We start from the raw sequence: 114,615 nt of genomic DNA, 5'->3' as shown, positions 1-114,615 counted from the left end.
ACGTAACCGCGTTTGGCTATGCCATCGGGCAAGTGCCGCAGCAGCCTGCCAGCTACGAGAGTGAACACAGCTTGGTACACGCCGCCGAGCGCGCCGCCAAGGTTTTTCAGGCTGCCCACATCCGCCAAGGCTTGATTGTGAGCGGCGACCAGTTTATCAACGACACGTTCAGCATTGAAACCATTTGCCGCGAATTTGCCAGCCCGCAAGCGGTGGAAATGGAAGCCGCCGCCATCGCGCAAACGTGTTACCAGCTTGGCAAGCCATTTGTGATTATCCGCGCCATTTCCGATAGCGCAGACAGCGAAGCGAGCATCAGCTTTGACGAATTTCTCGCCACCGCCGCGCTGCATTCGGCGCAAATGGTGGAGGAGTTGGTGAAGCAGCTGTAAGCCGCCCGCCGATGCCAAGCAAAAGGCAGCCTGAAAACGCCGTTTCACGTTTTCAGGCTGCCTTTGTCTCGTCCGGTCTACGCTGTTTTCAGGCTGCCTCACGCATCAGGAAACCGCGCCATATAAATCCCCACACACAAACACACCACCCCCACGCTCGCCCCCACATACCACCGCTCAGGAAACCGAATCAACAGCCCCAAGCAAGACAGCGACATCATCCCCCAAGCCATATATTTGCCCCGCCGCGGAATCGCCCGCTTCTCCTGCCAATCGCGCATCATCTTGCCAAACCTCGGATGGCGATACAGCCAAGCCTTAAAACGCGGCGACGCCTTCGCCCAGCAAGTAAACGTAATCAGCAAAAACGGCACGGTCGGCATCACAGGCAACACCGCCCCAATCGCCGCCAACACCAAAGCCACCGCCCCCGCCAGCCACAGCAAACCGTTGCCCAGCGTCGTTTTCAGCCTGCTTTTGGGCAACAGCAGCACCAAGCCCGCCGACAGCATCAGCAGCAACACCGACAGAAGCGAAAAAAAACGCCAGCCATGCAAAAAACGGCTCTCGGGCGGCAACACCAACGGCAGCAGCAGCGATAAACAGCCGCCCAGCCCCGCCGCAATCAGCAACACGCCCAAATAACCGCGCAGCCAAAGCTCCCGCACACGGCTCTTGGGCATCAGCCCCAGCAGCAGCAACGGCGCCAGAGCCAGCCCCGCCGTCGCCCACCAATCAAAATTGTCATTCATATAGGCAGCCTGAAAATAAAAAGAAGCGGATTATACCAACCCGCAAAATTGGTAAAATATGCCCGTTTAATGCAACAAGGACACCGTGATGAAACAACCCCCCGCCACCATGCGCCTAGACAAATGGCTTTGGGCCGCCCGCTTTTTCAAAACACGCGGCTTGGCGCAAAAGCAAATTGAGCTCAACCGCGTCAGCGTAAACGGCGCAAAAGCCAAAACCAGCAAATACATCACAGTCGGCGACGTGATTGATTTAACGCTGAACTCGCTGCCCTACAAACTCACCGTGCTCGCGCTCAACGAACAACGCCGCCCCGCGCCCGAAGCGCGACTGCTCTACCAAGAAGACGAAGCCACCGCGCAAAACCGCGAAGCGCAAAAACTGCTAGACCAAGCCAGCCGCATCACCGCCGCCTACCCCGACGGCCGCCCCACCAAACGCGATCGCCGCCAGCTAGACAAAATGAAGCGGGATAGCTGGTAACGCCGCCACCGCCCGCCAAGCAAGTTAAGGCAGCCTGAAACGCAGTAAACGGTTTCAGGCTGCCTATTGTTCACAAAGCTAAACAGGGCAGGGCGCAGCAACAGGCGTAGGGTGTGCAGCTTTGCTGCGCACGCGGGTTGCTTAAATGGAACGACAACGGCTCATCGCCAAGATATTGAACCAAACCAGCCATGCCAACATTCTGCCAAACCATTTTCAGGCTGCCTCGTTCCCCGCACCCCAAAGCCAGCCAGAAACCAACCTACCCCTCTTCCTCCCCCTCTCCACCTCTCGGTGGCATCGGCGCAAACCAGCCCACCAGCAGCAGCAACAGCCCCACCACGATAAACGACACAATCCGCGCCACGCCGCCGCTGTTGCCCAGTTCCACCAAAAACAGCTTCGCCACCACCACGCCCATCAGCCCCGCGCCCGTGAACCACAACGCGCGCGCCGCCTTTTGATTGCCGCGCACCATCAAGCCAATCGCCAGCAACGCCCACACAATCGACAAGCTCGCCTGCAAGCCGAACGAAGCGAGCAAATCGCGCAGCCGCCAAGCCACGCCATCGTATTCGTGCCACACGCGCATCACCAGCGCGCTCACGGCAAACAACGCCAACGCCGAAGGCAGCACCGCCTGCATTTTCCGCTCATCGGGCGCGTATTCTGCCAGCCACAAGCCATGCCAACGCCACGTTTGCCACACAATCGCCGCCGTTGCCAATTCCAGCGGGTTCAGCAGCGGCAGATAAGGCAGCCCGCTGGCGCGCGGCGCAACCCAGTTCGCCACCAGCAGCCAAGCCAGCGCAAACACCGCCGCCGCCATGCTGCCCCACCGCCAATACACCGCGCGCGGCTGCAAACGCGGATGATTGCGCCACGCGGTAAACGCCGTCCACAGCAGCATCGGCACCGCTAGCCAAGCCAGCTGCGCCCACACGCCATCCGCGTATCGCCCGCCCAGCTTGCCCAGCCAAGCCGTCCACGCCGCGCCGAACACCGCCAGCGCAATGCCGTGCCACGCCGCGCTGCGCCGCAGCTTTTCAGGCTGCCAAGTCATCGCCCGCAGCGACAGCGCCGTCATCATCGCCAAAGTGAGGGTGGCAAACACAGGCGTGCCCGCATCCCAATCCGACAACACATAAAACAGCGACCACGCATACAGCCAGCCCGCCACCGCGCAGGTTTGCAAACCCTGCTTCCATCTGCCCCCGCGCGATGCCGCCAACAACGGCGGCCACACCGCCCACCAAACCGCCCAAAAATCAGACGGCGACCAAGCGCGCGGCAACACGTCCGACACGCCCGCCATCGCCAGCAGCGCGGCAAACGGTAGCAACGCCCAGCCTGCCGCTGCGTTCAGAGTAACCGCGTTTTCAGGCTGCCAACGGCTGCGGTGCAGCAAAAATGCCGCCGCCAACACACACGCCGCCGCGGTCAGTTTCAGGCTGCCGTGATTGCTTGTTGCCGCCAACAGCATGGCAAGCCAGCCCGTGCCCGCCGCAAACGCCGACAACACCTTGTTCTGATGGCGAAACTGCGCTGCCGCCAACGCCAGCGCATAAGCCGCCATCGCATACGCCGTGCCCGTTTCGGCAAACAGCATCATCGGCAACGCCACCGCGTTTGCCAACGCCAACGTCTGCACGGCAGCCTGAAAACCGTTTTCCCACGCCGCCAGCTTTTCAGGCTGCCTCAACCACGTCCACACCATCGCCGCGCCGCCCGCCATCAGCCACAGCGTGCCAGCAACAGAACCGCCCATCAGCGTTTCACTGCCGCGCGGGAACAACTGCCAGTCGCCCAACTGCGCCACCGCCGCCAACACAAACACCGCCAACGCCGCCAAGCGCGTGTGCGGCTGGCGCAGCTTCATGCCAAACGCATACACCAACGCCGCCTCCAACGCCCAAGCGCTCGCCGTCCACGCGCCATCCAGCCCCAGCGGAACAGCCAGCGTAACAAACAACAGCGACAACGCCGCAAACGCCTGTTTCATCACGGCAAAATCGTCGTCCTGCCGCGCAAACCACAACGCAAAGACGGCATACACCGCCGCAAAGCCCAACGCCGAAGCCGCTGCCGCTTGTTGCCAATGTTCCACCATCCGATACTGCATGGAAAACGCCGTAACCGCCGTGCCAAACAGCAGCGTGCTGTCCAAGCCGCGAATATGGCTGGCATAGGCGGCAAACGTCGCCATGATGCGTTCCAGCGGCGCATCGTTCGGAATGCTTTTCAGGCTGCCTGACAACGGCTCGTGCGATAGCGTTTGCCGCGCAAAAAAGCACGCCACCGTCGTGTACAGCAGCCAGTGATACAGCAAAAACGGCTCGGTTGTCGCAAAATGCGCCGCCGTGTAATCGCGCAGCCCCCAAGAGAGCGCGATGGCAAACGTGCCCGCAAAGCCCGTGATGTTCAGCCCGCGCCACGCCTTGTGCCACGCAATCCACGCCACCGCCGTGTTGAGCAACGCCAAATAAGTAAACAAAACCAAATAGTTGCCCGAGCCGTCCGAAATCAAAACCGGTGCCGCCAAGCCGCCCGCCAGCGCAAATTGTGCCATGATTTGGGCATCGCGCCGTACTGCCAAAGCCGCCATCGCTGCCACCGCGCCCAGCATCACGGCAAACACCAGCGGTGCAGGCGCAATGCGGTGCAGCTTCAACGCCGCCAGCGCGGTCAAATACATCACGCCAAAGCCAAACCCTTGCAGCACCAAGCCGTATTCGCGGTTCTTGGTGTGCAATTTTTCGCCCGCCAACGCCGCTGCAATCCCCGCGCCGAACACCGCCAAATATTTGAACCACAGCGGCAAATGGCTGCCCACATAGCGCAGCAAAAACGCCAAGCCGAAAAACAGCACCACCACGCCGATTTTCAACAGCGGATTGCCGCGCACAAACCATGCGATAAGCGGGTTGGGGGCGGCTTCGGCTTCGTTGTTTTGCCAAGCGGTTTCGGGCTGCCGATGGGCGGCGGAAGCGGGTTGCGCCGTAGATTGAGAAAGGGACGGGGTGACGGCGGGGCGGTTATCCAACGTGTCTAAATTGAATTCGTCGTTTTGATTTTCAGGCTGCCCAAGGGCGGCGGGCGCGTGAACGGTTTGCTGAATAGTTTGCTGAACGGTTGGTTGAACGGCAACCGGCGCAATCTGCGTTTCAGGCTGCCTTGCGGTTTGCCGCGGCACGGCTAAATGGTTTTCAGGCTGCTCATTTTCAGGCTGCCTAAGGGGTTCGCGCGTGATGGCGTTTTCAGGCTGCCGCAACAAAGCCTGAATGGTTTGGTTTTGCTGATTGATGCGCTGGTGCAAAATGTCCAGCTCGTTTTGCAAATCGCGCAGCTTGTTGTCTTGCTGCTTGCGCGCTTGCTCGTGTTGGTTGTCGCGCATCCGATTTTGCAGCCACACCGCGCATAAAATCAAAAAGGCGGTTACGCCCGAATGAAAATCGGTCGCTTGGCCCACAACCAGCGCGGGCAACACCGTGAACAACAAGAAATTCATAGCAAACCGCCTGTTCTTTTTGTTGATGCGAATGAAGCGCAATTATAGCCGCAAGCGCAGGGGTTCGGCAGCCTGCGTAGCGCAGCGGAGTTGCGAAGCTAAAACCAGAAATGCCGTGTGTGAATTTAGCTAAGATTCCCGCCTGCGCGGGAATGGCGGCGGGTGGAGATATCGGGCGTTTTACAAAGATTTCAGGCTGCCTCAAATGGCGTGGCGACGGCTCGTCGCCAAAATGCCGAATAAATCAAGCCAAGCCAATCATCCCGCAATATGTTTTTCAGGCTGCCTTGCGCAAACGAAATCCCGCCAACAAGCCCCGCTTAAATTGTTAAAATCGCATCCGTCCCCCAGCCGCCCCAAACCCCAAAAGGCAGCCTGAAATCCCCAAAATCCACTCCCCAAAGGAACGCCCATGCAAACCCTTACCCTTATCCAACCCGACGACCTCCACGTCCACTTCCGCGACGGCGCCGCTTTGCAGTCCGTCGTGCCGCACACCGCCCGCCAAATGGCACGTGCACTCGTGATGCCCAACCTAAAACCGCCCGTTACCACCGTAGAACAAGCGCTTGCCTACCGCGCCCGAATTCAGGCTGCCGTGCCGCAGGGCAATCCGTTTGAACCGCTGATGTCGCTCTATCTCACCGACCACGCCACGCCCGAGCTGGTGCGCCAAGCCAAAGCCGCAGGCATCGTCGCCTTCAAGCTCTACCCCGCAGGTGCAACCACCAATTCCGACAGCGGCGTAACCGACCTATTCAAACTGCTGCCCGTGTTGCACGAAATGGCGGCGCAAAACATCCTGCTGCTGGCGCACGGCGAAGTAACCGACCCCGCCATTGATATTTTTGACCGCGAAGCCGCCTTTATTGAGCGCGTGATGCAGCCCATTATGGCGCAAGTGCCCAGCCTGAAAATCGTGTTTGAACACATTACCACCGCCGAAGCCGCCCAGCTCGTGTGCCAAGCGGGCGACAACATCGCCGCCACCATCACCCCGCAGCATCTGATGTACAACCGCAACCACCTGCTGGTGGGCGGCGTGCGCCCCCATTTTTACTGCCTGCCGATTATCAAGCGCGAAAGCCACCGCCAAGCGCTGATTGCCGCCGTAACGGGCGCGGCATCGCACAAATTCTTCTTGGGCACCGATTCCGCCCCCCATGCCCAAACCGCCAAGGAAAACGCCTGCGGCTGCGCGGGGATGTTCAGCGCGGCGCACGCCATCGAGCTTTACGCGCAAATTTTTGAAGACGCAGGCGCGTTGCACAAGCTGGAAGCCTTTGCCGCCCGAAACGGCGCGCGCTTTTACGGGCTGCCTGAAAACACCCGCACCATCACGCTGGAAAAACGCGAACAGCGCGTGCCCGACAGCTTTGCCTTCGGCGACGCGCGCGTGGTGCCGATGTGCGCGGGCGAAACCCTGCGCTGGACGCTGGCGGCATAGCTCCAAGGCAGCCTGAAAACGGATAAGCGCGTTTCAGGCTGCCGTTTGAAGCATCTTTCCAAGCCATGCAAAACCGAGTACATTCATCTTTTCCTTAACCCCTCTTAACGAAAGCGCCATCATGGAACACTTCCCCAAATCCCACCGCTTAGAAAACGTCCGCTACGAAATCCGCGGCCCCGTGTTGCAAGAAGCCATGAAAATGGAAGAAGCAGGGCACCAAATCATCAAGCTCAACATCGGCAACCCCGCGCCCTTCGGCTTCGAAGCCCCCGACGAAATCGTGATGGACATCATCCGCAACCTGCCCACCTCGCAAGGCTATTGCGACAGCAAAGGGCTGTATTCCGCCCGCAAAGCCATCGTGCAATATTACCAATCGCACGGCATCCGCAATTTAGACGTAAACGACGTGTATATCGGCAACGGCGTGTCCGAGCTTATTTTGATGACCATGCAGGCCTTGCTCAACGACGGCGACGAAATCCTGATTCCCGCGCCCGACTATCCGCTGTGGACAGCCGCCGCCACGCTATCGGGCGGCAACGTGCGCCATTATCTGTGCGACGAATCATCCGACTGGTTTCCCGACATCGCCGACATCAAAGCCAAAATCACCGAAAAAACCAAAGCCATCGTCATCATCAACCCCAACAACCCCACCGGCGCGGTATACAGCCAAGCCGTGCTGGAAGAAATTGCCGAAATCGCCCGCCAACATAACCTGATGATTTTCGCCGACGAAATCTACGAAAAAATCGTGTACGACGGCGCAATCCACCACCACATGGCAGCCGTTGCCACTGATGTGTTTTGCGTAACCTTCAACGGCTTGTCCAAAGCCTACCGCGTGGCGGGCTTCCGCCAAGGCTGGATGATACTCACGGGCAACAAAAAAGCCGCCGCGGGCTTTATCGACGGGCTGAACACCCTTTCTTCCATGCGGCTCTGCGCCAATACCCCCATGCAGCACGGCATCCAAGCCGCATTGGGCGGCTACCAAAGCATCGACGAGCTTATCGTTCCCGGCGGGCGGCTCTACGACCAAAGCATCATCGCCGCCGAAATGCTCAACGACATCGACGGCGTAAGCTGCGTGCGCCCCAAAGGCTCGCTCTACGTTTTCCCCAAGCTGGACATTCAAAAATTCAACATCCGCGACGACGTGCAATTTGCCCGCGATTTTCTCGCGCAGGAAAAAGTGCTCATCGTGCAAGGCACGGGCTTCAACTGGATACGCCCCGACCACTTCCGCGTGGTTACCTTGCCGCACCAAAGCCAAATCGAAGAAGCGATTGAACGCCTTGCCCGCTTCCTGCACGGCTATCGGCAATAAGCGTTTTCAGGCTGCCTAGGCGCGGGCGGTGCGCTTGCCAAGCCAAAGTGATTGCGTGGGCGCGGTAAAAAGCAGTATGATAGCGGCGCAGCGCTTGCTGTATAAATCCATTTTTAGGGAGACTAACCATGAAAAAACTCGTACTCATCGCCATCACATCCATGCTTGCCCTTTCCGCTTGCAACACCATTTCAGGCGCAGGCAAAGATGTGAGCGCAGCAGGCAACGCCGTAAGCAATGCCGCTCAGGATGTGAAAGACAAAATGTAAGACATTCGGCAGTTCGCAAAAACAAAACCGCCCAAGTTTATCGCTTGGGCGGTTTTGCATTGCATTGTATTGCATGGCTGCGGCATGATTATTTTCAGGCTGCCTTGTTATCCACGCCAAAGGCAGCCTGCGTAGCGAAGCGGAGTTGCGAAGCTAAAACGGGTTTTCGCCATTTCAGGCTGCCTTCAACCCCCGCTTCAATCCATTCAGCTGCTGCAACACCTTGCGGCTGTGCAGTTCGTCAGGTAGCCTGAAATCCAACAGCAGGCGCGTTGCCGCCCGCGCGCTCGCCCAATCCACCGCCGCGCGTTCATCGCCCGCGCCCAACGCCAGCAACACATCGCCGCGCACCAGCACCGCATCGCCCCAGCCGTCCGCGTCGCCATCGCCCACCGCTTGCACCGCCGTTTCAGGCTGCACCGCATACCAGCCCTCCGCCGCCACGCGCCGCCCATCCGCATCGCGCGCCCAATCAGGCGCAAAGCCCAGCAGCGTGAGCAAGCGCCATTCAAAACAACGCAACGCGCTGGCAAAATGCGGCGCGGTGCAAATTGCCCGCAACACATCGTGCAGCGCCGTAAACAATTCAGGCTGCCCATCCTCGCGCGCGGTCAGTTTCAACACCAATTCGTTCACATACAGCGCGCTCATCAGCCGTTGCCCGACCGGCTGCGCCCAACCGCCGCGCCATTCCGCCCGATGCACCGTTTTCAATTCCTCCTTGCCGAACCACGAAGCTGAAATCGGCACAAACGGCAGCAGCACCCCGCGCAGTTCCGAACCGCGCGTCCGCGCACTGCGCGCCAGCAGCGACACGCGCCCGAAATCGCGGCTGAACGCTTCCACGCGCAAGCTGTTTTCGCGCCACGGCAACGCCGTCAGCAAAAAAATCGGTTGATGATTCACACGGCCAGACATACCCAAACCTGTTGCAACAAAAGCGCGGATTATAGTTGAGGCAGCCTGAAAACGGAAAACGATGTAGGCAGGTGCATAGAGCGGCATGGCAAGCGGTAACGAAACAGGCAGCCTGAAAACGCCAAGCAGTTTTTCAGGCTGCCTATCCGCTCCCGCCATTCAACAAACATCCCACGCATAAGCCTTCTGAAAATTCCTTAACATTTTTAATGATACAATCGCCCCCTTTTCATCCCCACCAACCCCAGCAAAGGCAGCCTGAAAACAAATGGCATCACTAGAAACATGGATTGGCTTGCGCTACCTACGCGCCAAAAAACGCAGCGGCTTCATGTCGTTTATCTCCGCAATCTCCATCGTGGGCATCGCGCTTGGCGTGATTGCCCTGATTACCGTCTTATCCGTGGTCAACGGCTTTCAAAAAGAAATTCGCGGGCAACTGCTCAACATCGCCCCGCACGCCATGGTAAGCTACTTGCCCAGCGAAACCGAATCCGCCAACGCTCCCACATGGAAACAACTGCAAACCCAGCTTGCCAACAAAACCGAAGTCATCGCCACCGCTCCCGTGCTGTCAGGGCAAGCTCTGCTGGCAAATGCAGGCGAAGTGCGCGGCGTGCAACTAGACGGCATCTTGCCTGAGCAAGAGCGCAAAGTGGTGGATTACGCCAACAACCTAGAAGCAGGCAGCCTGAACGACCTCAAACCCGACGAATTCAACATTATTCTAGGCTCAGCCCTTGCCAAAACATTAGAAGTAAACATTGGCAACAAAGTAACCGTCATCACGCCCGAAGGCAACGTAACCCCCGCAGGCGTAGCTCCACGGCTCAAACAGTTCAACGTAGTTGGCATTGTGAAAACAGGCGTAGAAGATGCCGACAACGTTAAAGCCTTGATTCACCTAGAAGATGCCAAAAAACTCTATCGCCAAGATGAAAGCAGCGTGCTGCTACGCCTGCGCCTTGCTGACCCGCAAAACGCCCCCGCCGTGATGCAACGGCTTATCCCCGAAAGCCAACGCAACACCATCTGGGTGCAAGATTGGACCGACAACAACCGCAGCTATTTTTCCGCCGTAGAAATGGAAAAACGGATGCTTTCCCTGCTGCTCACCTGCATCATTATTGTTGCCGCGTTTAATCTCGTCTCCTCGCTGGTGATGGCGGTAACCGAAAAACAATCCGACATCGCCATCTTGCGCACGCTTGGCTTATCCCCACGCGGCGTGATGAAAATCTTTGTGGTGCAAGGCATGGTGGCAGGCATACTCGGCACGCTATTCGGGCTGGTTTTCGGCTTGCTGCTGGCGTGGAAAATCGGCAGCATCATCAAATGGATAGAAATGCAAACAGGCACGCACCTTATCTCCGCCAAAGTCTATTTTATTGACTACCTGCCCAGCGACATCCAAGCACCCGATGTCATCACCGTTGTTATCATCTCGTTGCTCCTATCCTTTATCGCCACGCTCTACCCCAGCTGGCGCGCCGCCCGAACCCAACCTGCAGAAGCCCTACGCTATGAATAAGCCCATTATAGAAGCCCAACACATCGCCAAAACCTACCACGACGGCGCGCTCAACGTTGAAGTGCTGCGCGACCTCAATTTCAGCATCAACGAAAACGAAAGCGTGAGCATTATCGGCGCATCAGGCAGCGGCAAATCCACCCTGCTGCACATTCTAGGCGGATTAGACAAACCCGATTCAGGCAGCCTGAAAATCATCGGGCAAGACCTCAAAACACTCAGCCAAGCCAAACTCGGCGCATTGCGCAACCAAAATCTAGGCTTTGTGTACCAATTCCACCACCTGCTCGCCGAGTTCACCGCCCTAGAAAACGTGATGATGCCACTGCTTATCGGGAAAACACCCCGCAAGGAAGCAGAAGCCCGCGCCACAGCCATGCTGGAAAAAGTTGGTCTTGCTCAGCGCATCCAGCACCGCCCAGCCGAGCTATCAGGCGGTGAACGACAACGCGCCGCCATCGCCCGCGCCCTTGTTAATCATCCCAAATGCCTGCTCGCCGACGAGCCCACAGGCAATCTAGACCGCAAAAATGCACGGCTCGTGCTAGACCTGATGCTGGAACTGCAAGCCGAGCTGGGCACAGCACTCATCGTCGTTACCCACGACGACGAACTCGCTCAACGCTTCAACCGCGTGCTCACCGTGCAAGATGGGGGCGTTTTCCCCTTTCAGGCAGCCTGAAAATAATTTATCAATAAAAAACAAAACTCTGATTGCCACGCCCCGTTCAATACTTGTCAAACTTAAAAATAGCCGTATAATGCGCGTCTTTCCGTGCCGGTGTAGCTCAGTTGGTAGAGCACCTGACTTGTAATCAGGGGGTCGCGAGTTCGATTCCTGCCGCCGGCACCACAATTCACTCCTTTAACGCCGGTGTAGCTCAGTTGGTAGAGCACCTGACTTGTAATCAGGGGGTCGCGAGTTCGATTCCTGCCGCCGGCACCAAATAAAAAAGCAGCTAAATTTAGCTGCTTTTTTTCATTTGTCGCACAAATAAAACGCTTTTCCCTAAAAAACTTTACATTTGCTAAGATAAAGCAACACTTAAAGCGAGATTTGGTATAATTGCCCGAGAAATTTTACAGTTTAATGCGCAAGGCAGCCCAAGATTTTCAGGCTGTCTAATTAAGCATAAAGAATAAACAGGAAGCAGTATGAGTATTGGTTTATTGCGTATTTTGGTACAGCAAAAACTTGTTCCGCAAGAGAATATTGAAAAATATCAAGCAGCCGTAAAAGCAGAAAAACCCGTTATGCCCTTGCTTTTTGGCGACAAAATCATCACGCCAGAGGCGTTGGCAGAATTGTGCGCCCGCTTGTTTAATTACCCTGTTTTGGATTTGAATTACTATCCGCGCAGCCGCGTAATTAAAGACGTGATGACATCGGAACAAATGAAAGAATTTCGTTGCATCCCATTGTTGAAGCGCGGACGTTCTTTGTATGTGGGCGTTTCCGACCCCACGCAAATCCAAAATGTGCAAAAACTGGCGTTTGCATCAGGCTTGCAAGTTGAGCTGGTGGTGGTGCGCGATGACCAATTAACCAATGTGTTGGACTGGTTTGGTCAAAGCAACAACGAATTGTTAAAAGAAATGGACGTTGCTGCCACGCAACTGGAAAACGGTCAAGCTCCCGCCATGATTGTGGATGGCGTGGAAGAAGAAGATGGGCCTGTTGCGCGGTTTATTCAAAAAATTCTGGCCGATGCGGTTCAATCAGGCGCATCCGATATTCACTTTGAATTTTACGAATTTATGGCGCGTGTTCGCTTTCGTGCCGACGGGCAGTTGCGCGAGGTGGTGCAACCACCGCTTTCTGTGCGCAACCAGCTGGCATCGCGTATCAAAGTGATGGCAAAAATGGATATTTCCGAAAAGCGTGTTCCACAAGACGGTCGTATCCAATTGCAATTTTCCAAAAACGCCAAAGCCATTGACTTTCGTGTGAACACCATGCCCTGCTTGTTTGGTGAAAAAGTGGTGATGCGTATTTTGAACTCAGACGCGGCTAGCTTGAATATTGACCAATTGGGCTTTGAAGACTTCCAAAAAGAACTGATTATGGAAGCCATCAATCGCCCATACGGCATGGTGTTGGTAACAGGACCAACAGGTTCGGGTAAGACGGTATCGCTTTATACTTGCTTAAATATTCTCAATACCGAAGATATCAATATTTCCACCGCAGAAGACCCCGCCGAGATTAACTTACCAGGGATTAACCAAGTAAACGTAAATGATAAGCAAGGCTTAACGTTTGAAGCGGCACTAAAAGCATTCCTGCGGCAAGACCCGGATGTTATCATGATTGGTGAGATTCGTGATTTGGGTACGGCGGATATTGCGATTAAAGCGGCACAAACGGGGCACATGGTGTTCTCAACCTTGCATACCAATAATGCACCCGCAACACTATCTCGTATGCTCAATATGGGAGTTGCGCCTTTTAATATTGCCAGTGCGGTAAACTTGATTATGGCGCAACGCTTGGCGCGTCGTTTGTGCGTGGCGTGTAAACAACCGATGGAGCGTCCGCCCAAAGAAGCATTATTGGATGTGGGGTTTACGGAAGAAGATTTGGCAAAAGAATGGACTATGTATCGCCCTGTTGGTTGCGATGCTTGCAAAGGCAAGGGTTATAAAGGGCGTGCTGGTTTATATGAAGTGATGCCGATGACCGAAAAAATGAAAGAAGTCATTATGAAGGGCGGTACGGAAGTAGATATTGCCAACATTGCCTACGAAGAAGGATTGGTGGATTTGCGTCGTTCTGGATTGTTGAAAGTTATGCAAGGCATTACTTCGTTAGAGGAAGTAATCGCAACAACAAATGAATAATTGTCTAAATTGAAGGAATTATTATGGCATCTCTAGCAAAACCTGCTAAAAAAGCAGCTCCTAAGAAATTAGTAGCAAAAAAGCCTGCTGCAAATGTTAAGAAAGTAGAAAAAGGCAATCGCTATCAGTTTGAAGGAAAAAGTCTACAAAGTGATTCGATTGTGCGCGGTGAGGTGGTGGCGAAAACAGAAGATGAAGCACGTCAGAAATTAGCCCGCCGCCAAATCAAAATCATCCAACTGACAAAAATGAAAAAACAACGCCAGAAGAAGATTACTTCTGCGGATATTGCAGTGTTTACACGTCAGTTATCTACTATGATGAAAGCGGGTTTGCCGCTGATGCAAGCATTTGATATTGTGGCGAAAGGTCATTCTAATGCAGCAATGACCAATTTGCTGCTGGATGTAAAAAATAGCGTTGAGCAAGGTAATTCCTTGGCGAGTTCTTTTTCACAACATCCTAAATATTTTGATAAATTTTATTGCAACTTGGTTGCTGCTGGCGAAGCGGGTGGTGTATTGGAAGGTTTGCTAGATAAATTAGCAACCTATATGGAAAAAACGCAAGCCATTAAGAAAAAAGTAAAAAGTGCGCTCACTTATCCGATTGCTGTGATTGTGGTGGCGATTGTTTTAATCTTGGTCATGATGATGTTTGTATTGCCATCCTTTAAGAAAATTTATGAGGGACTTGGTGCAGAATTACCAGGTTTGACGCAATGGATGATGAATTTGTCTGATTTTTTTGTAACTCAAGGATGGATAATTATTCCAATATTGATTGGTGCGATAGTTGGCTTAGTTCAATTTCATAAACGTTCTCCTGCATTCCAAAAACGAGTAGATGGATGGTTATTAAAAATGCCGATTTTTGGTGAAATTGTACGCAAAGCAACAGTTGCACGTTGGGCGCGTACAACAGCAACTCTGTTTACTGCGGGTGTGCCGTTGGTTGAAGTGTTGGATTCTGTTGCGGGCGCATCAGGCAATATTATCTACGAAGAAGCTACTTATGAAATCCGCGGTAAAGTAAATCAAGGTATTTCGCTCACATCTGGTATGCAAGCATCGGGCGTTTTTCCTAACATGGTGGTGCAGATGGCATCCATTGGTGAAGAATCAGGTGCGCTGGACGATATGTTAAATAAAGTGGCTGAATTCTATGAAGATGAGGTGGATGCGGCAGTAGCGACACTTTCATCCTTAATGGAACCCATCATCATGGTTGTTTTAGGCGGTATCGTAGGTGTAATTTTGATTGCGATGTATCTGCCATTATTCAGCATTGGTGATGCAATCGGTTAAGGAATAAACATTGGATATTATTATTGTCTTTGCTGTTATCTTTGGTCTAGCAGTTGGCAGTTTTCTCAATGTGGTCATTTATCGCTTGCCCGTGTGGCTGAATAATACGTGGACACGGGCAGCGAGAGAACATTTGGAACTGGAAGCTATTGAGCAGCCGACTTTCAACTTAATTACGCCGCCATCGCGTTGCGGAAATTGCGGGGCTGGCGTTAAGCCTTGGCAAAATATTCCTGTGATTAGTTGGTTGATTTTGCGTGGTAAATGCTATTCTTGTCATACACCGATTAGTATCCGCTATCCCTTGGTGGAATTGTTAACGGGCGTGTTGTTTGGGCTGATGGCATGGCAATATGGTTATTCGCTGGAAACCATCGGCGCGTGTGTGTTTACGGCATATGTGATTGCGATGACGTTTATTGATGCGGATACGCAATTATTGCCTGACGAGCTGACCTTGCCATTGATATGGTTCGGGTTGCTGTTTAACTTGAAAACAGGTTTTGTGCCATTGGAACAAGCAGTTATCGGTGCAATGGTGGGTTATATGAGCCTGTGGACATTGTATTGGGCATTTAAGCTGCTCACAGGCAAAGAGGGCATGGGCTATGGCGACTTCAAATTGCTGGCGGCAATCGGAGCGTGGCTGGGTGTTGCTGTTATACCGATTACCTTACTTGTTGCTTCGTTTGTGGGCATTGCGGCGTTTTTGGTAAAACGCATTGCGCGAAATACGCCGATGGCATTTGGTCCATGCTTAGCGATTGCAGGTTGGTTTGTGTTTTTATTTCACGGCTCGGTGGGCGAATTTATCCGCTGGTGGCTGATGAAATCAGGCTTTTAAGATGACTGTTTGGATTGGACTAACAGGTGGAATCGGTAGTGGCAAAAGTCAAGTCGCTGCCGATTTTTCTGCTTTGGGCGTGCCGCGAATTGATGCAGATGCGATTTCGCGGCAGCTTACGCAAACGACGGGCAGCATGGCATTGCAGCAGATTCGCCACCAGTTTGGTGATGATGTGCTCACGGTTTCAGGCTGCCTCAATCGTGCGTATATGCGTGAGCGTGTGTTTGTGGACGGGCAGGCAAAGGCGCAGTTAGAGGCGATTTTGCATCCGCTGATTTTTGCGGAAATTGAGCGGCAGCAACAGGATTTTCAGGCTGCCTATGGTGTGGTGGAAATTCCGACTTTGGTGGAACATCCTATTTTTCAATCGCTTGTGGAACGGATTTTAGTGGTTACTTGCCCTGAAAACATTCGTGTGCAGCGTGTGATGACGCGCAATGGTTTGACAGAAGCCACTGTTCGCGCCATTATGGCTACCCAAGCGAGCGATGAGGCGCGTTTGCGTGTTGCGGATGATGTGATTGCCAATACAGGCAGTCTGCAAGATTTGCAGCAGGCGGTCGAGATGCAGCATCGCGCGTATTTAGCGTTGTTTCAGGCTGCCTGAAACGATGTTTTGCCAGTGAAAAATAAGGAAAATCATATAGATGTTGAATTTTGACCACCCATTGACCGAGCGCGTTCGCAGCTTGATTCGTATTGAGCATTTGTTCAACCGCTTCAACCATGCCACCTCTGGCGATGATAAATGGTCGCACCATATTGCGTTAAGCACGCTGTTTGAGATTATGGAAAGCTCGTCGCGTGCGGAATTGAAGTTGGATATTTTGCAGGAATTGGAACGCCAGCGGCAAAGTGAGAAATATCAAAATGATGTGCCGATGTTGGAGCGTTTAAACCAAACGGCGCAGAATTTGCAGGAAGTGCAGCAAAAATTTGGGCAGCATATTCGCGAAAATGAATGGCTGATGGCGGTGAAACAGCGCATGTTGGTGGCGGGGGGGACCACGCCTGTTGAGCTGCCGAGTTATTATTTTTGGCAAAAGGTGGATGCGAGAAAACGCAGGCAGGATTTGCAGCGTTGGAGCCAATTTATGATGCCGACGTATCATGCCGTGCATTTGCTGCTGGAAATTTTGCGCAGCAATCAAATTGTTGTGCAATGCCATGCTGAGGCGGGGCATTATGAACACAGCAAAATGGAGCAAAACATTCATTTGCTGACAATTGAAATTCCGCAAAGTTTGGGGGCGTTGCCCGAGGTGTCGGCGAATAAGTATTTCACGCATATTCGTTTTGTGCGGGCGAGCCAAGAAGGGATGCGGGGCGAGGTTATCCCGCATGATATTGATTTTAAAATGATTGTGTGCAGTTTTGATGGCGATTCTGCCATACGGCAGGCAGCCTGAAAACGGCGCTGTGAACCGAGAACACCATGACACGACTTGAATACATCGCATCTGAATTGATTGCGCGTAAACAAAAAATCACTTGTGCCGAATCGTGCACAGGCGGGCTGCTGGCGGCGGAATTGACCAGCATTGCAGGCAGCTCGGCGTTTTTTGAGCGCGCGTATATCACATATTCCAACCAAGCCAAGGAGCAGCTGGTGAATGTGAACAGCGATACGCTGCGGCATTATGGTGCGGTGAGCGAGGAGGTGGTGCGCGAGATGGCGTTGGGCGCGTTGATTGCGGCGAAAAGCGATTATGCGTTGAGCATTTCGGGCATTGCGGGCCCCGATGGCGGCACGGCGGATAAGCCTGTGGGCACGGTGTGGTTTGGCTTTGCTACCAAGCAGCGCATTTGGGCGAAGCAGTATCATTTTAAGGGCGACCGCAAAATGGTGCGCGAACAGGCGGTGCAGTATGCGCTAGCGATTTTGGAACATTATTTAAAAACAACGAAATAGTTTTTCAGGCTGCCTAATGTGTAAAGGCAGCCTGAAAACATTTTTTTAAGGAATAAGCCATGTCTCAATTTTTTGCTATTCATCCCGAAAACCCGCAAGAACGGTTGATTAAACAGGCGGTGGAGATTGTGCGCAAGGGTGGGGTGATTGTGTATCCCACCGATTCGTGTTACGCGATTGGCTGCGCTCTGGGCGATAAGACGGCGATGGAGCGGATTTTGGCGATTCGCAAGATTGATTTGAAGCATCATTTAACGCTGATGTGCGCGGATTTGAGCGATTTGGGCACTTATGCTAAGGTGGATAACAGCCAGTTTCGCCAGCTGAAAGCGGCAACCCCTGGCAGCTACACCTTTATTTTGCAGGCAACTAAGGAAGTGCCGAATCGCACTTTGCATCCAAAGCGCAAAACGATTGGGCTGCGTGTGCCTGATAATGCGATTGCGCTGGCGTTGTTGAAAGAATTGGGCGAGCCGATGTTGAGCAGCACGCTGATGCTGCCTGAGGATGATGAGCCGCTGACCGACCCATATGAAATCCGCGACCGCTTGGAACATGCGGTGGATTTGGTGATTGATGGTGGCTGGTGTGGCACGGAGCCGACCACAGTGATTGATATGACGGATGGGGTGGAATTGGTGCGGCAGGGCAAGGGAGATGCGGGGGTATTTGGGTTGTGATGGGCGAAACTGAACGATAGGAGGCAGCCTGAAAATGGGTTTAACCGTTTTCAGGCTGCCTTTTATAGACGGACTACTGCGCAGGTGCAAATTTTATTTGCACGCCATTTTTGCCACGCAAAATCAGCGTTTGCCCATTGATTTCATAGCGCGACACGCGCTTCATGGCGGCGGTAAACGCGTCTTCTAGCTGATTGTTTTCGCACAGCATGATGGTGGAAGTCATCTCGCCCAGTTTCAGGCTGCCTGATGTGGCTTGGGCATGGAAGTTCATGTGGTTGCAGCCCATGTAGGCATAGGAGTTGGGCAGTTTTGTCCAATCCATTTTGGCGTTGGCGGGGATGTCACCTTTAAAGCCGCTTAATTCGGTTAAGTGCCACACTTGGTGGATGGATGCGGGCGCAGCCGATTGCACGGCGGGCGCGGCTTGGGCTGGCGTGGCGGGCTTGGACTGTGCGGTGCTGTTGCACGCGGCGAGCAGCAAGGTTGCGCTGAATAATGTCATGGTTTTGGTTAGCATGATGTTTCTCCTTATTGATTGATGCTTTCAGGCAGCCTGAAAGCGGTGGGTTGAAATTTTTTACATCACTTTTTTCAACTGTTCTATTAAGCCAGTTAGCGTAGCGAAGGTGAGTTGATACATACTGCTTAGTGATTTGGCTTGCGCTTCATTTATGTTAGTAACCAACAGAATAAAATTGTCAGTAGGGATATTCAAGCGTTTTCTTAAATTCAAATATTTATCTAAATTTTGACGGTATTCCCCTGTTTTGCATTCAATCACAATGAGTTGTTTATTTTTTGGTAAAAATAACACGTCCAATTCGTGCAAATCTTCGTTGGTAAAGCGAATTTTCGCGCTACGGGCGCAAGAGAAGTTGTAATTTTTACCATATTGTTTAGCTAGGGTAAGTATTTCGTTGAGTGCAAACCATTCTAACCATGTACCGTTAAAAAATTGACGAATGGGTGTTGCGGCTTGCAGTTTTAGGTGTATCAACTTGTCTTGTTTTTGGTAGGTATAACGAGAAAATAATGTATGGCTATAAAATTCACGACAGATGTTGTTGATTTGTTGCGCTTCTTTTTGACTGTATTTTTTTAAGTCTAAGTTTAAGCCACTATGGTTATTACGGTAGTTCCACGCAATTTTGTTGAGAATATCTTGGAATATGGCGAAGTTTTTGCCAATCTTTGCAGCAGCTTCGTCAAAATAACCACTCATATCTATGGCAGCGCAATCAAATTCGGGAGTAATTTGTTTATTTTTAAACCAATCGGTTAGTGGCTGGTGCTGCTCAATATTAGCAAGAATATTGGTGTCGGATAGTTTTACATTGTCCAAAGGGTTGCTTTGATTATGTTCCTGCGCTTGTTGCTGTTCGGCTGGTTCTTTATCTTGATTTTTCAAGGCATTGAGTTCACGCACAGCACTTGCCCAACGATCAATAATGTGTTGGATAAATGGCGCAGTCTCGTACACCGTTACATCTTGCCCGCAATTGGCACATTTTGTTGGCGGCATACTGCGATGAATAATGTGTTCACTAATGAATTTGCAATGGTTACAACGATATACACCCATTTGGCATTTCCTTATTTAGTTGGGAAATTAGTGTGATTGAAGTTCGGACATCATAAAGTTAAACCTGTTTTCAGGCTGCCTCAAAGATTTACAGCCGCTCAAACGCTTCTTTAAACACTTGCGCCCGATGGGCATAGCCTTGGAACATATCGTAGCTGGCGCAGGCGGGGGACAGCAGCACGATGTCGCCTGCCTGCGCGGTGGCGTGGGCGGCGGCAACGGCTTGTGGCAGCGTGTCGCAGAACTGGTGCGGCACGTTACGCGCGGCGAGTTCGGCGGCGATTTTGGGCGCGTCCACGCCAATTAGGAACACGGCGCGGGCTTTGTCTTGCAACACGGAGGCAAGCGGGGCGAAGTCTTGTCCTTTGCCTTGCCCGCCTGCAATAAGCACGATTTTTTGCGGCAGCCCTGCGATGGCGGCAACGGTTGCGCCTACGTTGGTGCCTTTGCTGTCGTCAATGTATACCACGCCGTCTTTTGCGCCGATTTTTTCTACGCGGTGGGGCAAGCCCTTGAAGGTTTGGATGTGTTGAACCAGCTCGCTGCGCGGGATGCCGATGGCTTCGCATAGGGCGAGGGCGGCAAGCGCGTTGGCGGTGTTGTGGTTGCCTTGCAGCGGGATTTGGCTTTGCGCCATGAAATCGCTATCCCGTTGTTTCAGGCTGCCTGAAACGGGGTCCAGCCAATAATCGGCGGCTTGCGCGAGCGAGAAATAACGGGTTTGCTGCTCGGGGCGGTGCATGGCGCGGCAGAAGGGGTCGTCGGCGTTGAGGATTTGCGTACGGCAGCCGTTGAAGATTTGGTCTTTGGTGCGGGCGTAGTCCAGCAGGTCGTCGTAGCGGTTGAGGTGGTCTTCTGAGATGTTGAGGCAGGCGGCGGCTGCGGCGGCAAGGCAGGGCGTGGTTTCCAGTTGGAAGCTGGATAGTTCCAGCACCCACACATCGGCGCTTTTGCCTTGCCGTTGCAGCCATGCGTCGAGCACGGGCGTGCCGATGTTGCCCGCGACAACGGTATCCAAGCCGCTTTGTTGGCAAAGATGCCCGACTAGGCTGGTGGTGGTGGTTTTGCCGTTGCTGCCGGTGATGGCGATGATTTGGTCGCGTTGGTGGCGCAGCAGGTCTGCAAGGATGGCAACATCGCCTGTTACCACGCCGCCGCGTTGTTCAAATTCTCGGATTTCAGGCTGCCTACGGCTCACACCGGGGCTTAATATCAGCATGGTTTTATCTGCCAACGCGGTTTTCAGGCTGCCTGAAAGGGCAGGGTAGTGGGGGAACTGCGCGGCGAGTTCGGCTTGGCGTTCGGCGCTGAGCTGTTCATCGTAGGCGGCGACTTGGCTTGCGCCGATGTGGTCAAGATAGCGCAGGATGGAGATGCCTGTGCTGCCCAGTCCTGCCACGAGGATTTTTTGATTGTTCATTTAGTGCCTCTTGTGCGTTCGTATGAAATCACGCCTGTTTCGCCTGTGGGCATTTCTTCCATGCCCAGTTCTTCTTTGATGCTGCGCGGTTTTTCGCGCTTGGCGGGCGCGGGCGATTCGTTTTCTTGGGGCGCGAGTTCTTGTTCATCGGGGACAATGCGCGGCTCGTTGGCTTCGTTTTCAGGCTGCATCGGCGGCGGCTGGGTGTTGGCGGAGGCTTTGGTTGCGGCGTTATCTTCGGGGCTGGGCACTTGGGTGAGCCATTTGCCCGCGCTGCTTTGCGAATAAGCAATGTCGCTTTGCGCTTCGTCGCTCACGCCGACCACTTGGGCGAGGATTTTGCGCGTTTTGGCAGCCTGAACGGCTTCGCTGCGCCATGTTACGCCGTCGGCGGGCACGCCTAGAACGACTGTGCCGCCCACTTCCAGCGGGGTGTCTAGCGTGATGGGGATGCTTTTGTTTTCGGCTACGGCTTGTTTACTGTCGTTGATGTAGAGCGCGAGGCTGATGTAAACGGTGGAAACGGTGAAGTTGCCTTTGTTTGTGAGCGATACGCGGATGTTGGGTTCGCCTGCGGTGTAGGAGAAATCGCCTGCTTTGATAACCACGTCTTCGCCTGTGCTCACGGAGCTGGCTTCATCGCTGGCGGGTACGGGCAGCAGCGGGGCGGAGGCTTCTAGGTTGATTTCGGGCAGGGCAACGGGGGAGGCGGTGTTTTGGATGCCTGCCGCGCCCTCGCTAACGGCTTGGATAAAGCGGTAGCCGCCGTAGCCCATTGCGCCGAACAGCACAACGGCGATAACGGCGACGACTTTGGTGTAAACGGATTTTTCTGCCATGTTGGACTCGCTTTCAGGCTGCGTGGGAAAAGGGGATTTTAACAAACGCAAAGGCAGCCTGAAACCCGATTTCTGGGTTTCAGGCTGCCTATTTGTTTGCGGGATGCTGCCGGTTATACCACCCCTTGCGCCAACATGGCATCGGCAACTTTGCGGAAGCCCGCGATGTTCGCGCCGTTTACATAGTTCACATAGCCGTCGGCGGCGGCGCCGTTTTCCACGCAGTTTTCGTGGATGTTTGCCATGATGTCAAACAGGCGTTTATCCACTTCTTCCGCGCTCCACGATAGGCGAATGGCGTTTTGGCTCATTTCTAAGCCCGATGTCGCCACGCCGCCCGCGTTGGAGGCTTTACCGGGAGCGTAAAGGATTTTGGCTTGGGTAAACGCTTCCACCGCGCCCAAAGTGGAGGGCATGTTCGCGCCTTCGGCAACGCATTGCACGCCGTTTGCCAATAGGGTTTTGGCGGCGGCTTCGTCCAACTCGTTTTGGGTGGCGCAAGGCAGCGCGATGTCGCAAGGCACGCCCCACGGTTTTTGGTCGGCGAAGTATGCCAAGCCTTGTTCTTTGGCATACACCGACAGGCGTTCGCGGCGTTCGTTTTTCAGTTCCAGCAGCGCGGCAACGTGCGCTTCGGTCATGCCGCTGTCGGGGAATTTCACAAAGCCGTTGGAATCGGACACGGTGAGCACTTTTGCGCCCAGTTGGATGGCTTTTTCGCAGGCGTATTGGGCAACGTTGCCGCTGCCTGAAACCACCACGCGCTTGCCGGCAAATTGCTCGCCGCGTGTGTGCAGCATGGATTGGGCGAAATACACGCAGCCGTAGCCCGTGGCTTCGGGGCGAATCAGGCTGCCGCCGTATGCCAAGCCTTTGCCTGTTAACACGGAAGCAAATTCGTTGCGCACGCGTTTGTATTGCCCGAACAGGAAGCCGATTTCGCGCCCACCCACACCAATATCGCCTGCGGGCACGTCCAAATCTGCGCCGATGTGGCGGGAAAGCTCGGTCATAAAGGCTTGGCAAAAGCGCATCACTTCGGCATCGGATTTGCCTTTGGGGTCAAAATCGGAGCCGCCTTTGCCGCCGCCCATGGGCAGGGTGGTGAGCGCGTTTTTGAACACTTGCTCAAAGGCGAGAAATTTCAACACGCCCAAATCCACGGTGGGGTGAAAGCGCAAGCCGCCTTTGTAGGGCCCGATGGCGGAGTTCATTTGCACGCGGTAGCCGCGGTTTACCTGCACGTTGCCCTTGTCGTCCACCCAAGACACGCGGAACATCACCACGCGCTCGGGCTCGACGATGCGTTCCAGCAAGCCTTGCTGCGTGTATTTGGGGTTTTTTTCCAAAAACGGTTTCAGGCTGCCAAACACTTCTTCAACGGCTTGGTGGAACACGGCTTGATTGGGGTCGCGTTGTTTAATTGTTTGAAATAGCGTATTTAAATCGCTCATCGAGGTCTCCTTACTAGCAGGGTTGGAAAAGCCGCCACTATACTAGCGTTTAAAATCGTTTGCAATTTTTAACGATATGCTTACATTTGTTGATGATGTTGCGCGACTGACGGGTGTGGCAAAGGCAGCCTGAAAACGGGCAGGGCAGTTATCCAGCGATGCGCCGCGCTGCCTGCCGCTTATCGTTTTCAGGCTGCCTAACCTTGCCGCCCGCAATGTTAAAATAGCCGCTTTCAACCCAAAGGCAGCCTGAAACCATGTCTGACTTATTCTCCCAAGCCCCCAGCGCACCGCTTGCCGAACGGCTGCGCCCGCGCACACTTGCCGAAGTGCTCGGGCAGGAACACCTGACGGGCGCGGGCAAGCCGCTTGCCGTTGCGCTGGCGAGCGGCGAGCCGCATTCGATGATTTTGTGGGGCAGCGCGGGCATCGGCAAAACCACGCTGGCGCGGATTGTGGCGCAGGGCTTTGACGCGCAGTTTCTGCCGATTTCCGCCGTGTTTTCGGGTGTGAAAGACATCCGCGAAGCCATCACCCAAGCCGAAATGGCGTGGCAGCGCGGTAAACGCACCATTTTGTTTGTCGACGAAGTGCACCGCTTCAACAAAGCCCAGCAGGATGCCTTTTTGCCGCACGTTGAAAGCGGGCTGATTACCTTTATTGGCGCGACCACCGAAAACCCCTCGTTTGAAGTCAATGCCGCGCTGCTCTCACGCGCCCAAGTCTATACGCTCAAACCGCTCAACCCCGAAGCACTCGCCCAGCTGTGCGACAAGGTTTTCAGGCTGCCTGAAAATGCGCAAATCCGCATCACGCCCGAAGCGCAGCAGCTCATTATCCAGCACGCCGACGGCGACGCGCGGCGGCTGTTGAACACGCTGGAACAAATCATCCGCGCCGCGCGCACGCAAAACATCGCCGAAATCGGCAGCGAGCTGGTGGCGCAAACGCTGGGCAGCCAGCTGCGGCGGTTTGATAAAGGCGGCGAAGCGTTTTACAACCAGATTTCCGCGTTGCACAAATCGGTGCGCGGCTCGCATCCCAACGCCGCGCTGTATTGGTTTTGTCGCATGATAGACGGCGGCGCCGACCCGCGCTACCTCGCCCGTCGCATCGTGCGCATGGCATGGGAAGACATCGGGCTTGCCGACCCGCGCGCCATGCAAATCGCCAACGATGCGGCGGCGACTTTTGAGCGGCTGGGCAGCCCCGAGGGCGAACTGGCACTGGCGCAGGCGGTGCTGTATTTGGCGGCGGCAGCAAAGTCCAACGCAGGCTACACCGCGTTTAACCAAATGCGCCAGTTTGTGCGCGAACACGGCAGCGCAGCCGTGCCCGTGCATCTGTGCAACGCGCCCACCAAGCTGATGAAAGAACTGGGCTACGGGCGCGACTACCGCTACGCCCACGACGAGCCGCACGCCTACGCGGCAGGCGAAAGCTATATGCCCGACGGCATGGACGAGCCCGATTTTTACCGGCCGACGGATAGGGGCTTGGAGATTAAGATTGCGGAGAAACTGGCTTGGCTGCGCGGGTTGGATGAAGCGGCGCAGGGCGATGAATAAGTGGTTTCAGGCTGCCTTTGCGGATGGATTTTGCGATTGATAGGCAGCCTGAAAACGGTTGGGGCTTAGGAAGCAAAATCACCAAAAACAGTGATAAGCTTCTGAAATGAAATTAAAAAACAAGTATCAAAAGTTCAGCAAAATTTCTGAACCACAATTTCGTCAAATTCTACGGCTATTTGCCTTGGATTTGACTGCTTCTGATACTGCCAGATTAACTGGCATCAGTGTCAGAAGTATCAACACGCTATTCTTAAAATTACGGCAACGGTTAGCTGCTGAATGTGAGCAGCAAACTCCTTTTGATGGTGTTGTTGAATTGGATGAATCCTACTTTGGTGCGAAGCGTATTCGTGGCAAACGCGGACGCGGTGCTGGTGGTAAAACCATCGTCTTTGGGGTACTTAAACGGGGCGATAAGGTCTATACGGAAATCGTATCCGATGCCCCCAAAGCCACGCTACAAAAGGTTATACGCGGCCATATCTCCATTGAGAGCGTCATCAATACTGACGGATGGCGCGGTTATCATGGTTTGATTGATATGGGATTTGCAAAGCATTTTAGGGTGTATCACGGGCAAAATGAGTTTGCTCGTGGAGCGCAACACATTAACGGTATTGAGTCGTTTTGGAGTTATGCGAAACACCATCTGATACACAACATGGTGTAGCAAAACATACGTTTTACTTGCATCTGAAAGAAACCGAATTCCGCTTCAATCACAGGCATGATGATTTGTACAAAGTACTGCTGAAAATGTTGCGGAATGATCCTTTAAAATGATTTTTGCTTCCTAAGCCCCATAATAATATCTTTCCTATGATTACTTCATTCCTAAAATAGTGAAATTTGTTTGATTTCTATTCATAATTAATTCAACTCCCATAAATTCCGTAATAAGTTCTCCACTGTTAATGAATTTAAAAATAATATCTTTTATTTCGTCTATATCATTATCAGTCGGATATATTTTATTCCCAGATATATCCACAACAATAGATTCTTTACCATCCATCATAACCTCAGCAACAAACTTTTCTGTAAAAAGAATATATTTATTAAGCAAATAAGGATCATCAGAATCAAGGGGACCAGATGGTAATGGAATTAAAATAAGTAAATTATTATCTATTTTATAGCAACTGTTAAGGCGATAACATTCACGATTACCATAGGGATCATCTTCATCATCATCTCTTAGTAGATATTCTATATTTGATATATTTATTGTATATCTAGGATAAGATCCACTTTTTCTAATTTCATCTAATGATTTTATATATCTCTGATCAAAAAGATCAGTAAACTGTTTACTGTCTATGTGGGTTTTAATGCTATTCATAAGTTAATTCCTTTATAAATATAAAACGTTATTGATTCAAATCTAGTTTTAATACATGTCCAACTTCCTTATATCATTTAAAAAAGGGGCTTAGGAAGCAAAAATCATTTTAAAGGATCATTCCGCAACATTTTCAGCAGTACTTTGTACAAATCATCATGCCTGTGATTGAAGCGGAATTCGGTTTCTTTCAGATGCAAGTAAAACGTATGTTTTGCTACACCATGTTGTGTATCAGATGGTGTTTCGCATAACTCCAAAACGACTCAATACCGTTAATGTGTTGCGCTCCACGAGCAAACTCATTTTGCCCGTGATACACCCTAAAATGCTTTGCAAATCCCATATCAATCAAACCATGATAACCGCGCCATCCGTCAGTATTGATGACGCTCTCAATGGAGATATGGCCGCGTATAACCTTTTGTAGCGTGGCTTTGGGGGCATCGGATACGATTTCCGTATAGACCTTATCGCCCCGTTTAAGTACCCCAAAGACGATGGTTTTACCACCAGCACCGCGTCCGCGTTTGCCACGAATACGCTTCGCACCAAAGTAGGATTCATCCAATTCAACAACACCATCAAAAGGAGTTTGCTGCTCACATTCAGCAGCTAACCGTTGCCGTAATTTTAAGAATAGCGTGTTGATACTTCTGACACTGATGCCAGTTAATCTGGCAGTATCAGAAGCAGTCAAATCCAAGGCAAATAGCCGTAGAATTTGACGAAATTGTGGTTCAGAAATTTTGCTGAACTTTTGATACTTGTTTTTTAATTTCATTTCAGAAGCTTATCACTGTTTTTGGTGATTTTGCTTCCTAAGCCCCAACCGTTTTCAGGCTGCCTCTGATGATTTGAGGCAGCCTGAAAATCATTTGCGCAACCGCAACGCATTGCCCACCACAATCAGCGAACTCGCGCTCATGCCGATGGCGGCAATCCACGGCGTAACCCAGCCTGCCACCGCCAGCGGCACCACGACGAGGTTATACACGCTCGCCCAAATCAGGTTTTGGCGGATGACGCGGCGCGTGCGGCGGGCTTGGCGCAGCAGGCGAGGGATAAGGGCGAGGTCATCTTGCAGCAGAATCACATCCGCGCCTTCGCGGGCAACATCCGCGCTGCCCGCCACCGCCAGCGACACATTGGCGGCGGCGAGCACGGGCGCGTCGTTGATGCCGTCGCCCAGCATTAACACGCGCTTGCCCTCGGCTTGCAGGGCTTGCACATAGGCGAGCTTGTCTTCAGGCGTGGCTTGGGCGCGGCGGTGGGCGATGGCGAGCTGGTCGGCAAGCTGGTTCACTGCGCCGGGGTGGTCGCCGCTCAAAACGTGGGTGGCGATGCCGCGCGCGTGCAATTCGGCGAGCATGGCGGCGGCGTGCGGCTTGGTTTCATCGCGCAGGATAAAGGCAGCCTGAAAACCGTGTTCGTTGCCCAGCATGATGATGCTGCCCGTGGGCAAGCCGTCGGGCAGGTTTTCAGGCTGCCTTTGTGGCGCGCTGGGGGCGATTTGGGCAACAAAATCGACGCGTCCAATCGCCCATGTTTGCTGCGCGATTTGGGCAACGATGCCTTGCCCCACATGGTTTTGCCGTTGGCTGGCGATGGCTTGCGGCGCGGCATGAGGCAGCCTGAAAAACGCTTGAGCGATGGGGTGTTCGGATTGCTGTTCTAGGGCTTGAGCGATGGCGATGATGTCGCTGGGGCAGCCTGAAAATGTGGTTTCATCGTATAGCCGTTGCTCGGCAAAGGAATAAATATGCGTAATCGCCAGCTTGCCTTGCGTGAGTGTACCTGTTTTGTCAAACACGGCATCGGTGATTTGCGCCAAGTTTTCAAGGGCTTGCCCCTGCGCAATCAACACGCCTTCGCTGGCGAGTTTGCCTGTGGAAGCAGCGAGCGCGGCGGGCGTGGCAAGCGATAGGGCGCAGGGGCAAGTAATCACCAGCAGCGACACGGTTACCCACAAAGCGCGGGCGGCGTCGGCATACCACCACCAAGCCAAAAAGGTGGGCACTGCCATGATAATCAGCGACAGCGTGAAGCCCGAGGCATAGCGCTCGGCCAGCTCGGCAAGGCGCGGCTTTTGCGCAAGGGCTTTGTCTAACAGCTTCACAATGTGCGCCAAGCGCGTTTGGTTGCCCACTTCGGTGGCGCGGATGATGATGGGGCTGGCAACGTTGAGTGTGCCTGCGGTTACAAGGCAGCCTGAAAACTTGGCAACGGGCAGATGTTCGCCCGTGAGCATCGCTTCGTTGATTTCGCTCTCGCCGCTCAATATCACGCCATCCACAGGCACGACTTCGCCCGCGCGCACCAGCAGCACATCGCCCACCGCCAGCGACACCACCGCCTCTTCTTCGCTGCTTTCATCGGGATAACGCGGCAAGCGATGGCAAAACGCAGGCACCAGCTTCACCAAACGCTCCGCCGCATCGCCCGCCTTGCGCCGTGCGCTGTGTTCCATAAACCGCCCCAGCAGCAAAAAGAACACAAACATGGCGATGCTTTCAAAATACAAGCCTTGCTGCGATTGCACCGCCAACGCGCCCACGCCTGCGATAAACGTGAGCGAAATCGCCAGCGCAACAGGCGTGTCCATGCCCGTGCGCCCGTTTTTCAAATCGCGCCACGCGCCTTGGTAAAACGGCAACGCCGCGTAAAACATGGCAGGCAGCACCATAAAAAACGCGCCCCAATGCAGCATGGCAAGGTAGGGCGGCTCAATGTCGCCGAAGAGGTAAGTGGGCAGCGCAAACATCATGGTTTGCATGCTGGCAAAGGCGGCGATGGCAAGGCGAATCAGCATGGATTTACGCTCACGCTGGGTTTGCGCTTCCATTTTTTGCGCGTCATACGGCGCGGCGGTGTAGCCCGTTTTTTGGATGAGCGACAAAATATTGGAAAGCTGCACGCGTGTTTCATCCCAGCGCACGCGGGCGCGTTGCGTGCTGTAATTCAGCTCCACTTGGCTAATGCCCGCTTGGCGCATCAGCCGCTGCTCAATCAGCCACACGCAGGCGGCGCAAGTGATGCCGCCCAGCATCAACGTGGCTTCGCGCTGGTTTTCAGGCAGCGTTTCCACAAATTCGGCTTGCACTTCGGGCAGGTCGTAGAGTTTGAGCTGCGCCATGATTTCATCGGGCGGCAACTCCGCTTTTTCGGCTTGGGCGGTGCGGTTTTTGTAGTAGCTGCCCAGCCCGGCATCGATGATGCCTTGAGCAACGGCTTGGCAACCCACGCAGCAGGTGGGCTGCTCTTGGTTGTTGTAAACAATGGGCAGATGGGTGTGTTCGGGGACGGGGAGTCCGCAGTGGAAGCAAGGTTGAGACATGGGGGGATAGAGAGTGTGTGGATGGTTTTTAAAAGGCAGCCTGAAAATGGGAAATAGGCGTTTCAGGCTGCCTTTGGGCTTGCGGATAACATCAAAGGCAGCCTGAAAACCTAATCTATCATCAATCAGTATCCGCCCAAAAAAACAGCCGCCCCACGCAGAGCGGCTTGTTTCATCATGTGATTACTGCGCGGGCACAATGCTGGCGTTTTGCATCAAATTGCCCACCGCTTCTTGCACACGCTCGTTGGCTAGGCCGGCGCGCAAGCCTTCTTTGATTTTGTCTAGCGGCTCAATGCTGATTTTGCGCTTGTCGTTGATGTAGTAAACCGCGTGTAGCTTGTCGCCTGAAATCGGCTTGCTGTATTGCCCTTTTTTCAGGCTGCCGATGGCTTGGTAGATATTGGGGCGGGCTTCTTGCAAATCGCGTAGGGAAATGTAGTCGCTAAACACCGCGCCGCCTGCTTTGATGTTGGGGTCGATGCTGTATTTGCGGGCGACTTCGGCGAAACTTTTTTTCGCTTTCAAATCGCGCTCGGCGGCTTTGATTTGCTCGGCGTTGTCGGTGATGATTTCGCCGATTTGCACTTCGTCGGTGTTGTCGTAGCGCTGTTTGATTTCGTTGTAACGCTGTTGCACTTGGGCATCGGTTACGGGGTTTTTGTTGATGACGTCGCGCGCGTAAACCTGCATCAGCAGCTGGTTTTGGTAATCCGCCCATTGCTGTTTGAAGTCGGCTTGCTTGTCTGCGCCTTGGGCTTTGGCTTGCTTCATGCTTTCGCTTTCGGCATCTTTGTATTCTTTGCTTTTGTCCAAGCCTTGTTTTTTGGCGGCTTGCGTTACCACGGTTTCCAGCACGGTTTGCTGCGCGATAAATTGGCGCAGCTCGGGGCTGTCTTGCACTTGCCCTTGACTGCCGGCAACCACGGCTTGCACGCGGCGGTCCAGCTCGCTGCTGTCAATTTTTGTGCCGTTTACGGTTACCACGGTTTGGGCAAACAGGCTGCCCGAAATCAGGGCGGCGGATAGGGCGGCGGCGATATAAGTGGGTTTCATGGGGTTTCCTTTCGGTTGGGGGATGGGATGTGCTCGGTTGTGAAGTGAAAGGTTTTCGCTGCGCGGAACTTTGTTTCAGGCTGCCTTTGCGCGGCAGGCGATGCTGTTCTGCGCATTAGGCAGCCTGAAAATACTCGTCAGGCGTTTGCGCGAGGATGCTGAGTGCGTGGATTTGTTGGCTGGTAAATAAGTCTTGCAGCAGGGTTTGCACTTGGCGTTGCCGCGCTACGCGACTCATGCCGTTGAATGCGTTGCTCACCACCAAGATGGCGTAATGCCCGCCGCCTTTGTTGCCTGCGTGTCCGATGTGCAAATGGCTTTCGTCGGCAAACTCGTACACATCGGGGGCAAGCGGGGCGAGTCGGCTGGCTATTTGGTCGCGCATTATTTGGGGAACACTTGTTTAAAGGGGCGAATCAGCATTTCGGCATACACGCCTGCGTGCACATAAGGGTCGTCGCCTGCCCATGCTTCGGCGGCGTCTAAATCGGGGAAGTCGGCAACAATCAGGCTGCCGGACATCACGCTGGGGTTATCGGGCAGCGGGTTGGGGCCGGCGCAGAGCAGGCGGTTTTCCCGGTGCAACGCTTCCAAGCGTTCCAAATGGGCGGGGCGGGCGGCGGCGCGCGCTTCGCCGGTGTTTTCGGCATCGGTGGCTAGGAACATAAACAGCATGGGCTTACTCGCTTTCTTTGGGGAGGTGTTTGACAAGGTAAATGCCTTGCGCGATGGAAAAGGCAATGGAAATGGGCAGGTAGCCCCATAGTTTGAAGTTCATCCAAACGGGTTCGCGCTCGGCGGTAAAAGGGTAGGCAATGGCGAGGTTGAGCGCGCCGAGAAACAGGAAAAAGCCTATCCATGCGTAGCCGAGTTTGTGCCAAACGTGGTCGGGCAGGGTGAGTTCTTTGCCCAACAGCAGGCGTAGGCTGTTTTGCCCGCACAGTTGCATGGCAACCATAATGATGGCGAGCAGCCACGGCAATATGGTGGTTTTGAGCATGATAAACGTGCGATCGTTTAGCGCGATGGTTAAGCCGCCAAACACGACAACCAAGATGAAGCTGAGCCATTGGGTGGGTTCCAGCTTGCGGTGTTGCCAATAGGTGTAAGCGGCTTGGGCGATGCCTGTTACCACGGCGACGATGGTGGCGAGGATGATGTTTTTGGTGGCGGTGTAGGTGGCGAAAAAGAGGATGATGGCGATGAAATCGCTGAGTGTTTTCATGGAACGGGCGTTGTGTTAAAAATGCTTATCATAATAACTGAAAACGGGGGATTTGGGCGTAAAAGGTTTGTTTTGCGCGGGGCAGGCAAGCCTGTTTCCGCCATGTGGGTCTGGTTTCAGGCTGCCTATCACGGCTTACTCGGTGAGCAAGAAGAATTCCACCAAGATGTTTTTAAACAAAAAGCCCATCACGCCCAAGCCGAGCACGAAAAACAGGATAAACATCCCCCATTTGCCCGCTTTGGATTCTTTGCCCAGCTGCCATACGATAAAGCCGAGCATGATGACCAAGCCGCCGATGCCCAGCCGCATACCCCATAGGGCGAATTGTTCTTCTGACATGATTGTTCCTTTGTGTGTGTTGAGTGTTTTTACGCTTTGGCGCTTGCGTAACTATGATGAGGCAGCCTTACCCTTTTGTCCAAATCTTTGATTTGGGTATAAGTGAGCATCTAAATCTTTGATTTAGCCATGCGAACTTATGCAAAGCCAAAAGGGTAGTCCGCAGCGCAACGCGCAAGGTAGAAAACCGTATTAACCTATTTTCAGGCTGCCTATTTGTGTTGATTACGCTGCCAACGCCTGTTTCAAATCATCAATCAAATCATCCACATATTCCAAACCGATAGACAAGCGCAGCAAGCCTTCGGTTATCCCCGCTGCCAGCTTGTCCTCGGGCGACATTCTGCCGTGCGTGGTTGTCCACGGATGCGCGATGGTGGAGCGCACATCGCCAAAGTTTGCCGTTTTGGAAAAAATGTTTACCTTATCAACCACTTTCCAAGCCGCTGCCGTGTCGCCTTTCACTTCAAACGCCAGCACCGTGCCGCCCGTGCTTTGCTGTTTTTTCACCAACGCCGCTTGCGGGTTTTCAGGCAGCCCCGAGTAATATACTTTGCCCACCTGCGGTTGCTGTTGCAGCCATTGCGCGATTTTCAGCGCGGAAGCCGCCGCCGCTTCGGTGCGCAGTATCAGCGTTTCCATGCCGCTGAGCAGCATCCATGCGTTAAACGGCGAAATGCTCAACCCCATGGTGTTCACATACATGCCCACTTGCGTAATCAAATCTTGCTTGCCGCACACCACGCCGCCCAACACGCGCCCTTGCCCGTCAATCGATTTGGTGCCCGATTGCACGCTTAAATCCGCGCCCAAACGCAGCGGCTGTTGCACCGCAGGCGAGCAAAAACAGTTATCCACCACCATCAACGCGTTGATTTCATGCGCTATTTGCGCCAAGGCTTCAATATCCGCCACTTCGCCCAAAGGGTTGGACGGCGTTTCCAAGAAAAACATTTTGGTGTTCGGGCGGATTGCCTTGCGCCATTCGTTTGCATCGGTTTGCGAAACCAGCGTCACTTCAATGCCAAAGCGCGACAGCGTGCCGATTAAGCCCGCCGTTGTGCCAAACAGGCTGCGGCTGCTGATTAAATGGTCGCCCGCGCTCAGAAAGGTGAGCAGGGCAGCCTGAATCGCGCTCATGCCGGTTGCCGTTGCCATGCCCGCTTCCGCGCCTTCCATGATGGCAACGCGCTGTTGGAACGCCGCCACCGTGGGGTTGTTGGTGCGCGAATAAGTGTAGCCCGCTTGGCGTTTGGCAAACACATCGGCGCATTCTTCCGCGCTGTCAAACATAAAACTGCTGGTTAAAAACAAGGCTTGATGATGTTCTTTAAACTGGGTTTGCTCTTTGCTGCCGCGAATCGCTAGCGTTTGCGGATGAAGTTTTTTGGCGTTATTCATGTTTGCATTCTTTTACAAAAACAGGAAAGTCGCTATTTTGCGCCTTTTCAGGCTGCCTTTCAATGCTTATAATTTGCGCTCTTAACACTCGTTTACAAGGACACACATCATGAAATGGACCGACATCCAACGCATCGCCGAAGAGCTTTACGACACCCACGGCGATAGCATCAACCCCGCCACCGTGCGCTTCACCCAACTGCGCGATTTGATTCTCGCCCTGCCCGATTTTGACGACGACCCCAACCGTTGCGGCGAAAAAATCTTGGAAGCGGTGCAACAGGCTTGGATTAACGAAGCGGAGTAGGGCGGGGGCATACGGCAAACCGTGCGGCATAGCGATTGCCCAATCGCCCTGCGGATTGCCCCGCTGTTTTCAGGCTGCCTATCAAGGTTTAATAGGCAGCCTGAAAATTTGTTGCGCCCATTGCGAATAAAACCCGCAGCCGCCCAAACGCATCTTATCCTTTTTAACCCATAGGCAGCCTGAAACGCCGTTTCGCAAAGTTAAAACCATGTCCACATTCTCCACCCGCCTTATCCGATGGCAACGCCAACACGGGCGCAACAGCCTGCCGTGGCAAACGCGCGACCCCTACCGCGTCTGGCTCTCCGAAATCATGCTGCAACAAACCCAAGTGGCGACCGTGTTGGATTACTACCCGCGCTTTCTTGCCGCTTTTCCCACCGTGCAAGCCCTTGCCGCCGCCAGCCAAGACCAAGTGTTAAGCCTGTGGGCAGGGTTGGGCTATTACAGCCGCGCCCGCAATCTACACGCCGCCGCGCAGCAAATCGTGCAACAACACAGCGGCGCATTCCCGCCCACGCGCGCCGAGCTAGAAACGCTAAAAGGCGTAGGGCGCAGCACCGCTGCCGCCATCGCCGCCTTTGCCTACCACCAGCGCGAAGCCATATTAGACGGCAACGTGAAGCGCGTGCTCTGCCGCGTCTTCGCCCAAGACGGCGACCCCGCCAACAAAGCCTTTGAACGCCAACTGTGGGCGCTTGCCGAAAGCCTGCTGCCCAGCCAACCCGGCGATATGCCCGCCTACACCCAAGGGCTGATGGATTTGGGCGCAACCCTGTGCACGCGCAGCAAACCGCGTTGCACCGAATGCCCCATGCAAAGCCTTTGCCAAGCCCACGCCCAAAATCGCACCGCCGAATTGCCACGCAAAAAATCCCCCGCCGCCGTGCAACAGCAAACGCTTTACTGGCTTATCATTGAGCAAAACCACGCCATCTGGCTACACAAACGCCCGCAGCACGGCATCTGGGCAGGCTTGTGGTGCGCGCCCACATTCAACAGCCTAGCCGAGCTGCAACACTTCGCCGCGCAACACCATCTCCCCTTTCACCACGCCACCGAGCTGCCCATCATCCACCACCGCCTCACCCACCGCCAACTAGAAATCATCCCCTACCACATCGCCGCCGATTCAGGCAGCCTGAAAGCCGAAGGCTTCAACAAAGTTAAAGCCGCCACAGGCGAATGGGTAAGCCCCCAAGCATTCGCCCAATACGGCATGCCCAAGCCATTGGAAAAATTATTAGCAAAATAAACAAGATAGCGTTTTCAGGCTGCCTAATGGGATAAGCAATAGGCAGCCTGAAAACGCATCCAGCACAAAGCTAAATATTTGGCAACATCCGCCCGCATGACAACCCGCCCCCAAATTTTATCCACAAAACCTGTGCATAAATCCCCCGCTCATCGCAGGCAAAAAACAAAAAACCTTGTGAAATCATGGCTTCTGTTAAGATTGCTGAAAAAATAAGCAAATCAACAAAAATCAATAATAATCAAAAAGATAAAATAAAAAATTAACTGTCAAGCTGTGGGCAAAAATATTTTTCTTTACAAAAAACGCGCAATAATATTTCTCCAAATCGCTAAAAAGCGAGCCACAAAGCTCGCTTATTGCCCAACCCATTTAGCCCATCAGGCATCCTGAAAATCCAACAGCCCCACAAACTCATCAAAATGCCCGCGCACATAGTTATACACCTTCAGAAAAATCTCCTCGCACTCCATAAAATACCATTCATCCACCACCGCAAACTGCGGAAACGCCTCGCGCACCGTTGCCGCATCGCCATGCTGCCCAATCGCCGCGCCCAGCTCACGATACAAGCCCCGCGCCTGCAACACAATATCGGGCAACACAGGCACGCCCCATGTCGCAAGCTGTTCCGCGAACTGGTCGCACAACAACTCCTCGCCATAGCCCAGCGCGATTAGCATCGCAAAACCCTCGTCCTCCGCAATCTTGTCCAAACGCAAATACGCCAGCAACGCATTTTGCGCGCCCGACAAACGCGGCGAAGTGGTCGCAGCATGCTGTTCCAACTGCTCCAAACAATGCGTAAACAAACGATTCACCCGCTCCGCCGCAATTTTGTGTTCCATAGCCAATCCTAATCCTATTAAAAACAACGATTTTACTTTTTAGGCAGCCTGAAAACAATATGGCGCAGCAACGGCTGGCTGCCGAATAGCATATTTGAGTTGATGGGCTGCACCTAAATTTCAGGCTGCCTCACTATAAGGCAGCCTGAAAACAAAAAACAGCCGGCTGCAAAAACAACCGGCTGTTATCCATCTATTCACATTAAAAGATTATAACACCACGCGGCGGAAATCTTTCAACAAGTTTGCCAAGAACACAGTGAAGCGCATGCCGGCTGCACCGTCGATTACACGGTGGTCAAACGACAAGCTCAGCGGGCACATCAAGCGGGGCGCAAATTCTTTACCATTCCAAACAGGTTTGATTTGAGATTTGCACACGCCCAAAATAGCCACCTCAGGCGCATTCACGATAGGCGTAAAGCCGGTACCGCCGATGCCGCCCAAGCTAGAAATGGTAAAGCAAGCGCCTTGCATTTCTTGCGGTTTCAATTTGCCTTCGCGGGCTTTTTTGCTCAATTCGGTCAATTCTTGGCTGATTTCTTTCAAGCCTTTTTTGTCCACATCTTTGATTACAGGCACAACCAAGCCGTTTGGCGTATCCGCCGCAAAGCCGATGTTGTAGTATTTTTTCAATACCAAGTTATCGCCGTCCAAAGAAGAATTGAACTCAGGGAATGCTTTAAGCGCGGTAACAGATGCTTTGATGATAAATGCCAAAGGAGACACTTTCACACCTGCTTTTTCCCATTCTTTGTTCAATGCTTTGCGGAATTCTTCCAGCTCGGTCATATCCGCTTCTTCGTTCACGGTAACATGAGGAATCATCACCCAGTTGCGAGACAAGTTTTGACCAGAGATTTTTTTGATGCGGGAAAGCTCTTTAACTTCCACTTCGCCGAATTTACTGAAATCCACTTTTGGCCATGGCAACAAGTTCAAACCGCCGCCCAAAGAAGCGCCTGCGCCAGATTGCAGCACGCCTTTAACGAATGATTTAACGTCTTCCGCAGTAATACGGCCTTTTTGACCAGAGCCTTTAACCGAACCCAAATCCACGCCCAATTCGCGTGCCAATTTGCGTGTTGAAGGACCGGCGTGTGCTTTGGAGAATGCCGCTTCGTTAACAGCAGAAGATGCAGCAGGAGCAGGTTTAGCCGCAGGCGCAGGTGCTGCTGGGGCAGCAGGTGCAGGCGCAGCAGCGGCGGGAGCGGGCGCAGCAGCAGGAGCGGCTTGTGCAGGCGCTTCTGCGGCAGCAGCACCCGTTTCAACCGTTAGAATCACCGAACCTTCGGAAACTTTGTCGCCCACTTTAATTTTCACTTCTTGCACTACACCAGCCGCATCCGCAGGCACATCCATCGTGGCTTTGTCTGTTTCCAGTGTAATCAAAGTTTGGTCTAATGCGATGGTGTCGCCCGCTTTTACTTCAACGGCAATCACATCTACATTATCGTGTCCGCCAATATCGGGGACTTTAATTTCTACAATGCTCATGAGTTTTCCTTGAATGAGTCTATTTAAGATTGAAAAATGGTTTTCAGGCTGCCTGAAAACCGTGTTTCAGGCTGCCTGAATCAAACGCTAATTACAGATTCCAGCTCGCTTCGCGGTTAGCGTCAATACCGTATTTTTCAATGGCTTGTTGAACCACTTTCGCATCAACTTTGCCTTCTTTTGCCAAACCGCTCAATGCAGCAACCACAACGTTGTAGCGGTCCACTTCAAAGAATTTACGCAAGTTAGCACGGCTATCACTGCGACCAAAGCCATCGGTGCCCAACACAGTGAACGATTGACCAGCAGGGATGCCTGGGCGGATGCGTTCAGCAAAGGCGCGAACATAGTCAGTAGATGCCACAACTGGACCGGTATGACCTTGCAATTGACGAGTAACAAATGGAACTTTTTGTTCTTTGGTTGGGTTCAAACGGTTGAAGCGTTCAACTTCCATGATGTCGCGGTGCATTTGGTTGAAGGATGGGCAAGACCATACATTGGCTTCTACACCGAAGTCATCTTTCAACAATTGAGCGGCAGCAAGCACTTCTTGCAAGATTACGCCAGAACCCAACAGTTGAACTTTCTTATCGCTCTTACCACCTTCTTGCAACAAGTACATACCGTTCAAGATTTCTTGCTCAATGCCTTTGCGAGCAGGCATAGCAGGGTGAGCGTAGTTTTGGTTCATCACGGTTACATAGTAGAACACATTTTCATGGTTCACATACATGCGGCGCAAACCGTCATGCAAGATGACAGCCAATTCGTATTGGAAGGTTGGGTCATAAGTGTGGCAGTTTGGAATCAAATCTGCTTGGATGTGGCTATGACCATCTTGGTGTTGCAAGCCTTCACCGTTCAATGTGGTGCGACCAGAAGTGCCGCCCAGCAAGAAGCCGCGTGCATTCATATCACCTGCTGCCCAAGCCAAGTCGCCAATGCGTTGGAAACCGAACATTGAGTAGTAAATATAGAATGGGATGGTGGTGTAACGGCTGTTGGCGTAAGAAGTTGCAGACGCAATCCATGAAGAAATCGCACCAGGCTCGTTAATACCTTCTTGCAAGATTTGACCATCAGTTGATTCTTTGTAGAACATCAACTGTTCTTTATCTTGGGGTACATAGTGCTGACCTTGGGTGTTCCAAATACCAATTTGGCGGAACATACCTTCCATACCGAATGTGCGGCTTTCATCAGGCACGATTGGCACAATGCGTTTGCCCAATTCTTTGTCTTTAATCAGCGTGTTCAAGATGCGAACGAATGCCATAGTGGTAGAAAATTCGCGATCGCCACTTGATTCTAATTGAGTTTGGAATGCGCTCAATTCGGGGATAGGCAAAGTTTCATTGTTTGGATTACGAGAGGGCAAGTAACCGCCCAGTGCTTTGCGCTGACCGTGCAGGTAGTTATATTCAGGTGTGCCTTCTGCGAAGCGAACATATGGTAAATGATCACTTTCAATTTGCTCGTCGGTTACAGGGATGTTGTGGCGAGTGCGGAATTGTTTCAATGAAGGAACATCCATTTTTTTCGCTTGGTGAACGGTGTTTTGTGCTTCACCTGCTGCGCCCATGCCGTAGCCTTTAACTGTTTTAGTCAAGATTACAGTGGGTTTGCCGTTAGCGTGGTTCACGGCTTCGTAGTAAGCGTTGTACACTTTAACGGGGTCGTGTCCACCAAATTCTAGGTTGTAGATTTGTTCATCAGTCAAATCAGCAACCAATGCTTTCAATTCTGGGGTGTTGAACATATGTTCACGGATGTAGGCACCATCTTTTGAGTGGAAGTTTTGGTAGTCGCCGTCCACAATTTCTTCCATGCGTGCTTTCAATGCACCTGTGGTGTCTTTTGCCAGTATGGCATCCCAGCTACCGCCCCAAATCACTTTAATTGCATTCCAGCCTGCGCCACGGAAGATACCTTCGTATTCTTGCATGATTTTGCCGTTGCCGTTTACAGGGCCATCCAAGCGTTGCAAGTTACAGTTAATCACGAAAATCAAGTTATCCAATTTTTCGCGGGCAGCTAATGCGATTGCGCCTTGTGCTTCCGGCTCGGTCATTTCGCCATCGCCACAGAAACACCATACTTTACGACCCGCAGTTTTAGTCAAACCGCGTGAATCCAAGTATTTCAAGAAGCGTGCTTGGTAGATTGCCATGAGCGGGCCAAGACCCATAGACACGGTTGGAAATTGCCAGAAATCAGGCATCAGGTGGGGGTGCGGGTAAGAAGACAAGCCGTCTGCAAAGGCTTCTTGACGCAAGTTGTCCAGCTGTTCGTCGCTCAAACGGCCTTCAACATAAGCGCGGGCATAAATACCGGGCGCAGAGTGCCCTTGCATGAACACCAAATCACCTTCCACGCCATCGCCTTTGGCTTTCCAGAAATGGTTGAAACCTACGTCATACAATGTTGCGGCAGACAGGAACGAACCGATGTGCCCACCAAGTTCCAAACCTTTGTGTTGCGCATTGATAACCATTGCCGCGTTGTTCCAGCGAACAGCGGCGCGGATGGCGTGTTCTAGATTATGGTCACCAGGCATAGCAACTTGCTTGCTTGTCGGGATGGTGTTTTGGTAAGGGGTATTGATACCTGCGGGTACATTTACGCCTTCATTTTTTGATGTGCCCAAAAGCTGTTCCAACAAGAAACGTGCGCGCTCAACGCCTTCGTTTTCCACCACTGAGCGAATTGCATCAACCCATTCCTTGGTTTCAATGGGATCGACGTCGTTTACTGCGTTGTAGGTTTGAGACATGGTGTCTATCCTTCCTGTTATGAAGTTAAAACTTCGGTTGTGAAATCGTCATTCAATGCAAAGATGCCGCGAAAAAGCATCCTTTCATGACACGAAAGAAAACACTAGAATTGTAGCGTTAATGGGGTTGAATAGCAAACTTGGGCAGCCTGAAAGTTTGTTTTGCGTCATAAAACGATGGATATATTTTTCAGGCTGCCCGAATGGGGAATTTTTGTTGCTATTGTGCTGTGAGGCGTGGCAAAATTTTCGCCTTTTTTAGCGGGCGCGATGGGCGTTGTTTTCATGAATAAGCTGGTTCCTACTTTTCATATTTTGTCCAAATTGGGCATGTTTTTTGCCTTGTTGATTTTGATGCCGACGGTGGTGTCGTATTTGTATGATGATGATGCGTTTCCCGTTTTTTGGCACACGGCGGCGATTTCCGAATTATTGTTTTTCTTGATTTGGCTGCTCTGCCGCAAACGGCAGCATGAATTGCGCCCGCGCGATGGTTTTTCGCTGGTGGTGATGTTGTGGCTGGGTTTTGCCTGCATTGCGGCGTTGCCGTTTTATTATTATTTTTCCGAAATATCGTTTACCGATGCGTTTTTTGAAGCGATGAGCGGGCTGACGACAACGGGGGCGACGGTGATTTCGGATTTGGACGATTTGCCGCCGTCTATCAACTTTTGGCGGCATATGCTCAACTGGCTGGGGGGCATGGGGATTATCGTGCTGGCGGTGGCGATTTTGCCGATGCTGGGTGTGGGGGGGACGCAGCTGTTTAAGGCGGAGATTGCGGGGGTGCACAAAGACAAAACCTCGCCGCGCATTTCGCAAACGGCAAAACAGCTTTGGCAGTTTTATTTGGCTTGCACGCTGTGGATTGCGATTGCGCTGCATTGGGCGGGGATGAACTGGTTTGATGCGATGTGCCATGCGATGTCGTCTTTTGCGCTGGGGGGCTTTTCCACGCATGACAGCAACATTGCGTTTTTTAATTCGCCTGCGATTGAATGGGTGATTATTGGGGCGACGCTGTTGGGCGGCATCAATTTTGCCAACCATTTTGCGGCATTGCGGCAAAAATCGTTGCGCCATTATTGGCAGGATGAAGAAGTGCGCACCATGATTTTGCTGCTTTCAGGCAGCATTGTGGTGGTTGCTTTGTATTTGACTTATAAGGATTTTTATTCGCTGTCCGATGCGTTTCGGTATGTTACGTTTAATTATGTTTCCATTGGGTTGGCGAGTGGTTTTTCTAATGCGGATTTTGCTACTTGGCCTTTGATTGCTTCGCTGTGGATGTTTTTTTTGGCGAATATTTTGGCGAATACGGGGTCTATGGGCGGCGGGGTGAAATTGGTGCGGATTTTGGCGTTATGCAAAATTTTGAAGCGTGAGATGACGCTGTTGCAGCATCCGAATGCGGTTCATGTGGTGAAAGTGAACGGGCATAAGCTGTCTGACCATGTGGCGATGGCGATTGCAGCGTTTGTGTTTGTGTATTTTTGCACGGTTACGCTGTTTACGTTTGCTTTGATGATTTCGGGGCTGGATTTGGTGAGCGCGCTTACGGCGGTGATTGCGTGTATTACCAATGCGGGGCCAGGATTGGGGGCGGTGGGTCCTAGCCATGATTACACGGTGCTAACTACGGCGCAAAAATGGATTTGCGCGGTGGTGATGCTGCTGGGGCGGTTGGAAATTTTTACGGTGTTGATGCTGTTTACGCCTGCTTATTGGCGCAAGTAAAGCAAGCGGCGGGGAAAGGGGCGCACGTTGTGCAAATCCAACAAATGCGGTTGTGTGGGAAATATTTGTTTGATTTTTTATGATTTTGCTAGACGGCAAATGTAAACATGGGCAGAATGCGCCAAGTTGGCGTTGTTGGATGGCTTGGTGAACAACGTTGTTTTTTTGTTTAACATATCTGTGAGGTAAGACGAAATGGCTCAATCTAAAATTGATGTTAGCGGCATGACCAGCAAACAAGACGGCGACCGCTTGGTGGAAGCAACCAGCAATGTGGCGGGTGTGCGCTTTGTGAATGCGAACCATGAGGGCGGTTATGTGGTGGTTACGCATACGGATGATTTTGACCCTGCGGCTTATAAGGCTGCGGTGAATGCGGCTGGGTTTAGCGCGTAATAGTTGGATTTAAAGGATAAAAACGGTTTCAGGCTGCCTGAGGCCGTTTTTTTGTTGGGAGAGGAGGCAGCCTGAAATCTTATCTGTCCCGCAAAAAAAACGTTTGGCGGGATGGCAAACGGTTTTGTTTTTCAGGCTGCTTTTGGGTTGGGCGATGTTCCAACAACGTTTTCAGGCTGCCTTTCTCTGCGCCAGCACGCGTTCTACGGTATCCACGATGGCTTGGGTTTGCGTGTCAATTTCAATGTTGATGCTGTCGCCCACTTGGCGGCTGCCAAATAGGGTGCGTTGTAGGGTTTCGGGGATGAGGTGGACGTTAAATTCGTGTGCGGTTACGTCGCCGATGGTGAGGCTGCATCCGTCTAGCCCGATAAAGCCTTTGGGCAGGATGTAGGCGGCGAGCGATGGGGGCAGCCTGAAATAGAGGGTGCGGTTGTGTGCGTTTTGTTCTATGCGGCTGATGGGGGTGGTGGCGATGATGTGCCCGCTCATGACGTGCCCGCCGATTTCGTCGCCAAAGCGGGCGGCGCGTTCCAGATTGACGCTGTCGCCGGTTTTCAGGCTGCCTAAGTTGGTTTTGGCGAGGGTTTCTGCCATTAGGTCAAAGGTGGCTTGGTTGCCGTTGATTTGGGTGATGGTGAGGCAGCAGCCGTTGTGGGCGATGGATGCACCGATTTGTAGGTTGTGTGCCATGTGTTCGGGTAGGGCGACGGTGTGGCTGCGGAAGTCTGCGCTGGGTTGGTGGATGTGGACGATTTTACCTGTGCCTTGCACGATGCCTGTAAACATGGGGGTTCCTTGTGATGGGGTGGGGGATGGCGGGATTTTAGCATTTTTGTGGATGAGGTTTTAGGCGCTGGCTTGTTGGTGGGCGATTAGGCAGCTTGAAACGCAATCCAATCCGTAAAAAGCCATTTGTTCCAGCGCGTGAACGAACGCGGTCAAATCGCGCTGCCATTGGGCGGGGTTGTTTTTGGCAAAATACAGCGAGATGTGCGGGGCGTGTTCAACATGGCAGCCGTAGCTTTGCGCCGGCGGCAAAACGGCTAAATCGCCCATGCCTTCAAACGCCAACCGAATGGGGGTAGGCGCGGCGGGGTGGCGCAGCGGCCAAACGGCGGAGATGTCTAGTTCGTTGCCCTCGTGTTCGGCAATCTGCCAGTGATGCGCGGTAAGCAGGCGGGATAGGTCGTTGAGATGTCGTTGCATGGTAGTTCCCCAATATTGAGGCAGCCTGAAAACAGGTGAGACGGGTTTCAGGCTGCCTATGGTCGGATGATTCACGCCGCGCCGATTTCGTTATCGCACACCACTGCTTGCGCCCCGTTTGCCCGCCACGCATCTTGCCAACACGCCACCACATCCGCGCTCGCTGCCGCCACAATCGGCATCGCTGCGCCCGCGCGCAACACCTCCGCCAACGCCTGCGCCATCGCGTTATCGTTCACGCGCCAAATAATCGCATCGGCAGCTTGCGCCGCGCGAAACTGCGCCGCATCGTCCACCGCCAGCCACACGCTGGGGGCGTTTTCAGGCTGCCTATTGCGTTGCTGCCAAGCATCCAGCGGCATCCACACGGCTTCGTGCGGCGCTTCTGCCATCGCGTGCGGCGCAACAGTATGCGGCATAACGCGATATTCGCCCGAGGCATTGCTGCCCAGCAAACCCGTTTTCAGGCTGCCTGAAAATGCGCTGGGGATGGCTAACTGCGCCAGCAACGCCGTATTGGCGGGCAACATCGGCGACACGGTGAAATCGCCCGCCTTTTGCCACGCCCATTGCTGTTGCTCGCGCGCTTGCAGTTTGCCGCGCCATTCATGCGCCGCCACGCGAAAAAAACGCAGGTTTACATGGGCGTGTTCGTAACGGTAAAACTTCGCCAACCACGGCGTGGCGTGGATGATTTCAACGCCCAGCTCTTCCATAAACTCGCGTTGCAGCGCGGCAAATTCTGTTTCGCCCGCTTCCACTTTGCCGCCCGCAAATTCCCAGTAGCCCGCATACGGCTTGCCCTCGGGGCGCGATGAGAGCAGAAATTCGCCGCATTCGTTAAATAAAATGCCTGCGACAACGTGGATTTTAGGGGGCATGGGGATTCCTTTTTGTGATTATTGGAGGGCGATGGTGGGGCGATAAAGGCAGCCTGAAACGGCTAAAACAGCTTTTCAGGCTGCCTTATTGGTTCACAAAAGACTGTTTAGAAAACGGTTCACAAAAAACAAGCGCGTAGTGTGTGAACCTGTTTAGGCGCCATTTATTAAGCATCGCTAAACGGTGCGTGGCATAGCCATACACCCTACTTGTGCCGTTGTGATTTTGGCTGGCGATAGTTTGAAAAAGCGCGGATAGGACAATAGTTGGGCGATAAAGGCAGCCTGAAAACAGCTAAAACAGCTTTTCAGGCTGCCTATTTGTTCAAAAAAGACTGTTCACAAAATATTGTTCACAAGACGGTTTACAAAAAACAAACAGCGCGAAATCTCACGCTGCTTGTTTAACCAACACGGCTAGCCGTGCAAACTTTCCATCCGAATCATCACCACAGGCGCGGCAACGGTTTCTTGCGCTTCAATTTCCGCAATCGCCGCCTTGATGTTTTTCTCAATGGTGGAGTGCGTCAAAATCACAATTTCGGCGTGGGTGCTGTCCAGCACGCTTTTTTGAATCAACGCTTCAATAGAAATATCGTATTTTGCCAACACCGCCGCCACCGCCGCCAACACGCCCGCTTGGTCTTGCGTGTACATCCGCAGATAATAGCTGCTGGTGATTTCGTCGATGGACAAGAAATTTTGCGCTTGCACCTTGTCGGATTGGAAGCCCAGCAGCGGCACGCGGTTCTCGCTGTCGGCATCCAGCAGGCGGCAGATGTCGATAATATCCGCCACCACCGCGCTGGCAGTGGGCAACGCGCCCGCGCCCGCGCCGTAATACAGCGTTTCGCCCACCATGTCCGCTTTCACGCGCACCGCGTTCATCACGCCGTTCACATTCGCCAGCAAGCGGCTTTCAGGCAGCAGGGTAGGGTGCACGCGCAGCTCAATGCCTTTTTCGGTGCGGCGCGTGATGCCGAGCAGCTTGATGCGGTAGCCCAGTTCTTCGGCGTATTGAATATCGCGGCTGTCCAGCTTGCTGATGCCTTCCAGATAGCACGCGCCAAAGTTCACGGGCGTGCCAAATGCCAGCGCCGACATAATGGTGATTTTATGCCCTGCGTCGTGTCCTTCCACGTCAAACGTGGGGTCGGCTTCGGCGTAGCCCAATTCTTGCGCCTGCTTCAACACATCGGCAAAGGTTGCGCCTTTTTCGCGCATTTCGCTCAAAATAAAATTGCTGGTGCCGTTGATGATGCCCGCGATGCTGTGAATGCGGTTGGCCGCCAAGCCTTCGCGCAGCGTTTTGATGATGGGAATGCCGCCCGCCACCGCCGCTTCAAAGTGAATCATCACGTTGTTTTTTCGGCAAGGGCGAAGATTTCGTTGCCGTATTCGGCGAGCAGTTTTTTGTTGGCGGTAACGATGTGTTTGCCGTTTTCAATCGCTTGCAACACGGCATCTTTGGCGATTTCTGTGCCGCCGTAAAGCTCCACCACAATGTCCACGTCGTCGCGTTGCACCAATTCGGTGGGCTCGGTTACCACCGCCGCTTGTGGGCAAAGCTGGCGCGCCCGCACCGTGTTGCGCGTGCACACGGCGGTTACGCGCACTTCGCGCCCCAATCGCCTGCTGATTTCTGCTGCGTTGTCTTGCAACACTTGCGCGGTGCCACCGCCGACTGTGCCTAAACCCAAGATGCCAATGTTTACTGCTTGCATAAAAGTTGCCCCTATTGATTGAGAAAGTAATTGAAGTTATGAAAAATTTGAAAACGCGCGATGGTAAACCATTTCAGGCAGCCTGAAAACCGATAAGCGCGATAAATCCTAACAAATCAACCGGGTTGATGAATGGGATTTTTGAATTGGGCTTAATGGTTGGATACGGTGAAAAATGGTTTCAGGCTGCCTCAATCGCTTATCCCCAAAGGCAGCCTGAAAACGTTAAAACATCGCTTCCATCTCATCAAACCGCATCGGCACAAGGCTTAATGCCACGCCAAACGGCTTAAACGCCTTGTTGATAAGTTCCACCGACACGACGCGGTCGTTTTCCACATTGCTCAGCGATGGCAGCGAAATGCCCACCAGCTTGGCAAACTGCGCTTGCTTTAAGCCCAGCATTTCAATGCGCAGACGTTTGAGGGCCTGCCCTTGCGTGAGCTTGCCTTGCCACAGCTCGCGCAGGATTTGGTTGCGAAAGGCGCTGCGCTGTTGGGCGGAGAGTGTGGTTTTGTTTTTGGTGGCGCGTGGTTGTTTGGGTGTGGGTGGTGTGGGTGTGGTCATAGCAAGCCCCAGCGTTTGAGTTTTTCGGGTAGATAATCGTAGCCTAAGCCTGCCATTTCTAGGATGCGGGATGGCACGCCGCGTTGGTGCAGGCGGTGTTTTAAATCCAGCAGTTTTTCGGCGGTGGATTGCAGCTCTGCCAGCAAAGCATCGGGGTCGGCTAAATCGGCAAAGGATTGGGCGATGGCGGAGAAATCGTATTCGCCGCCGTTTTCCAAGGGTGCGCCCCAAGTGGTGCTGCGGATGATGCCCTCGGGGTCGGCTTTCATTGGCGCAAAATCGTAAACAGGGGCAAATTCTATGCTGCCTGCGCGGCGAATAAAGGCGGTGTTGCGCCCATGATTATCGCTGTTGCCAAAGGCGATGTTGAGCAAATCGCGCTGCAACCATTGGCTAATCCACGCGCCCGCATCAAGCTGAAAGCCTTGCGCCTGCACCAAATGGCTGTGTTGAATTTTGCGCACAATGGCGCGGAGGGTTTCGCCGTGGTTTAAATAGCTGCCTGCGCCGCGTTCCAACAGGGAATACACGCTTTCCATCGCCAGCCGCACGGTTTGCCCTTGCGCCTGCTCCACATCAAAGCGCGGCAGCCACAAGGACGGATAATGCTCGCCTTCTTCCAGCTTCATCTGGCGGGTGTTGATGGTGGCAAAGCCCAACGCGGCTAATTCGTGATAAAAATAAAACTCGGCGCGCAAAATATCGCAATCAATCGGTGTGCGCTGGTTGCGCGGGTATTTCACCAAATAATACGCATCGGCAGATTTGCCATCCTGCTGATTATCAATCCACACTTCGCCGCTTGGCGTTTGGCGCAACAGCAATTTGGGCGCTTCGCCGCCTGCGCCCGTTGCGCCGCCTGCAATTGCGCCGTGTTCCTGCGCGTATTCCAAAAAATCGGCTTGGCGGTTAATCGCTTCGGCAGCCTGAAAATGCCGTGTGGCGGCTTCGTGTGGCACGGCTTGCTTGATGCGCACGTTGCCAATCGGCGCAATCGTGCCGCGTTGCAGCAAGGTGTAGTTTTGCTGGTTTTCAGGCTGCCGCGCGATGCCCAAATGCTGCACCCAATAGCGGCGGCTCGCGCCCGCTGGGATAATGTCGTCTAAAAGGGTAAACGGCTGATTTTGATAACCCATGATGTTCACAGGATAATTGAGCCCCAGCGCGTAGCTATCGTCTTTTTCCCAGCAGAGAAAATCGCCGTTTTCGTCTTGGCAAAAGGCGTAGTCGTTTAGATAATCCAAATGCGTGCACACGAAGCTGGCATCAAAGGATAATTCGGCGGCATCGTGCCATTGCTGGTGATGAAAAATTTGAAGCGTCAGGTTTTCAGGCTGCATGGTAAATACGAAATAAAAAATAAGAAACCCGAGTATTATAGTGAAAATTGGCAGATAATTTATAAAATTTTAAAAATTATTTTTCAGGCTGCCTTTTTCAGGCTGCCGCTGTTAGGAAAATTTAGGAACATTAAAAATGCAATTTAACGACCAAACCCCGCTCGCCCCCGTTGCCATCGACAGCTACACCGCAGGCGAAATCATCATCAACCAAACCGCCTACACGCACAACGTGCAATTGGGCGACAACGTTGCCCTTTTTGCGCACGCTTCGCCGCACGATTTAACCCTTGCCGATTTTCAGGCTGCCTTACACGCGGGCGCGCAAATCATCCTGATTGGCACGGGCGAAAAACAGCAATTCTTGTCGCCCAAGCTGGCGGCAGCCTTATCCGCGCACGGCGCGGCGTTGGAGTGCATGACCACCGCCGCCGCGTGCCGTACTTATGCGCTGTTGGCCAGCGAAGGGCGCAGGGTTTGGGCTTGGCTGTGGGTGTAGCGCGGTTCAGCTATAGAGGCAGCCTGAAACGCAGTTGGGCGCAGCTAAAACGACTGCGCCGCAATCAACGCCAACAAGCAACGATTGCGCCCAATCAGCGCGAACCTAAGATTGGATTTTCAGGCTGCCTTATCCCGCATCATCGGCAGCCTGAAAATCCAACGTTCAATTAGGTAAAAACAGCAAAACCTTGTTAAAATGCGCCACTTTGCATTTTCAGGCTGCCTCAGCCGTTCATTATTCCAAAATCCAACGCACACCATGAAGACCAACCTACTCAACTACAACCTAAACGGCTTAACCGACCATTTCGCGCAAATGGGCGAAAAACCCTTTCGCGCCAAGCAAGTGATGCGTTGGATACACCAAAGCGGCGCGCAAACCTTCGACGAAATGACCGACCTTGCCAAAGCCCTGCGCGCCAAGCTAGAAGACAACGCTGTTATCGGTATCCCCGCCCTGATGACTTCGCAAGAAAGCCGCGATGGCACGCGCAAATGGCTGCTGGACGTGGGCACAGGCAACGGCGTGGAAACCGTGTTTATCCCCGAAGCCGAGCGTGGCACGCTGTGCATCTCGTCGCAAGTGGGCTGCGCGCTGGAATGCACGTTTTGCTCCACGGGGCGGCAAGGCTTCAACCGCAACCTCACCGCCGCCGAAATCATCGGGCAGCTTTGGTGGGCAAACAAAGCGCTCGGCGTAACGCCGAAAAACGAGCGCGTGATTTCCAATGTGGTGATGATGGGCATGGGCGAGCCGATGGCGAATTATGACAACGTCATCACCGCGCTTTCCATTATGCTCGACGACCACGGCTACGGATTAAGCCGCCGCCGCGTAACCGTGTCCACATCGGGCATGGTGCCGCAGATGGACAGATTGAAAGACGACATGCCCGTTGCCCTTGCCGTGTCGCTGCACGCGTCTAACGACAAAGTGCGCGACGAAATCGTGCCGCTCAACAAAAAATATCCGCTCAAAGAACTGATGGCCGCTTGCAACCGCTATCTTGCCAAAGCCCCGCGCGATTTCATCACGTTTGAATATGTGATGCTGGATGGCATCAACGATAAGCCCGAGCACGCCCGCGAGCTGGTGCAGTTGGTAAAAGACACGCCGTGCAAATTCAATCTGATTCCGTTCAATCCGTTCCCCAATTCGGGCTACGAGCGGTCTAGCAACAAAAATATCAATATTTTCAAAGAAATTTTAATGGAAGCCGACTTGGTTACCACTGTTCGCAAAACACGCGGCGACGACATCGATGCCGCGTGCGGACAGTTGGCCGGTCAGGTGCAAGACAAAACCAAACGCCAAGCAAAATGGCAGCAAATTTATGTGGAGAGCAATAATCATGTTTAAACAACGTTTATCACGCTTTGTGGTGATGTGCGCGGCAGCTTGCGTGCTGGCGGGCTGCGTGTCCGAAAATCCGCAGTTCACCGAATTTAAACCCGAAAGCAAAAGCGAAAAACGCAAAAATAACGCCCGCATCAAAACCGAGCTGGCGATTCAATACACCCAAAACCGCGACTATCGCTCGGCGGTGCAAGCCATTGATGGCGCGATTCAAGACGACCCCAACTTTGAAATTGCTTGGCTGATTCGCGCCCAAGTGTATCAACACCTGAAAGTGTACGACAAAGCCGAAGAAAACTTCCGCCACGCGCTGTCTATGAAGCCCGATAGCGCGGAAATCAACAACAACTATGGCTGGTTCATCTGCGACGCGCTCAAACGCCCCAACGATGCGATTGCCTATTTTGACAAAGCCTTGGCCGACCCCACTTACCCCAGCCCCGAAATCGCTAATATGAACAAAGGCATTTGCTCGGCGCGCGCGGGGCAAATTGCGATGGCAGAAACCTATTTTGAACGCGCCTTGCAGTTGAATCCTGATTTTGTGCCTGTGTTTAAAGAACGCGCCCGCGCGCATTTGCAACAGCATAAAAATGCGGTGGCAGATAAAGAGTTCCGCCGCTATCAAAGCCGCGTGGATAGATTAAGCGCGGATGATTTGCTGCTGGGCTGGAAAATCGCCAAAGCCAACAACGAAATGCAGGCTGCCTCTGAATACGAGGCGCAACTGCGCATGAATTATCCCTATTCCCCAGAATTGGAAGCCGTTGGCGGCAAAGGGGATGACGAATAATGAGCAAAGCGAAAAAACAAACCGAAGCCCCAACCACCAACAAAGCCACCGAATTAGGCATTTTGCTGCGCGCCAAACGCGAGCAAAAACAGCTTTCTATCGGCGAAGTGTCCGAACGCTTGAAACTGCCTGCGCGGCAAATTGAAGCCTTGGAAAATGGCGATTACAACAGCTTGCCCGAGCCTGTGTTTGTGCGTGGATTTTTGCGCAGCTATGGGCGGTTTTTAGATTTAGACGAATCCACGCTCAACGATGCGCTGGAAAACGTTGTGCCCAGCGAGAAAGTGCGCAAAGCCATTCAACACGATGGCAGCCTGAATTTTGCCAACGAAACGCCCAAACGCCCGTTCCCCACTTGGATTTTTGGCATTATCGGTGTTGCCATCATTGGCTTTGGCGTTTACAAATGGCAAACCAAATCGCAAACGGAACACGCCAACGCCAAGCAAGAAGCGGAAAGCAAACCGCTGATTGCCAGCGAAACCGCCAAGCCCGCGTTGGATAACCCCAATGTGGTGGTGAAACCGATGACCGCCAGCGACACGCAAACGCAAACCGCCACCCCAGCCAGCGCGCCCGCAGGCGTGGCAGGCGAATTGGTGATTAACGCGCGTTACCGCACCATGCTTACCGTTACCAACGCCAAGGGCGAAGTGTTGATTAACGAGATTGTGCCCGCGCGCAGCGAGCATCGTTTCCAAAATGGTGCGCCGTTTGAAGTGCGGCTGGGCTATGCCAGCGGCTCAACGGCAACGTTTGGCGGCGAGCCGATTGACATGAACGCCGCGCGTAAAAATGGCAAAACGGCGACCTTTACCGCTGGGGCTTCTGCGCCGCAGTAAAGTTTGCGCCGATAAGGCAGCCTGAAAAACTGTTGCGCTATTGCTGGCGCGGGATGCGTTTTCAGGCTGCCTTTGCTGAAAAAGTCGTTCATCCGCGCATCCATAGGCAGCCTGAAAACTTGAAACGACCTTTTCCATTCAATCCGCATTATTCCCACCACCCTTTTCAGGCTGCCTTCCCCATCATAGGCAGCCTGAAACCCAGTTCAACCAAGTAAACATCACGCACACACACCATGAAACTCATCCGCCGTGCCACCCATCAAGTCCAAATTGACCACATCACCGTGGGTTCAGACCACCCCGTTGTTATCCAATCCATGACCAACACCGACACCGCCGATGCCGCCGCCACCGCGCGGCAAGTGAAAGAGCTGGCAGATGCCGGCTCGGAAATGGTGCGGATTACCGTGAACTCGCCCGAAGCCGCCAGCCAAGTCGCCGAAATTCGCCGCCGTTTGGACGACATGGGCTGCGCCGTGCCGCTGATTGGTGATTTCCACTTCAACGGCGAACGCCTGCTCGCCGAGTTTCCCGACTGCGCCCGCGCCTTGTCCAAATACCGCATCAATCCGGGTAACGTGGGCAAGGGCGTGAAAGGCGATGAAAAATTTGCCTACATGATTCGCACCGCCGCCGAACACAACAAAGCCGTGCGCATCGGCGTGAACTGGGGCTCGCTAGACCAAAGCCTCGCCAAAAAAATGATGGACGAAAACCTTGCCGCCGCCGCGCCCAAAACGCCCGAAGAAGTGATGAAAGAGGCGTTGATTGTGTCGGCGTTGCAATCGGCGCAAAAGGCGGTGGATTTGGGGCTGCCTGAAAACAAGATTATTTTGTCGTGCAAGGTGTCTAATGTGCAGGATTTGATTACCGTGTACCGCGATTTGGCGGCGCGTTGCCGTTACCCCTTGCATTTGGGGCTCACCGAGGCAGGTATGGGCAGCAAGGGCATTGTGGCGAGCACCGCCGCGCTGTCGGTGTTGCTGCAAGAGGGCATTGGCGACACCATCCGCATCTCGCTCACGCCCGAGCCCAATAGCTCGCGCACGCAGGAAGTGATTGTAGCGCAAGAGATTTTGCAAACCATGGGCTTGCGCTCGTTCACGCCGATGGTAACCGCCTGCCCCGGCTGCGGGCGCACCACCAGCACGGTGTTTCAGGAATTGGCGCGCGATATTCAGCAATATTTGCGCGAGCAGATGAGCGTGTGGCGTTGGCAATATCCTGGGGTGGAGAATTTGAATGTGGCGGTGATGGGCTGCGTTGTGAACGGTCCAGGTGAGAGCAAGCTGGCGGATATTGGCATTTCGCTGCCGGGCACGGGCGAAACGCCTGTTGCGCCTGTGTATGTGGACGGCGAGCGCAAGGTTACGCTTAAAGGCGACAATATGGCGGCAGAATTTTTGGCGATTGTGAAAGAATATGTGGAGGCGAATTATGGCGAGGGCGGCAAAAAGCGCAGTCAAAACAAAATTATCCCGATTCAACCGTGTTAAAGAGGCAGCCTGAAAATGAAAAAAACGATTAGCGAGCAACAGGCAGATAACCGCGATTTGCGCGTTTTGCTGCTGCAACTGTATATGAAAAACAACCCGAAAATGGAACACCAAGTGTTTATTTACAGTTTTCGCGGCGTGTTGAATGCGCAGGCGAATCCGTTTCATTATGTGTACAGCGCGATACCGCCAAGCGTGCGCAAAAGCATTGTGCTGCAAAACTTGGCTTCGGGCGAGATGATGCAGGCGTTTATTTCGTCTATCCGCATGGAGGGCGGGCAAATGGGCTGGCAGATTGAAAATACGGTGATTTACGCCAACCGCAGCGGGGTGCTGATGCAGATTGGGCTGGATGGCGAGAAAACGGCGAAAACGGACAAATATCGCCAGTTTTTGAATTTGGCACAGTCGTTTATGTATCAGTTTCAGTGATCGGTTTCAGGCTGCCTTTTCTGTTGTTGAGGCAGCCTGAAAAGTATGTTGAAGATGGAATTGGGGCGAAGCCTACAACCGATGGAGCGTCGGCGGCTCGCCGACAGGGTTTCACGCAGTGAAGCCCTGTTGAATGCGCTCTTTTGGCGACGAGCCATCGCCGCTCCGTTTTGATTTTCAGGCTGCCTTAGCGATTTGGCAAAACATCATTTGCCAACAGCCAGCGCAATCTTGTTCAACGCGCTCTTTTGGCGACGAGCCATCGCCGCTCCGTTTTGATTTTCAGGCTGCCTTAGCGATTTGGCAAAACATCATTTGCCAACAGCCAACGCAGCCCTGTTTAACGCACTCTTTTGGCAACGAACCGCCGCCGCTCCATTTAGCGACGCTGAACTGCGTTTCAGGCTGCCTCAGAGATTTGGCAAAGCCGCATTTGCCAACAGCCAACACAATCCTGTTCAACATACTCTTTTGGCGACGAGCCGTCGCCACTCCATTTTAATTTTCAGGCTGCCTCAGCAGTTTGGCAAAGCCGCACTTGCCAACAACCAACGCAATCTCGTTCAACACGCGATTTTGGCAACAAACCATCACCGCTCCATTTTAATTTTAACCCCGCCCAACGCCATTTCAGGCTGCCTCATAATCACACCCATTCCCCCGCCATGCCGTCATTCCTCTTCCCCAATACCCTTTACCTTGCCGCGCTGTGTTTGGGCATCATGGCGAGTTTCAGGCTGCCTAGCGTTGGGGCGTGGCAGCTTTGGGCGGCGGCGTTGTTGGCATTATCAACATGGGCGGTTTGCAGCGCGAAACGCCGTCGCCTTGCCCAGTTTCAGGCTGCCTTGGCGCTTATTTGTGCGCTGGCGGGCGCGGCTTATGGCATGATGCGCACGCAAAATGCGCTTAATCATCAATGGACTGTTGCCGATTCGGCGCAGTCCGTTTTATTGCGCGTGGCGGTTACGGGGCTGCCCGAGCGCGATGAGCTGGGCAGAACGCGCTTTGTGGGCGTGGGGCAGGCGGATGATGGGCGCTCGTATCGGCTGTTGTTTGCGGATTATGCGGCGCGGGATTGGCGCGTGGGCGAAGTGTGGCAGGTGAAGGCGCGGGTGAAGGTGGCGGTGGGGATGCGCAATGCGGTGGGGTTTGACAGCGAAGCGTGGGCGTTGGCAAATGGTTTGGATGGCACGGCTTCGTTGGCAAAGGAGCGTTTCAGGCTGCCTCAGCAGGCGCGGTGGACGTGGTTTAACCGGCAGCGCGAGGCGGTGGTGCGCGCTTGGCAGGGCGCGGCGGCGCGTTATCCGCAGGGGGCAGGGCTGATGCGCGCGCTGGCGGTGGGCGATAAAAGCGGCGTGTCGGCGCAAACTTGGGCGGCGGTGCGCCCGCTGGGGCTGAATCATTTGTTGAGCATTTCGGGGCTGCACGTGGGCATGGTGGGTTATCTGGCGGCTTGGCTGGCAACGCTGTTGCTGCGCGTGTTGCCGCGTGTGCCGCAGTCGCCGCGTGTGTGGGCTTCGGCGGCGGGCTGGGCGGCGGCGGTGGTTTATGCGGGGCTGGCAGGGTTTGATGTGCCTGCGCTGCGCAGCGTGTTGATGATTGGCGTGTTTGCGCTGGCGTGGGCGCGGCAGCAGCGGGCAGGCTCGTGGCACACTTGGTGGACGGCGATGGCGGTGGTGTTGCTGTGGCAGCCTGCGGCGGCGTTGTCGGCGGGGTTCGGGCTATCGTTCGGGCTGGTGGGCGCGTTGATTTGGGCGACGGCGGGGCGAAAAACGCCGCGCGATGTGCTGGACTACATCCATAACGATGATTTCAGGCTGCCGCAATTAACGTGGCGCGACAAGCTGCGGTTGGCGGCGCAGGCGCAATGGGCGGCGACGCTGCTGGGCGGGGTGGCGACTATTGCGCTGTTTGGCTTGCTGCCTGTGTTTTCGCCACTTGCCAACGCGCTGGCGATTCCGCTGTTTTCGTGGCTACTCGCGCCGCTGGCGTTATTGGCATCCGCCTTGCCGTTTGACGCACCCAAGCTGGCGGCAGCTTGGCTGGGCGAAAACGTGGTGGCGGCGATTCAATGGGCGGGGGCGCGGCTGCCCGAAATGGCGTTTGCCCACGCGCCTGCGCCGTTGCTGGCATTGGCGGCGGCGAGCGCACTGGTGTTGCTGTTGCCCCAAGGCACGCGCCTCAAACCGCTGGCGTGTTGCGCTTTGGCGGCGTTTGCGCTGTATCGCCCGCCCGTGTTTACGGCACAACAAGGCAGCCTGAAAATCACCGTGTGGGATGTGGGGCAGGGCTTATCCGTGTTGCTGCAAACCCAGTCGCACAATATTTTGTATGACAGCGGCACCGCCTACGCCGCTGAAATGGCGCTGCTGCCCAACCTGCGCGCCGCAGGCATCACGCGCTTGGATGCCGTCATCGCCTCGCACCACGACGATGACCACGACGGCGGTTTGCCCGCCGTGCAACAGCGTTACCCCGACGCCGCGCTATGGGCAGGGCAGCCTGAAAACTACCCCCGCGCCCAATACTGCCAAAGCGGCAAAACATGGACGGCAGACGGCGTGTATTTTGAATGGCTCACGCTGCCGCACACGCCCGCCACCCCCGACAACGACGCAAGCTGCGTGCTCCGTGCCATCGCAGGCAGCTACGCGCTGCTGATTACGGGCGATTTAAGCGCGCGCGGCGAAGCGCAACTCATCGCGCAATACGGCGACGCGCTGCAAAGCGACGTGCTGGTTTTGGGACACCATGGCAGCCAATCATCCAGCAGCAGCGCGTTTATCCACCACGTTGCCCCGCGCTGGGCGATTGCCAGCAGCGGCTTTGCCAACGCCTACCATCACCCGCATCCCGATGTTATCCACCGCCTCGCCGCGCACGGCGTAACCCTACTGCGCACCGACACCCAAGGCGCGTGGGTGATAACGCTGGCAGGCGATGAAATCAGCGTGGCGCAGATGGCGCGGGCGAAATACTGGTGGCAGAAAAAGCCGTTTGACGGCGCGTAAACGTTTTCAGGCTGCCCTTGGCATAACAGCATAGAGGCAGCCTGAAAACCGACAATCCGCATCACCCCGCGCTCAACGCCTGCCACACCCGCAGCGCATCGCGCGTTTCCTTCACATCGTGCACGCGCACAATCTTCGCCCCCTGCCGCACGGCAAACAGCGCGGCGGCAACGCTGCCCGCCACGCGCTCGGCGGGCACTTCGCGCCCCGTTAGCGCGCCAATCATGCTCTTGCGCGACACGCCCACCAGCTGCGGCAAATCGTGCCGCAAGGGCAAACGGTTCAGTTGCTGCATCAGCGCGATGTTGTGCGCCAGCGTTTTGCCAAAGCCAAAGCCCACGTCCAACACCAGCCGCTCGGCGGCGATGCCCGCCGCAAGGCAAGCCGCCGCCCGCGCATCCAGATACTGCGCCACCTCCGCCGCGATGTCGCCGTATTGCGGATTGTTTTGCATGTTTTCAGGCAGCCCTTTCATGTGCATCAAACACACGCCCGCCCGCGACTGCGCCACAATCTCCACCGCGCCCGCATCCTCCAAGCCCTGCACATCGTTGATGATGTCCGCCCAGCCGCGTTCCAGCGCCGCCCGCATCACGCCGGCGCGGCGCGTGTCCAAGCTAACTGGCACATTCCAACGCGCCAGCTCCGCCAAAATCGGCTGCACGCGCTGCCATTCCGTCTCGGGCGGCACATAATCCGCATTCGGGCGCGTGGATTCGCCGCCAATGTCCAAAATATCCGCCCCGTCTTCAAGCAGCTGCTCGGCGTGCTTTAAGGCAGCCTGAACGCTTTGCGAATACGTTCCTCCGTCGGAAAACGAATCGGGCGTGATGTTGATGATGCCCATGATTTTGGGCGCGCTCAGGTCTAGCGTGAAACGGGCGGTTTGCCAAATGGTGTGCATGGTTACTCCTCAAAAAACGCGCATGATAGCGCAGGAAAGGCTGTTTTTCATGCCAAGAAACGGCGCGGCAAGCCGATTCGGCTATAATCCGCGCTTTTTTAACAACAAACGATAAGGAACACTCATGGATAACACCCAATACTACGGCGCGCTAAGCCGCTTTTTCCACTGGACAATGGCGGCGGCGTTTGCCTTTATGCTGTTTACGGCGATTCAATTCAAACAAGAAAATTACAGCTGGATGGGCGCGCACAAAACCACAGGCTTCGTGCTCACCATTTTGGTGGTGCTGCGCGTGATTTGGGCGGCGATGAACGCGAAAAACCGTCCGCACGGCACGCTGCCGGTGAAACTGGGACACGCCGCTATTTACGCGCTGATGATTGCCGTGCCGGCGATTGCTTTGATTCGCCAAGCAGGTTCAACGCGCGGCGATTTGGTTGTGTTCGGCATGACCATCATGCAAAAAGCCCCCGTGCAAGTGGACTGGATGACCAACTTAGGCAACGCGCTGCATGGCAAGCTCGGCTTTTTGCTGTTCGCGCTGGCGCTGGGGCATATCGTGATGGCGGTTGTGCATCAGGCGAAGGGTGAAAAAATCATCAACCGCATGATTGGAAAATAATTGCGGCAGCCTGAAACGGCTGTTGCGCTAGAAAACACGTTTTGCCGGCAAGCGAAGCGTGTTTTTTGTTTTCAGGCTGCCTAATGCTGCGCCAAGTCTTTGCCTTTATACGTTGCGCCAACGCAATCCGCCCGATACCGTTTGTTTGCCCGCGCTGCGCCAACAAAAGTTCACATTCCTCAAATTTCGCTTGCGCAAAACCCCCCGCTTTACTATAATCCACCGCAGATTTAAGCCCTACCCCCCAACCACCGGGGCTTAAATTTAGAAACGCCGCAAGCCCGCCCATCCCCGCTTGCGGCGTTTCGCCGTTTGTGCGTTTTATAAACGTAAAAAAATGGGCTGTATTGGATAAGCAGTCATATCGCCCATTGGAACTTGACACAACATTTTTAGCGCTGAACTCCGTTTCAGGCTGCCTTGAACTCTCCTTTTTCTATTGCGAAACCATGCCGCTCACCCCCCAAGCCATCGCCCCGCACATCCCCGCGCATCAACGCATCTGCCTCGCCCTTAGCGGCGGCGTGGATTCCATCGTGCTGCTGCATCTGCTCGCCGGTTTGCGCGCCAGCCATCCGTTCACCCTATCTGCGGTACACGTTCACCACGGCTTAAACCCCGATGCCGACCAATGGCTAGACTTTTGCCGCGAAGCCTGCATCCGATTAAGCGTTCCGTTTGCCGCCGAGCGCGTGCGCGTCCGGCCCAAAGGGCAGGGCATAGAAGCCGCCGCCCGCGCCGCCCGCTATGCCGTGTTCGCCGCCCAGCCCTGCGATGCCGTCGCGCTGGCGCACCATCAAGACGACCAAATCGAAACCTTTTTCCTAGCCGCCCTGCGCGGCGGCGGCATCCGCGCCCTAGCCGCCATGCCGCCCAGCCGCGAGTGGCAAGGCAAAACCCTGCTGCGCCCGCTGCTGGCATACAGCCGCGCCGAAATTGAAGCCTACGCCACCGCGCACAACCTCGCTCATGTAAACGACAGCAGCAACCAAGACCCCGGCCTGCTGCGCAACTGGCTGCGCCACCAAATGCTGCCGCGACTCGTTTTCAGGCTGCCGCACGCCGCCGCCCACATCCAAAGCACCATCACCACGCTGCAAGACGAACACGCGCTGTTAAACGAAATCATCGCCGAAGACTGGCAGCGCATCCACACACCGCGCAACCAATTCTCCCGCCCAGCATGGCAGCAACTCAGCCCGCTACGCCGTCGCCAAATGCTGCACCGCTTCGCCCATGTGCACAACCTAGGCACGCCCAGCAAACGCAGCCTTGCCGACTTCGCCCGCGTGCTAGACCAAGCCGCCCACAGCGCCACATGGCAGCTGCCGCACGGCAAAGCGCTGTTGCACCGCCAAATCCTGTTCCCGCTGCCCAACCGCCTGTTCAACAGCCTTGCATGGCAGCAGCCACAAATCGGCAGCCTGAAAACCATTGCCGCACAAGCAGGCTTGACATGGCAGCCTGAAAACGATGCCGTGCGCACGCTTTCAGGCTGCCTCCGATGCGCCAGCAAACACGACAGCATCGCCCTGCCGCATGGGCGCGGGCATAAAAACGTGTTCCAACTGCTGCAAGAACACGGCGTTCCGCCCGCCCTGCGCCCCGCATGGGCAGTTATCGCCGACAGCCAAAACCGCTGCATTGCCGTGGCCAACATCCGCTCCGATGCCTGCCTGCAAGGCGCGATGCTGCACAGCGAAGCGTTGGCACGCTTTCAGGCAGCCTGAAAACGAAAATGCTCGTCGATGTTGCCAAGCTGAAACCTTTGCCAAACCTGCAACCGATGGCGCGTCGGCGACCCGCTTTAATAGAATAGGCTGAACGCTTTGCAAAACCCTAGTGGCAGCCTGAAAAACAAAAAATGCCGTCATTCCCGCGCAGGCGGGAATGACGTTGGATAAGTTGAAGCGTTTTATAAAGGTTTCAGGCTATTTTGATTGCGAGCCGCTGCCGTTTCCCTTTTAGATTTCAGGCTGCCTTAGAGGTTTTGCAAAGGGCTCAACCTGTGCCGTTTTAATACACTATTTGGTAACGAACTCTCGCCGCTCCATCGATTGCGTTTCAGGCTGCCTCAATCCATCCCGCTCTTTGCATAGTTTTTCACATCCCCCCACTTTGACAAACGCCGCATATCCATTACTATCCGCCCTTTTTACACCGCACCCGAACAAGCCACCCAAGGCAGCCTGAAACCCAAGGCGCCAACGAAGTTAAAACCACCACCCACAAAGGAACACACATGAAACGCATCGCCCTTTTTCTTGCCACCAACCTTGCCGTCATCCTCGTTATCAGCATCGTGTTAAGCGTGCTGGGCATCAACTCCCGCAGCGGCGGTATGGGACAAATGCTCGCCTACGCCGCCGTAGTCGGCTTCACCGGCTCCATCATTTCCCTGCTGTTGTCCAAAACCATGGCGAAGCACTCCGTGGGCGCGCAAGTCATCACCACGCCGCGCAGCGAAGTGGAAGCATGGCTGCTGCAAACCGTGCAAAACCAAGCCCAGCAATGGAACTTGAAAACGCCCGAAGTCGCCATCTACCAATCGCCCGAACCCAACGCCTTCGCCACAGGCGCAACCCGCAACAGCTCGCTGGTTGCTGTGTCCACAGGCTTGCTCAACAGCATGACGCGCGACGAAGTGGAAGCCGTGTTGGCGCACGAAATGGCACACGTCGGCAACGGTGACATGGTAACGCTCACGCTGATTCAAGGCGTGGTGAACACGTTTGTTGTCTTCTTCGCCCGCATCATCGCCAGCGTGGTGGCGCAAGGGCGCGGCGACAGCGAATCCAGCAACAACGGCATTTATTTGGCAGTGAACTTTGTGTTGCAACTGCTGTTTGGCTTCCTGGCCAGCTTTATCGTGATGTGGTTTAGCCGCCAACGCGAATACCGCGCCGACGCAGGCGCAGCCAAATTGGTGGGCGCGCCCAAAATGATCGCCGCCCTGCAACGCCTAAAAGGGCACAGCAGCGACCTGCCCAAAGACATGACCGCAATGGGCATCGCCAGCGAAGCCAAAGATTCGCTGTTGAGCACCCATCCCTCGCTGGATAACCGCATCGCACGGCTGCAAATGATGTAACCATCCACGTAAACCGTTTTCAGGCTGCCTATTGGAGATAACCGATAGGCAGCCTGAAAAGTTTGTAGGTTTTAGCCCTGCTTTCAGGCTGCTTTTTGTTAAAAGCTATTCCCACCGCAAACCCCATCAATCACGTTTACTCGTATAATCAATAAAATCAAACAAAACCAAAAAATACCCAAAAGGAAACACAACCATGCCATCCCACCCACAAGGGCAGCCTGAAATCCCGCAACCTGCTCCCAAAGCCGCCACCAAGCCCGCAGTCAAAGAACAAGTCATCCAGTTCCACAGCAGCAAACGCATCCACCCCAAGCGCGCCATCGGCAAATTTGCCAACCTGCGCGTGTTGATGATTGTCGCCACCCAGCTTTTTTTCTACGGCATGCCGTGGATTATGTGGCACGGGCGGCAAGCCGTGTTGTTCAACATCGAAGAGCGCCATTTTTACCTGTTCAGCATGGTGCTGGAACCCGCCGATATGCTTTATCTGGCGGGCTTGATGATTGTGTCCGCCTTCGGACTGTTTTGGTGGACCACCATCGCAGGGCGGCTGTGGTGCGGCTATTCTTGCCCGCAAACCGTGTACACCGAAATCATGCTGTGGATAGACCATTTGGTTGAGGGCGACCGCAACAAACGCCTGAAACTGGACAAAGAGCCGTGGAATTTCCACAAAATCCGCATCAAGGCGCTGAAATACCTCGTTATCTTTATCGTTGCCGCGTGGACGGGGATTACGTTTTCAGGTTGGTTCGTGCCGATTCGCCAATTTGTGCCTGCTATTTTTGCAGGCACAGCAGGCAGCGTTGCGCTGGGCACCGCCGCTTTTTACGGTTTCGTAACCTGGCTGTTTGGGCATATTTTGCGCGAAAAAGTGTGCCTGCATATGTGCCCCTACGCCCGCTTCCAAAGCGCGATGTTTGACCACGACACGCTGGTGATTTCCTACGATGTGGAGCGCGGCGAACCACGCGGCGCGCGCAAAAAAAACGCCAGCAAAGAAGATACCCAGCTGGGCGATTGCATCAACTGCACCATGTGCGTGCAAGTGTGCCCTACAGGCATCGACATCCGCGACGGCCTGCAATACCAATGCATCGGTTGCGCCGCCTGCATTGATGCCTGCGACGAAATCATGGACAAAATGGGCTACCCGCGCGGCTTAATCCGCTACACCACCGAAGCCGTGCTCAAACACGAATACACCGATGCCGATGTGAAAAAACGCCTGCTGCGCCCGAAAGTGGTGGGCTACGGCGTTGTGTTGCTGGTGGCGGTAATTGGTCTATGTGTGGGGCTAGCAACCCGCGCCACCGTGCAAATTGACGTGATTAAAGACCGTGGCGTGATGGTGCGCGAAAACAAAGAAGGCTTGCTGGAAAACAGCTACAACCTGAGCATCAGCAACGCCAGCGAACAAACGCAAATCATCCAAGCCAGCGTGTCGGGGCTGGACGACATCCGCCTCACAGGGCTGCCTGAAAACGGCATCAGCATCAAAGGCGGCGACATCATCACCGTGCCCGTGCAAGTGGCAACGCAGCCTGAATACGCCGAAAAAGGCAGCCATCCCATCCAGTTCACTTTCAAATACCGCGTGGCAGGGCAGCCTGAAAACGAAGCGCGCGTGTTGCAGGAAAAATCCATTTTCATCGGAGAATAAGCATGACCGGTCCACAGCAAACCATCACGCCGCAGCCCACCAAACCCGCCCCGTGGTACAAACACCGCTGGCCGTGGATACTGATGAGCGGGCCTGCCGCCGTGGTGGTGGCGGGGTTTTACACGTTTTACCTTGCCAAAACGCACGCCGACGAAATGGTAACCGACGATTACTACAAAGAAGGCAAATACATCAATATGCAGATTGAGCGCGATGAAGCCGCCGCCCAACGCCGCATCCAAGCGCAAGTGTTGTTTAACCACGATGGCACCGCCGCCAAAATCTTTATCAGCGGCGATTTTGACAAAAACGTGCCCATGCAACTGTTGCTGCTGCACCCCGCCAAAAAAGCCTACGACCAAACTGTGCCGCTCAAAGCCAGCAACGCGCCGCCATCGGGCGATAAAACCGAATACACCGCCGCGTTCAACGCCTTGCCGCCCGCCGTGCATTGGTATTTGCGGCTGGAAGACACGCAAGGCAAATGGCGCGTGGAAAGCAAATGGGAGCCGAAAGCGGGCAATGCCACCATGCTGATGCCGAAGTTTGATGAGATGAGCGCGAGCGGGGCGGGGCGGTAATTTGCTGATTAGAGGCAGCCTGAAAACGTGCGGTTCAACACGTTTCAGGCTGCTCATTCATTGCAACAGGCAGCCTGAAAATGCTTAGCCAGCGCACGGCTTGCCAGCAAGCCGTAGAAAGCGCGGATACAGTTTTCAGGCTGCCTCAGCATCCCGCCCGCGTTGAGGCAGCCTGAAAAGCAAAATAGAACGGCAGTGGCTCGTCGCTAACGGCTTATTAAACATCGCATCACGGGTTCGTCAAAATATCGGCGAGCCGCCGACGCTCCATCAGTTGCCGTTTTGCAAAGATTTCCGCCCGACAAACCAAACCGTTTGGTGTTAAGCCAAACGGTTTTTATTGGGCGGATAAGGTTTCAGGCTGCCTTTGCAAAAGCGATTAGGCAGCCTGAAAATGAGCGAAGCGAGTTTCAGCAAAGCTAAAACGTGCAGTTCAACATGTTTCTGGCTGTCTAGCCCAAAATTTTCTCCACAATTTCGCGCACGTCTTTGGACAAACTTTCCATCGCGGCGAGTTTGGTCAGTTCGTTGCGCATCAGGTTTTGGCGGTGCGGTTCCAAGCGTTTGAGCAAATTGAACGCGCGCGCCAGCCCTGCGGCGATTTGCGGATTGAAGGCGTTGATTTCGCAGATTTTTTGCGCAACAAAGGCGTAGCCCGAGCCATCGGCGGCGTGAAAATACGGGGTGTTGCGGGCAAATGTGCCGATGAGGGCGCGCACTTTGTTGGGGTTGGTGAGGGCAAATTGCGGGTGGTGCAGGGCGGCTTGCACTTGGGCGAGGGTGTCGCTGCGGCGGCTGGATGCAATCAGGCTGAAATATTTGTCCATCACTAGGGGTTGGTCGGCGAATTTGGCGGCGAAGCGGGCGAGCAGTTGGTTGCGTTTGTCGTCGGGGTTGTGGTTGATGGCGGAGAGGATGCCCCATTCGTGGGTCATGTTTTTGCGTGCCATTTCGTCGTAGTGTTCAAACACTTGCTCTATGGTGGCTTGTTCGTCGTAGCGGCAGATGAGGTTGAAGCTGGCGTATTGCAGGGCGCGTTGAGCGGCATCTTCGGGGGTGTATTCGTACACGGCGATTTGTTTGCCGCGTTTGTCGGCTTGCTCGGCTTCGCGGGCGTTGAGCGCGGCGGCAAGCAGCTCGCCGTGCAGGCTGTGGGCGAGCGCGTCCAGCAGGGCTTCGCGGGCGGCGGTGGTTTGCACGGGGTTGATGTGTTCGCGCTCGCTCCATAGCTCGCTTTCGGCGGGGACTTTGAGCAGCAGGGCTTTGAAGGCTGGGTCTAGCGCGGCATCGCTGATGGCTTGGCGCAGGGCGTTGATGAGGGCGACGGGCTGGGCGGGCGGCGTGCCGTGCGCCAGCGCGGCTTCGTTGGCGGCGATGGCGCGGCGGTATAGGGTTTGCGCGGCTTCCCAGCGGGCGTAGGGGTCGGTGTCGTGGGCAAGCAGCAGGGCGAGTTGGGCGTCGGTGTAGTCAAAATTGAGGTGCACGGGGGCGGAGAAGCCGCGCAGCAGCGAGGGGGTGATGCTTTGGGCGGGCGTTTCAGGCTGCAACACGAAGGTTTGCTCGGCTTGGGTGAGGATAAGCACGGTTTCAGGCTGCCCTTGTGTGCCCGCTGTGTTGAGGCAGCCTGAAACGTTGGTTTGACTACTTTCAGGCTGCCTAAACGCTACTTGCTCGCCGTGTTCGTTAAATAGGGCGGTTTTGACGGGTATCATCATCGGCTGTTTGGCGTGGGCGGGCATATCGGGGGTGTCGGGCAGGGTTTGCTTGATGTGCAAAACGTAGTCGCCGTTGGCTTTCAGGCTGCCTGAAACGTCGAGCGTGGGCGTGCCGGCTTGGCTGTACCACAGGGCAAATTGGTCTAGGTCCACGCCGTTGGCATCCGCCATTGCGGCGCGAAAATCGTCGCAGGTAACGGCTTGCCCGTCGTGGCGTTCAAAATAGAGCTTCATGCCGCGCTGGAAGCCCGCTTCGCCCAACAGGGTGTGATACATGCGCACCACTTCCGCGCCTTTTTCATACACGGTGGCGGTGTAAAAATTGTTCATTTCCACATAGCTGGCGGGGCGCACGGGATGCGCCATCGGGCTGGCATCTTCGGCAAACTGAAATTGGCGCAGGGTTTGCACGTTTTCTATGCGGCGCACGGCTCTGCTGGCTCGGTCACCCGAAAATTCTTGGTCGCGGAACACGGTTAAGCCTTCTTTGAGCGAGAGCTGAAACCAGTCACGGCAGGTTACGCGGTTGCCTGTCCAGTTGTGGAAGTATTCGTGTCCAATCACGCTTTCTACGCCTTCAAAATCGGCATCGGTGGCGGTGTGCGCATCCGCCAGCACATATTTGGTGTTGAAGATGTTTAAGCCTTTGTTTTCCATTGCGCCCATGTTGAAATCGCCCACGGCAACGACCATAAACACGTCTAAATCGTATTCCAAGCCAAAGCGGGTTTCGTCCCAGCGCATCGCGTGTTTGAGCGATTGCATGGCGTGGGCGACTTTGCCCGCATCTTCGGCGCGGGTGTAGAACTGGATGGCGACTTCGCGCCCGCTTTGGGTGGTGAAGCTGCTGCGGTTGACGGCTAAATCGCCCGCCACCAGCGCGAATAAATAGGATGGCTTGGCAAAGGGGTCGTGCCACACGGCGTAGTGTTGCCCGTTTTTCAGGCTGCCTGAATCCACCAGATTGCCGTTGGACAGCAACACGGGGTATTGCGCGGCATCGGCGATGATTTTGGTGGTAAACACCGCCATGTTGTCGGGGCGGTCTAGGTAATAAGTCATGGTGCGAAAGCCTTCGGGCTCGCATTGGGTGTAGAGATTGCCGCCTGAGGCGTATAAGCCGTTGAGGGTTTGGTTGGCTTCGGGGTTGATTTGGGTGGTGATGTGAAGCACAAACGGCTCGGCTGGTACGCGGTGGAGCGTGAGATTTTCGGCGGTTTGGGTGTAGGCGGTTTCAGGCTGCCTTTCGCCGTTGAGCGATAGGGCGAGCAGGGTGGCGTTGCCGTCGAGCGTGAGGCTTTGCGGGGCGTTGGGCTGGGGGATGACGTGCAACTCGGCTTCTACGGTGGTGGCGGTGGGGGAGAGGGTGAAGGTGAGTTTGACTTGGGGGATGCGGTGGGCGAGGGGGCGGTAGTCGGTGAGGTGTTTGACGGTTTGGGTGGACATGGTGAGGCTTTCTGTGGGGGATGTTGAATGGAAAAGGGGATTATAGGGGATTGGGCGGCGGGCTGAATGGGTTTTCAGGCTGCCTTTGGCGTTGCGCGGTTACCCGTTTTAGCTTCACAACGCCGCTTCGCTACGCAGGCTGCCGAAACGGCTGTTTGAAGTGTTCCCAAACGGGTTGGCAGATGCCGGGCAATTCGGGGCAAGCGCCCAGCACGCCGCCGCTGTAATCGTGCGGGCGGTGGAAATCGCTGCCTGCGCTGGCGAGCAAGCTGTGGCGGGCGGCGGCTTGGGCGTAGTTGAGGCGGTCGTTCGGGCTGCATGAGCCGCTGTGCACTTCCATGCCTTGCCCGCCGAGGGCGCGAAATTCGTCAAACAGATTGCGCCGTGCGGTGGCGGAAAGGTCGTAGCGCATGGGGTGGGCAATCACGGCGATGCCGCCTGCTGCTTGGATGGCGGCGATAACAGCGGGGAGTTCTGCCCATTGGTGGCGCACGGACGCGCGTTTGCCGTCGCCCAAATAGCGGGTGAAGGCTTGTTGTTTGGTGCGGGCGTGTCCTTGTTGCACCAGCCAGTCGGCGATGTGGGTGCGCGAGACCATTGCGGGGTTGGCGGCAAGGGCGAGCGCGCCTTCGGCTGCGCCTGCGATGCCGTGTTTGGCGAGTTTGGCGGCGATTTGGTGCAGGCGTGCTATGCGCCCTTGGCGCACTTGGGCGAGCAGGGTTTGCAGGCGGCTGTTGTGTTCGTCAAAGTCTAGCGCGACGATGTGGATGGTGCGGTGCCGCCATGTTACCGAGATTTCCGCGCCGTTGATAAACTGGATGCGGTGGCGGGCGGCTTCGGCGCGGGCTTCGGCAAGCCCGCCTGTGTGGTCGTGGTCGGTGAGGGCGAGCAGGCGGCAGCCGTTTTGTGCGGCGGCTTGCACCAGTTGCGTAGGCGTGAGTGCGCCGTCGGAGATGGTGGAATGGGTGTGGAGGTCTATCATTTTGCATACTCGGTTTCAGGCTGCCGTAATCGTTTTTACATTGTCAATCAAGCTATTACTCTTTACAGCAGGGATAAGGTTCTTTATGATGGCGCGGCTGGGTTTTTGAGAAATATTCTTAACAAGCGGTGTTTTTCGGAGATTTGGCAAGGTTTTTATAACAACTGATTTTTAACGATTAAATGGAGTGTGAGAAATGAAAAAAGTATCTTTAACCGCTGTTGTGTTGGCTTTGGCAACGGCTTCAGCTTGGGCGCACGAGGGGCATGAGCATGGCGGGCATCATTTGAACAATTTGCCTGCCAGCTGCGAGGCGTATTTTAAACGCGCGGATGCGTGTTTTGCCAAGGCGGGCGAGTCGCCTTCTTCGTTTCATGCCACCAACACGATGGTTTTGAAGCATTCGCTGCACGATGCTACGCAGAAACAGCGCGAGGAAATGTGCGTTTACGCGGATAAGCATTTTGGCGATATTGCGCGGAAGTTGAAGTGTGAGTGAGCGATTGCGGTAAACGGTAAACCAAGCTGCCCCGGATGGGCGGCTTTTTTGTTTTGCGCTGATTTTTGTTGGGCAGCCTGAAAGCCAATCTATCCGGTAAAAAAGCGTTTGGTAGCACGCGAAACGGTTTGCTTTTTTCAGGCTGCCTTTGGGCTATTTTTTCATTTTGGGGCGAAACGAGCGCTTGGCGTCAAAGCCTTTGCCGGCGATTTTGATGCGGTCGGGCAGCTGCTTGGGCGCGGGCAAATCGGCGCGGGCGCGGCGGTCAAAAATCAAAATCGGGTCTACGCCGTATTTGGCGACGTTGAAATCGTAGAAATCTTTAAATTTGCTGATGATTTTCATAGGGTTGTTCCGTTTCAGGCTGCCTTTGGGGTATCGGCATCATTATTTGAGGCAGCCTGAAAATAATTGGGGCGGGGCGGCAAGCGTTTTTTTGGCGACGAGCCGTCGCCGCTCCATTAGGGCGTTGGTTTGATTGGACTGCGTTTCAGGCTGCCTTTGGCGCATCCGTATCGCTATCGCTATCCGAGGCAGCCTGAAACCGCTTCTGCGTCCACACAAACAGCGCGAGTGCACACGCCGCCAACGCCGCGCCCACCCAGCCCACGCTTGCTAGCCCCAGCGCGGGCGCGCGCATCACCATGCCGCCGAGCAACGCGCCGCCGCCGATGCCCACGTTGTAGCAGGCGGAGTAGATGGAATTGGCGACATCGGCGGCATCGGGCGCATAGCGCATCACATGACCAATCATGCTCAAACTCACGCAGGCGATGCCGATGCCCCACGCGAAAATCAGCGCAAACAGTGCGGCGGGGTGGTGCCCCAGCGGTTTGAGCAGCAGCAGCGACAGCAGCACGATTGCGCCCGAGACAAGCAGCGTGGGGTTGGGATGGCGCGGATAAAAGCGGGCAAACAGCATGCTCGCCACCATGCCCGACACGCCGAACAACAGCAGCACCCAAGTGGTCATTTGCTCCGAAAGCTGCGTGATGGTGAGCGCGTAGGGTTCAATGTAGCTGTATGCGGTGAAATGCGCGGTTGCCATCATGATGGTGAGCGCGTATAAGCCGAGCAGGTGCGGACGTTTCGCCAGCAGCGGCAGGCTCTCGAGCGAGCCTGAATTTTTGCTTTCCAGCCGCGGCAGGATTTTCATCAGCAGAACCATCACGCCGACGGCAAGCACGCCAATCAGGGCAAAGGTGGTGCGCCAGCCCAACGCCTGCCCAATGATGCGCCCCAGCGGCAGCCCCAACACGGTTGCCATCGCCGAGCCCAGCGACATCCAGCCGAGGGCTTGCTGGCGTTTGCCGCGCGGGGCAACGCGCATCACCAGCACGGCGGTAATCGACCAAAACAGCGCGTGGGTGAGCGCAATCATCACGCGCGATAGCAGCAGCACGGGGAAACTCCACGCGGCAACCGACAGCGCGTGCCCCGCGATAAATACGGTGAACAAGCCCAACAGCAGCTTGCGCCGTTCCATTGGGGCAAACAGCAGCATCAGCGGCAGCGAGGAAAGCGAGACTATCCATGCGTACACGGTAATCATCATGCCTGTGTCGGCGGCGGATTGGTTGAAGCCTTTGCCGATGTCGGTGAGCATGGCAACGGGGATGAACTCGGTGGTATTGACGACAAAGGCGGCGATGGCAAAGGCGAGTACGCGCAGGTAGGCGATGTGGGTGGCGGATTTTTTGGTGAGCATGGTGGGGGGTGGGGGGGATGTTTTTAGGTGAGGGGGATTTTTGTGAAATGGTGGGGGCAGCCTGAAAAATGGGTTGGGGCTTTGTGGTTAGCTTTGAGTGTAGCTTTAACCATGCGTCTTGTGCCGACGGGGCACTTACTTTTCTTTGCTTCGCCAAAGAACAGCAAGCAAAAGAAAGGCGACCCCGACGTGCAGGTTTGGCTACGCCAAACTTCCCGAAGGCTGCATCCTTTTTTCGGCGCGTGCGAACTAGCCGCACTTCGTGCGTCGTCGGACAAGCACACGCTTTTTCCCGAAAAAAGAATGCTCCGTTCGGCTGAACGTAGGGGAGAGGGGTGGCAGTAGTAAGCAGATGCGATGGGTTAGGCAGCCTGAAATTCAATCTATCCAGTAAAAAATCGCTTGGCAGAACACCAAACGGTTTTGCATTTTCAGGCTGCCTACAATTTTTGCAAACGCCAAAGGCAGCCTGCGTAGCGAAGCGGAGTTGCGAAGCTAAAATAAGTTAGCCGAAACAGCATGGGCAACCCTTTTCAGCCTGCCTCAACCGTTCTGGCTACATACGGCGTAAACGCATCGCTGTAAAACGCGGTTTCGGGCAGACCGCGCTGTTCAACAAACGCCTGCTTGCTGCCGCGAATCATGTCCATTGAGCCGCAGGCGTAAACCTCGTAGCCCGACAAATCGGCGTAATCCTGCAAAACGTGTTCCGTGATGTAGCCGCGCGCGCCTTGCCAAGCATCGTCGGCGCGGGATAGCACGGGGGTGTAACGTGCGTTGGGCAGCTGATACAGCAATTCGCGCAGGGCGGCTTCGTCATACAAACCAGCGGCATCGCGCGCGCCGTGGTAGAGGTGCACGCTGCGGCTGGGCTGGGTGTCGCGCAGGTGGTGCAGCAGCGATTTAATCGGCGCAAAGCCTGTGCCCGTGGCAATAAAAATCAAAGGTTTATCGCTGTTTTCGTTGAGCGTAAACGCGCCCAGCGGCGCACGCACGCGCAGCACGTCGCCCACTTTCAGGCTGCCTGAAAACAGCGCGGGCGAAAACACGCCGCCCTCGCGCAGACGCACATGAAACTCCATCACGCCGTTGTCGCTGGGCGCGTTGGCAAGCGAATAGCTGCGCACCGTGCCTTTATACAAAATATCGGCATATTGCCCCGCGTAAAATTTAAACGGCGGCGATTTGGGCAACACCAGCCGCAGCAGCGCCATTTTGCCGCGCACATCAATATGCGCCACCCGCGCGGGCATGGTGCGCGGGGCAATGGCTTTCGCGCCCTCGTAGGCGGGCAAATCCAGCACCACATCGCCTTGCGCGTGGCAGGCGCACAGCAGCACCATGCCCGCCGCCGCGTCTTCATCGGTGAGCGCGCAGTCGTCATACTCGCCCATTTGCACTTCGCCCGACACCACTTGGGCAACGCACGTTCCGCACATACCGCTTTGGCAGGCGTTGGGCAGGTTGTAACCTTGGCGCAACGCGGCTTCTAGGATGGTTTCATCGGCTTGGGTTTCAAATTGGGTTTGGCTGGGGGTGAGGGTGATTCGGGACATGGCGGGCGATAACGGGGCGGTTAATGGGTTGAATGAAAAGGCGCGATTTTAACACGCGGCGGGGGGTTAGGCAGCCTGAAAACCTTTGCCAAACCTGTAACCCATGGAGCGTCGGCGACGAGCCGTTGCCGTTCCATTGTGGTTTCAGGCTGCCTTTGCGCATTCACATCAAGGTAGCCTGAAAACGCTAAACAGGGTGGGGACAAATGGCTTGCCCATCAAAATATAGTGTGCGAACCATGGTGGGCAAACGAGTTGTCCACCCTACGGCTTGCCGGCAAGCCGTGCGCTGGCTAAAAATACGCAGGCAGCCTGAAATGAAAATACCGTTTCAGGCTGCCTTTGCCCCACGCGCATCAAGGCAGCCTGAAAACCACAAATCCGTTTTCAGGCTGCCTCACCCCATCCCCGCATCAATCCAAGGTTTTCAACTTGCCTTTAAAATCGTCAATTTTGCGGTAGCCTTTGCCCGCCATAATATTGCGCAGCTCGCGGGTTAGGCGCTCAAACACCGCCACGCCTTCCTGATGCAGCGCCGTGCCCACCTGCACCATATCCGCGCCGCACAAAATATGCTCAAACACGTCCACGCCGCTTTGCACGCCGCCTGTACCGATGATTTGGATTTCGGGTTTCAGCCGCTGGCGGAAGGCAAACACGTTTGCCAGCGCGGTGGGCTTCAAATACGCGCCACCGATGCCGCCCAAGCCGTGTTTGGGCTTAATCAGCACCGTTTCGCTGTGCGGGTTCACCAGCAAGCCGTTGCCGATGCTGTTTACCGAATTGACATACGCCAGCGGATAGCGGTTCAAAATCGCCGCCATTTGGTCAAAATGCACCAAATCAAAATACGGCGGCAGCTTCACGCCCAAAGGCAGGCGCGTGAATTGGGCGAACACGGTGTCCAGCACGTGCGCCACGGTTTCAAAGTCGTAGCCCGTTTGCGGTTTGCCGACCACGTTGGGGCAGGATAAGTTCAGCTCGATGATGCCATTAAAATCAGACTGATAAATCTGGTTTAGCAGCGCAACATCGTCTTCCGCGCTAAACCCCGAAATGGATACGAAATAGGTTTTTTCAGGCTGCTCTTGCTGCGCTTGCGAAACGTAGCTCAAATAATAGGACAGTCCGAAATTGGGCAGACCCATGGAATTGATGCTGCCCCAAGCGGTGTCGCGGTAGCGCGGCTCGGGGTTGCCCTCGCGCGGCGACACGGTGGCGGATTTGGTAACGAAGCTGGCGGCGGATGAATTTTGCATCGCGTCCAAATCGGCGCGGGTGTAGTCGCACACACCTGCGGCGTTCATGATGCAGTTGGCAAAAGCGCGCCCTGCGATTTGGGTGGCGGTGTTGGGGATCATATGGCTTCCTTTGCATAAAAATTTGATTTTAAAGGAAACGATGGTTTTCAGGCTGCCTATGTTTGCCTGCCATGTTTTAAATCAAATAGAGGCAGCCTGAAACGGGGGAGTTGCATTTTCAGGCTGCCTACTCGTGTTATTTAGCGTTAAAATGCTTACCTTTTTTAACACGCTTTCTATTCGTCTCCATTCCCGCCATGAAAACCCCTGCCATTAACACCAAAATTATCAACACCCTGCCCGTGTTAATCAGCGCGAGCCTGTGCGCCTATTTTGTATGGCGGTTTAACAAGGAACAATATTTCGCCGCGCTGATTCTCGGCATCATCGCAGGCGGCTTGGTGGATTTGGATAACGGGCTCACAGGCAAGTTTAAAAACGTGATGTTTGCCGTGATAGCGTTTGCCATTAGCTCCCTTTCGGTGCAGTTCACGTTTAACAACCCCATCGCCCTGCCCATCGCGTTCACCGCCATTGCGTTTGTGTTCACCCTATTGGGCGCAGCGGGTACGCGCTATCGCACCGTATCCTTTGGCACGCTTGCCGTTGCCATCTACACCACGCTCACCCACGACCCGCACGCCGCGCCCTATCTCAACACGCTGCTCATCATCATCGGCACGCTGCTTTACACGCTGTTTACCCTGCTCGCGCATCTTGTGTTCCCCCATCGCCCCGTGCAAGAAAACATCGCCCAAGCCTACGATGCCCTTGCCGATTACCTGAACAGCAAAGCCAGCTTTTTTGACCCCGATGAAATCGGCGAACACGACCAACAGCAAATCCAGCTAGCCATGACCAACAGCCGTGTTATCAGCAGCTTCAACCTTTGCCGCAACGCGCTGTTTTACCGTATGCGCGGGCAGCACCGCCATCCGCGCACCGCCAAAATGCTGCGCTATTACTTTATCGCCCAAGACATCCACGAGCGGATGTCCGCCAGCCATATGCACTACCAAACCTTCACGCAGCAAATGAGCCACACCGACCTAATCTACCGCATTCAACGGCTCATCCGCCTGCAAGCCCAAGCCTGCCAACAATTTGCCCAAAACCTGCGCCGCAACACCGAATACACCGACTTCCCCAAACTCGCCCGCGCCACCCAAGGTGCGATTCAATCGCTGGATTACTACGCCGCGCACGATACGGGCAACGGCGCATCGCCATACAGCGTGCAACGCCTGCTAGACAACCTTTCCCGCATCAGCCAGCAATTCGCCCAACTCGGCAACCCCGATGTGCGCGACCTTACCACCTCCACCGAGCAAACCCGCATTCAAGCGTTGGACAACAACAATTTCAAAACCGCATGGCAAATTTTTAAACAACAGCTCACACCGCAATCGCCCGTTTTCCGCCATTCCGTGCGCATGGCGGTGATTGCCTGCGTGTGCTGCATTGTGGTGCACCTTATCAACAGCCAGCATCTAAACGACAACGATTTAAGCCTCGGTTATTGGATATTGCTTACCGCCGTGTTCGTGTGCCAGCCCAACTATTCCGCCACCAAAAGCCGCCTGCTGCACCGCATTATCGGCACACTCGGCGGTGTGCTTGTTGGCTCAATTTTGCCCGTGTTCGCGCTCACGCTGGTGGACAAGCTCGCCATCGCGGTGATTTTTGTGAGCCTGTTTTTCTACTCGCGCACCAACAAATACAGCTATTCCATCTTTTTCATCACCATCCAAGCCATGATGAACTTTGCCATTATGGGCTTTGACGTGGCAGGCTTTTTTGTGCCGCGCATCATCGACACCATTCTCGGCGCGTTGATTTCAGGCGTTGCCGTGTATTGCCTGTGGCCCGATTGGAAATACATCTCGCTGGAAAAAACCAGCACCGAAGCCATCCAAAGCAACGCGGGCTACCTCACCGCCGTGTTGGACGAGCTGCAACACGGCATCCGCGAAGACATCGCCTACCGCGCCGCCCGCCGCACCAGCCACGACAAAGCCGCCGCGCTGTCGAGCGTGTTATCCGATATGTCCAGCGAAGCCGATAAACACCGCGACAAGCTGGAAGACGGCTTTATGCTGCTGAAAATCAACTATTCCCTGATTAGCTACATTTCCGCACTGGGCGCCTACCGCGACAAAATCCAAACCGACAGCGAAGCCACACAGCAATTTCTCGCCGCGTTCTACCCCGCCGCCAACCAAATCGCCCAAATCCTGCAAAATATCGCCGAGAGCAGCGAAAGCCAATTTCAGGCTGCCTTAAACACGCTGGACAACCAACTGGCGCAGTTGCAAGCCGCCGCCGAATGCGACAGCCACGCCACTCAAGCCCAAGTGCTCACCCGCCAGCTGAACATGATGCGCGAGCTGCTGCCCGAATGCCACACTGCGCTGCATCGCCAGTTAGAGCGCGCGCAAAGGCACACGCCGCAGCCGCCGGTTAGCATTCAGGCAGCCTGAAACGAAATGGAGCGGCGACGGCTCGTCGCCAAAAAGCGCGGCGAACAATACGGCATAGCTTGGCAATAGAAGGGCGGATAGCTTTTCAGGCTGCCTATAAGCCTTGCCCAAAGGCAGCCTGAAAATGAAACGTCGGCGGCTCGCCGACACCCTGCCAACCCGCACAGCCTCATTGAATGAAATGCACCATAGGCTTAGGCTTTCCCAAAAGGCAGCCTGAAAACCACACAACCCCCCGCGTGCCACACTAAACCCATCCCCACCCCCAAAGGAATCCCCATGTACATCCCACAAAAAATCAAAACCCTAATCTGGCTCGTTCTCATCGCCATCGCCCTGTTTGGCGCGTACCAAATCCCCGCCGTGCGCACCCTTGTGAACCGCACCGCCGCCAAGCAAGGCATAGATATCGACAAAAACTCGCCCGAAGCGCAAATCCGCCGCCTCAAAGGCAGTTACGACGACCGCGACGACAGCGAAGTGGTCAAAGAAAACATAGACCGCAAAGTGCAACAATTCCGCGACTACGGCAAAGAACTCACGCCCAACGCCAGCAGCACGCCCAGCAACAGCCGCGTGCGCATCAAAGACGGCAGCTATTCCGACCAAACCGACCAACGCCGCTACGGCAAAAGCAGCCGTCATTGATTAGGCTTGGCGCAAAGCACGCAAACACGTTTTCAGGCTGCCTTAACGTGTGCAAACTAAGGCAGCCTGAAATCCATTTCCCACCCCACAAACCACCATGATTATCCGCAAAAAAACCAACACCCTCGCCCTACTGTTCGCATGAGGCGGCACCATCTTCCCCAAAGTCCTGCCCGCCATGCTGCTGTCGAGCGTGTCGCTCTTGCTGGGCAGCGCCGTCAAAGCCAACCTTGGCTGTTCAACGGCTGAAACGACAGGCAACCTGCATATTTCGATGTGCAGGCTGCTTTTCCATTACCCAAAAGCAGCCTGCACTTTTTACGGAGACTCCATCATGCGCCTATGGCATCAAACCCTTATCCCCCAACTCCCACGTGCCCAACTGCTCGGCCAACACCGAGAATGCGCCGCCCTGCGCGGTAACGGCTGGGGCCGGCCGCACGCCACCGTGAACTACGTCTTCACCCACAGCCCCTATCTGCTTTATGCCTATCACGTCCTCATCATGGACGAAATGCAGCGGCGCGGCTACCGGCCTGATCCCGCATGGCACGATAAAAACCATCGCGGCAACACTTGCCCGCCATATGCCGATTTGGCGGAAGAACCTATCGGCAGCCCGATTTATGCCGAACACGATGATGATTACCTTGCCGAATGCTTGGCAAATCTGCGCAGTAAAGGTATTGAAGTGCAAGGATAGGCAATGAATGGCGACCAATTCAGATCCTGCATCCCGTCCCGTCTGCTGATGGCATCAGAATCGACCTGTTCGGCTGCCGGAGAAAGCGCGTAGGGTGTGCAGCCTCGCTGCGCACGCCGTTTGATTTGATACCGTTATCCCAAAGGCAGCCTGAAACCCAAAACAGCACATCAGCAGCTCACAATTTAATTTTCAGGCTGCCTCAATAAAACCAAAACCCATCCCCCACACTTTACAAACCACCATGATTATCCGCAAAAAAACCAACACCCTCGCCCTCCTATTCGCATGGCGCGGCACCATCTTCCCCAAAGTTTTGCCCGCCATGCTGCTGCTGTCGAGCGTGTCGCTCTTGCTGGGCATCGGCGCGCACAACCATTGGTTTCACCTGCCCACCCCGCCCGTAGTCGGCTTCACCATCTTCGGCATCGTCCTCTCCCTATTTCTCGGCTTTCGCAACAACGCCAGCTACGACCGCTGGTGGGAAGGGCGCAAACTCTGGGGGCAACTCATCGCCACCCAACGCCACCTTATCCGCGAAAGCCAAATCCTGCCCAACGCCCGCCGCGAGCTCATCCTGCGCCAAGTCATCGTGTTCACCCACCTGCTGCGCGACCGCCTGCGCTACCAAACCGCCCACCCCGAGCTGTTTCTGGAATACGGGCAAATGCAAGCCGACCAAATCGAAGCCTTCGCCACCCACATCAACCCGCCGCAATACGCGCTGGAACACATCCAATACGACCTTATCCAAGCCCACCGCCAACACGAAATCAGCGACATCACCTACACCCATCTCTCCGCCCATCTCAACACCCTCGGCATGATACAAGCAGGGTGCGACCGCATCGCCAGCACCCCCGTGCCCTTTGCCTACTCCGTGCTGCTGCACCGCGCCATTCACAGCTTCTGCATCATGCTCCCCTTTGGGCTAGAAGCCGCGCTCGGGCTGTGGACACCGCTGATGGTGGCATGGCTGGTGTATATGTTCCTTGGGCTGGATATGCTCAGCGCCCAGCTGGAAGACCCGTTCGGCCGGCAAGACAACAACCTGCCGCTCGATTCGCTGGTGCGCCTCGTGGAGCGCGAAATTCTGACCGCGCTCAACGTCGCCCAAGTGCCGCCCGCTCTGCAACCGCACAACGGGCATTTGACCTAAGCCAGCAAAGCCAAAGGCAGCCTGAAAACGGGTTTATACGTTTTCAGGCTGCCTTAACATTCCCCCGCTCCGCCCCGCGCTATAATCCCCGCGCCAATCGGCAATCCAACCACCACGCAAGGAGCGTCCCATGAAATCCGCCTACGAAATCCTCAACAACCCCTTTCTCAACAAAGGCACCGCTTTTACCCACGAAGAACGCCAACGCCTCGGGCTAACAGGTTTGCTGCCCCACGCCGTGCAAACCATAGACCAGCAATCGCAACAAGCCTATGCGCACTACAACCAAAAGCCCACGCTGCTGGAAAAACGCCAATTCCTGATGGAAATTTTCAACACCAATCGCACCCTGTTCTACCACCTATTCGGGCAACACATCGTAGAAATGATGCCGATTGTGTACGACCCCGTTATCGCCCAAAGCATTGAACAATATAGCGAATTGTTTGTGAACCCGCAAAACGCCGTTTACCTGTCGCCCGACAACCAAGCCGACATCGCCGATATTCTCACCCGCGCCGCAGACGGGCGCAAAATCCGCCTCATCGTCGCCACTGATGCCGAAGGCATCTTAGGCATCGGCGATTGGGGCTGCAACGGCGTAGACATCGCCGTCGGCAAACTTATGGTCTATACCGCCGCCGCAGGCATCCCGCCCGAAAGCGTGCTGCCCGTAGTACTAGATGTCGGCACCGACCGCCAAGCCCTGCTGGATAATCCGCTCTATCTGGGCAACCGCCAAAAACGCCTGCGCGGCGAAGCGTATTACCAATTTGTCGATGCCTTTGTGAACGCCGCCGAGCGCGTGTTCCACCAACCCTATTTGCATTGGGAAGACTTCGGGCGCAGCAACGCCGCCAACGTGCTGCACACCTACCAAGACCGCATCGCCACCTTCAACGACGACATCCAAGGCACAGGCATCATCACCCTCGCAGGCATACTCGGCGCACTTGCCATCAGCAAAGAAAAACTTGCCGACCAAACCTATGTATGCTTTGGCGCAGGCACGGCAGGCTGCGGCATCGCCCACCGCGTCTATACCGAAATGCTGCACCAAGGGCTGCCTGAAAACGAAGCCCGCGCCCGCTTCTATCTGGTGGACAAACAAGGCTTGCTGTTTGACGACATGAACGACCTTACCCCCGAGCAACGCCCCTTCGCCCGCCGCCGCAGCGAATTTGCCAACGCCGCCGAGCTCACCAACCTCACCGCCGTGGTCAAAACCATCAAGCCCACTATCTTGGTCGGTACCTCCACCCGCCCCAACACCTTCACCCAAGAAATCATAGAAACCATGACCGCGCACACCGCGCGCCCCATCATCTTCCCATTGAGCAACCCCACCAAGCTCGCCGAAGCCGCCGCCGCCAACCTCATCGCATGGTCGCAAGGCAAAGCCCTTGTGGCAACGGGCATTCCCGCCGACCCCGTGTTCTTCAACGGCGTGCACTACACCATCGGGCAAGCCAACAACGCGCTCATCTACCCCGGTTTGGGCTTGGGCGTACTCGCCGCCAATGCACGGCGCGTGAGCGATGAAATGATTTCCCGCGCCGCCCATTCACTCAGCGGCTTGGTGAACCCCGATGTTGCCGGCGCGGCGGTACTGCCTCCTGTTGCGCAATTAACCGAGTTTTCGCAAACCGTGGCGCGTGCCGTGGCGCAATGCGCGTTGGAGCAAGGGCTGAACCGCGAACCCGTTGCCAATATTGGCGCGGCGATTGATGCGATTCGCTGGACGGCGGAATATCGCTAATCGCGCTTAATGCTTGATTAAAATAAAAAATAAGATAGGGCGGCAATGTTCGCCGTGTACGAATCGTACATAAAATGCGTTTCAGGCTGCCCTTAGCGTGTTCTAGGGCAGCCTGAAATTTAAATAATGGAGCGGCAACGATTGATTGCCAGATGGTGTGCCCGACAGGGTTTTGCGGGGTGGCAACATCGGCGGGCCGCCGAAATGCCATCGGTTGCCGATTTTGCATAGATTTCAGGCTGCCTTGGCGATTGCTGGGGCAGCCTGAAATGCTGTGCAAACAAAAATTAGGGCGCGCCGGTATTGCTTGCGGCTTCGCTGGCGGCGGGAGAGGTGCATTGCGCCAAATCGGTGCAGTAAAACGGGTAGGTGCCTGACAGGGCTTGGCGATAGACGGTGATGGTTTCGGGCGCGCCGCAGCCGTCGGCGAAAATCACCAGCTGGGGCAGGTCGGCGCGGTGTTCGGGGTTGGTCCAGATATGGAAGGCGAAGGGCTGGTAATCGCTGGGCTTGGGCGATTTTTGCGCGCACAAGGTGGGTTTGATTTCTTCGGGGCGGCGGGTATCGTTGGGCGGGGGGAAGCCTGCGGGCAGGGCGTATTGATTGCTGTCGCCGCCGAGGTTGTAGCGTTTGCCGCTGCTTTTGGCTATTTGGATTTCGTCGGTGTGGTTGTAGGTGAAGTCGTTGGGGCTGGGCGGCAGGCGTTTGATGTAGAGCGCGGTTTGGGTTTGGTCGTAGGCGAGCATTGCTTCAAACTGCGCGTCGCGCTGTTCTTCGCTTTGGTTGCGGTAGTCAAACACTTTCAAGCCCCACGCGGCTTCCAGCTCGGCGGCGGAGAGGTCAAACAGGCAGCTGCTGCCCAGTTCGCCGCGGATTTGCTGCAATAGCTCGTCGGCGGTTTGCACGGTTTTCAGGCTGCCGCAAGGTTTGTGGGCGGGGGCGGTGCTGCTGGCGATGGCGGTGGAGGCAGCGTTGGGGGCGTGGGATTGGGGGTGGCAGGCGGTGAGGGTGGCTAGGGTGAGGAGGGTGAAGGGTGTTTTCATGTGGTGGTGTGAGTGAGGTGGTTTTCAGGCTGCCTTTGGGGGATAATGGGGAGGCAGCCTGAAAAGGATTATAGAGTTAAATCTTCTGGATAAACAATGAAATAACCAAACTTGCCTTTTTTAACGATGCCGCCTACGGTTTTGCCTTTTTCGGTGAGGTGATAGGACTTGCCTTGTAGCTCTTGCAAGCCTGCGGCGCAGAGGCGTTTGTTGCATTCGGCGGTATCTATACCCCATTTTTCGGCAAGTTTGGCGGCGGTTAGGTGGTTGTATTGCTTGTCGCTGCTTTCTTCGGCAAATTCTTCGGTTTTTTCTACCACATCCAATGAAATTTTGACTTCTTCACTGATGCGGATGATGCGTTGCGCTTCGTCGTAGGCTTCTTTGTAAGTGGTGGCATCATCGCGGCGGATGAGCAAAATGCCCATTTCGTTGTTGTTGATTTGGCTGAACTCGTAGAGGTTAAGGCTGGTAATGATGCACGCCCCTTCGCTGATGTAGCATTTGGCGTGCAAATTGGCGCAGTAGCTGGTACGAACGTAATCAAGAGTTTTCAACCAGTTGGCTTCGGCAGGCTGTAATTCGCTTTTGCCGTACACAATCCGTATGTCAATTTTCATGCGGTTTTTGTCTTCCAACAGTTCTTTGATACGGTCGCTGAATTTGAGATAAGGGCTAATTAACCACAGGCGTTCTTTGGCTTGCTTGATTAACTCTTCTAAATAATAGGATGTGGCGCTGGTATTGAGAAATTTGGGCATTTGGCGTTCCTTTGTTTAATAAAGTGAGGCAGCCTGAAAACGAGCGAAGCTCAAACAAAAAGCGTTTTCAGGTTGCCTATCCCGTCAATCATCGCCTTTGCGCGCCAAAATCTTGCGTTTGCCCGCATGGTCGGCGGCGGAAACGATGCCTTCGGCTTCCAGTTGGTCAATGATGGTGGCGGCTTTGTTGTAGCCGATGCGCAAATGGCGTTGCAGCGAGGAAATGGTGGCTTTTTGCGTGCGCACGATGACTTCGACGGCTTGGTCAAACAGCGGGTCTTTTTCGCTGCTGCCGCTGCCGTTGGGGCTGCCGTCAAAGTTGAACTCGGCTTGCTCGGGCGACAGGATTTCTTCCACGTAATCGGGCTCGCCAAACTGTTTCAAATAATCCACCACGCGGTGCACTTCTTCGTCGGCGACAAATGCGCCGTGCACGCGCTGCGGATAGCCTGTGCCGGGGGGCAGGAACAGCATGTCTCCTTGCCCCAGCAGGTTTTCCGCGCCCATTTGGTCTAACACGGTGCGGCTGTCGATTTTGCTGGACACTTGGAATGCGATGCGGGTGGGGATGTTGGCCTTGATTAAGCCGGTGATGACGTCCACGCTGGGGCGTTGCGTGGCCAAAATCAGGTGTATGCCGGCGGCGCGGGCTTTTTGCGCCAAGCGGGCGATGAGCTGCTCAATTTGTTTGCCCGCCACCATCATCAAATCGGCGAACTCGTCCACCACCACCACGATAAACGGCAGTTTTTCCAACGGCTCGGGGTCGTTGGGCGTGAAGCTGAACGGGTTGGCGATTTTTTCGCCTCGCGCGGCGGCTTCGGTGATTTTTTCGTTATAGCCCGCCAGGTTGCGCACGCCCACATGGCTCATCAGGCGATAGCGTTTTTCCATTTCGTTTACGCACCAATTGAGCGCGTTGGCGGCGTGTTTCATATCGGTTACCACGGGGGCGAGCAGGTGCGGGATGTCTTGGTACACCGAAAGTTCCAGCATTTTCGGGTCTATCATAATCAGGCGCACGTCTTCGGGCGTGGCTTTGTAGAGCATGGACAAAATCATGCTGTTTACGCCCACCGATTTGCCCGATCCTGTGGTGCCCGCCACCAGCAGATGCGGGGCTTTGGCAAGGTCGGTTACCACGGGCTCGCCCGTGATGTCTTCGCCCAGCGCAAGGGTGAGTTTGCTGTGGCTGCTGGCAAACGCGGGCGAGTCAAACACTTCGCGCAGGCGGATGGTTTGGCGTTTGGGGTTGGGCAATTCCAGCCCCATGCAGGTTTTGCCTGGGATGGTTTCCACCACGCGGATGGCGGTTACGCCTAGGCTGCGCGCCAAATCTTTTTCCAAATTGGTTACCGAGCTGCCGCGCACGCCCACGTCGGGCTCGATTTCGTAGCGCGTAATCACAGGGCCCGCGTAGGCATCCAGCACTTTGACTTTCACGCGATACTCGCCCAGCTTTTCTTCTATGGTGATGCTGTTTTCCAGCAGTTCTTCTTGCGATTGCACGGCTTCGGGGTTGTGTTGCGCGGGGGAAAGCAGGCTGAGCGGGGGCAGCACATAGCCTTGGTCGGGGTCGATTTCAGGCTGCTCTTGTTGGGCGTAGTAGGCGGCGAAGTCGGCTTCGGTGAGGCTTGCTTCGCTTGGGTTTGCATGGCGGGCGGGATAGTTGGCTGCATCGGGCGCGCAGAAGCGGCCGGCGAATGCTTCGGGTTCTTCGGGCTTGCGGGTTTCGGCGGCTTGCGCTTGGTAAAAATTGGCGGGTTCTATGATTTCGGGCGCGGGCAGCGGGCTGGGCTCAACGATGGTGGGCGCGGGGATGGCAACGCTGGCGATGGGTGCAGAGGCAGCCTGAAATGCGACTTGGCTTTTTTCAGCAACAGGCAGCGGCAGGCGGTTGGCTTGGGTAGTGAAACGGGGGGCATTTTCGGCTTGATGTTTGCGCGCGGCGGGGGTATCGGTGTGGGAGAGGTTTGCCCAGATTTCGCGCTCGGGGATGGTTTTCAGGCTGCGTTTGTCGTCAAACGTGCTTGCCCACGGTTGCGGCTCGGGCAGGGGGGCGAGGTTGCCGGCAAGGGCGTTTTGCTCGGCTTGTTGTTTTAACCGGCGGGCGGTTTGCTGTTTGGCGAGGCTGTCTTGGATGTCGCTGAAATCGATGGTTTCCAAATTGGCGGCGGGCAGGATGATTTCGGTTTCGCCGTGGTTCGGGTTGTGCGAAAGCGCGCTTTGTTCGTTTTCAGGCTGCGTTTGGCTGGCGGCGATAAAGTTGTTTTCCAGCAGGCGGTTCACTTCGTCTTGCGGGGTGCGGTTGTCTTCGATGACGGTTACATCGGGGGCGACGGGGTTTTCGCTTGCGCTTAGGGTGTGATGGTGCAGGCGGGTGGCTTCTTGCGCGGTGATGATTTCGGCGGCGCGGGCGGGCTGGGTTTCAGGCTGCGCGTGCGGTTGGGCATAGGTGTGCAGGGCGCTGAAATCTAGGTGGATTTCTTCGTCTTGCGGGTTTTCAGGCTGCGTTTGCGGTTCGTGCGGGTGGTTGTGTTCGGCGGTTTCGTTGGGTTCGGCGTGCTGGAAGCGGTGGTCAATCAGGATTTCGGGCTGCTCGGCGGCTTGGGTGGCAGCGGCGCGCAGCATGTTGCGGGTGGCTTCTTCCAGTGTGATGACGTTTTCGGGCTGTTGCGCGGGGGGTGTTTGCTCGGCGGCGGGCGCGGAGGCTTCGGCGGCATCGTCGATAAGGGTGAAGGCGATGCCGTTGTTGGGGAGGGTGGGCGCGGGTTGGGCTTCCGGCTCGGGTTCGATTTCTACGGGGAGTTCCAGCTGCTCGGGCTGCGGTTCGGGTTGGTAGCCGTCGATGATTTTGTAGCGCGGTTGGTTTTTTTGGTGTTGTTCAAGCTCGGCTTGCCATTGGCGTTCGCTTTGGGTTTGTTTGTAAACAAGATAGACGAGGGCGGCAATTAAAATCAGGATGAGGATGAAGTACATGATATTTAAGAGAGTTGCGATGTGTGGAAAGGGCGGATTTTACAGGGTTTCAGGGGGATTTTGTAGGGGTTGGGGGGTGGGATGAGGCTGGGTGAAATGAAGTTTGACGAAGTTTGAATGGATTTTGTTGGAAAGGGCGTTGCTCCGCACATCATGCTTTGGTTTGGTGCTTTGTGGTTAGCATTCGTTTGGCTTTAACCATGCGTCTCATGCCGACGGGGCACTTCCTTTTCTTTGCCTCGCCAAAGAAAAGTAAGCAAAAGAAAGGCGACCCCGACGTGAAGGTTTGGCTACGCCAAACTTCCCTCACTGCGCATCCTTTTTTCGGCGCGTGCGAACTAGCCGCGCTTTGCGCGTCGTCGGACAAGCGCATGCTTGTTCCCGAAAAAAGGATACTGCGTTCGGCTGGACGTAGGGGAGGGGCAGTAGCATCCAACATTTGCGATGGATTAGGCAGCCTGAAATTCAATCTATCTAGATTTAGTAAAAAACCGCATGGTAGAACACCAAGCGGTTTTGTTTTTTCAGGCTGCCTCATTCTCCAAAGGCAGCCTGAAAATCTAAATGATGGATTGGGCGACGAGCCGTCGCCGTTTCATTGTGGGCGTGTTAGCGGCAGCCTGAAACGGTTGTTTGGATGCGGTTTGAACTTCGTTTCAGGCTGCCTTATTACCTTGCTGTGCCTGCGCCCAAGCCACGGCGGCGGTGATGGCGGCTTTGGCTTGCGGGCTGTTTTTCCAGCAGCTTGAACCTGTGATTGCCGCGCCCTGCTGCAAAATATCGGCGGGGTTTGCCGCAGCCAGCTTGGCTACATCGTCCAAGCCCATTTATTGTAAGCGTTGTAGCACGGTTTTGCCCACGCCTTTGACGGCAAGCAGACCGGCGGTTTCGGTGTCGGTGAGGGGCATGGTTTTTCCTTTGTGGTGGCGGGTGGATGGGAGGGCAGCCTGAAAAGCTAAATGGCGATATTGTTTGGCGGATTGGGCGACGAGCCGTTGCCACTCCATTGTGGGAATGTTAATGGCAGCCTGAAACGCTGGTTTGGAAGCGGTTTTCGCTTCGCTAAACTGGGTTTCAGGCTGCCTTACCGCCGTTACTTGCTGTGCAAATGGCGCACGGTTTTTTCTAAATCGCCTGCCATAATGTCGGGCATGGCTTGGAGGGATTTGGCGATGGCGTTGTCTATCAGTTGGCGTTCAGAAGCTGGGGGTTTGCTAAGCACGAAACCGACCACAAGGTTGCGATCGCCTGGGTGTCCGATGCCGAGGCGTAGGCGGTAGAAATTGGGGGTGCCCAGTTTGGCTTGGATGTCTTTTAAGCCGTTGTGCCCGCCGTTGCCGCCGCCGAGTTTGTAGCGGATTTGCCCGCAGGGGATGTCCAGCTCGTCGTGGACGACTAGGATTTCTTCGGGTTGGATTTTGTAGAACTGGACAAGCGCGGCGACGGCTTTGCCTGATAGGTTCATGTAGGTGTCGGGTTTGAGCAGCCACACGTCGCCTTGGGGCTGGGCGACGCGGGCGATGTCGCCGTGGAATTTTTTTTCGCTTTTGAGCTGGGCTTTCCATTGCCATGCCAGTTCGTCGATAAACCAGAAGCCTGCGTTGTGGCGGGTGTGTTCGTATTCGGCGGTGGGGTTGCCCAGCCCGACGATGAGTTTGATGTTCATGGGGGTCCTTTGGGGGATGTTGGGGCAGCCTGAAAACGGGGGGATGGGGGATGGGTTTTCAGGCTGCCGTTGTTGTATGGAATAAGGGGGGTATTAAGCCAAGCCATTTGGGCAGTCTGAAAATGGTGTTTACTGCTTGGATGGTTTTGTCGGCGAGCCGCCGACGCTCCATTTTGTTTTCAGGCTGCCTTGCTTGTGTGCCAAATCAACAAGCGTAGCCCCCGCGCTATTTTGTCCCTGCCACAATGCGGTTTAGCTGCCATTCCAAAAATGGGCTGTTGGCGATGGCTTGCTGGATGATTTGCTGGTCGGCGGCGCTGGGGGTGCTGGGCTGGGCGTTGGCGGTTAGGGTGTCGCCGTTTTGCCATGTGCGGTATTGCTGGTTTTTGGTGTTGTAAAAGCCGTGGTCGGTGAGGATGACTTCGGGGTTGTAGCCGTAGCCGCAGAATGGGTTGTCGGCGGTTTCGGCGGGGGCGGTCAGATTGCAGCCTGTTTGGTAATACTGGGCTTGCGACAGGCTGAGCGCGTACAGCGTGGGGACGATGTCTTTGTGTGAGCCTGCGCGCTCGGGTTGGTATTGCGCCCCTGCGCGGTATTCTGGGGGAACGTACAGGTAAAACGGCACGCCGTGCCCCAGTGCGGTGTCTTGCAAGGCGGGATAGCTGATGGCGCGCATGTTGTGGTCGCCCGTGGCGGCGATGATGGTGTGCGGGCTGTTTTGTTTCACTTGGCTGACGAAGTTGCCCAGCTGGTCGTTGCTGTATTTGTAGGTGTTGAACACTTCGTTGAGGGTGTCGCCTTGGGCTAGGCTGGATAGGCGGCTTTGCTCTTGGGCGGTGAGGTGGAAGTTTTGGCGTTGATGCGGGGCGGGCAGTTGGTAGGGCGGGTGGTTGGTGATGGAAAGCAGCATGATAAACACGGGCTTGCCGTCTTGTTCGGCGCGTTTGAGTTCATCGGCGGCGTAGCGGAACATGTATTCGTCGGGGATGCCCCATGTGGCGGAAACGGCTTGCGGATAGCGGGTTTTGATGCTGTTTTCGTCAACGATTTCGTCTGCGCCTAGGTTGCGGATAAAGTTGTCAAAATCGCGCCAGCCGCCGTTGCCTGCGGTGATGTAGACAATGCGGTAGCCTGCTTTTTTGTAGGGCGTGAACAGGTTGGTGGGGAAGGGTTTGTTTTTGGCGAGCGATTGGCTGATGTTGTTGCGCGGCGAGCGGATAAAGAAGCGGTGCAGGCTGTCGCTGGTGCCATCGCCTTCGGAAACGAATTTGTGGTACACCCAATCTTGCTGAAAATGGTTTTTCAGGCTGCCTAATAGGTTGCGCTCGGGGCTGTCAAACGCCAATAGATGCGCGCTCATACTTTCCATCACGGCGAAGACCACGTTGGGCTGATGCTGCTCCACGGCAGGGTTTTTCGGCGTGGTGTGGATGAATTGGTTTAAATCGGCGTTGCTGGTTTTGCCGATGAGCTGGCTGATGATTTGCGCGCCATCGGCTTCGGACACGGGGGCAAAATGGCTGCTGTTGCGGTAGTCGTTCCATGCCCAGCTGATAGACGTGAGCGCGTTGGGCACGAGCTTGTTGATTTGCTGCACGGCGGAAATATACACGGCGGATTGGCGCAGCGGAAATTTGCCAAATGAGCCGCGAATGCCGATGGCCAGCGCGATAATCGGCAACAAAACGGCGGCAAACCATACGCCTTTGCTCGCGGCGGCTTGCGGGTTGATGCGGCGGGTGCTGCGTTTGAGCAGCCATGCAAACAGCGCGATGGCGGCGGCTAAGCCGATGAAGCCGCGGATAATGGGGTAGTCCGACCACATGGTTTTGACCACGGCGCGGGTGTCTTCGTCAAACAAGCCAAACATAAACACGTCAAACTGATGCCCGTACACCGAAAAATAGAACCAGTTGCCTATCGCGGCGGCGGCAACGATGGCGAACAGCACCGCCAATAAGGCAGCCTGAAAACGTTGCCACAGGCGGCTGGCAGCGGGATGCAGCAGGCTCAATAGCCCAAGCAAAAACGGCAGCGCAATGGTGATGCTGGCGACTTTAATATCAAACAGCAAGCCCTTGCTAAACAGCGCCGCAGTTTCCAGATTCGGCTGGCTGCGGATGCTGCTGGGCACAAAATGCAGGAACATCAAGGCGCGTTCGGCGGAGAACAGGACAACAATGCTTGCCCACAGGATAAGGAGTTGGCGGATTTGGCGGCGGTAGTAAGCGAGACGGGTCATGGTTTCAGGCTGCTTTTGATGGTTAAGAGATGGGGGATGACGTTATGGGTGTTTTAGCTACGCTGAACTTCGTTTCAGGCTGCCTTAACATGCGAAATCATGTAAACAACCGCCGCACCGCTTCCCAGCCGTGATGGCTAATCGCCGCGCTGGCAGCGGCTTGGGTTTTGGGCTTGGCGTGATAGGCAATGCCAAAGCCTGCCGCTTGCAGCATCGGGATGTCGTTTGCGCCATCGCCAATCGCCAAAACCTGCTCGCGCGTTGCGCCGATGGCTTGGCGGTATTGGTTGAGCAAATTGGCTTTGGCTTGCGCGTCAATCACATCGCCCAACACCTTGCCCGTGAGCTTGCCATCGGCAATTTCCAACTGGTTGGCAAACGCCCAATCCAGCCCCAAGCGCGTTTTCAGGCGCTCGGTGAAATAAGTGAAACCGCCCGACACCAGCAAAAATTTGATGCCGTGCGCTTGGCAATCGCGGATAAATTCTTCCGCGCCTTGCGCGAGCGCAAGCTTGTGTTCATACACTTCGGCAAGCTGGTTTTCAGGCTGCCCTTTGAGCAGGGCGACGCGATGGCGCAGCGATTGTTCAAAGTCCAATTCGCCTTGCATGGCGCGTTCGGTGATTTCGGCGATTTGGTCTTTGAGCCCCGCGCTCGCGGCGATTTCGTCAATGCACTCAATGGTAATCAAGGTGCTGTCCATATCGCTGACTACCAGTTTTAACGCGGCAAACGGCGTGTCGGGGATTAGGGCGTAGTCAATTTGCTGTTGCTGAAATTCAGCGGCGGCTGCGGCGGGCAGACGGGGGTAATCGCCATGAGTGGGCAGGCGCAGGATGTCGTTAGGCAGCGTGGCGGGCAGGTCAAAATAGTGGCGGCTGATGGGCAGCGCGGCGCGGGCGAGGTGGGGCGATTGCAGGATAAGGGTTTGGGGCATGATGGGTATGAAGGGATTGCGGGGATGAGGCAGCCTGAAATCTAACATGGAGCGGCGACGGCTCGTCGCCAAATAGTTGATTCAACATGATTGGGTTGATTGAAAATAGGTCGGTAAGCTGCTGACGCTCCATCGGTTGCAGGGTTGGCGAAGGTTTCGGATTTTGGGGAATAGGCAGCCTGAAAAGGGATAGGGCGTTTCAGGCTGCCTTTGGGGTTGGCAAACAAGGGCGCATGATTTTTTGCCATGCACTCTACGCCGTATATTTAAAACGCTAAGGCAGCCCGAAACCGCAAAAATGGTTTTCAGGCTGCCTGTGCGCTTATGCCTGACTATCCAGCCAGCGTTCCGCATCCAACGCCGCTTGGCAACCGCTTGCCGCGCTGGTAATCGCTTGGCGATACACATGGTCTTTCACATCGCCCGCCGCCCAAACGCCTTCAATATTGGTGGCGCCTGTGTTGCCCTCGTTGCCGCCGCGCGTAATCAGGTAGCCCGTGGCATCCATGTCTAGCTGCCCTTTGAAGATTTCGGTGTTTGGCTGGTGTCCAATGGCGATGAATACGCCTTTCACCGCGATGTCTTCGCTGCTGCCATCGTTGTTTTGCAAGCGCGCGCCTGTTACGCCCGCGTCGTCGCCCAAAATCTCGGCAAGCTGCGCGTTGGTTTTCAGGATAATTTTGCCCTCGGCAACGCGCTTCATCAGTTTTTCTACCATGATTTTTTCCGCGCGGAACGTGTCGCGGCGGTGGATTAGGGTAACGCTGCGGGCGATGTTGGCAAGATACAAGGCTTCTTCCACCGCCGTATTGCCGCCGCCCACCACGGCAACGTCTTGACCTTTATAGAAAAAGCCATCGCAAGTGGCGCAAGCGGAAACACCGCGCCCTGCAAAAGTCTCTTCGCTGGGCAACCCCAAATATTTGGCAGACGCACCCGTTGCCACAATCAGCGCATCGCAAGTGTATTCGCCCATGTCGCCTTTGAGCGTGAACGGGCGGCGTTGCAAGTCCACGCTGTTGATTTGGTCAAACACAATTTGCGTGCCGAAACGTTCAGCGTGTTTCAAAAATTGCTCCATCAATTCAGGCCCTTGCACACCATCGGGAAACGGTGGGTAGTTGTCCACTTCGGTGGTGGTCATCAGCTGCCCGCCTTGCGCCATGCCTGTGATGATAACGGGCTGCAAATTGGCGCGCGCGGCGTAGATGGCGGCGGTGTAGCCGGCGGGGCCGGAGCCGAGAATAATGAGTTTGTGATGTTGATCCATTTTGGTTTTTCCTTATGAATGTGAGGTTTAGGGTTTCAGGCTGCCTATTGCATTAGCCAGAGGCAGCCTGAAAATGGGGCAAGCATGGGTAAAAACAAGCGCACTGCCTAGCAGGAGCTTAACACTATTTCAGTGTGCGAATGCCCACTGCGTCTTTGGCTTCTGCCAGCAATTCTTTGGCTTCGGCACGGGCTTTGGCTGCGCCCGCTTGCAAAATGTCTTCAATGCGAGAGGGGTGGGCAATCAAATCGTTGTACACATCGGTTTTGTCGTCTAGCTCTGCACCGATTTTGGCAGCGAGCAGTTTTTTGGCTTCGCCCCAAGCCAAGCCCTCGTTGAGCATTTTTTCAAATTCGCGCGTTTCTTCGGGCGTGCTGAACGCTTGGTAGATTTCAAACAGCGGGCTTTCGTCTTTTTGCTTGGGCTCGCCCGGTTCTTTCAGGTTGGTTACGATTTTGTTCACCGATTTTTGCCGTTGCTTGGGCGTTTGAAACAGCGGGATGGTGTTGCCGTAGGATTTGGACATTTTGCGCCCATCCAGCCCCACCAGCAGTTGCACGTTTTCATCAATCGCTGCTTCGGGCAACACGAAAATTTCTTTGCCAAAGCGGTGGTTAAAGCGTTGGGCGATGTCGCGCGCCATTTCAACGTGTTGGATTTGGTCGCGCCCGACGGGCACGCTGTTGGCTTTGAACATCAGAATATCGGCGGTCATCAGGATGGGGTAGCTGTATAAGCCCATTTCAATTTCGTAATCAGGGTCTTGATTTTCGGCGATATTTTTGTCCACAGCGGCTTTGTAGGCATGGGCGCGGTTCATCAAGCCTTTGGCGGTGATGCAGGTTAAAATCCAGTTCAGTTCTAGGATTTCGGGGATGTCGGATTGGCGGTAAAACGTGGTGCGTTCGGTGTCTAAACCGCAGGCGAGCCATGTGGCGGCGACGGCGCGGGTGGATTCGGCTATCATCGCTGGGTCGTGGCATTTGATGATGCCGTGGTAGTTGGCGAGAAAGAGGTAGGATTGGGCGTTGTCTTGCGCGGCGGCGCGGATGGCGGGGCGAATTGCGCCTACATAGTTGCCCAGATGGGGGATGCCTGTGGTGGTTACGCCCGTGAGAATGCGGTGGGTCATGGGGATGCTCGTTGTGTTAAAAAGAGGGGGCAAATCTTAACACAGGCAGCCTGAAAAATCGCTATAATCGCGGTTTTTTCACACCCTATCAAAGGACACAACAATGAGCATTCAAGAGCAGATTAAAGAAGTGGTTACCACGCATCCGATTGTTTTATTTATGAAAGGCACGAAGCAGTTTCCGCAATGTGGGTTTTCTTCTCGCGCGGTGCAAATTTTGAAAGCGGCAGGCTGCGAGAGCTTTGCCACGGTGAACGTGTTGGAAAACGATGAAGTGCGCCAAGGCATTAAGGAATTTAGCAACTGGCCTACGATTCCGCAGCTTTATGTGAAAGGTGAATTTATCGGCGGGGCGGATATTTTGGCGGAAATGTTTGAGGCGGGGGAATTGCAGGAATTGTTGCAAAGCGTTGAAGCGTAAGCATTGACGGATGTTTTCAGGCTGCCTTTGGGTTTGTTCCATAAGGCAGCCTGAAATGTTTTTTGTGCTGGGGATGGTTTTCAGGCTGCCTTTGTTTACTTAAAGGCAGCCTGAAAATGATTGGTGCTTTGTGGTTAGCTTTGGGTGTAGTTTTAACCATGCGTCTCGTGCCGACGGGGCACTTCCTTTTCTTTGCTTCGCCAAAGAAAAGTAAGCAAAAGAAAGGCGACCCCGACGTGCAGGTCTGCTTCGCAGATTTCCCTCACTGCGCATCCTTTTTTCGGCGCGTGCGAACTAGCCGTGCTGCGCACGTCGTCGGACAAGCGCACGCTTTTTCCCGAAAAAAGAATGCTACGTTCGGCTGGACGTAGGGGAGAGGGTGGCCGTGGTAAACGGATGCGATGGACTAGGCAGCCTGAAAGTTAATCTATCCAGTAAAAAAAACCGTTTGGCTGAACACCAAGCGGTTTTGCATTTTCAGGCTGCCTATTTGTTGTAAGCGTAATACTGTTTAACGAGCCGTCGCTGTTCCATTGAGGCAGCCTGAAACGCAGTTCAGCGCAGCTAAAATCACCCTCACCCGTTCTTGCGCTGAAACTCGCGCATAAAGCTCGCCAGCGTTTCCACGCCTGCGAGGGGCATGGCGTTGTAGATGCTGGCGCGCATGCCGCCTAGGGTTTTGTAGCCTGCAAGCGATTGCATGCCGTTGAGCGCGGCTTCTTGGATGAAACGCGCGTCTAGCTCGGGGTTGCCCGTGCTGAAAATCACGTTCATGCGCGAGCGGGCGGCGGGGGCGATGGGGTTGCGGTAGAAGCCGCCGCTTTGGTCTATGGTTTGGTAGAGCAGGGCGGCTTTGCGTTCGTTGAGGGCGGCGATTTTTGCCACGCCGCCTTGGGTTTGCAGCCAGCGGAATACGAGCCCTGCGATGTAGATGGCGTAGGTGCAGGGGGTGTTGTACATGCCGTTGCGGTCTAGGTGGACTTGGTAGTTCCACACGTTGGGGATGCGGTCGGTGCAGCGTTGTAGCAGGTCTTCGCGGATGATGACCACGGTTGCGCCCGCCATGCCGATGTTTTTTTGCGCGCCGGCGTAAATCACGCCGAAGTCGGACACGTTAATCGGGCGCGACAGGATTTCGGAGGAAAAGTCGCACACCACGGGCGGCGCGTCGCTGCCGAGCTTGGGAACGGGGTGGTATTGCACGCCGTTGGCAGTTTCGTTGATGACATAATGCACAAAGGCGGATTCGCGGCTGATGTCCCACGTTTCGGGCGCGGGCAGGTTGGTGTAGTTGAACTGTTCGCCTCCGTGCGCGGCGATGTGCACATTGAGATACGGCGAGAGTTTGCCCATTTGCTCGGCGGCGATGCGCGACCAGTTGCCTGTAATCACGGCATCTACGCGCTGATGGTTTTGCGCGAGGTTGAGGGCGACTTGGGTGAACTGCGCCAATGCGCCACCTTGCAAAAACAGGATTTTGTAGTTGCTGGGAATGTTCATCAGGCTGCGCAGGTCTTGCTCGGCGTGGTGCAGGATGCTGAGAAAGGCATCGGAGCGGTGCGACATCGTCATCACGGATATGCCTGTGCCGTTGTAGTCCAGCATTTCTTGCTGGGCGGTGCGCAATACGCTTTCGGGCAGGGTGGCGGGGCCTGATGAAAAATTGTAAACGGGCATGGTGGGCGTTCCTTTTTGGGGTGGGGAAATGGTGGGGATTGTAGGCGCGGCGTGTTAAGTTTTGCAAGGATGGCGTGGCTGCGCTTAATTTTCAGGCTGCCTATTATTTCAGGCTGCCGTCTTTGTAAGAGCTGTAATCAATGGAGCGTCGGCGGCTCGTCGACATGGTGCCAACCCGTAAAGCTGTTACACATTAAACATGCTCTTTGGCGACGAGCCGTCGCCGCTCCATTTTGTGTTTCAGGCTGCCTATCGCTCCAACAGCCCCACCAAATTCTGTTCACACGCGCCCGCCAGTTCATCCAGCGTCATGCCACGCAATTCGGCAACGATTTGGGCAACGCGCAACACGTTGGCAGGCGTGTTTTGCTTTTCAGGCTGCCCAAACGGGCTGTCGGTTTCCAATAACAAAGTGTCCAACGGCAACTGCTGCGCGGCAATGCGGGCTTTTTTGGCGCGCGGGTTGAGCAGCAGCGAGCCGATGCCGATTTTGAAACCGTGCCTGATGAGCAGCTGCGCTTCTTCCAAGCTGCCTGAAAAGGCGTGGGCGATGCCGCCTTGCGTGAATTTTGCCGACTGGATGGCTTGGACGATGGCGGCGGTGGCGCGCAGATTGTGCAGAATAATCGGGCGGCGATATTGCTGGGCAAGCGCAAGCTGGGCTTGGAAGGCTTGGATTTGCGCGGCGCGGCGTGCGGGCGGCTCGGTTTTGTCGTAAAAATCCAAGCCGATTTCGCCCACCAGCAGCGCAGGCTGTTGCGCCAAATGCTGCGCCAATTCGTGCAACACGCTATCGCTGGCTTGCTCGGCGTGCCACGGGTGGATGCCCAGCGCGATGGCGCGGATTTCAGGCTGCCCCAGCAGCGCGAGTGCGTGCGCCCAATCGGCATGTTCGGCGGTTGGCACGATAAACTGGCTAACCTGCGCGGCGCGGGCTTGGGCGATGATTTGAGGCAGCCTAAAAAACAGGGCGGGGTGGGTGAGGTGGGTGTGGGTGTCGGTGAACATGGCGAAGTTGGTGGGCATGGGTTAAGCAGCTTTTAACATATTTGAATGCAGATTAAAATTGCGAAAGTTCAGTTAAGCGTCAGGCATGGCTGCTGATGCCCGTTCAACATAGGCAGCCTGAAACGGATAAAACGGTTTCAACCAAGCCCCAATCAACGGCGCAACACGTTTTCAGGCTGCCTTTTTAGGAATTTCCAATGCCCCATCCAACTCACGACTCCGCCCCTGTTCTCCAAGCCGCGCAGCAACAAGAACGCGCGCAACGCGCTCGGCAAGCCCGCCATTTGAAACGCTGGAAACAGGCAGCATTTGCCGTTGCCATTTTTCCGCCGCTGTTGAGCCTGATTTTAGCGTGGCAACGCACGGGCGAATTACCCACATCGCTGCTGCTGTGGTTTATTGTGATGCTTTTGATTGCTGTTAACGTGTTCAAAAAGCCCCAATAACCCCAAGCCGTTTTCAGGCTGCCTTTTCTATTTCAACCGATAGCCCGCCATGACCAAACACACCCTCACCCTGCAAAACCGCGAACTCACCGCCTACCTCCCCGCCCGCCACCGCCCCGATGCCCCCACGCTGCTGGTGTTCTCCGACAGCCCCGCCGAAGCCGACGCGCTCGCTGCCCTGCTGCCCGACTACATCGCACTACTTGCCCTGCCCGAAGCCCACTGGGAACACGCCTTCACCCCGTGGCGCGCGCCCAAGCTGTTTGCCAAAGGCGCAGATTTTGGCGGCGGCGCAGACGAAACCCTGCGCCAATTAACCGAACAAATCCTGCCCGAAGCCGAGCGCGAACTGGGATTGCAGCCGCAATGGCGCGGCTTGCTCGGCTACTCGCTGGCGGGGCTGTTCGCGCTCTATGCCGCCTACCGCAGCGGTTATTTCCAACGCATCGCCAGCGTTTCAGGTAGCCTCTGGTTTGACGGCTGGGGCGATTTCGCCGCCGCGCACACGCCCGCCGCGCTGCCGCAAGCCGTGTATTTTTCGCTGGGCGACAAAGAAGCGCAAAGCCGCAACCCGCGTATGGCCGCCGTGCAAACCGCCACCGAAGCCGTGTTCGCCTGTTGGCAGCAATACGCCTGCCCCACCACGCTGGAAATCAATGCAGGCGGGCATTTTGATGATGTGCCGCAGCGGTTAGCTAAAGCCGCAGAGTGGTTGATAGAGGCAGCCTGAAAAGCGCATAATAGCGGCGTATTGATTGTTTTTTGTGTGTTTTTTTTGTGAAAGGATAGCACGATGAGCGACAACAAAATTCTCCCCGCCATTATTCTCGCCGCGGGCATCCCATCAGGCGCAGGGCTGCTGGGGGCGCAATTCAAAAACCTGCGCCAACCCGGCACGATTACCGTGAAAGGGTTAGCCGAAGCGCAACACAACGCCACACTCGGCACATGGCGCGTGGGCGTGGAAGCATGGGGGCAGGATTATGCCGCCGCGCTTAAAGCCAACAAGAAAAACCTTGCCGTGCTCCAAGGCTTTTTGAAAAAGCAAGGGTTCCCCGATGATGCCTTGCAGCTGGGGGAAGTGGACGTATCCGGCCACAGCGAAAGCTATTACGATGACAACGGACGCGAGCGCACGCGCAAAAACGGCTACGATGCCACGCGCTACATCACCGTAACCACCAAAGACCTCGCCGCGCTGCAAAAAGCCCTGTCCGCCATCCAAGGCTTGCGCGCCGAAAATGAAAACATCACCTTTGGCGAGCCCAAATACTTTTTGGACAATTTGGAAACCATCAAGCGCGATTTAATCGCCAAAGCTACGCAAGACGCGAAAGTGCGTGCCGATGAGTTCGCCAAAACAGGCAATGCCCGCGTAGGCGCGATGACTTCCGCCTCGCAAGGCTCGTTTGACATCAAAGCCGCAGGCGTAACCGATGAAGACGGCGACGACAGCTACGGCGGCAGTTACAGCACCAGCACCATAGAGAAAAAAGTGCGGCTGGTGGTAACGATTCAATACACGATTGAATAATGGCTAAAACCACGCTTTGCCGCGCTGTTTACAGCAAAATCAGGATGACTAAATATTTTAGTCATCCTTTTTTTGTAAAGCATTTGACACACACGCTTACACATCCTTAACATACGCGACTACATCTCACTACATACAGACTAAGGAGAAAATAAATGGATGTTTCTGTAAGCGCATTGGGCGCAATCGTGGCATTGGTGGTGGCGATTGGTTTGATTTTGCGAAAAGTGCCGCCTGTTTACGGCATGATGGTGGGCGCGCTGGTCGGCGGCTTGGTGGGCGGTGCGGATTTGGTGCAAACCGTTACGCTGATGATCGACGGCGCCAAAGGCATCACCACCGCCGTGATGCGAATTTTGGCGGCAGGCGTGTTGGCAGGCGTGTTGATTGAATCAGGCGCGGCCACCGTGATTGCCGAAACCATTGTGAAAAAGCTGGGCGAAACCCGCGCCTTGCTGGCATTAGCCGTTGCCACGCTGATTTTAACGGCGGTGGGTGTGTTTATTGACGTTGCCGTGATTACCGTGTCGCCGATTGCGCTGGCTTTGGCGCAGCGGGTGGATTTGTCCAAAATGGCGATTTTGGTGGCGATGGTAGGCGGCGGCAAAGCGGGCAATCTGATGTCGCCCAACCCCAACGCCATCGCCGCTTCCGACACCTTCAAAATCCCGCTCACTTCGGTGATGGTGGCGGGCATTATTCCCGCCATCTTTGGGCTGGCGCTCACCTATTTTCTCGCCAAACGCTTAACCAAAACAGGCACCGCCGTCGCCCCCGAAGAAGTCGCCGCGCATACGCCCGATGGGCACTATCCCTCTTTTATCGCGGCGATTGCTGCGCCCGTGGTGGCTATTGTGTTACTGGCGTTGCGCCCGATTGCCGATATTAAAATTGACCCGCTGATTGCCTTGCCCGTGGGCGGCTTGGTGGGCGCAATCATCATGGGGCGGTTTAGCAAAATCAACGATTACGCCGTGAGCGGCTTGGGCAAAATGTCGGGCGTGGCGATTATGCTGCTGGGCACGGGCGCGCTGGCGGGGATTATTGGCAATTCGGGTTTGAAAGACGTGTTGATTGATTCGCTCACCGCCTTGGGCTTGCCCGCTTATCTGCTCGCACCCGTTTCAGGCAGCCTGATGTCGCTGGCAACCGCCTCCACCACCGCAGGCACCGCCGTTGCCTCCAAGGTGTTCAGCGGCACGCTGCTGGATTTGGGCATCAGCAGCTTGGCGGGCGCAGCGATGATACACGCGGGCGCAACCGTGTTTGACCACATGCCGCACGGTTCGTTCTTCCACGCCACAGGCGGCAGCGTGGGCATGGCGATTAAGGAGCGGCTGAAAGTCATCCCATACGAAACCGCGATTGGCTTGATTATGACCGTGGTTTCTACGCTGATTTTTGGCGTGTTTCGCTGGTTTGGCTAAGCGTTTTCAGGCTGCCCTAATGCGTAGACACAGAGGCAGCCTGAAAGCCGAAGGCTTCAACGAAGTTAAAACGGTATCGCCCATTTTCAGGCTGCCTCAGCTATGTTTAGCCGGTGCACGGCTTGCCAGCAAGCCGTAATGGCGCGGGGACAGTTTTCAGGCTGCATAACCATTGTGTCCGCGTTTAGCCGTAGGGCGCAAAACCATTTTTCAGGCTGCCTCAAAGCAGCGCAAGTATTGAGGCAGCCTGAAAACGCCGCTTTGCACGCCAAGTTGGCGTAGGGTGTGTGGCTGTGCCACGTACCATTTATTCAGCATGGCTAAACGGTGCATGACAAACTACACTCTAACTTGCTTGCCCAAATGCAGACGCAAGATAAGGCAGCCTGAAACACAATGGAGCGGCAACGGCTCGTCGCCAACTAACACGCTGAACAATGGCACAGCTTGGCAAAAGAGCAGCAATCGTTTTTCAGGCTGCCTCAAACGCAAGCGAAAACATTGAGGCAGCCTGAAAATACCGTTTCGCGCTCTAAACTGTTGTAGAGTGTTCCAAAAAGTATGCTGCACTGTCGTTCCCCCGCCAGCGGGGGAAGGAACAGATTTCAGAATTTCTAATTCATACGGCTTGTTTATTAACAGCAATCAAGCCAGCATATTTTTTAGGATACCACCAGTTGATGTAGGGCGTGTGGCTAGGGCTGTTTGTAACAAGCGCGTAGGATGGGCAACCAGTCGCCCACCCTACATGCCCAAAATCCTTTTTCAAGCTGCCTACCCCCCGCCCCGCCCAAACGCGAGCGCAACATAAGGCAGCCTGCGTAGCGAAGCGGAGTTGCGAAGCTAAAACACCACCCCGCGCCCCTACGGCTTGCTCGCAAGCCGTGCGCTTTTCCCAAAACCAACAAGGACACCCCCCATGAAAATCATCATCGCGCCCGATTCCTTCAAAGAAAGCCTCACCGCGCTGGAAGTCGCCGAGGCGATTGAAGCGGGCTTAAAAGCCGTGTTGCCGCACGCCGAATGCGTGAAAATCCCGATGGCGGATGGCGGCGAAGGCACGGTGCAATCGCTGATTGATGCCACCGATGGCACGTTGCACACCGCCGAAGTAACCGCGCCGCTGGGCAACCGCGTTGCCGCGCAATATGGCATTTCGGGCGACGGCAAAACCGCGATTATTGAAATGGCAGCCGCTTCGGGCTTGCATCTGGTGCCGCCCAGCGAGCGTAATCCGCTCATCACCACCAGCTATGGCACAGGCGAATTGATTTTGGCGGCGTTAAACCACGGCGTGGAAAAAATCCTGCTCGGCATCGGCGGCAGCGCAACCAACGATGGCGGCGCGGGGATGCTGCAAGCGCTGGGCGCGGATTTGCTGGATGAACACGGCGCAGCCATCGGCTACGGCGGCGGCAGCCTCGCCCAATTAGCCCGCGCCGATTTTTCCCGCTTGGATGCGCGGTTGCAGCAGGTTGCGCTGGAAGTGGCTTGCGATGTGAACAATCCGCTGTGTGGCGAAAAAGGCGCGGCGGCGGTGTTTGCGCCGCAAAAAGGTGCAACGCCCGCTATGGTACCAACGCTGGATGCCAATCTGGCGCACTTTGCCCAAATCATCCAGCGCGATGCAAGCAAAGACATCGCCAGCGGCGCGGGCACAGGCGCGGCAGGCGGCATGGGCGGCGGCGTGTTGCTGCTGCCGCGTGCCGAGCTAAAATCGGGCGTGCAAATTGTGATTGATTATGTGCAACTGGCCGACCAAATCCGCGATGCCGATTGGGTGATTACGGGTGAGGGGCGCATGGACGCGCAAAGTGTGCACGGCAAAACGCCTGTTGGCGTGGCGCGTGTGGCAAAACAGTTTGGCAAGCCCGTGATTGCCTTGGTGGGCTGCCTGCGCGCCGATTATGCGGCTGTTTACGATTGCGGCATTGACGCGGTTTTCCCCATCGTCCGCCAATTGGATAGCTTGGAAGCCATCTTGCAGCAGGGCGGGGCGAATTTGCAATCGGCGGCGGAAAACGTGGCGCGTTTGTATCTTGCGCTGAAATAAAAATGGCGGCTCAAAAAATATACTGATGCAAAACAAAGCGGTATGTTGTGTTGGGTCGTGTCTTTTTGGAGATAGTAATAACGATTTGTATTTGCTATTTAATCTTCGTATAATCCGCGCTTTGCTATTTTTGTAAGAATAGGAAAAGAAATGTTAGTAGCGTTTTTGATTATGCTGCGCGAAGGAATTGAAGCGGCATTAATCGTGGGCATCGTGGCGGGCTTTTTAAAGCAGTCCGGCTATTCGCACATGATGCCCAAAGTGTGGATTGGCGTGGTTGCCGCCGCGCTGATGTGTTTGGGGTTGGGCTTGTGGATTCACAATAAAACAGGCGAAATCCCGCAAAAACAACAGGAATTTGTGGTGGGTGCGCTGGGCTTGTTTGCCGTTGCGATGCTCACTTACATGGTGCTGTGGATGAAAAAAGCTTCACGCAGCCTGAAACAGTCTTTGCAGCAATCGGTGAGCAGCGCATTGCAGCGCGGCAACGGGCATGGCTGGGCGTTGGTGGGCATGGCGTTTTTGGCGGTTGCCCGCGAAGGCTTGGAAAGCGTGTTTTTCCTGATTGCGGTGTTTAACCAAGCGCCCACCGCCGAAATGCCGCTTGGCGCGGTGTTGGGCTTGGTGGCGGCGGCTGTGATTGGTTATTTGATTTACAAAGGCGGCGTGAAAATCAACTTGGGCAAGTTTTTCCAATGGACGGGCGTGCTGCTGATTTTTGTCGCCGCAGGATTGCTGGCGGGCGCATTCCGTGCGCTGCATGAAGCGGGTGTGTGGAATATCGGGCAAACTATTGTGTTTGACAGCTCGCATATTTTGCACAACGACAGCGTGATGGGCGTGTTGATGGGCGGCTTTTTCGGCTACACCGACCACCCTGTTGTGAGCGATTTGGTCTTGTACTTTGCGTATTTGATTACTGTGTTGTACTTGTTTTTCAGGCAGCAAAAGGCAGCCTGAAACCTTTGTTTGTTTTATTTTCTTAAAGGAATGTTTTATGAAAGCAAAATATTTATCCGTTGTAACTTTGGCTGCCTTGGTTGCTTTGACCGCTTGCCAACCGCCCGAAAGCAAAAAATCCGAGCCTGCGCCTGGCGCGGCTTCCCAAGCTGCTGCTTCTGCGCCCGCTGGCGAAACCCCTCGCAATGCCGATGGCAGCATTTCCGTTGCTGTGAACGACCACGCTTGCGAACCAATGCAAATCACCGTGCCCAGCGGTCAAACCGTGTTCCAAATCAAAAACGACAGCACCCGCAAGCTGGAATGGGAAATCCTAAAAGGCGTGATGGTGGTGGACGAACGCGAAAACATCGCGCCATCGCTGTCTGACAAAATGACCGTTACCCTGTTGCCCGGCGAATACGAAATGACTTGCGGCCTGCTCACCAACCCGCGCGGCAAACTGGTTGTAACCGACAGCGGCTTTAAAGACACCACCGATGAAGCGGCGTTGGAAAAATTGGCGCAACCTTTGGGCGATTACAAAAAATACGTTCAAGGCGAAGCCAAAGAACTCGTAGCCAAAACCGAAGCGTTCGTAGCCGCAGTGAAAGCGGGCGACATTGAAAAAGCTAAATCGCAATTTGCCGCCACCCGCGTTCACTACGAGCGCGTAGAGCCGATTGCCGAATTGTTTAACGAGCTGGACCCCGCCATCGATGCGCGCGAAGACGACTTCAAAATGGGCGCGAAAGATTCCGCCTTTACCGGCTTCCACCGCATTGAACACGCGCTGTGGGTGCAAAAAGACGTGAAAGACGTGCAAGCCACCGCCGATAAACTGTTGGAAGACGTGAAAAAACTGCAGGCCGAAATTGACGCGCTTTCCTTCCCACCCGGAAAAGTGGTTGGCGGCGCAGCAGCCCTGATTGAAGAAGTGGCCAGCAGCAAAATCACAGGCGAAGAAGACCGTTACAGCCACACCGATTTGAGCGACTTCCAAGCCAACGTGGACGGCTCACAAAAAATCGTAGAGCTGTTCCGCCCACAAATCGCCGAGAAAAACAAAGCCTTGCTGGATAAAGTGGACGCGAACTTCAAAACCGTCAACGACATTTTGGCGAAATACAAAAACGCAGACGGCAGCTACGCTGATTACGAAAAACTCACCAAAGAAGACCGCAACGCGCTGCAAGTGCCCATCAACGCACTGGCAGAAGACCTAGCGCAACTGCGCGGCACATTGGGCTTGAAATAAGCCGATAGAGGCAGCCTGAAAAGCCCACAATCGCTTTTCAGGCTGCCTTTTCACATTTGAAAAAAATGCTGTCAGTCGCTATCCGGCGCACGGCTTGCCAGCAAGCCGTAGAAACGCGAATACCATTTTCAGGCTGCCCCGCTATTCGCGCCCGCGTTTTCAGCATCGCAACACATTAAAGGCAGCCTGAAAACCAGCAAACGAGCTTCTACCAAAGCCAACCCCAAAAGCAATAAAGGAAACCCACCATGAGCGAACAACTCCAATCCCCCAGCAAACGCGCCCTGTTTAAAACCGCCGCCGCTGTGGGTGCAACCTTTGCCGCAGGCAGCCTGGTCGCCTGCCAACAGCAAGCCGCCAATTCCGCCGGCAGTGCATCAACCCCCGCCACAACCCCCGCGGCTAACGACGCTTGCGGCGGCAGCGGACACTCCAACACCAGCATTCCCTGCCACGGCGCGCACCAAGCAGGCATCGTTACCCCCGATAAAGAACAGCCCTTCGGCACGCTCTGCGCCTTTGACGTGCTCGCCAAAACGCCCAAAGAGCTGGAAAACTTCTTCCGCACGCTTACCGCCCGCATAGAGTTTCTCACTCAAGGCGGCGAAATCGCCGATATTGACGACAAACTGCCCCCGCCCAGCAGCGGCATTTTGGGCAAACAAGTGCCGCCCGACGGTTTAACGATTACCGTTGGCGTGGGTGTGAGCTTGTTTGACAACCGTTTTGGCTTGGCAAAACACAAACCGCTGCGCTTGGAAGAAATGCGCGATTTTCCCAACGACAAATTGGTTGCCGATTGGTGCGACGGCGACATCAGCCTGCAAATCAGCGCGTTCAGCCCCGAAACCTGCCAAAACGCGCTGCGCGACATCATCAAAAACACCAGCCACGTCGCCACCATCCGCTGGTCCATCGACGGCTGGGCACCCAAAACCGAAGCCCCCGATGCCGCCGCCCGCAACCTATTTGGCTTCCGCGACGGCACAGGCAACCCCAATATCCGCGACCCCAAAGTCGCCGATACTATGCTGTGGACAGGCATCACCGAAAACAGCCAAGACGAACCCGCATGGACGAAAAACGGCACCTACCAAGCCATCCGTATCATCCGCCAAATGGTTGAATTTTGGGACAGAACGCCGTTGCAAGAACAGCAAGACATCTTCGGGCGCGCCAAATATTCCGCCGCACCGCTGGGCAAAAAACACGAACACGATGCCCCCGACTACGCCAGCGACCCAGACGGCAAACGCATACCCAAAGACAGCCATATGCGCCTTGCCAACCCGCGCGACCCCGAGTTTTTAAAACGACACCAGCTTTACCGCCGCCCCTACAACTACTCGCTGGGCTTGTCCAGCGCCAAGCAGCTGGATGTGGGCTTGATTTTGACCATGTATCAGGCGAATTTGGCAGACGGCTTTATTTTTGTGCAAAGTCTGCTTAACGGCGAGCCGCTGGAAGAGTACATCAAGCCGTTTGGCGGCGGCTATTTCTTTGTGCTGCCCGGCTTTGAGCAAGGCGGTTATTTGGGCGACGGCTTGATTAAGCTGGTTCAACCGCAGCAGTAAGCAGTAGTATCTGAATAAAAATAGGCAGTCTGAAAGCGTAGAAATGGCGTTTTAGCTTCGCAGAAGCTCGTAAAACCCGCTTTCAGGCTGCCTTTTGATTGAAACATGGTTTTCGCTTTGTTGAAATTTGCCTTGCTCGTTTTCAGGCTGCTCTTAAACCGTCAGGCAGCCTGAAACCTACTCCTGAGCAATCGCAATCACCTTCTCCGGCAGCAGTTTCGTCATGCAATCAAAATGCCCCAGCGGGCATTCGCGCTTGAAACACGGGCTGCAAGCCAAATTGAGCGTGGCAATCTTGGCTTTGTCGCTCAACGGCGGCGTGTGCTCGGGGCTGGACGAGCCGTAAATCGCCACCAATTTGCAGCCCACCGCCGCCGCAAGGTGCATCAAGCCGCTGTCGTTGCAAAACACGGTGTCGGCGCAGGCGAGCAAATCAATCGCCTCGTCCAAGCTCGTTTTGCCGCATAAATTGGTGCATAGGCAGCCTGAAAGCCGGTTAATCTCCTCGCCCAAGTCAAAATCTTTGTGAGAGCCAAACAGCCAAATCTGATAACCGCGTTGCGCGTAATGCTGCGCCGTGGCGGCAAAATGGCGCGGCAGCCAACGCTTCGCCACGCCGTATTCCGCGCCGTGGCAAAACGCAATCACAGGCTTGTCCAAATCCAGCCCATGCGCTGCCAACGCCGCCGCTTGGCTTGCCGCGCTAATGGTAAAACTGGGCTGCGAAGAATGCCCGTCAAACGCCGCCTGCGATGGATGCGCCAGCGCGGTGTACCGGTCCACCATCAGCGGCAACGCCGCCTTATCCAGCTTGCGGATGTCGTTCAGCAGCCCATAACGCTGCTCGCCCACATAGCCCGTGCGCTGTCTGATGCCCGTGGCAAACGCCAAAAAACCCATTTTCAGGCTGCCTGCGGTGGCGATGACTTGGTCGTAATCGCGCTTGCCCAGCATCCGCCCCACGCGCCAACGCTCGCGCAGTTGCAACGCGCCGTGCCCGAACGGGTTGTCCAAAATCTCGTTCACCTCGTCCATGCGCCGATACACCGCTTGCGACCACTTGGGTGCAAACACATCAATCACGCAATCGGGATGCAATTCGCGCAAGCGGCGCAACATCGGCTGCGTCATCACGCAATCGCCAATCCACGACGGCGACAAAACCAGTATTTTTTTAGCCATTTCATCCTGTTTGCAAAACCAAAAACGCACCGATTGTAGGGCGAAAAACTGCCGCGCGCAAAAGTTTCAGGCTACAATGCCGCCTTTCGTTCACACGCCTAACCGCCTAACATGACCGCCACCCGACGCTACGCCAACGCCCGCCTCACCGCCATCCGCCATATCCCGCACGAAGACAAACTGATTTTGAGCTTTGACGAACACGAAGACTGCGAGTTCACCGGCGTGGTGGATTTTTCGCTTAACGGCTTTTATCCGCACAACATTTTGTTTGATTTATACGAATACGACCTCACCTCGCTGCCCCCGCGCATCGCCGCCGATTTTCCCAATCTGTCGTATTACATCCACAGCGGTGAAAACTGGCAGATTTTCCACCTGTCGCCGCAAGCAGGCATGGGCGGCGTGATTGTGTGCGCCACGTTTTAGCCGCAAACCGGCGTTTTAGCTTCGCTACGCAGGCTGCCTTATCGCGCATAGGCAGCCTGCGTAGCGAAGCGGAGTTGCGAAGCTAAAACCCAAATATGGAGCGGCGGCGGCTTGTCGCCAAACGGCGCATAAAACGGCACAGGCTGCAACATCGGCAAGCCGAAAACACACTATGTCTAGTTTTCAGGCTGCCTCATCCCGCAAAAACCACACTCCGCCCCCAATTCCCCTATTCAGGCAGCCTGAAACTTCCCCCGCATCCCATTTTCCGTTAAAGTACACATCTGACAAAAACCCATAATCACAACAAGGATTTACACCGAAATGGCAAAAACCAAAAACAAAACAAGTAAAACAAGCAAAACAACCAAAAGCAAAAACACCAGCCTGCGCGCCCAAGACCCCTATCTGGCGCGTGAACAACAAAAATACCCCCACCCCTTGCCCAGCCGCGAATGGATAATCCAGCTTTTAGAAACCACAGGCGTGCCGCAAAAAATACCCAGCCTCGCCAAGCAGTTATCCATTGCCGATAGCGAATACGAATTTTTTGAACGCCGCCTCAAAGCCATGGCGCGCGACGGGCAAATTCTGATTAACCGCCGCAATCTTGTGTGCGCCGCCGAAAAATTGGAAATCGTCAAATGTCGCGTGGAAATGCACAAAGACGGCTTCGGTTTCGCCGTGCCGCTCATCCCCACGGGCGAGGGCGATTTGGTGCTGTATGAACGGCAAACGCGCGGTGTGATGAACGGCGACATCGTAACCGTGCGCCCCTTGGGACTAGACCGACGCGGGCGGCGCGAAGGGCAGATTTTAGACATCATCGAACGCGCCCAAACGTCTATCGTGGGGCGGTTTTACTTGGAACGCGGCATCGCCGTGCTAGACCCCGAAGACAAACGCCTCACGCAAAACGTGATTTTGGAGCCCGACAGCGTGGCGCAATTTGCCCCCGGCGAAGGGCAGGTGGTGGTGGCGGAAATCACCGCCTATCCCGAAAACCACCGCCCCGCCGTTGCCCGCATCACCGAAGTGTTGGGCGATTATGCCGACAGCGGCATGGAAATTGAAATCGCGCTGCGCAAACACAAATTGCCGCACGAATTCAGCGCAGGCTGCCTGAAAGCCGCCGCAAAAATCCCCGAAAAAGTGCGCGCCAGCGATCGCAAAAACCGCGTGGATTTGCGCGATTTGCCGCTAGTAACCATAGACGGCGAAACCTCGCGCGATTTTGACGACGCAGTTTTCGCCGAAAAAATCGGACGCAACTATCGCCTTGTCGTTGCCATCGCCGATGTGAGCCATTATGTGAAGCCCGACGATGCCATAGACCAAGACGCGCAAGAACGCGCCACCAGCGTGTATTTCCCGCGCCGCGTCATCCCGATGCTGCCTGAAAACCTGTCCAACGGCATCTGCTCGCTCAACCCCGATGTGGAGCGGCTGTGCATGGTGTGCGACATTGAAATCACGTTTGCGGGCAACATCAAATCGTATCGCTTCTACCCCGCCGTGATGAAATCGCACGGCAGGCTTACCTATAACCAAGTGTGGGAATGGATTAGCCAAAAAACGCAAAATCCATACAGCGAGCAGCTCAACACTTTATACAAATTATTCAAAATATTGCAGAAAAAACGCCATGCACGCGGCGCGATGGAATTTGAAACCAGCGAAACGCAAATGCTGTTCAACGACAACGGCAAAATTGACCGCATCATCCCCGTGGTGCGCAACGATGCGCATAAATTGATTGAAGAATGTATGCTGGCGGCGAACGTGTGCGCGGCGGATTTTCTGTTAAAAAACAAGCATCCCGCCCTCTATCGCAATCATGCTGGTCCTACGCCCGAAAAACTAGCCGCGCTGCGCGAACAACTGGGCTTGCTGGGCTTGAAACTGGGCGGCGGCGATAACCCCACGCCCAAAGATTATGCCGCCCTTGCCGACCAAATCGCCGAGCGCGACGACCGCGAATTGCTGCAAACCATGCTGCTGCGCTCCATGCAGCAAGCCCAATACGAGCCGCACAACGCAGGGCATTTTGGGCTGGCGTATGAGCACTACACCCATTTCACCTCGCCCATCCGCCGCTATCCCGATTTGCTGGTGCACCGCGCCATCAAAGCCGTGTTGGCGGGCACACAATACCAAGCCGACTGGCAAGCACTCGGTGCGCATTCGTCGCATTGCGAACGCCGCGCCGACGATGCCAGCCGCGACGTGGAAAACTGGCTCAAAACCTACTATATGCGCGACAAAGTGGGCGAAGTCTTCGCAGGCAAAATCAGCGGCATGGCAAACTTCGGCATTTTTGTTACGCTGGACGACATCCACATCGAAGGCATGGTGCACGTGAGTGATTTAGGCGAGGATTATTTCAACTACCACCCCGAAACGCTGTCGATGATAGGCGAGCGCAGCGGCGTGCAGTTTAAAATGGGCGACCGCGTAGTCATCAAAGTGGCCCGCGCCGATTTGGACACCAGCAAGATTGATTTAGTGCTGGTGTCGGGCGGCGAATCGCGCTCATCGCGCAAAGCGAAAAAACAAGCGGCGAACGATAGCGGCAGCCTGAAAAAGGCACGCGGCAAGAAAGCGGCGGAAACTGCGGCTGCACCTATTGAAGGCAGCGCGGGCAAGAAATCACGCAAAGCCAAAGGCAGCCTGAAAACGAGCAACGCGAGTTTCAGCGAAGCTAAAACCGAAGGCGCCAACGAAGCGAAAACAAGCGAGGCGGGTTTCAGCGAAGCCAAAACGAACCAAGCAAAAACAGCGGATGCGAAGGCAAACCAAGCCAAACAACCCGCCAAGCCAAGCCCATCGCGCAAAGGCAAAAAGCAAGCCACAGCAAAGGATTCAGGCAGCCTGAAAGCAGCGCATAGCAATGCCAACCCTGCCGCCGGTGAAAAAGCCGCCGCCGCGAAACCCCAATCGCGTAAAAAAGGCAAAAAAGCCGCCGCGTCCGTTGCCACCTCAGCCGCTGACGCACCCGTTGAAAAGATTGAACCCGCCCAACAAAAGCAATCGCGCAAAGGCAAAGGCAGCCTGAAAACGAGCAACGCGGGTTTCAGCGAAGCTAAAACCGAAGGCTCCAGCGAAGTGAAAACGGGCAAACCGCGCCAAGCCCAAAACCAAGCCGCGCCCGCCTCATCCGCCACGGGCACGCTCAAAATGGTCAATGGCAAAATCACCCTTGTGAAAAAGAAAAAATAGGCAGCCTGAAAACCCAAAACGGCACAGAATTCATCCTGTGCCGTTTTTTATTTGGGCTGCGCCAAACGCGCTTGCCCCGTTTTAATCTTGTTTTCAGGCTGCCTCATGCGTTTGCGCCGCCTGCAACGTATTCTCCAACAAACTCGCAATCGTCATCGGGCCCACCCCACCGGGTACAGGCGTAATCGCAAACGCGCGTTCTTTCGCCGCCGCAAATTCCACATCGCCGCATAGCGAGCCATCGTCCAAACGATTGATGCCCACGTCAATCACCGTCGCATTCGGCTTAATCCACGCGCCTTTAATAAAATTCGGCTTGCCCACCGCCACAATCAAAATATCCGCCGTTGCCACTTCCAGCGCCAAATTTTCCGTAAAACGGTGGCAAACCGTAGGCGTGCCGCCCGCCAGCATAATCTCCAACGCCATCGGCCGCCCCACAATATTCGACGCGCCCACAATCGTAACCTTTTTGCCTTTCACCGGAATTTGATACGCATTGAGCAGCGTAATCACCCCCTTGGGCGTGCACGGGCGCAGCGTGGGCATCCGTTGCAGCAACCGCCCCACGTTGTAAGGATGAAAACCGTCCACATCCTTATCGGGATGAATGCGCTCCAAAACCTCTTGGCTGTTGATATGCGGCGGCAAAGGCAGCTGCACCAAAATCCCATCCACATCATCTTGCGCGTTCAACGTGTCAATCAACGCCAGCAGTTCCGCTTCGCTGGTGTGCTCGGGCAAAATATGCGAAAACGATTGAAAGCCCACCTTGTCGCAGGCGCGTTGCTTATTGCGAACATAAACCGCGCTGGCAGGATTTTCGCCCACCAAAATAACCGCCAAACCTGGGGCGCGTTTGCCCTCGGTCTGGCGTTGCTGCACTTGCTCGCGGACGCGTTGCAAGCATTGCTCGGAAACTTCTTTGCCGTTGATGATTTGAGCCGTCATGGGGTTGCTTTCGTTGTCGTAAAAAGAAAGGCTCATTATCGCATTTTTACAAATGGGTTTACAAATAGCGGCAATGAGGCAGCCTGAAAGCCGAAGGCTTCAACAAAGTTAAAACGAGCAACGCGAGTTTCAGCGAAGCCAAAACAATGGGCAGGGATGATTTTCAGGCTGCCGCCGAAGTTTCGCCAAGGCTTTGCCTGGGTATTGAAAATGCCCAATTCGCTGTTTTTAGATTTTTTATTCTTGTTTGTTTTAAAATTTCCCAAAATTAGTTTCTTTTAAAATCAAAAGATTGTATTTATTTTACAAAATAATAATAACTATCATTTGCATAAAAAAACGAAAAAGCGTACTATTCGTTTCACCAGCTACACGGCAACAGAAATTGTTCACAAACTTTGCTGCTGTGTAGTCCATTTGGTAGTGGTTTGTGTTCCTTTTGTGCCCCCGTTGAAAAACGTGGGGCAATTTTTTTGTGGCTGCGCTGTTGCGTGGCGCAGCGATTGGAATAAAAGTTTTAGAAATTGATTTTGAAATTTGCTGATTATTGGCGTTTTTTGTTTTAAATCCATTAATTTTTAAAATTAAATGGCTGCTTGCTATTTTGGCTTGTCAAGATTTGTAAGCAGGAATAGAATTCGGCTTACATTGAATTACAAAAATAACAGACGAGAAATATTCAACCTATTCGGTGCGGGGTTTCGTGCAAGCGAAACTGTGTGCTAAATCGCTTTGCTGTGCTGCTTTTTCTCTCCTTTCGGGCAGCATGGCAGGGGCAGGCGAGAGCCTGCATTGTTTGTGAAGCGTAAAATCTCTGATTGAGGTATTTGTGGCAGCTCTTTTTGAGCTGCCTTTTTTTGTTTTCAGGCTGCCTATGCGGGGGAAGGCAGCCTGAAAACTCAATCATCCGGCAAGAAACCGTTTGGCAGGCCACCAAACGGTTTTGCTTTTTCAGAATGGCGCCGGTTTTCGCACAGCGCGGGTTTTCAGGCTGCCTCATCAAACCGCAATACCGCCCACCCGTGCGCTTGGGCGTGTGCCAGCAAGGTTGCGTCGGGATTAACGGCAACGGGTTCGTCCACAAGGTTCAGCAGCGGCAAGTCGTTTTGCGAATCGCTGTAAAAATAGGTTTTGCCGTAGCTGGCAAGGGTTTCGCCCCGCGCGGCGAGCCATTGGTTGAGCCGTGTGATTTTGCCTTCTTGCAGGCTGGGCGTGCCAACGATGTTGCCTGTAAACAAGCCGTTGGCATCGGTTTCTAGCTGCGTGCCGATGATGTTATCAATGCCGAAGATTTGTTGGCAGATGGGGGCGATGATGTATTCGTTGGTGGACGAGATAACCAGCAGTTCGTCGCCTGCGCGGTGGTGTCGGTTTACGAGGTCTTTGGCGGCTTGGCTGGCATGGGGGGCGATGTATTGCGCTTGGAATTGTTGGTGCAATTCGTTGCGCTGGGCGGGGGTGAGATGGGCGATGGGGCTGATTTGAAAGCGGACGAAATCGGCAACATTCAGGCAGCCTGAAAGATAGTCTTGATAGAATTTTTCGTTTTGCGCGGCGGCGTAGTCGGCATCCAGCAAGCCTTGTTCAATCAGGAATTTGGGGAAGGCGTTGTCGCTGTCGGTGTGGATTAGGGTGTGGTCGAGGTCAAAGATGGCGAGGTTTTTCATGGGCGGGTTTTCTGTTGTTTGAGCAGGCGGCGCAGCAGGGGTAGGGTGATGGGCTTGCCTTGGCTGATGGAATAATTGGCAAGGTCGTTGAACATGGTGATTAGGCTGCCGAGATCTTGCCGCCAATGGTCTAGCAGGTATTGGTAGATGCCGGGGTCGATGTTGAGCTGGCGGGTTTTTGCCATGTTGGTGAGCGCGGTAATTTTTTCTTCGCGGCTGAGCGATTTGACTTCATAGGCGAGGCAGTATGCCATGCGGGTACGCAAATCTTCGCGCAGGTGGAGTTTGCTGGGCGGGGTGTCGGCGGAAAGCAGCAGATGCCCGTGTTTGCTGTTGCGAAAGTGGTTGAAGATGTAGAACAGGGTGGCTTGCTCGGCATCGTTGAGTTTTTCTATTTGGTCGATGGCGACGAAATCGGCTTGCACGGCGCTGTCGGTGAGCGGGGTGGTGCCTGCGTCGATGTATACGGCGGTTTGCCAGTTTTGCAGGGCTTGCCCCACCCATGCTTGCAGGATGTGGCTTTTGCCTGAGCCTTGCTCGCCCCAGATGTAGAGGAATTGGTCGTGCTCTTGTTGCAGGATGTAGATAAGCTCGGCGTTGGCGGTGCCGAGTAGTTTGTCAAAGCGGGGATAGGCGGGGTCGTTGAAATCGAAGGCGGTTTGTTGCACGGCGGGATGGGGTGTTTGCAAGATGGTGGGATGGGGGATTGTAATGTTTTGTGAAGGGGGGTGCAAAGGTTTCAGGCTGCTTTTGGGGTGGGCAGCCTGAAAATGGGTTGGGATGTGTTTTAGGCTGCCTTTTTATTCCAGCCAGTGCACGGCTTGCAAGCAAGCCGTAGGGGGCGCGGATTGGCGTTTCAGGCTGCCCAAGCATTTGTGCTCGCGGTTAGGCAGCCTGAAAGTTTGGTTGGTGCTTTGTGGTTGGTATTTGCGTAGTCTTAACCATGCGCTTCATGCCAGCGGGGCACTTACTTTTCTTTGCTTCGCCAAAGAAAAGGAAGCAAAAGAAAGGCGACCCCGACGTGCAGGTTTGGCTACGCCAAACTTCCCTTACTCCGCATCCTTTTTTCGGCGCGTGCGAACTAGCCGCACTTCGTGCGTCGTCGAACAAGCGCACGCTTTTTCCCGAAAAAAGGATGCTTCGTTCGGCTGGACGTAGGGGAGATGGTAGTAGCATCAACCAAATATGATGGGATTAAGCAGCCTGAAACCCAATCTATCCATTAAAAAACTGTTTAGCAGAACGCTAAACGGTTTTATTTTTCAGGCTGCCTTAGGCTGTTAAGGCAGCCTGAAAATATGGAACGGGTAGGGAGTGTTGGGTATTTTTGTTGAGTGGATTGAGTTTCAGGCTGCCTTAAACGGCGTGCGCAGCAAAGCTGCACACCCTACGATTGTTCTGTTTAACCATAAATTTCAGGCTGCCTTAATCGCCCAAGGCAGCCTGAAACTTAAATCCACCCCAACGTATTCGCAAACACCAGCAAAATCGCAATCGGCGCAACATAGCGCACGGCGGTGCGCCAAATGCGGGCGATAACGGGCGAAAAATCGCTGCCGAGCATCATGTGTTGCAACACGCCATCGCGTTTCAACACCCAGCCCACCAGCACACACACCGCCAGCGAGCTGAGCGGCATAATCCACGACGTAATCAAGTAATCCCACAAATCAAACACCGTTTTGCCGATGATTTTAAACTCCGCTAGCGCGCCAAACGACAGCGCGGAAGGGATGCCCATGATAAAAATCGCCACGCCCGCCATCCACGAAATGCGGCGGCGGCAATGCGGCTGCTTTTGCACAAAATAAGCGATGGCGGTTTCCAGCATGGAAAATGCGGATGTGAGCGTGGCAAACGCCACCAGCACCATAAACACGGCAAACAGCAGCGTGCCAAACGGCATTTTTTGGAACACGGCGGGCAGCACGATAAAAATCAAGCTGGGGCCGGCATCGGGCTTGAAGCCCAGCGCGAACACGGCGGGGAAAATCACCAAGCCCGCCAGCAAAGAAACCAGCATATTCAACCACATAATGCTGTTTGCCGAGCGGAACAGGTCTTGCTTGTTATCCAAATACGAAGCGTAAGTCATCATGGTGGACACGCCTAGGCTGAGCGCGAAAAACGCTTGCCCCAGCGCGGTGAGCCATGTGGCGGGGGTTACTGCGCTGAAATCGGGTTGCAGCAAAAATTTCACGCCCACCATCGCGTTGGGCAGCGTGAGCGAGCGCACGGCTAACACCAAAAACATGATAAATAACAAGGGCATCAGGTATTTATTGGCGCGTTCAATGCCAGATGATACGCCGTTTTGCACCACCCAAATGGTTACCAGCATAAAGGCAGCCTGAAACCCCAAAACCATCGCGGGATTGCTGATGGTGCTGCCAAACAGCGCGGCAAAATCGGTGGTGGGCGTAATCGCGCCGCTGATGGCGTGCCAAACGTAGGCAAACACCCAGCCGCCCACCACGCTGTAAAACGACAGCAGCACGAAACACGCCGCCATGCCCATGCGCCCAATCCACGCCCAAGCGGGATGCGGCGCGATTTCTTTAAGCGCGTTCACAGGGTTTTTGCCCGTTTTGCGCCCGATAAAAAATTCGGACAACAGCACGGGCAAGCCCACGAGCAGGGTAAACAACAGAAAAATCAGAAAAAACACCGCGCCGCCGTTGGTGCCTGCGGTGTAGGGGAATTTCCAGATTGCGCCTAAACCGATGGCAGAACCTGCGGCGGCGAGAATGAAACCGATTTTGGATGTCCAGTTGGATGGGGATGACATGGGGCTTCCTTGTGGTAGTCAAAACGTTTTCAGGCTGCCTCAGCGTTTAAGGCAGCCTGAAAGTGGGCACGATTTTAGCAATTTTTTACAAAACGTGCTTATTCGTTATCATCCATATCATCCGCATCGTCTATTTCACGCGCCGCCATTTGCTCGGCTAGCTGGTTTAAATCCAGCTCGGCGCGGTTTTCAGGCAGTCTGAAAATAATCGGCAGCTCGGAAATGCCGTTTTCGCCGTTGGGATAGGCATAGCTGCGGCTGTTGCTGCGGTGGATGATTTGGGTATCAAATTCCATGTGCACCACTTGCGTTTTGACTTCATCGGGTAGTTTTATCAATTTATCGTAAGCGGCATACAGCAGGCGATTGCGTTCTAGCCGCATCTCGTCCAATTTTTCAATTTGTTTGGCTTTGCGTTTGA

106 protein-coding genes, 2 tRNA genes and 4 pseudogenes (2 of these 112 cut by a window edge) are annotated in these 114,615 nt (G+C 54.8%); 57 read left to right on the top strand and 55 right to left on the bottom strand.

Annotated features, from left to right (window positions below; translation table 11 throughout):
• Positions 1–392: the 3' portion of a 5'-methylthioadenosine/adenosylhomocysteine nucleosidase gene (locus tag H3L93_RS07785; protein WP_155803108.1), read on the top strand. It extends 313 nt beyond the left edge of the window; only the last 392 of its 705 coding nucleotides appear in the window; the start codon falls outside the window, past its left edge; the stop codon is at positions 390–392.
• 98 nt (positions 393–490) lie between these two features.
• On the opposite strand, the gene H3L93_RS13420 is transcribed toward H3L93_RS07785, so the two are convergent.
• A complete protein-coding gene (locus tag H3L93_RS13420) occupies positions 491–1,144 on the bottom strand; it encodes a YbaN family protein (RefSeq protein WP_003794475.1) in 654 nt (217 codons plus the stop codon).
• An 88-nt stretch (positions 1,145–1,232) separates the two neighbouring features.
• Between H3L93_RS13420 and H3L93_RS07775 the strand changes: the two genes are divergently transcribed.
• Positions 1,233–1,628, top strand: coding sequence for an RNA-binding S4 domain-containing protein (locus H3L93_RS07775; RefSeq protein WP_003794477.1), 396 nt, complete (start codon positions 1,233–1,235; stop codon positions 1,626–1,628).
• A 262-nt stretch (positions 1,629–1,890) separates the two neighbouring features.
• Here H3L93_RS07775 and H3L93_RS07770 read toward each other — a convergent pair whose 3' ends face one another.
• Complete coding sequence (locus H3L93_RS07770) at positions 1,891–5,136, bottom strand: DUF2339 domain-containing protein (RefSeq protein ID WP_003794480.1); 3,246 nt, start codon at positions 5,134–5,136, stop codon at positions 1,891–1,893.
• 119 nt (positions 5,137–5,255) lie between these two features.
• On the opposite strand from H3L93_RS07770, the gene H3L93_RS07765 reads away from it, so the two are divergent.
• From H3L93_RS07765 to H3L93_RS07750, 4 genes are all read left to right on the top strand, one after another.
• Positions 5,256–5,468 carry a hypothetical protein gene (locus H3L93_RS07765; protein WP_155802986.1) on the top strand — a complete coding sequence of 71 codons (213 nt, stop codon included), beginning with the start codon at positions 5,256–5,258 and terminating at the stop codon, positions 5,466–5,468.
• Positions 5,469–5,548: 80 nt separating this feature from the next.
• Positions 5,549–6,583 (top strand): dihydroorotase, encoded by a 1,035-nt coding sequence (pyrC, locus tag H3L93_RS07760; protein WP_003794484.1) that lies wholly within the window; start codon positions 5,549–5,551, stop codon positions 6,581–6,583.
• Between the two features lie 121 nt (positions 6,584–6,704).
• Positions 6,705–7,919 (top strand): pyridoxal phosphate-dependent aminotransferase, encoded by a 1,215-nt coding sequence (locus H3L93_RS07755; protein ID WP_003794486.1) that lies wholly within the window; start codon positions 6,705–6,707, stop codon positions 7,917–7,919.
• Between the two features lie 128 nt (positions 7,920–8,047).
• On the top strand, positions 8,048–8,188 hold the full coding sequence (locus tag H3L93_RS07750) for an entericidin A/B family lipoprotein (RefSeq protein ID WP_003794487.1): 141 nt from the start codon (positions 8,048–8,050) through the stop codon (positions 8,186–8,188).
• A 174-nt stretch (positions 8,189–8,362) separates the two neighbouring features.
• Here H3L93_RS07750 and recO read toward each other — a convergent pair whose 3' ends face one another.
• Positions 8,363–9,106, bottom strand: a complete 744-nt coding sequence (recO, locus tag H3L93_RS07745; protein ID WP_040558353.1) for a DNA repair protein RecO — start codon at positions 9,104–9,106, stop codon at positions 8,363–8,365.
• A 268-nt stretch (positions 9,107–9,374) separates the two neighbouring features.
• Between recO and H3L93_RS07740 the strand changes: the two genes are divergently transcribed.
• From H3L93_RS07740 to H3L93_RS07690, 11 genes are all read left to right on the top strand, one after another.
• Entirely contained in the window at positions 9,375–10,637 is a 1,263-nt protein-coding gene (locus H3L93_RS07740; protein WP_003794491.1) for a lipoprotein-releasing ABC transporter permease subunit, read from the top strand.
• On the top strand, positions 10,630–11,319 hold the full coding sequence (gene lolD / locus H3L93_RS07735; protein WP_003794493.1) for a lipoprotein-releasing ABC transporter ATP-binding protein LolD: 690 nt from the start codon (positions 10,630–10,632) through the stop codon (positions 11,317–11,319). The genes H3L93_RS07740 and lolD overlap by 8 nt, the downstream gene beginning before the upstream one ends.
• Before the next feature lie 95 nt (positions 11,320–11,414).
• Positions 11,415–11,490: transfer RNA gene (locus H3L93_RS07730), tRNA-Thr, on the top strand.
• Between the two features lie 17 nt (positions 11,491–11,507).
• A tRNA-Thr gene (locus H3L93_RS07725) sits at positions 11,508–11,583 on the top strand.
• Positions 11,584–11,792: 209 nt separating this feature from the next.
• A complete protein-coding gene (pilB, locus tag H3L93_RS07720; protein ID WP_003794495.1) occupies positions 11,793–13,478 on the top strand; it encodes a type IV-A pilus assembly ATPase PilB in 1,686 nt (561 codons plus the stop codon).
• Positions 13,479–13,501: 23 nt separating this feature from the next.
• Positions 13,502–14,785, top strand: a complete 1,284-nt coding sequence (locus H3L93_RS07715) for a type II secretion system F family protein (protein ID WP_003794498.1) — start codon at positions 13,502–13,504, stop codon at positions 14,783–14,785.
• A gap of 10 nt (positions 14,786–14,795) precedes the next feature.
• The gene (locus tag H3L93_RS07710; protein ID WP_040558143.1) at positions 14,796–15,629 is read left to right on the top strand and encodes a prepilin peptidase; all 834 of its coding nucleotides are present in this window, start codon (positions 14,796–14,798) and stop codon (positions 15,627–15,629) included.
• A 1-nt stretch (position 15,630) separates the two neighbouring features.
• On the top strand, positions 15,631–16,239 hold the full coding sequence (gene coaE, locus H3L93_RS07705) for a dephospho-CoA kinase (protein ID WP_003794503.1): 609 nt from the start codon (positions 15,631–15,633) through the stop codon (positions 16,237–16,239).
• Between the two features lie 40 nt (positions 16,240–16,279).
• Positions 16,280–17,041, top strand: a complete 762-nt coding sequence (zapD, locus tag H3L93_RS07700; protein ID WP_003794504.1) for a cell division protein ZapD — start codon at positions 16,280–16,282, stop codon at positions 17,039–17,041.
• A 26-nt stretch (positions 17,042–17,067) separates the two neighbouring features.
• The gene (pncC, locus tag H3L93_RS07695; RefSeq protein ID WP_003794506.1) at positions 17,068–17,544 is read left to right on the top strand and encodes a nicotinamide-nucleotide amidase; all 477 of its coding nucleotides are present in this window, start codon (positions 17,068–17,070) and stop codon (positions 17,542–17,544) included.
• A 59-nt stretch (positions 17,545–17,603) separates the two neighbouring features.
• Positions 17,604–18,224 (top strand): L-threonylcarbamoyladenylate synthase, encoded by a 621-nt coding sequence (locus tag H3L93_RS07690; RefSeq protein WP_003794508.1) that lies wholly within the window; start codon positions 17,604–17,606, stop codon positions 18,222–18,224.
• 73 nt (positions 18,225–18,297) lie between these two features.
• On the opposite strand, the gene H3L93_RS07685 is transcribed toward H3L93_RS07690, so the two are convergent.
• The 5 genes from H3L93_RS07685 to gdhA form a co-directional block, all read right to left on the bottom strand.
• Entirely contained in the window at positions 18,298–18,744 is a 447-nt protein-coding gene (locus H3L93_RS07685) for an META domain-containing protein (protein WP_003794510.1), read from the bottom strand.
• A 60-nt stretch (positions 18,745–18,804) separates the two neighbouring features.
• Positions 18,805–19,809 (bottom strand): DUF1887 family protein, encoded by a 1,005-nt coding sequence (locus H3L93_RS07680; protein ID WP_040558145.1) that lies wholly within the window; start codon positions 19,807–19,809, stop codon positions 18,805–18,807.
• An 88-nt stretch (positions 19,810–19,897) separates the two neighbouring features.
• Positions 19,898–21,229, bottom strand: a complete 1,332-nt coding sequence (gene murD, locus H3L93_RS07675) for a UDP-N-acetylmuramoyl-L-alanine--D-glutamate ligase (protein ID WP_003794514.1) — start codon at positions 21,227–21,229, stop codon at positions 19,898–19,900.
• Positions 21,226–22,068, bottom strand: a complete 843-nt coding sequence (locus H3L93_RS07670) for a hypothetical protein (RefSeq protein WP_003794516.1) — start codon at positions 22,066–22,068, stop codon at positions 21,226–21,228. The genes murD and H3L93_RS07670 overlap by 4 nt, the downstream gene beginning before the upstream one ends.
• Positions 22,069–22,181: 113 nt before the next feature.
• On the bottom strand, positions 22,182–23,522 hold the full coding sequence (gene gdhA / locus H3L93_RS07665; RefSeq protein WP_003794518.1) for an NADP-specific glutamate dehydrogenase: 1,341 nt from the start codon (positions 23,520–23,522) through the stop codon (positions 22,182–22,184).
• 257 nt (positions 23,523–23,779) lie between these two features.
• Here gdhA and H3L93_RS07660 point away from each other — a divergent pair, with 257 nt between their 5' ends.
• Together H3L93_RS07660 and H3L93_RS07655 are read left to right on the top strand one after the other, a co-directional pair.
• Complete coding sequence (locus tag H3L93_RS07660) at positions 23,780–25,090, top strand: replication-associated recombination protein A (RefSeq protein ID WP_003794522.1); 1,311 nt, start codon at positions 23,780–23,782, stop codon at positions 25,088–25,090.
• A gap of 106 nt (positions 25,091–25,196) precedes the next feature.
• Positions 25,197–25,876 (top strand): annotated as a pseudogene (locus H3L93_RS07655) (IS1595 family transposase).
• 40 nt (positions 25,877–25,916) lie between these two features.
• On the opposite strand, the gene H3L93_RS07650 reads toward H3L93_RS07655, so the two are convergent.
• The 9 genes and pseudogenes from H3L93_RS07650 to metZ all read right to left on the bottom strand — a co-directional run bounded on the left by H3L93_RS07650 (position 25,917) and on the right by metZ (position 33,796).
• Entirely contained in the window at positions 25,917–26,435 is a 519-nt protein-coding gene (locus H3L93_RS07650) for a hypothetical protein (protein ID WP_003794527.1), read from the bottom strand.
• Between the two features lie 104 nt (positions 26,436–26,539).
• Positions 26,540–27,219: pseudogene (locus H3L93_RS07645) on the bottom strand (IS1595 family transposase).
• A gap of 90 nt (positions 27,220–27,309) precedes the next feature.
• Positions 27,310–29,772, bottom strand: coding sequence for a heavy metal translocating P-type ATPase (locus tag H3L93_RS07640; protein ID WP_003794530.1), 2,463 nt, complete (start codon positions 29,770–29,772; stop codon positions 27,310–27,312).
• Between the two features lie 183 nt (positions 29,773–29,955).
• Positions 29,956–30,828: a peptidyl-prolyl cis-trans isomerase gene (locus H3L93_RS07635; RefSeq protein WP_003794533.1), complete on the bottom strand. Its 873-nt coding sequence runs from the start codon at positions 30,826–30,828 to the stop codon at positions 29,956–29,958.
• 115 nt (positions 30,829–30,943) lie between these two features.
• Entirely contained in the window at positions 30,944–31,213 is a 270-nt protein-coding gene (locus H3L93_RS07630) for a BolA family protein (RefSeq protein ID WP_003794537.1), read from the bottom strand.
• Entirely contained in the window at positions 31,213–31,503 is a 291-nt protein-coding gene (locus tag H3L93_RS07625; protein ID WP_003794539.1) for a YciI family protein, read from the bottom strand. The genes H3L93_RS07630 and H3L93_RS07625 overlap by 1 nt, the downstream gene beginning before the upstream one ends.
• Positions 31,504–31,507: 4 nt before the next feature.
• Positions 31,508–32,053, bottom strand: coding sequence for a septation protein A (locus H3L93_RS07620; RefSeq protein WP_003794541.1), 546 nt, complete (start codon positions 32,051–32,053; stop codon positions 31,508–31,510).
• A 135-nt stretch (positions 32,054–32,188) separates the two neighbouring features.
• Positions 32,189–32,395 (bottom strand): DUF2788 domain-containing protein, encoded by a 207-nt coding sequence (locus H3L93_RS07615; protein ID WP_003794544.1) that lies wholly within the window; start codon positions 32,393–32,395, stop codon positions 32,189–32,191.
• Positions 32,396–32,620: 225 nt separating this feature from the next.
• Positions 32,621–33,796, bottom strand: coding sequence for an O-succinylhomoserine sulfhydrylase (metZ, locus tag H3L93_RS07610; RefSeq protein ID WP_003794546.1), 1,176 nt, complete (start codon positions 33,794–33,796; stop codon positions 32,621–32,623).
• Positions 33,797–33,905: 109 nt separating this feature from the next.
• Between metZ and iscX the strand changes: the two genes are divergently transcribed.
• Both iscX and mutY read left to right on the top strand, forming a co-directional pair.
• Positions 33,906–34,103 (top strand): Fe-S cluster assembly protein IscX, encoded by a 198-nt coding sequence (gene iscX, locus H3L93_RS07605; RefSeq protein ID WP_003794547.1) that lies wholly within the window; start codon positions 33,906–33,908, stop codon positions 34,101–34,103.
• Between the two features lie 208 nt (positions 34,104–34,311).
• Complete coding sequence (gene mutY / locus H3L93_RS07600) at positions 34,312–35,358, top strand: A/G-specific adenine glycosylase (protein ID WP_003794550.1); 1,047 nt, start codon at positions 34,312–34,314, stop codon at positions 35,356–35,358.
• Positions 35,359–35,738: 380 nt separating this feature from the next.
• On the opposite strand, the gene H3L93_RS07595 is transcribed toward mutY, so the two are convergent.
• From H3L93_RS07595 to aceE, 3 genes are all read right to left on the bottom strand, one after another.
• Positions 35,739–36,206, bottom strand: a complete 468-nt coding sequence (locus H3L93_RS07595) for a DMP19 family protein (RefSeq protein WP_003794556.1) — start codon at positions 36,204–36,206, stop codon at positions 35,739–35,741.
• 210 nt (positions 36,207–36,416) lie between these two features.
• The gene (gene aceF, locus H3L93_RS07590) at positions 36,417–37,703 is read right to left on the bottom strand and encodes a dihydrolipoyllysine-residue acetyltransferase (RefSeq protein WP_003794559.1); all 1,287 of its coding nucleotides are present in this window, start codon (positions 37,701–37,703) and stop codon (positions 36,417–36,419) included.
• Between the two features lie 91 nt (positions 37,704–37,794).
• Complete coding sequence (gene aceE, locus H3L93_RS07585) at positions 37,795–40,479, bottom strand: pyruvate dehydrogenase (acetyl-transferring), homodimeric type (protein ID WP_003794560.1); 2,685 nt, start codon at positions 40,477–40,479, stop codon at positions 37,795–37,797.
• Positions 40,480–40,764: 285 nt separating this feature from the next.
• On the opposite strand from aceE, the gene H3L93_RS07580 reads away from it, so the two are divergent.
• On the top strand, positions 40,765–42,216 hold the full coding sequence (locus H3L93_RS07580) for a TrkH family potassium uptake protein (RefSeq protein ID WP_040558150.1): 1,452 nt from the start codon (positions 40,765–40,767) through the stop codon (positions 42,214–42,216).
• A gap of 195 nt (positions 42,217–42,411) precedes the next feature.
• The gene (locus H3L93_RS07575) at positions 42,412–42,612 is read left to right on the top strand and encodes a hypothetical protein (RefSeq protein ID WP_003794565.1); all 201 of its coding nucleotides are present in this window, start codon (positions 42,412–42,414) and stop codon (positions 42,610–42,612) included.
• A gap of 171 nt (positions 42,613–42,783) precedes the next feature.
• On the opposite strand, the gene H3L93_RS07570 is transcribed toward H3L93_RS07575, so the two are convergent.
• The 6 genes and pseudogenes from H3L93_RS07570 to H3L93_RS07545 form a co-directional block, all read right to left on the bottom strand.
• Positions 42,784–43,401: a riboflavin synthase gene (locus H3L93_RS07570; RefSeq protein WP_003794566.1), complete on the bottom strand. Its 618-nt coding sequence runs from the start codon at positions 43,399–43,401 to the stop codon at positions 42,784–42,786.
• Between the two features lie 60 nt (positions 43,402–43,461).
• Positions 43,462–43,821 (bottom strand): hypothetical protein, encoded by a 360-nt coding sequence (locus tag H3L93_RS07565; RefSeq protein ID WP_003794569.1) that lies wholly within the window; start codon positions 43,819–43,821, stop codon positions 43,462–43,464.
• 71 nt (positions 43,822–43,892) lie between these two features.
• Entirely contained in the window at positions 43,893–44,702 is an 810-nt protein-coding gene (locus H3L93_RS07560) for an NUDIX domain-containing protein (protein ID WP_003794570.1), read from the bottom strand.
• Positions 44,703–45,119: 417 nt separating this feature from the next.
• Positions 45,120–46,426: pseudogene (locus H3L93_RS07555) on the bottom strand (homoserine dehydrogenase).
• A 225-nt stretch (positions 46,427–46,651) separates the two neighbouring features.
• Positions 46,652–46,993 (bottom strand): helix-turn-helix transcriptional regulator, encoded by a 342-nt coding sequence (locus H3L93_RS07550; protein WP_003794579.1) that lies wholly within the window; start codon positions 46,991–46,993, stop codon positions 46,652–46,654.
• Positions 46,990–48,333 (bottom strand): type II toxin-antitoxin system HipA family toxin, encoded by a 1,344-nt coding sequence (locus H3L93_RS07545; RefSeq protein WP_003794581.1) that lies wholly within the window; start codon positions 48,331–48,333, stop codon positions 46,990–46,992. Before H3L93_RS07545 ends, H3L93_RS07550 begins: the two co-directional genes overlap by 4 nt.
• Positions 48,334–48,469: 136 nt before the next feature.
• Here H3L93_RS07545 and H3L93_RS07540 point away from each other — a divergent pair, with 136 nt between their 5' ends.
• The 10 genes from H3L93_RS07540 to H3L93_RS07495 all read left to right on the top strand — a co-directional run bounded on the left by H3L93_RS07540 (position 48,470) and on the right by H3L93_RS07495 (position 56,768).
• Positions 48,470–48,832, top strand: a complete 363-nt coding sequence (locus tag H3L93_RS07540) for an Mth938-like domain-containing protein (protein ID WP_003794585.1) — start codon at positions 48,470–48,472, stop codon at positions 48,830–48,832.
• A complete protein-coding gene (locus H3L93_RS07535; protein ID WP_155802992.1) occupies positions 48,817–49,005 on the top strand; it encodes a hypothetical protein in 189 nt (62 codons plus the stop codon). Before H3L93_RS07540 ends, H3L93_RS07535 begins: the two co-directional genes overlap by 16 nt.
• 88 nt (positions 49,006–49,093) lie before the next feature.
• A complete protein-coding gene (gene rlmN / locus H3L93_RS07530) occupies positions 49,094–50,194 on the top strand; it encodes a dual-specificity RNA methyltransferase RlmN (protein WP_003794590.1) in 1,101 nt (366 codons plus the stop codon).
• Positions 50,187–50,984 carry a type IV pilus biogenesis/stability protein PilW gene (gene pilW / locus H3L93_RS07525; RefSeq protein WP_003794592.1) on the top strand — a complete coding sequence of 266 codons (798 nt, stop codon included), beginning with the start codon at positions 50,187–50,189 and terminating at the stop codon, positions 50,982–50,984. The genes rlmN and pilW overlap by 8 nt, the downstream gene beginning before the upstream one ends.
• Positions 50,984–51,826: a helix-turn-helix domain-containing protein gene (locus tag H3L93_RS07520; RefSeq protein WP_003794594.1), complete on the top strand. Its 843-nt coding sequence runs from the start codon at positions 50,984–50,986 to the stop codon at positions 51,824–51,826. The genes pilW and H3L93_RS07520 overlap by 1 nt, the downstream gene beginning before the upstream one ends.
• 32 nt (positions 51,827–51,858) lie before the next feature.
• Positions 51,859–52,044, top strand: coding sequence for a hypothetical protein (locus H3L93_RS07515; protein ID WP_003794595.1), 186 nt, complete (start codon positions 51,859–51,861; stop codon positions 52,042–52,044).
• 18 nt (positions 52,045–52,062) lie between these two features.
• Positions 52,063–53,325 (top strand): flavodoxin-dependent (E)-4-hydroxy-3-methylbut-2-enyl-diphosphate synthase, encoded by a 1,263-nt coding sequence (gene ispG, locus H3L93_RS07510; protein WP_003794597.1) that lies wholly within the window; start codon positions 52,063–52,065, stop codon positions 53,323–53,325.
• Between the two features lie 15 nt (positions 53,326–53,340).
• Positions 53,341–53,757, top strand: a complete 417-nt coding sequence (locus H3L93_RS07505) for a hypothetical protein (protein WP_003794599.1) — start codon at positions 53,341–53,343, stop codon at positions 53,755–53,757.
• 133 nt (positions 53,758–53,890) lie between these two features.
• Positions 53,891–54,259 (top strand): hypothetical protein, encoded by a 369-nt coding sequence (locus H3L93_RS07500; RefSeq protein WP_003794602.1) that lies wholly within the window; start codon positions 53,891–53,893, stop codon positions 54,257–54,259.
• Positions 54,260–54,422: 163 nt separating this feature from the next.
• Complete coding sequence (locus H3L93_RS07495; protein WP_003794604.1) at positions 54,423–56,768, top strand: DNA internalization-related competence protein ComEC/Rec2; 2,346 nt, start codon at positions 54,423–54,425, stop codon at positions 56,766–56,768.
• Between the two features lie 61 nt (positions 56,769–56,829).
• Here the strand turns inward: H3L93_RS07495 and folP are convergent, their stop codons facing one another.
• The gene (gene folP / locus H3L93_RS07490) at positions 56,830–57,672 is read right to left on the bottom strand and encodes a dihydropteroate synthase (protein ID WP_003794606.1); all 843 of its coding nucleotides are present in this window, start codon (positions 57,670–57,672) and stop codon (positions 56,830–56,832) included.
• A gap of 124 nt (positions 57,673–57,796) precedes the next feature.
• On the opposite strand from folP, the gene H3L93_RS07485 reads away from it, so the two are divergent.
• From H3L93_RS07485 to H3L93_RS07465, 5 genes are all read left to right on the top strand, one after another.
• Positions 57,797–58,297, top strand: a complete 501-nt coding sequence (locus H3L93_RS07485) for a cytochrome b (RefSeq protein ID WP_003794607.1) — start codon at positions 57,797–57,799, stop codon at positions 58,295–58,297.
• 371 nt (positions 58,298–58,668) lie between these two features.
• Entirely contained in the window at positions 58,669–60,027 is a 1,359-nt protein-coding gene (tilS, locus tag H3L93_RS07480) for a tRNA lysidine(34) synthetase TilS (protein ID WP_246313964.1), read from the top strand.
• Positions 60,028–60,539: 512 nt separating this feature from the next.
• A complete protein-coding gene (gene htpX, locus H3L93_RS07475; RefSeq protein ID WP_003794615.1) occupies positions 60,540–61,388 on the top strand; it encodes a protease HtpX in 849 nt (282 codons plus the stop codon).
• 196 nt (positions 61,389–61,584) lie between these two features.
• The gene (ccoG, locus tag H3L93_RS07470; RefSeq protein ID WP_003794617.1) at positions 61,585–63,054 is read left to right on the top strand and encodes a cytochrome c oxidase accessory protein CcoG; all 1,470 of its coding nucleotides are present in this window, start codon (positions 61,585–61,587) and stop codon (positions 63,052–63,054) included.
• Positions 63,055–63,056: 2 nt separating this feature from the next.
• Positions 63,057–63,635, top strand: a complete 579-nt coding sequence (locus tag H3L93_RS07465) for a FixH family protein (RefSeq protein ID WP_003794619.1) — start codon at positions 63,057–63,059, stop codon at positions 63,633–63,635.
• A 452-nt stretch (positions 63,636–64,087) separates the two neighbouring features.
• Here H3L93_RS07465 and pepN read toward each other — a convergent pair whose 3' ends face one another.
• Both pepN and H3L93_RS07455 read right to left on the bottom strand, forming a co-directional pair.
• Positions 64,088–66,796 carry an aminopeptidase N gene (gene pepN, locus H3L93_RS07460; protein ID WP_003794625.1) on the bottom strand — a complete coding sequence of 903 codons (2,709 nt, stop codon included), beginning with the start codon at positions 66,794–66,796 and terminating at the stop codon, positions 64,088–64,090.
• A gap of 130 nt (positions 66,797–66,926) precedes the next feature.
• Positions 66,927–67,778: a PHP domain-containing protein gene (locus H3L93_RS07455; protein WP_003794626.1), complete on the bottom strand. Its 852-nt coding sequence runs from the start codon at positions 67,776–67,778 to the stop codon at positions 66,927–66,929.
• Between the two features lie 196 nt (positions 67,779–67,974).
• Here H3L93_RS07455 and H3L93_RS07450 point away from each other — a divergent pair, with 196 nt between their 5' ends.
• Positions 67,975–68,277 carry a hypothetical protein gene (locus tag H3L93_RS07450; RefSeq protein ID WP_003794628.1) on the top strand — a complete coding sequence of 101 codons (303 nt, stop codon included), beginning with the start codon at positions 67,975–67,977 and terminating at the stop codon, positions 68,275–68,277.
• A gap of 153 nt (positions 68,278–68,430) precedes the next feature.
• On the opposite strand, the gene H3L93_RS07445 is transcribed toward H3L93_RS07450, so the two are convergent.
• The 5 genes from H3L93_RS07445 to H3L93_RS07430 all read right to left on the bottom strand — a co-directional run bounded on the left by H3L93_RS07445 (position 68,431) and on the right by H3L93_RS07430 (position 72,899).
• Positions 68,431–68,622, bottom strand: a complete 192-nt coding sequence (locus H3L93_RS07445; RefSeq protein ID WP_003794630.1) for a hypothetical protein — start codon at positions 68,620–68,622, stop codon at positions 68,431–68,433.
• A gap of 42 nt (positions 68,623–68,664) precedes the next feature.
• A complete protein-coding gene (locus H3L93_RS13345; RefSeq protein ID WP_003794632.1) occupies positions 68,665–68,787 on the bottom strand; it encodes a hypothetical protein in 123 nt (40 codons plus the stop codon).
• Positions 68,768–69,985 carry a sugar transporter gene (locus tag H3L93_RS07440; protein ID WP_003794634.1) on the bottom strand — a complete coding sequence of 406 codons (1,218 nt, stop codon included), beginning with the start codon at positions 69,983–69,985 and terminating at the stop codon, positions 68,768–68,770. The genes H3L93_RS13345 and H3L93_RS07440 overlap by 20 nt, the downstream gene beginning before the upstream one ends.
• 533 nt (positions 69,986–70,518) lie before the next feature.
• A complete protein-coding gene (locus H3L93_RS07435; RefSeq protein WP_003794637.1) occupies positions 70,519–71,541 on the bottom strand; it encodes a 2Fe-2S iron-sulfur cluster-binding protein in 1,023 nt (340 codons plus the stop codon).
• A gap of 413 nt (positions 71,542–71,954) precedes the next feature.
• Entirely contained in the window at positions 71,955–72,899 is a 945-nt protein-coding gene (locus tag H3L93_RS07430; RefSeq protein WP_040558365.1) for a dihydroorotate oxidase, read from the bottom strand.
• Between the two features lie 200 nt (positions 72,900–73,099).
• Here H3L93_RS07430 and yccS point away from each other — a divergent pair, with 200 nt between their 5' ends.
• Complete coding sequence (gene yccS, locus H3L93_RS07425) at positions 73,100–75,322, top strand: YccS family putative transporter (RefSeq protein ID WP_003794645.1); 2,223 nt, start codon at positions 73,100–73,102, stop codon at positions 75,320–75,322.
• Here the strand turns inward: yccS and H3L93_RS07420 are convergent.
• On the bottom strand, positions 75,310–75,480 hold the full coding sequence (locus tag H3L93_RS07420) for a hypothetical protein (protein WP_155802995.1): 171 nt from the start codon (positions 75,478–75,480) through the stop codon (positions 75,310–75,312). The genes yccS and H3L93_RS07420 overlap by 13 nt on opposite strands.
• 121 nt (positions 75,481–75,601) lie before the next feature.
• Here H3L93_RS07420 and H3L93_RS07415 point away from each other — a divergent pair, with 121 nt between their 5' ends.
• The 4 genes from H3L93_RS07415 to H3L93_RS07400 all read left to right on the top strand — a co-directional run bounded on the left by H3L93_RS07415 (position 75,602) and on the right by H3L93_RS07400 (position 79,591).
• Complete coding sequence (locus H3L93_RS07415) at positions 75,602–75,970, top strand: hypothetical protein (RefSeq protein ID WP_003794647.1); 369 nt, start codon at positions 75,602–75,604, stop codon at positions 75,968–75,970.
• A gap of 334 nt (positions 75,971–76,304) precedes the next feature.
• Positions 76,305–76,673, top strand: coding sequence for a TIGR02328 family protein (locus tag H3L93_RS07410; protein WP_040558369.1), 369 nt, complete (start codon positions 76,305–76,307; stop codon positions 76,671–76,673).
• Positions 76,674–76,917: 244 nt separating this feature from the next.
• Positions 76,918–77,832: a bestrophin family protein gene (locus tag H3L93_RS07405; protein WP_003794650.1), complete on the top strand. Its 915-nt coding sequence runs from the start codon at positions 76,918–76,920 to the stop codon at positions 77,830–77,832.
• 130 nt (positions 77,833–77,962) lie between these two features.
• Positions 77,963–79,591, top strand: a complete 1,629-nt coding sequence (locus H3L93_RS07400) for a malolactic enzyme (RefSeq protein WP_003794652.1) — start codon at positions 77,963–77,965, stop codon at positions 79,589–79,591.
• Positions 79,592–79,878: 287 nt separating this feature from the next.
• On the opposite strand, the gene H3L93_RS07395 is transcribed toward H3L93_RS07400, so the two are convergent.
• The 10 genes and pseudogenes from H3L93_RS07395 to trpS form a co-directional block, all read right to left on the bottom strand.
• Entirely contained in the window at positions 79,879–80,634 is a 756-nt protein-coding gene (locus tag H3L93_RS07395; protein WP_003794653.1) for a hypothetical protein, read from the bottom strand.
• Positions 80,635–80,702: 68 nt separating this feature from the next.
• Positions 80,703–81,395, bottom strand: a complete 693-nt coding sequence (locus H3L93_RS07390; protein ID WP_003794657.1) for a phospholipase D family protein — start codon at positions 81,393–81,395, stop codon at positions 80,703–80,705.
• 84 nt (positions 81,396–81,479) lie between these two features.
• The gene (locus H3L93_RS07385) at positions 81,480–84,374 is read right to left on the bottom strand and encodes a DNA translocase FtsK (protein WP_003794658.1); all 2,895 of its coding nucleotides are present in this window, start codon (positions 84,372–84,374) and stop codon (positions 81,480–81,482) included.
• 656 nt (positions 84,375–85,030) lie between these two features.
• Positions 85,031–85,282: pseudogene (locus tag H3L93_RS07380) on the bottom strand (recombinase RecA).
• A 185-nt stretch (positions 85,283–85,467) separates the two neighbouring features.
• The gene (gene pth / locus H3L93_RS07375; protein ID WP_003794665.1) at positions 85,468–86,040 is read right to left on the bottom strand and encodes an aminoacyl-tRNA hydrolase; all 573 of its coding nucleotides are present in this window, start codon (positions 86,038–86,040) and stop codon (positions 85,468–85,470) included.
• Positions 86,041–86,266: 226 nt separating this feature from the next.
• Positions 86,267–88,282 (bottom strand): LTA synthase family protein, encoded by a 2,016-nt coding sequence (locus tag H3L93_RS07370; RefSeq protein ID WP_003794667.1) that lies wholly within the window; start codon positions 88,280–88,282, stop codon positions 86,267–86,269.
• A 97-nt stretch (positions 88,283–88,379) separates the two neighbouring features.
• Positions 88,380–89,219: a phosphoserine phosphatase SerB gene (gene serB, locus H3L93_RS07365; RefSeq protein ID WP_040558154.1), complete on the bottom strand. Its 840-nt coding sequence runs from the start codon at positions 89,217–89,219 to the stop codon at positions 88,380–88,382.
• A gap of 41 nt (positions 89,220–89,260) precedes the next feature.
• Positions 89,261–89,467, bottom strand: coding sequence for a hypothetical protein (locus H3L93_RS07360; RefSeq protein ID WP_003794671.1), 207 nt, complete (start codon positions 89,465–89,467; stop codon positions 89,261–89,263).
• A gap of 74 nt (positions 89,468–89,541) precedes the next feature.
• Positions 89,542–90,489, bottom strand: coding sequence for a thioredoxin-disulfide reductase (gene trxB, locus H3L93_RS07355; protein WP_003794672.1), 948 nt, complete (start codon positions 90,487–90,489; stop codon positions 89,542–89,544).
• 124 nt (positions 90,490–90,613) lie between these two features.
• Positions 90,614–91,621 carry a tryptophan--tRNA ligase gene (gene trpS / locus H3L93_RS07350; RefSeq protein ID WP_003794674.1) on the bottom strand — a complete coding sequence of 336 codons (1,008 nt, stop codon included), beginning with the start codon at positions 91,619–91,621 and terminating at the stop codon, positions 90,614–90,616.
• Between the two features lie 103 nt (positions 91,622–91,724).
• Between trpS and grxD the strand changes: the two genes are divergently transcribed.
• Positions 91,725–92,042 (top strand): Grx4 family monothiol glutaredoxin, encoded by a 318-nt coding sequence (gene grxD / locus H3L93_RS07345; RefSeq protein ID WP_003794676.1) that lies wholly within the window; start codon positions 91,725–91,727, stop codon positions 92,040–92,042.
• A 16-nt stretch (positions 92,043–92,058) separates the two neighbouring features.
• On the opposite strand, the gene H3L93_RS07340 is transcribed toward grxD, so the two are convergent.
• The 3 genes from H3L93_RS07340 to H3L93_RS07330 form a co-directional block, all read right to left on the bottom strand.
• The gene (locus H3L93_RS07340) at positions 92,059–92,202 is read right to left on the bottom strand and encodes a hypothetical protein (protein WP_003794679.1); all 144 of its coding nucleotides are present in this window, start codon (positions 92,200–92,202) and stop codon (positions 92,059–92,061) included.
• 416 nt (positions 92,203–92,618) lie between these two features.
• A complete protein-coding gene (serC, locus tag H3L93_RS07335) occupies positions 92,619–93,719 on the bottom strand; it encodes a phosphoserine transaminase (protein WP_003794686.1) in 1,101 nt (366 codons plus the stop codon).
• Positions 93,720–93,968: 249 nt separating this feature from the next.
• On the bottom strand, positions 93,969–94,745 hold the full coding sequence (locus H3L93_RS07330; RefSeq protein WP_003794688.1) for a TatD family hydrolase: 777 nt from the start codon (positions 94,743–94,745) through the stop codon (positions 93,969–93,971).
• A gap of 179 nt (positions 94,746–94,924) precedes the next feature.
• On the opposite strand from H3L93_RS07330, the gene H3L93_RS07325 reads away from it, so the two are divergent.
• From H3L93_RS07325 to efeB, 10 genes are all read left to right on the top strand, one after another.
• Entirely contained in the window at positions 94,925–95,173 is a 249-nt protein-coding gene (locus tag H3L93_RS07325; RefSeq protein WP_003794689.1) for a hypothetical protein, read from the top strand.
• Positions 95,174–95,222: 49 nt separating this feature from the next.
• A complete protein-coding gene (locus H3L93_RS07320; RefSeq protein WP_003794691.1) occupies positions 95,223–95,903 on the top strand; it encodes an alpha/beta hydrolase in 681 nt (226 codons plus the stop codon).
• 63 nt (positions 95,904–95,966) lie between these two features.
• The gene (locus H3L93_RS07315; protein ID WP_003794693.1) at positions 95,967–96,707 is read left to right on the top strand and encodes an SIMPL domain-containing protein; all 741 of its coding nucleotides are present in this window, start codon (positions 95,967–95,969) and stop codon (positions 96,705–96,707) included.
• A 155-nt stretch (positions 96,708–96,862) separates the two neighbouring features.
• Positions 96,863–98,134, top strand: a complete 1,272-nt coding sequence (locus H3L93_RS07310; RefSeq protein WP_003794696.1) for a GntP family permease — start codon at positions 96,863–96,865, stop codon at positions 98,132–98,134.
• Positions 98,135–98,272: 138 nt separating this feature from the next.
• Positions 98,273–98,416, top strand: coding sequence for a hypothetical protein (locus H3L93_RS07305; protein WP_003794700.1), 144 nt, complete (start codon positions 98,273–98,275; stop codon positions 98,414–98,416).
• 49 nt (positions 98,417–98,465) lie between these two features.
• On the top strand, positions 98,466–98,639 hold the full coding sequence (locus tag H3L93_RS07300; protein WP_155802998.1) for a hypothetical protein: 174 nt from the start codon (positions 98,466–98,468) through the stop codon (positions 98,637–98,639).
• A 414-nt stretch (positions 98,640–99,053) separates the two neighbouring features.
• Positions 99,054–100,187: a glycerate kinase family protein gene (locus H3L93_RS07295; RefSeq protein ID WP_003794704.1), complete on the top strand. Its 1,134-nt coding sequence runs from the start codon at positions 99,054–99,056 to the stop codon at positions 100,185–100,187.
• A gap of 150 nt (positions 100,188–100,337) precedes the next feature.
• Positions 100,338–101,147 carry an iron uptake transporter permease EfeU gene (efeU, locus tag H3L93_RS07290; RefSeq protein ID WP_003794705.1) on the top strand — a complete coding sequence of 270 codons (810 nt, stop codon included), beginning with the start codon at positions 100,338–100,340 and terminating at the stop codon, positions 101,145–101,147.
• A 37-nt stretch (positions 101,148–101,184) separates the two neighbouring features.
• The gene (gene efeO, locus H3L93_RS07285) at positions 101,185–102,384 is read left to right on the top strand and encodes an iron uptake system protein EfeO (RefSeq protein WP_003794707.1); all 1,200 of its coding nucleotides are present in this window, start codon (positions 101,185–101,187) and stop codon (positions 102,382–102,384) included.
• 248 nt (positions 102,385–102,632) lie between these two features.
• Positions 102,633–103,958 carry an iron uptake transporter deferrochelatase/peroxidase subunit gene (gene efeB / locus H3L93_RS07280; protein ID WP_003794709.1) on the top strand — a complete coding sequence of 442 codons (1,326 nt, stop codon included), beginning with the start codon at positions 102,633–102,635 and terminating at the stop codon, positions 103,956–103,958.
• Positions 103,959–104,135: 177 nt separating this feature from the next.
• Here efeB and waaF read toward each other — a convergent pair whose 3' ends face one another.
• Positions 104,136–105,140 carry a lipopolysaccharide heptosyltransferase II gene (gene waaF, locus H3L93_RS07275; protein WP_003794713.1) on the bottom strand — a complete coding sequence of 335 codons (1,005 nt, stop codon included), beginning with the start codon at positions 105,138–105,140 and terminating at the stop codon, positions 104,136–104,138.
• Between the two features lie 111 nt (positions 105,141–105,251).
• On the opposite strand from waaF, the gene H3L93_RS07270 reads away from it, so the two are divergent.
• Entirely contained in the window at positions 105,252–105,569 is a 318-nt protein-coding gene (locus tag H3L93_RS07270; protein WP_003794715.1) for a hypothetical protein, read from the top strand.
• Positions 105,570–105,893: 324 nt separating this feature from the next.
• Complete coding sequence (rnr, locus tag H3L93_RS07265; RefSeq protein WP_003794720.1) at positions 105,894–108,788, top strand: ribonuclease R; 2,895 nt, start codon at positions 105,894–105,896, stop codon at positions 108,786–108,788.
• A 93-nt stretch (positions 108,789–108,881) separates the two neighbouring features.
• Here rnr and folD read toward each other — a convergent pair whose 3' ends face one another.
• The 6 genes from folD to H3L93_RS07235 all read right to left on the bottom strand — a co-directional run.
• Entirely contained in the window at positions 108,882–109,739 is an 858-nt protein-coding gene (gene folD, locus H3L93_RS07260) for a bifunctional methylenetetrahydrofolate dehydrogenase/methenyltetrahydrofolate cyclohydrolase FolD (protein ID WP_040558374.1), read from the bottom strand.
• A gap of 35 nt (positions 109,740–109,774) precedes the next feature.
• A complete protein-coding gene (locus H3L93_RS07255) occupies positions 109,775–110,005 on the bottom strand; it encodes a hypothetical protein (RefSeq protein ID WP_003794726.1) in 231 nt (76 codons plus the stop codon).
• 720 nt (positions 110,006–110,725) lie between these two features.
• Positions 110,726–111,406 carry an HAD family hydrolase gene (locus tag H3L93_RS07250; RefSeq protein ID WP_003794733.1) on the bottom strand — a complete coding sequence of 227 codons (681 nt, stop codon included), beginning with the start codon at positions 111,404–111,406 and terminating at the stop codon, positions 110,726–110,728.
• Positions 111,403–112,074 carry a DnaA regulatory inactivator Hda gene (hda, locus tag H3L93_RS07245; protein ID WP_003794735.1) on the bottom strand — a complete coding sequence of 224 codons (672 nt, stop codon included), beginning with the start codon at positions 112,072–112,074 and terminating at the stop codon, positions 111,403–111,405. The genes H3L93_RS07250 and hda overlap by 4 nt, the downstream gene beginning before the upstream one ends.
• Before the next feature lie 782 nt (positions 112,075–112,856).
• A complete protein-coding gene (locus tag H3L93_RS07240; protein WP_003794746.1) occupies positions 112,857–114,194 on the bottom strand; it encodes a sodium-dependent transporter in 1,338 nt (445 codons plus the stop codon).
• Positions 114,195–114,292: 98 nt separating this feature from the next.
• Positions 114,293–114,615, bottom strand: partial view of a hypothetical protein gene (locus tag H3L93_RS07235; RefSeq protein ID WP_003794748.1) — the end only. 541 nt of this gene lie beyond the right edge of the window; the window shows 323 of its 864 coding nt (coding positions 542–864); the start codon falls outside the window, past its right edge; it ends in the stop codon at positions 114,293–114,295.

This window comes from Kingella oralis, assembly GCF_014054985.1.
Lineage (GTDB): Bacteria > Pseudomonadota > Gammaproteobacteria > Burkholderiales > Neisseriaceae > Kingella_B > Kingella_B oralis.
The sequence above is the reverse complement of the archived record's forward strand: the minus strand, read 5'-3'. Positions and strand labels throughout refer to the sequence as shown.

Excerpts from the sequence above, each read along its gene's own strand:
- H3L93_RS07445 (WP_003794630.1), bottom strand. The coding sequence starts at position 68,622 with ATGAAAATCATCAGCAAATTTAAAGATTTCTACGATTTCAACGTCGCC.
- H3L93_RS07580 (WP_040558150.1), top strand. The coding sequence starts at position 40,765 with ATGAATAAGCTGGTTCCTACTTTTCATATTTTGTCCAAATTGGGCATG.
- H3L93_RS07520 (WP_003794594.1), top strand. The coding sequence starts at position 50,984 with ATGAGCAAAGCGAAAAAACAAACCGAAGCCCCAACCACCAACAAAGCC.
- aceF (WP_003794559.1), bottom strand. The coding sequence starts at position 37,703 with ATGAGCATTGTAGAAATTAAAGTCCCCGATATTGGCGGACACGATAAT.
- H3L93_RS07545 (WP_003794581.1), bottom strand. The coding sequence starts at position 48,333 with ATGCAGCCTGAAAACCTGACGCTTCAAATTTTTCATCACCAGCAATGG.
- H3L93_RS07625 (WP_003794539.1), bottom strand. The coding sequence starts at position 31,503 with ATGCTGTTTATGTTCCTAGCCACCGATGCCGAAAACACCGGCGAAGCG.
- H3L93_RS07320 (WP_003794691.1), top strand. The coding sequence starts at position 95,223 with ATGACCAAACACACCCTCACCCTGCAAAACCGCGAACTCACCGCCTAC.
- H3L93_RS07575 (WP_003794565.1), top strand. The coding sequence starts at position 42,412 with ATGGCTCAATCTAAAATTGATGTTAGCGGCATGACCAGCAAACAAGAC.
- H3L93_RS07715 (WP_003794498.1), top strand. The coding sequence starts at position 13,502 with ATGGCATCTCTAGCAAAACCTGCTAAAAAAGCAGCTCCTAAGAAATTA.
- H3L93_RS07750 (WP_003794487.1), top strand. The coding sequence starts at position 8,048 with ATGAAAAAACTCGTACTCATCGCCATCACATCCATGCTTGCCCTTTCC.
- H3L93_RS07400 (WP_003794652.1), top strand. The coding sequence starts at position 77,963 with ATGAAATCCGCCTACGAAATCCTCAACAACCCCTTTCTCAACAAAGGC.
- H3L93_RS07670 (WP_003794516.1), bottom strand. The coding sequence starts at position 22,068 with ATGGCAGAAAAATCCGTTTACACCAAAGTCGTCGCCGTTATCGCCGTT.
- H3L93_RS07740 (WP_003794491.1), top strand. The coding sequence starts at position 9,375 with ATGGCATCACTAGAAACATGGATTGGCTTGCGCTACCTACGCGCCAAA.
- waaF (WP_003794713.1), bottom strand. The coding sequence starts at position 105,140 with ATGGCTAAAAAAATACTGGTTTTGTCGCCGTCGTGGATTGGCGATTGC.
- serB (WP_040558154.1), bottom strand. The coding sequence starts at position 89,219 with ATGCCCCAAACCCTTATCCTGCAATCGCCCCACCTCGCCCGCGCCGCG.
- iscX (WP_003794547.1), top strand. The coding sequence starts at position 33,906 with ATGAAATGGACCGACATCCAACGCATCGCCGAAGAGCTTTACGACACC.
- H3L93_RS07685 (WP_003794510.1), bottom strand. The coding sequence starts at position 18,744 with ATGCTAACCAAAACCATGACATTATTCAGCGCAACCTTGCTGCTCGCC.
- coaE (WP_003794503.1), top strand. The coding sequence starts at position 15,631 with ATGACTGTTTGGATTGGACTAACAGGTGGAATCGGTAGTGGCAAAAGT.
- H3L93_RS07465 (WP_003794619.1), top strand. The coding sequence starts at position 63,057 with ATGACCGGTCCACAGCAAACCATCACGCCGCAGCCCACCAAACCCGCC.
- gdhA (WP_003794518.1), bottom strand. The coding sequence starts at position 23,522 with ATGAGCGATTTAAATACGCTATTTCAAACAATTAAACAACGCGACCCC.
- H3L93_RS07250 (WP_003794733.1), bottom strand. The coding sequence starts at position 111,406 with ATGAAAAACCTCGCCATCTTTGACCTCGACCACACCCTAATCCACACC.
- pilB (WP_003794495.1), top strand. The coding sequence starts at position 11,793 with ATGAGTATTGGTTTATTGCGTATTTTGGTACAGCAAAAACTTGTTCCG.
- mutY (WP_003794550.1), top strand. The coding sequence starts at position 34,312 with ATGTCCACATTCTCCACCCGCCTTATCCGATGGCAACGCCAACACGGG.
- H3L93_RS07370 (WP_003794667.1), bottom strand. The coding sequence starts at position 88,282 with ATGACCCGTCTCGCTTACTACCGCCGCCAAATCCGCCAACTCCTTATC.
- H3L93_RS07340 (WP_003794679.1), bottom strand. The coding sequence starts at position 92,202 with ATGGTTAAAACTACACCCAAAGCTAACCACAAAGCACCAATCATTTTC.
- H3L93_RS07500 (WP_003794602.1), top strand. The coding sequence starts at position 53,891 with ATGCGCTCTTTTGGCGACGAGCCATCGCCGCTCCGTTTTGATTTTCAG.
- H3L93_RS07330 (WP_003794688.1), bottom strand. The coding sequence starts at position 94,745 with ATGCCCACCAACTTCGCCATGTTCACCGACACCCACACCCACCTCACC.
- H3L93_RS13420 (WP_003794475.1), bottom strand. The coding sequence starts at position 1,144 with ATGAATGACAATTTTGATTGGTGGGCGACGGCGGGGCTGGCTCTGGCG.
- pth (WP_003794665.1), bottom strand. The coding sequence starts at position 86,040 with ATGAACATCAAACTCATCGTCGGGCTGGGCAACCCCACCGCCGAATAC.
- H3L93_RS07620 (WP_003794541.1), bottom strand. The coding sequence starts at position 32,053 with ATGAAAACACTCAGCGATTTCATCGCCATCATCCTCTTTTTCGCCACC.
- H3L93_RS07595 (WP_003794556.1), bottom strand. The coding sequence starts at position 36,206 with ATGGAACACAAAATTGCGGCGGAGCGGGTGAATCGTTTGTTTACGCAT.
- H3L93_RS07690 (WP_003794508.1), top strand. The coding sequence starts at position 17,604 with ATGTCTCAATTTTTTGCTATTCATCCCGAAAACCCGCAAGAACGGTTG.
- H3L93_RS07270 (WP_003794715.1), top strand. The coding sequence starts at position 105,252 with ATGACCGCCACCCGACGCTACGCCAACGCCCGCCTCACCGCCATCCGC.
- H3L93_RS07410 (WP_040558369.1), top strand. The coding sequence starts at position 76,305 with ATGCGCCTATGGCATCAAACCCTTATCCCCCAACTCCCACGTGCCCAA.
- H3L93_RS07615 (WP_003794544.1), bottom strand. The coding sequence starts at position 32,395 with ATGTCAGAAGAACAATTCGCCCTATGGGGTATGCGGCTGGGCATCGGC.
- H3L93_RS07635 (WP_003794533.1), bottom strand. The coding sequence starts at position 30,828 with ATGAAACCCACTTATATCGCCGCCGCCCTATCCGCCGCCCTGATTTCG.
- H3L93_RS07435 (WP_003794637.1), bottom strand. The coding sequence starts at position 71,541 with ATGTCCCGAATCACCCTCACCCCCAGCCAAACCCAATTTGAAACCCAA.
- H3L93_RS07405 (WP_003794650.1), top strand. The coding sequence starts at position 76,918 with ATGATTATCCGCAAAAAAACCAACACCCTCGCCCTCCTATTCGCATGG.
- H3L93_RS07630 (WP_003794537.1), bottom strand. The coding sequence starts at position 31,213 with ATGCGCGACCAAATAGCCAGCCGACTCGCCCCGCTTGCCCCCGATGTG.
- H3L93_RS07770 (WP_003794480.1), bottom strand. The coding sequence starts at position 5,136 with ATGAATTTCTTGTTGTTCACGGTGTTGCCCGCGCTGGTTGTGGGCCAA.
- H3L93_RS07440 (WP_003794634.1), bottom strand. The coding sequence starts at position 69,985 with ATGCTCACCAAAAAATCCGCCACCCACATCGCCTACCTGCGCGTACTC.
- aceE (WP_003794560.1), bottom strand. The coding sequence starts at position 40,479 with ATGTCTCAAACCTACAACGCAGTAAACGACGTCGATCCCATTGAAACC.
- yccS (WP_003794645.1), top strand. The coding sequence starts at position 73,100 with ATGAAAACCCCTGCCATTAACACCAAAATTATCAACACCCTGCCCGTG.
- H3L93_RS07505 (WP_003794599.1), top strand. The coding sequence starts at position 53,341 with ATGAAAAAAACGATTAGCGAGCAACAGGCAGATAACCGCGATTTGCGC.
- H3L93_RS07325 (WP_003794689.1), top strand. The coding sequence starts at position 94,925 with ATGCCCCATCCAACTCACGACTCCGCCCCTGTTCTCCAAGCCGCGCAG.
- efeB (WP_003794709.1), top strand. The coding sequence starts at position 102,633 with ATGAGCGAACAACTCCAATCCCCCAGCAAACGCGCCCTGTTTAAAACC.
- trpS (WP_003794674.1), bottom strand. The coding sequence starts at position 91,621 with ATGACCCACCGCATTCTCACGGGCGTAACCACCACAGGCATCCCCCAT.
- pncC (WP_003794506.1), top strand. The coding sequence starts at position 17,068 with ATGACACGACTTGAATACATCGCATCTGAATTGATTGCGCGTAAACAA.
- H3L93_RS07385 (WP_003794658.1), bottom strand. The coding sequence starts at position 84,374 with ATGTACTTCATCCTCATCCTGATTTTAATTGCCGCCCTCGTCTATCTT.
- H3L93_RS07680 (WP_040558145.1), bottom strand. The coding sequence starts at position 19,809 with ATGGGTGTATATCGTTGTAACCATTGCAAATTCATTAGTGAACACATT.
- H3L93_RS07305 (WP_003794700.1), top strand. The coding sequence starts at position 98,273 with ATGGCGCGGGGACAGTTTTCAGGCTGCATAACCATTGTGTCCGCGTTT.
- metZ (WP_003794546.1), bottom strand. The coding sequence starts at position 33,796 with ATGAATAACGCCAAAAAACTTCATCCGCAAACGCTAGCGATTCGCGGC.
- H3L93_RS07565 (WP_003794569.1), bottom strand. The coding sequence starts at position 43,821 with ATGCAACGACATCTCAACGACCTATCCCGCCTGCTTACCGCGCATCAC.
- H3L93_RS07660 (WP_003794522.1), top strand. The coding sequence starts at position 23,780 with ATGTCTGACTTATTCTCCCAAGCCCCCAGCGCACCGCTTGCCGAACGG.
- pepN (WP_003794625.1), bottom strand. The coding sequence starts at position 66,796 with ATGTCCACCCAAACCGTCAAACACCTCACCGACTACCGCCCCCTCGCC.
- lolD (WP_003794493.1), top strand. The coding sequence starts at position 10,630 with ATGAATAAGCCCATTATAGAAGCCCAACACATCGCCAAAACCTACCAC.
- htpX (WP_003794615.1), top strand. The coding sequence starts at position 60,540 with ATGAAACGCATCGCCCTTTTTCTTGCCACCAACCTTGCCGTCATCCTC.
- H3L93_RS07570 (WP_003794566.1), bottom strand. The coding sequence starts at position 43,401 with ATGTTTACAGGCATCGTGCAAGGCACAGGTAAAATCGTCCACATCCAC.
- rnr (WP_003794720.1), top strand. The coding sequence starts at position 105,894 with ATGGCAAAAACCAAAAACAAAACAAGTAAAACAAGCAAAACAACCAAA.
- H3L93_RS07295 (WP_003794704.1), top strand. The coding sequence starts at position 99,054 with ATGAAAATCATCATCGCGCCCGATTCCTTCAAAGAAAGCCTCACCGCG.
- H3L93_RS07300 (WP_155802998.1), top strand. The coding sequence starts at position 98,466 with ATGACAAACTACACTCTAACTTGCTTGCCCAAATGCAGACGCAAGATA.
- H3L93_RS07495 (WP_003794604.1), top strand. The coding sequence starts at position 54,423 with ATGCCGTCATTCCTCTTCCCCAATACCCTTTACCTTGCCGCGCTGTGT.
- folP (WP_003794606.1), bottom strand. The coding sequence starts at position 57,672 with ATGCACACCATTTGGCAAACCGCCCGTTTCACGCTAGACCTGAGCGCG.
- H3L93_RS13345 (WP_003794632.1), bottom strand. The coding sequence starts at position 68,787 with ATGCGCCAAAGGCAGCCTGAAACGCAGTCCAATCAAACCAACGCCCTA.
- pilW (WP_003794592.1), top strand. The coding sequence starts at position 50,187 with ATGTTTAAACAACGTTTATCACGCTTTGTGGTGATGTGCGCGGCAGCT.
- H3L93_RS07310 (WP_003794696.1), top strand. The coding sequence starts at position 96,863 with ATGGATGTTTCTGTAAGCGCATTGGGCGCAATCGTGGCATTGGTGGTG.
- ispG (WP_003794597.1), top strand. The coding sequence starts at position 52,063 with ATGAAACTCATCCGCCGTGCCACCCATCAAGTCCAAATTGACCACATC.
- murD (WP_003794514.1), bottom strand. The coding sequence starts at position 21,229 with ATGAACAATCAAAAAATCCTCGTGGCAGGACTGGGCAGCACAGGCATC.
- serC (WP_003794686.1), bottom strand. The coding sequence starts at position 93,719 with ATGCCCGTTTACAATTTTTCATCAGGCCCCGCCACCCTGCCCGAAAGC.
- H3L93_RS07360 (WP_003794671.1), bottom strand. The coding sequence starts at position 89,467 with ATGGCAAAAAATCATGCGCCCTTGTTTGCCAACCCCAAAGGCAGCCTG.
- ccoG (WP_003794617.1), top strand. The coding sequence starts at position 61,585 with ATGCCATCCCACCCACAAGGGCAGCCTGAAATCCCGCAACCTGCTCCC.
- H3L93_RS07640 (WP_003794530.1), bottom strand. The coding sequence starts at position 29,772 with ATGTCTCAACCTTGCTTCCACTGCGGACTCCCCGTCCCCGAACACACC.
- H3L93_RS07650 (WP_003794527.1), bottom strand. The coding sequence starts at position 26,435 with ATGAATAGCATTAAAACCCACATAGACAGTAAACAGTTTACTGATCTT.
- H3L93_RS07240 (WP_003794746.1), bottom strand. The coding sequence starts at position 114,194 with ATGTCATCCCCATCCAACTGGACATCCAAAATCGGTTTCATTCTCGCC.
- folD (WP_040558374.1), bottom strand. The coding sequence starts at position 109,739 with ATGACGGCTCAAATCATCAACGGCAAAGAAGTTTCCGAGCAATGCTTG.
- H3L93_RS07540 (WP_003794585.1), top strand. The coding sequence starts at position 48,470 with ATGCAATTTAACGACCAAACCCCGCTCGCCCCCGTTGCCATCGACAGC.
- H3L93_RS07395 (WP_003794653.1), bottom strand. The coding sequence starts at position 80,634 with ATGAAAACACCCTTCACCCTCCTCACCCTAGCCACCCTCACCGCCTGC.
- efeU (WP_003794705.1), top strand. The coding sequence starts at position 100,338 with ATGTTAGTAGCGTTTTTGATTATGCTGCGCGAAGGAATTGAAGCGGCA.
- H3L93_RS07315 (WP_003794693.1), top strand. The coding sequence starts at position 95,967 with ATGAGCGACAACAAAATTCTCCCCGCCATTATTCTCGCCGCGGGCATC.
- H3L93_RS07550 (WP_003794579.1), bottom strand. The coding sequence starts at position 46,993 with ATGACCACACCCACACCACCCACACCCAAACAACCACGCGCCACCAAA.
- efeO (WP_003794707.1), top strand. The coding sequence starts at position 101,185 with ATGAAAGCAAAATATTTATCCGTTGTAACTTTGGCTGCCTTGGTTGCT.
- trxB (WP_003794672.1), bottom strand. The coding sequence starts at position 90,489 with ATGGATCAACATCACAAACTCATTATTCTCGGCTCCGGCCCCGCCGGC.
- H3L93_RS07455 (WP_003794626.1), bottom strand. The coding sequence starts at position 67,778 with ATGATAGACCTCCACACCCATTCCACCATCTCCGACGGCGCACTCACG.
- H3L93_RS07775 (WP_003794477.1), top strand. The coding sequence starts at position 1,233 with ATGAAACAACCCCCCGCCACCATGCGCCTAGACAAATGGCTTTGGGCC.
- recO (WP_040558353.1), bottom strand. The coding sequence starts at position 9,106 with ATGTCTGGCCGTGTGAATCATCAACCGATTTTTTTGCTGACGGCGTTG.
- H3L93_RS07485 (WP_003794607.1), top strand. The coding sequence starts at position 57,797 with ATGGATAACACCCAATACTACGGCGCGCTAAGCCGCTTTTTCCACTGG.
- H3L93_RS07755 (WP_003794486.1), top strand. The coding sequence starts at position 6,705 with ATGGAACACTTCCCCAAATCCCACCGCTTAGAAAACGTCCGCTACGAA.
- H3L93_RS07450 (WP_003794628.1), top strand. The coding sequence starts at position 67,975 with ATGAAAAAAGTATCTTTAACCGCTGTTGTGTTGGCTTTGGCAACGGCT.
- H3L93_RS07390 (WP_003794657.1), bottom strand. The coding sequence starts at position 81,395 with ATGCCCAAATTTCTCAATACCAGCGCCACATCCTATTATTTAGAAGAG.
- zapD (WP_003794504.1), top strand. The coding sequence starts at position 16,280 with ATGTTGAATTTTGACCACCCATTGACCGAGCGCGTTCGCAGCTTGATT.
- H3L93_RS07415 (WP_003794647.1), top strand. The coding sequence starts at position 75,602 with ATGTACATCCCACAAAAAATCAAAACCCTAATCTGGCTCGTTCTCATC.
- grxD (WP_003794676.1), top strand. The coding sequence starts at position 91,725 with ATGAGCATTCAAGAGCAGATTAAAGAAGTGGTTACCACGCATCCGATT.
- rlmN (WP_003794590.1), top strand. The coding sequence starts at position 49,094 with ATGAAGACCAACCTACTCAACTACAACCTAAACGGCTTAACCGACCAT.
- H3L93_RS07560 (WP_003794570.1), bottom strand. The coding sequence starts at position 44,702 with ATGCCCCCTAAAATCCACGTTGTCGCAGGCATTTTATTTAACGAATGC.
- pyrC (WP_003794484.1), top strand. The coding sequence starts at position 5,549 with ATGCAAACCCTTACCCTTATCCAACCCGACGACCTCCACGTCCACTTC.